General features: G+C 63.5%; 99 protein-coding genes, 1 tRNA gene and 1 pseudogene (1 of these 101 cut by a window edge). 49 read left to right on the top strand and 52 right to left on the bottom strand.

The window, feature by feature from the left end:
• The 3 genes from RFM98_RS04065 to RFM98_RS04055 form a co-directional block, all read right to left on the bottom strand.
• Positions 1-377, bottom strand: the 5' portion of a protein-coding gene (locus tag RFM98_RS04065) for an FMN-binding negative transcriptional regulator (protein WP_320307632.1). The gene continues 247 nt to the left of window position 1, outside the view; only the first 377 of its 624 coding nucleotides appear in the window; the start codon lies at positions 375-377; the stop codon falls past the left edge of the window.
• A 217-nt stretch (positions 378-594) separates the two neighbouring features.
• Positions 595-1416, bottom strand: coding sequence for a L,D-transpeptidase (locus RFM98_RS04060; RefSeq protein ID WP_320307631.1), 822 nt, complete (start codon positions 1414-1416; stop codon positions 595-597).
• A gap of 289 nt (positions 1417-1705) precedes the next feature.
• Entirely contained in the window at positions 1706-2368 is a 663-nt protein-coding gene (locus tag RFM98_RS04055; protein WP_320308126.1) for a haloacid dehalogenase type II, read from the bottom strand.
• Positions 2369-2520: 152 nt separating this feature from the next.
• Between RFM98_RS04055 and RFM98_RS04050 the strand changes: the two genes are divergently transcribed.
• From RFM98_RS04050 to RFM98_RS04035, 4 genes are all read left to right on the top strand, one after another.
• Positions 2521-3399 (top strand): branched-chain amino acid aminotransferase, encoded by an 879-nt coding sequence (locus tag RFM98_RS04050; protein WP_320307630.1) that lies wholly within the window; start codon positions 2521-2523, stop codon positions 3397-3399.
• 209 nt (positions 3400-3608) lie between these two features.
• Positions 3609-4211 (top strand): superoxide dismutase, encoded by a 603-nt coding sequence (locus tag RFM98_RS04045; RefSeq protein WP_140785282.1) that lies wholly within the window; start codon positions 3609-3611, stop codon positions 4209-4211.
• 265 nt (positions 4212-4476) lie between these two features.
• Entirely contained in the window at positions 4477-4914 is a 438-nt protein-coding gene (locus RFM98_RS04040) for a c-type cytochrome (RefSeq protein WP_320307629.1), read from the top strand.
• A gap of 9 nt (positions 4915-4923) precedes the next feature.
• Positions 4924-5871 (top strand): cytochrome c, encoded by a 948-nt coding sequence (locus tag RFM98_RS04035; protein ID WP_320307628.1) that lies wholly within the window; start codon positions 4924-4926, stop codon positions 5869-5871.
• A gap of 7 nt (positions 5872-5878) precedes the next feature.
• Here RFM98_RS04035 and RFM98_RS04030 read toward each other — a convergent pair whose 3' ends face one another.
• Entirely contained in the window at positions 5879-6268 is a 390-nt protein-coding gene (locus RFM98_RS04030) for an SET domain-containing protein (RefSeq protein ID WP_320217347.1), read from the bottom strand.
• A 97-nt stretch (positions 6269-6365) separates the two neighbouring features.
• Entirely contained in the window at positions 6366-8465 is a 2100-nt protein-coding gene (locus RFM98_RS04025; protein ID WP_320307627.1) for a S9 family peptidase, read from the bottom strand.
• A 299-nt stretch (positions 8466-8764) separates the two neighbouring features.
• On the opposite strand from RFM98_RS04025, the gene RFM98_RS04020 reads away from it, so the two are divergent.
• Positions 8765-8944: a hypothetical protein gene (locus RFM98_RS04020; RefSeq protein ID WP_320307626.1), complete on the top strand. Its 180-nt coding sequence runs from the start codon at positions 8765-8767 to the stop codon at positions 8942-8944.
• 418 nt (positions 8945-9362) lie between these two features.
• Positions 9363-9788 carry a Ros/MucR family transcriptional regulator gene (locus RFM98_RS04015; RefSeq protein ID WP_027164827.1) on the top strand — a complete coding sequence of 142 codons (426 nt, stop codon included), beginning with the start codon at positions 9363-9365 and terminating at the stop codon, positions 9786-9788.
• A gap of 259 nt (positions 9789-10047) precedes the next feature.
• Here the strand turns inward: RFM98_RS04015 and RFM98_RS04010 are convergent, their stop codons facing one another.
• Both RFM98_RS04010 and RFM98_RS04005 read right to left on the bottom strand, forming a co-directional pair.
• Complete coding sequence (locus RFM98_RS04010; RefSeq protein ID WP_320307625.1) at positions 10048-10476, bottom strand: SufE family protein; 429 nt, start codon at positions 10474-10476, stop codon at positions 10048-10050.
• A 194-nt stretch (positions 10477-10670) separates the two neighbouring features.
• The gene (locus RFM98_RS04005) at positions 10671-11063 is read right to left on the bottom strand and encodes a DUF5330 domain-containing protein (RefSeq protein ID WP_320307624.1); all 393 of its coding nucleotides are present in this window, start codon (positions 11061-11063) and stop codon (positions 10671-10673) included.
• 533 nt (positions 11064-11596) lie between these two features.
• Between RFM98_RS04005 and RFM98_RS04000 the strand changes: the two genes are divergently transcribed.
• Together RFM98_RS04000 and RFM98_RS03995 are read left to right on the top strand one after the other, a co-directional pair.
• Positions 11597-13333 (top strand): sensor histidine kinase, encoded by a 1737-nt coding sequence (locus RFM98_RS04000; RefSeq protein WP_320307623.1) that lies wholly within the window; start codon positions 11597-11599, stop codon positions 13331-13333.
• The gene (locus tag RFM98_RS03995) at positions 13308-14099 is read left to right on the top strand and encodes a peptidoglycan-binding domain-containing protein (protein WP_320307622.1); all 792 of its coding nucleotides are present in this window, start codon (positions 13308-13310) and stop codon (positions 14097-14099) included. Before RFM98_RS04000 ends, RFM98_RS03995 begins: the two co-directional genes overlap by 26 nt.
• Positions 14100-14117: 18 nt before the next feature.
• Here the strand turns inward: RFM98_RS03995 and RFM98_RS03990 are convergent, their stop codons facing one another.
• Positions 14118-14267 (bottom strand): hypothetical protein, encoded by a 150-nt coding sequence (locus RFM98_RS03990; protein WP_320307621.1) that lies wholly within the window; start codon positions 14265-14267, stop codon positions 14118-14120.
• 117 nt (positions 14268-14384) lie between these two features.
• On the opposite strand from RFM98_RS03990, the gene RFM98_RS03985 reads away from it, so the two are divergent.
• Complete coding sequence (locus RFM98_RS03985; protein WP_320307620.1) at positions 14385-14732, top strand: DUF1491 family protein; 348 nt, start codon at positions 14385-14387, stop codon at positions 14730-14732.
• A 110-nt stretch (positions 14733-14842) separates the two neighbouring features.
• On the opposite strand, the gene RFM98_RS03980 is transcribed toward RFM98_RS03985, so the two are convergent.
• The 5 genes from RFM98_RS03980 to RFM98_RS03960 all read right to left on the bottom strand — a co-directional run bounded on the left by RFM98_RS03980 (position 14843) and on the right by RFM98_RS03960 (position 20475).
• Positions 14843-15850 carry a DUF2336 domain-containing protein gene (locus tag RFM98_RS03980; RefSeq protein ID WP_320308125.1) on the bottom strand — a complete coding sequence of 336 codons (1008 nt, stop codon included), beginning with the start codon at positions 15848-15850 and terminating at the stop codon, positions 14843-14845.
• 463 nt (positions 15851-16313) lie between these two features.
• On the bottom strand, positions 16314-16862 hold the full coding sequence (locus tag RFM98_RS03975) for a DUF1254 domain-containing protein (RefSeq protein WP_320214330.1): 549 nt from the start codon (positions 16860-16862) through the stop codon (positions 16314-16316).
• Positions 16855-17439: a DUF1214 domain-containing protein gene (locus RFM98_RS03970; RefSeq protein ID WP_320307619.1), complete on the bottom strand. Its 585-nt coding sequence runs from the start codon at positions 17437-17439 to the stop codon at positions 16855-16857. Before RFM98_RS03970 ends, RFM98_RS03975 begins: the two co-directional genes overlap by 8 nt.
• A gap of 80 nt (positions 17440-17519) precedes the next feature.
• The gene (locus RFM98_RS03965) at positions 17520-19676 is read right to left on the bottom strand and encodes a transglycosylase domain-containing protein (protein ID WP_320307618.1); all 2157 of its coding nucleotides are present in this window, start codon (positions 19674-19676) and stop codon (positions 17520-17522) included.
• Between the two features lie 160 nt (positions 19677-19836).
• The gene (locus RFM98_RS03960) at positions 19837-20475 is read right to left on the bottom strand and encodes a TetR/AcrR family transcriptional regulator (protein ID WP_320307617.1); all 639 of its coding nucleotides are present in this window, start codon (positions 20473-20475) and stop codon (positions 19837-19839) included.
• Between the two features lie 110 nt (positions 20476-20585).
• Between RFM98_RS03960 and RFM98_RS03955 the strand changes: the two genes are divergently transcribed.
• The 3 genes from RFM98_RS03955 to RFM98_RS03945 all read left to right on the top strand — a co-directional run bounded on the left by RFM98_RS03955 (position 20586) and on the right by RFM98_RS03945 (position 25112).
• Positions 20586-22994 carry a GcvT family protein gene (locus tag RFM98_RS03955; protein WP_320307616.1) on the top strand — a complete coding sequence of 803 codons (2409 nt, stop codon included), beginning with the start codon at positions 20586-20588 and terminating at the stop codon, positions 22992-22994.
• 12 nt (positions 22995-23006) lie between these two features.
• Entirely contained in the window at positions 23007-24560 is a 1554-nt protein-coding gene (locus RFM98_RS03950) for a trimethylamine methyltransferase family protein (RefSeq protein ID WP_320307615.1), read from the top strand.
• Between the two features lie 144 nt (positions 24561-24704).
• Positions 24705-25112, top strand: coding sequence for a DUF3168 domain-containing protein (locus tag RFM98_RS03945; RefSeq protein ID WP_320307614.1), 408 nt, complete (start codon positions 24705-24707; stop codon positions 25110-25112).
• Between the two features lie 9 nt (positions 25113-25121).
• Here the strand turns inward: RFM98_RS03945 and RFM98_RS03940 are convergent, their stop codons facing one another.
• Positions 25122-25508, bottom strand: coding sequence for an ester cyclase (locus RFM98_RS03940; protein WP_320307613.1), 387 nt, complete (start codon positions 25506-25508; stop codon positions 25122-25124).
• A gap of 222 nt (positions 25509-25730) precedes the next feature.
• Between RFM98_RS03940 and RFM98_RS03935 the strand changes: the two genes are divergently transcribed.
• From RFM98_RS03935 to RFM98_RS03875, 13 genes are all read left to right on the top strand, one after another.
• Positions 25731-26030, top strand: a complete 300-nt coding sequence (locus RFM98_RS03935; RefSeq protein WP_320307612.1) for a hypothetical protein — start codon at positions 25731-25733, stop codon at positions 26028-26030.
• Between the two features lie 61 nt (positions 26031-26091).
• Entirely contained in the window at positions 26092-26757 is a 666-nt protein-coding gene (locus tag RFM98_RS03930) for a response regulator transcription factor (protein WP_320307611.1), read from the top strand.
• 22 nt (positions 26758-26779) lie between these two features.
• A complete protein-coding gene (locus RFM98_RS03925) occupies positions 26780-28168 on the top strand; it encodes an ATP-binding protein (RefSeq protein WP_320307610.1) in 1389 nt (462 codons plus the stop codon).
• A gap of 164 nt (positions 28169-28332) precedes the next feature.
• The gene (locus RFM98_RS03920) at positions 28333-28770 is read left to right on the top strand and encodes an RT0821/Lpp0805 family surface protein (RefSeq protein ID WP_320214341.1); all 438 of its coding nucleotides are present in this window, start codon (positions 28333-28335) and stop codon (positions 28768-28770) included.
• 252 nt (positions 28771-29022) lie between these two features.
• Positions 29023-30159 carry a c-type cytochrome biogenesis protein CcmI gene (gene ccmI, locus RFM98_RS03915; protein WP_320307609.1) on the top strand — a complete coding sequence of 379 codons (1137 nt, stop codon included), beginning with the start codon at positions 29023-29025 and terminating at the stop codon, positions 30157-30159.
• 3 nt (positions 30160-30162) lie between these two features.
• On the top strand, positions 30163-30603 hold the full coding sequence (gene ccmE / locus RFM98_RS03910) for a cytochrome c maturation protein CcmE (protein WP_320307608.1): 441 nt from the start codon (positions 30163-30165) through the stop codon (positions 30601-30603).
• A gap of 2 nt (positions 30604-30605) precedes the next feature.
• Complete coding sequence (locus tag RFM98_RS03905) at positions 30606-32588, top strand: heme lyase CcmF/NrfE family subunit (protein WP_320307607.1); 1983 nt, start codon at positions 30606-30608, stop codon at positions 32586-32588.
• Positions 32585-33049, top strand: coding sequence for a cytochrome c-type biogenesis protein (locus tag RFM98_RS03900; RefSeq protein WP_320307606.1), 465 nt, complete (start codon positions 32585-32587; stop codon positions 33047-33049). Before RFM98_RS03905 ends, RFM98_RS03900 begins: the two co-directional genes overlap by 4 nt.
• A 460-nt stretch (positions 33050-33509) precedes the next feature.
• Complete coding sequence (locus RFM98_RS03895) at positions 33510-35063, top strand: Do family serine endopeptidase (RefSeq protein ID WP_320307605.1); 1554 nt, start codon at positions 33510-33512, stop codon at positions 35061-35063.
• A 204-nt stretch (positions 35064-35267) separates the two neighbouring features.
• Positions 35268-35942 (top strand): response regulator transcription factor, encoded by a 675-nt coding sequence (locus RFM98_RS03890; RefSeq protein WP_095816191.1) that lies wholly within the window; start codon positions 35268-35270, stop codon positions 35940-35942.
• A gap of 131 nt (positions 35943-36073) precedes the next feature.
• The gene (locus RFM98_RS03885) at positions 36074-37555 is read left to right on the top strand and encodes a sensor histidine kinase (protein ID WP_320307604.1); all 1482 of its coding nucleotides are present in this window, start codon (positions 36074-36076) and stop codon (positions 37553-37555) included.
• Between the two features lie 11 nt (positions 37556-37566).
• Positions 37567-40542 carry a bifunctional [glutamine synthetase] adenylyltransferase/[glutamine synthetase]-adenylyl-L-tyrosine phosphorylase gene (locus RFM98_RS03880; protein WP_320307603.1) on the top strand — a complete coding sequence of 992 codons (2976 nt, stop codon included), beginning with the start codon at positions 37567-37569 and terminating at the stop codon, positions 40540-40542.
• Positions 40543-40785: 243 nt separating this feature from the next.
• Positions 40786-41028, top strand: a complete 243-nt coding sequence (locus tag RFM98_RS03875) for an exopolysaccharide production repressor protein (RefSeq protein ID WP_320307602.1) — start codon at positions 40786-40788, stop codon at positions 41026-41028.
• Between the two features lie 104 nt (positions 41029-41132).
• Here RFM98_RS03875 and RFM98_RS03870 read toward each other — a convergent pair whose 3' ends face one another.
• Positions 41133-43454: a PAS domain-containing sensor histidine kinase gene (locus RFM98_RS03870; RefSeq protein WP_320307601.1), complete on the bottom strand. Its 2322-nt coding sequence runs from the start codon at positions 43452-43454 to the stop codon at positions 41133-41135.
• A gap of 296 nt (positions 43455-43750) precedes the next feature.
• Positions 43751-46396, bottom strand: coding sequence for an aminopeptidase N (gene pepN / locus RFM98_RS03865; protein WP_320307600.1), 2646 nt, complete (start codon positions 46394-46396; stop codon positions 43751-43753).
• A 236-nt stretch (positions 46397-46632) separates the two neighbouring features.
• Between pepN and RFM98_RS03860 the strand changes: the two genes are divergently transcribed.
• Complete coding sequence (locus tag RFM98_RS03860) at positions 46633-47580, top strand: DMT family transporter (RefSeq protein WP_320307599.1); 948 nt, start codon at positions 46633-46635, stop codon at positions 47578-47580.
• A 93-nt stretch (positions 47581-47673) separates the two neighbouring features.
• On the opposite strand, the gene RFM98_RS03855 is transcribed toward RFM98_RS03860, so the two are convergent.
• The 3 genes from RFM98_RS03855 to RFM98_RS03845 form a co-directional block, all read right to left on the bottom strand.
• A complete protein-coding gene (locus RFM98_RS03855; protein WP_320307598.1) occupies positions 47674-48483 on the bottom strand; it encodes a helix-turn-helix domain-containing protein in 810 nt (269 codons plus the stop codon).
• Between the two features lie 253 nt (positions 48484-48736).
• Positions 48737-49651, bottom strand: coding sequence for a uracil-DNA glycosylase (locus RFM98_RS03850; RefSeq protein ID WP_320307597.1), 915 nt, complete (start codon positions 49649-49651; stop codon positions 48737-48739).
• 230 nt (positions 49652-49881) lie between these two features.
• Positions 49882-50520: a hypothetical protein gene (locus RFM98_RS03845; RefSeq protein ID WP_320307596.1), complete on the bottom strand. Its 639-nt coding sequence runs from the start codon at positions 50518-50520 to the stop codon at positions 49882-49884.
• Positions 50521-50771: 251 nt separating this feature from the next.
• On the opposite strand from RFM98_RS03845, the gene RFM98_RS03840 reads away from it, so the two are divergent.
• Entirely contained in the window at positions 50772-52451 is a 1680-nt protein-coding gene (locus RFM98_RS03840) for an electron transfer flavoprotein-ubiquinone oxidoreductase (RefSeq protein WP_320307595.1), read from the top strand.
• Between the two features lie 143 nt (positions 52452-52594).
• Positions 52595-53188, top strand: a complete 594-nt coding sequence (locus RFM98_RS03835) for a DUF922 domain-containing protein (RefSeq protein ID WP_320307594.1) — start codon at positions 52595-52597, stop codon at positions 53186-53188.
• 135 nt (positions 53189-53323) lie between these two features.
• Here the strand turns inward: RFM98_RS03835 and RFM98_RS03830 are convergent, their stop codons facing one another.
• The 5 genes from RFM98_RS03830 to RFM98_RS03810 form a co-directional block, all read right to left on the bottom strand.
• A complete protein-coding gene (locus tag RFM98_RS03830) occupies positions 53324-54331 on the bottom strand; it encodes an endonuclease/exonuclease/phosphatase family protein (RefSeq protein ID WP_320308124.1) in 1008 nt (335 codons plus the stop codon).
• A 232-nt stretch (positions 54332-54563) separates the two neighbouring features.
• Positions 54564-56021: an AMP nucleosidase gene (locus tag RFM98_RS03825; protein ID WP_320308123.1), complete on the bottom strand. Its 1458-nt coding sequence runs from the start codon at positions 56019-56021 to the stop codon at positions 54564-54566.
• Positions 56022-56201: 180 nt separating this feature from the next.
• Positions 56202-56396: a hypothetical protein gene (locus RFM98_RS03820; protein ID WP_320214362.1), complete on the bottom strand. Its 195-nt coding sequence runs from the start codon at positions 56394-56396 to the stop codon at positions 56202-56204.
• 66 nt (positions 56397-56462) lie between these two features.
• On the bottom strand, positions 56463-56597 hold the full coding sequence (locus RFM98_RS03815; RefSeq protein ID WP_320308154.1) for a hypothetical protein: 135 nt from the start codon (positions 56595-56597) through the stop codon (positions 56463-56465).
• A 197-nt stretch (positions 56598-56794) separates the two neighbouring features.
• Positions 56795-57136, bottom strand: coding sequence for a DUF2147 domain-containing protein (locus tag RFM98_RS03810; protein WP_320307593.1), 342 nt, complete (start codon positions 57134-57136; stop codon positions 56795-56797).
• 437 nt (positions 57137-57573) lie between these two features.
• Between RFM98_RS03810 and RFM98_RS03805 the strand changes: the two genes are divergently transcribed.
• Entirely contained in the window at positions 57574-57840 is a 267-nt protein-coding gene (locus RFM98_RS03805) for a sel1 repeat family protein (RefSeq protein ID WP_027164869.1), read from the top strand.
• Between the two features lie 400 nt (positions 57841-58240).
• Complete coding sequence (locus RFM98_RS03800; RefSeq protein ID WP_320307592.1) at positions 58241-59362, top strand: ABC transporter substrate-binding protein; 1122 nt, start codon at positions 58241-58243, stop codon at positions 59360-59362.
• Positions 59363-59579: 217 nt separating this feature from the next.
• Here RFM98_RS03800 and RFM98_RS03795 read toward each other — a convergent pair whose 3' ends face one another.
• From RFM98_RS03795 to RFM98_RS03785, 3 genes are all read right to left on the bottom strand, one after another.
• Positions 59580-61544, bottom strand: coding sequence for an acetyl/propionyl/methylcrotonyl-CoA carboxylase subunit alpha (locus RFM98_RS03795; RefSeq protein WP_320307591.1), 1965 nt, complete (start codon positions 61542-61544; stop codon positions 59580-59582).
• A 153-nt stretch (positions 61545-61697) separates the two neighbouring features.
• Positions 61698-62228 (bottom strand): O-acetyl-ADP-ribose deacetylase, encoded by a 531-nt coding sequence (locus tag RFM98_RS03790; protein ID WP_320307590.1) that lies wholly within the window; start codon positions 62226-62228, stop codon positions 61698-61700.
• Positions 62229-62230: 2 nt separating this feature from the next.
• Complete coding sequence (locus RFM98_RS03785; protein WP_320307589.1) at positions 62231-63838, bottom strand: carboxyl transferase domain-containing protein; 1608 nt, start codon at positions 63836-63838, stop codon at positions 62231-62233.
• Here RFM98_RS03785 and RFM98_RS03780 point away from each other — a divergent pair.
• Together RFM98_RS03780 and RFM98_RS03775 are read left to right on the top strand one after the other, a co-directional pair.
• Positions 63753-64196 (top strand): type II toxin-antitoxin system HicA family toxin, encoded by a 444-nt coding sequence (locus tag RFM98_RS03780; protein WP_320307588.1) that lies wholly within the window; start codon positions 63753-63755, stop codon positions 64194-64196. The two genes, RFM98_RS03785 and RFM98_RS03780, sit on opposite strands and share 86 nt — an antisense overlap.
• Positions 64193-64561 (top strand): type II toxin-antitoxin system HicB family antitoxin, encoded by a 369-nt coding sequence (locus RFM98_RS03775; protein ID WP_320214373.1) that lies wholly within the window; start codon positions 64193-64195, stop codon positions 64559-64561. The genes RFM98_RS03780 and RFM98_RS03775 overlap by 4 nt, the downstream gene beginning before the upstream one ends.
• Here the strand turns inward: RFM98_RS03775 and RFM98_RS03770 are convergent.
• The 3 genes from RFM98_RS03770 to RFM98_RS03760 all read right to left on the bottom strand — a co-directional run bounded on the left by RFM98_RS03770 (position 64558) and on the right by RFM98_RS03760 (position 66897).
• Positions 64558-65721: an isovaleryl-CoA dehydrogenase gene (locus RFM98_RS03770; protein WP_320307587.1), complete on the bottom strand. Its 1164-nt coding sequence runs from the start codon at positions 65719-65721 to the stop codon at positions 64558-64560. The genes RFM98_RS03775 and RFM98_RS03770 overlap by 4 nt on opposite strands.
• 49 nt (positions 65722-65770) lie before the next feature.
• Positions 65771-66418, bottom strand: a complete 648-nt coding sequence (locus RFM98_RS03765) for a TetR/AcrR family transcriptional regulator (protein WP_320307586.1) — start codon at positions 66416-66418, stop codon at positions 65771-65773.
• Between the two features lie 197 nt (positions 66419-66615).
• A complete protein-coding gene (locus tag RFM98_RS03760) occupies positions 66616-66897 on the bottom strand; it encodes an acylphosphatase (RefSeq protein ID WP_320307585.1) in 282 nt (93 codons plus the stop codon).
• 146 nt (positions 66898-67043) lie between these two features.
• Between RFM98_RS03760 and RFM98_RS03755 the strand changes: the two genes are divergently transcribed.
• Positions 67044-67532 carry a winged helix DNA-binding protein gene (locus RFM98_RS03755; protein ID WP_320307584.1) on the top strand — a complete coding sequence of 163 codons (489 nt, stop codon included), beginning with the start codon at positions 67044-67046 and terminating at the stop codon, positions 67530-67532.
• A 103-nt stretch (positions 67533-67635) separates the two neighbouring features.
• Here RFM98_RS03755 and RFM98_RS03750 read toward each other — a convergent pair whose 3' ends face one another.
• Positions 67636-68748, bottom strand: a complete 1113-nt coding sequence (locus RFM98_RS03750) for a pyridoxal phosphate-dependent aminotransferase (RefSeq protein WP_320307583.1) — start codon at positions 68746-68748, stop codon at positions 67636-67638.
• Between the two features lie 115 nt (positions 68749-68863).
• Here RFM98_RS03750 and RFM98_RS03745 point away from each other — a divergent pair, with 115 nt between their 5' ends.
• On the top strand, positions 68864-70540 hold the full coding sequence (locus RFM98_RS03745; RefSeq protein ID WP_320307582.1) for a tetratricopeptide repeat-containing sulfotransferase family protein: 1677 nt from the start codon (positions 68864-68866) through the stop codon (positions 70538-70540).
• Positions 70541-70859: 319 nt separating this feature from the next.
• Here the strand turns inward: RFM98_RS03745 and RFM98_RS03740 are convergent, their stop codons facing one another.
• Together RFM98_RS03740 and RFM98_RS03735 are read right to left on the bottom strand one after the other, a co-directional pair.
• Positions 70860-71138 (bottom strand): hypothetical protein, encoded by a 279-nt coding sequence (locus tag RFM98_RS03740; RefSeq protein WP_320307581.1) that lies wholly within the window; start codon positions 71136-71138, stop codon positions 70860-70862.
• 81 nt (positions 71139-71219) lie between these two features.
• Entirely contained in the window at positions 71220-72422 is a 1203-nt protein-coding gene (locus RFM98_RS03735; RefSeq protein ID WP_320307580.1) for a porin, read from the bottom strand.
• A gap of 449 nt (positions 72423-72871) precedes the next feature.
• Between RFM98_RS03735 and RFM98_RS03730 the strand changes: the two genes are divergently transcribed.
• The 3 genes from RFM98_RS03730 to RFM98_RS03720 all read left to right on the top strand — a co-directional run bounded on the left by RFM98_RS03730 (position 72872) and on the right by RFM98_RS03720 (position 73481).
• Positions 72872-72962: transfer RNA gene (locus tag RFM98_RS03730), tRNA-Ser, on the top strand.
• A 95-nt stretch (positions 72963-73057) separates the two neighbouring features.
• Positions 73058-73222, top strand: a complete 165-nt coding sequence (locus tag RFM98_RS03725) for a GIY-YIG nuclease family protein (RefSeq protein WP_320307579.1) — start codon at positions 73058-73060, stop codon at positions 73220-73222.
• Between the two features lie 7 nt (positions 73223-73229).
• A complete protein-coding gene (locus RFM98_RS03720; RefSeq protein WP_320307578.1) occupies positions 73230-73481 on the top strand; it encodes a GIY-YIG nuclease family protein in 252 nt (83 codons plus the stop codon).
• 48 nt (positions 73482-73529) lie between these two features.
• On the opposite strand, the pseudogene ccoN reads toward RFM98_RS03720, so the two are convergent.
• Both ccoN and RFM98_RS03710 read right to left on the bottom strand, forming a co-directional pair.
• Positions 73530-74909, bottom strand: a pseudogene (gene ccoN / locus RFM98_RS03715) (cytochrome-c oxidase, cbb3-type subunit I); the annotation flags it as partial.
• Between the two features lie 255 nt (positions 74910-75164).
• On the bottom strand, positions 75165-75878 hold the full coding sequence (locus RFM98_RS03710; protein WP_320307577.1) for a Crp/Fnr family transcriptional regulator: 714 nt from the start codon (positions 75876-75878) through the stop codon (positions 75165-75167).
• 107 nt (positions 75879-75985) lie between these two features.
• On the opposite strand from RFM98_RS03710, the gene hemN reads away from it, so the two are divergent.
• On the top strand, positions 75986-77365 hold the full coding sequence (hemN, locus tag RFM98_RS03705; RefSeq protein ID WP_320307576.1) for an oxygen-independent coproporphyrinogen III oxidase: 1380 nt from the start codon (positions 75986-75988) through the stop codon (positions 77363-77365).
• A 20-nt stretch (positions 77366-77385) separates the two neighbouring features.
• On the opposite strand, the gene RFM98_RS03700 is transcribed toward hemN, so the two are convergent.
• The 4 genes from RFM98_RS03700 to RFM98_RS03680 all read right to left on the bottom strand — a co-directional run bounded on the left by RFM98_RS03700 (position 77386) and on the right by RFM98_RS03680 (position 81250).
• Positions 77386-77817 (bottom strand): ion channel, encoded by a 432-nt coding sequence (locus RFM98_RS03700; RefSeq protein ID WP_320307575.1) that lies wholly within the window; start codon positions 77815-77817, stop codon positions 77386-77388.
• Positions 77818-78219: 402 nt separating this feature from the next.
• A complete protein-coding gene (locus tag RFM98_RS03690; protein ID WP_320217541.1) occupies positions 78220-78552 on the bottom strand; it encodes a DUF779 domain-containing protein in 333 nt (110 codons plus the stop codon).
• Between the two features lie 65 nt (positions 78553-78617).
• On the bottom strand, positions 78618-80135 hold the full coding sequence (gene adh, locus RFM98_RS03685) for an aldehyde dehydrogenase (RefSeq protein ID WP_320307574.1): 1518 nt from the start codon (positions 80133-80135) through the stop codon (positions 78618-78620).
• A gap of 146 nt (positions 80136-80281) precedes the next feature.
• Positions 80282-81250: a helix-turn-helix domain-containing protein gene (locus RFM98_RS03680; RefSeq protein WP_320308122.1), complete on the bottom strand. Its 969-nt coding sequence runs from the start codon at positions 81248-81250 to the stop codon at positions 80282-80284.
• Between the two features lie 472 nt (positions 81251-81722).
• Here RFM98_RS03680 and RFM98_RS03675 point away from each other — a divergent pair, with 472 nt between their 5' ends.
• Together RFM98_RS03675 and RFM98_RS03670 are read left to right on the top strand one after the other, a co-directional pair.
• On the top strand, positions 81723-84104 hold the full coding sequence (locus RFM98_RS03675) for a phosphoketolase family protein (RefSeq protein WP_320307573.1): 2382 nt from the start codon (positions 81723-81725) through the stop codon (positions 84102-84104).
• Positions 84105-84163: 59 nt separating this feature from the next.
• Complete coding sequence (locus RFM98_RS03670; RefSeq protein WP_320307572.1) at positions 84164-85351, top strand: acetate/propionate family kinase; 1188 nt, start codon at positions 84164-84166, stop codon at positions 85349-85351.
• On the opposite strand, the gene RFM98_RS03665 is transcribed toward RFM98_RS03670, so the two are convergent.
• Entirely contained in the window at positions 85348-85881 is a 534-nt protein-coding gene (locus RFM98_RS03665) for a GNAT family N-acetyltransferase (protein ID WP_320307571.1), read from the bottom strand. The two genes, RFM98_RS03670 and RFM98_RS03665, sit on opposite strands and share 4 nt — an antisense overlap.
• A 47-nt stretch (positions 85882-85928) precedes the next feature.
• Entirely contained in the window at positions 85929-86573 is a 645-nt protein-coding gene (locus RFM98_RS03660) for a helix-turn-helix domain-containing protein (protein ID WP_320217552.1), read from the bottom strand.
• A 422-nt stretch (positions 86574-86995) separates the two neighbouring features.
• On the opposite strand from RFM98_RS03660, the gene RFM98_RS03655 reads away from it, so the two are divergent.
• The 3 genes from RFM98_RS03655 (at position 86996) to RFM98_RS03645 (ending at position 89791) form a co-directional block, all read left to right on the top strand.
• Positions 86996-87979, top strand: a complete 984-nt coding sequence (locus RFM98_RS03655; protein ID WP_320307570.1) for an ABC transporter substrate-binding protein — start codon at positions 86996-86998, stop codon at positions 87977-87979.
• Positions 87980-88106: 127 nt separating this feature from the next.
• On the top strand, positions 88107-88910 hold the full coding sequence (locus tag RFM98_RS03650; protein ID WP_320307569.1) for an ABC transporter permease: 804 nt from the start codon (positions 88107-88109) through the stop codon (positions 88908-88910).
• 122 nt (positions 88911-89032) lie between these two features.
• Complete coding sequence (locus RFM98_RS03645) at positions 89033-89791, top strand: ABC transporter ATP-binding protein (protein ID WP_320308121.1); 759 nt, start codon at positions 89033-89035, stop codon at positions 89789-89791.
• A 169-nt stretch (positions 89792-89960) separates the two neighbouring features.
• Here the strand turns inward: RFM98_RS03645 and RFM98_RS03640 are convergent, their stop codons facing one another.
• Positions 89961-91568, bottom strand: coding sequence for a GMC family oxidoreductase (locus tag RFM98_RS03640; RefSeq protein ID WP_320307568.1), 1608 nt, complete (start codon positions 91566-91568; stop codon positions 89961-89963).
• 21 nt (positions 91569-91589) lie between these two features.
• Entirely contained in the window at positions 91590-93221 is a 1632-nt protein-coding gene (locus tag RFM98_RS03635; protein ID WP_320307567.1) for an amidohydrolase, read from the bottom strand.
• Between the two features lie 302 nt (positions 93222-93523).
• Here RFM98_RS03635 and RFM98_RS03630 point away from each other — a divergent pair, with 302 nt between their 5' ends.
• Genes RFM98_RS03630 through RFM98_RS03610 form a run of 5 tightly spaced genes read left to right on the top strand, consistent with a single transcriptional unit; the run spans position 93524 to position 98433 of the window.
• Positions 93524-94798, top strand: coding sequence for a flavin-containing monooxygenase (locus RFM98_RS03630; protein ID WP_320307566.1), 1275 nt, complete (start codon positions 93524-93526; stop codon positions 94796-94798).
• A 45-nt stretch (positions 94799-94843) separates the two neighbouring features.
• Entirely contained in the window at positions 94844-95260 is a 417-nt protein-coding gene (locus RFM98_RS03625; RefSeq protein ID WP_320307565.1) for a RidA family protein, read from the top strand.
• A gap of 6 nt (positions 95261-95266) precedes the next feature.
• Entirely contained in the window at positions 95267-95941 is a 675-nt protein-coding gene (locus RFM98_RS03620) for a DUF1028 domain-containing protein (RefSeq protein WP_320307564.1), read from the top strand.
• Positions 95942-95962: 21 nt separating this feature from the next.
• Positions 95963-97453 (top strand): aldehyde dehydrogenase, encoded by a 1491-nt coding sequence (locus RFM98_RS03615; protein WP_320307563.1) that lies wholly within the window; start codon positions 95963-95965, stop codon positions 97451-97453.
• Between the two features lie 44 nt (positions 97454-97497).
• Complete coding sequence (locus tag RFM98_RS03610; protein ID WP_320307562.1) at positions 97498-98433, top strand: LysR family transcriptional regulator; 936 nt, start codon at positions 97498-97500, stop codon at positions 98431-98433.
• Positions 98434-98547: 114 nt separating this feature from the next.
• Here RFM98_RS03610 and argE read toward each other — a convergent pair whose 3' ends face one another.
• Positions 98548-99699, bottom strand: a complete 1152-nt coding sequence (argE, locus tag RFM98_RS03605; RefSeq protein WP_320307561.1) for an acetylornithine deacetylase — start codon at positions 99697-99699, stop codon at positions 98548-98550.
• Positions 99700-99911: 212 nt separating this feature from the next.
• On the opposite strand from argE, the gene RFM98_RS03600 reads away from it, so the two are divergent.
• A complete protein-coding gene (locus RFM98_RS03600) occupies positions 99912-101981 on the top strand; it encodes an oxidoreductase (RefSeq protein WP_320307560.1) in 2070 nt (689 codons plus the stop codon).
• A 336-nt stretch (positions 101982-102317) separates the two neighbouring features.
• On the opposite strand, the gene RFM98_RS03595 is transcribed toward RFM98_RS03600, so the two are convergent.
• From RFM98_RS03595 to RFM98_RS03560, 8 genes are all read right to left on the bottom strand, one after another.
• Positions 102318-103133, bottom strand: coding sequence for an NAD-dependent epimerase/dehydratase family protein (locus RFM98_RS03595; RefSeq protein WP_320307559.1), 816 nt, complete (start codon positions 103131-103133; stop codon positions 102318-102320).
• A 3-nt stretch (positions 103134-103136) separates the two neighbouring features.
• Positions 103137-104339, bottom strand: a complete 1203-nt coding sequence (locus tag RFM98_RS03590) for a pyridoxal phosphate-dependent aminotransferase (protein ID WP_320307558.1) — start codon at positions 104337-104339, stop codon at positions 103137-103139.
• Positions 104339-105955, bottom strand: a complete 1617-nt coding sequence (locus tag RFM98_RS03585) for a hydantoinase B/oxoprolinase family protein (protein ID WP_430682263.1) — start codon at positions 105953-105955, stop codon at positions 104339-104341. Before RFM98_RS03585 ends, RFM98_RS03590 begins: the two co-directional genes overlap by 1 nt.
• Positions 105956-105966: 11 nt before the next feature.
• Positions 105967-108063: a hydantoinase/oxoprolinase family protein gene (locus RFM98_RS03580; protein WP_320307556.1), complete on the bottom strand. Its 2097-nt coding sequence runs from the start codon at positions 108061-108063 to the stop codon at positions 105967-105969.
• Complete coding sequence (locus RFM98_RS03575; protein WP_320307555.1) at positions 108060-109730, bottom strand: thiamine pyrophosphate-binding protein; 1671 nt, start codon at positions 109728-109730, stop codon at positions 108060-108062. The genes RFM98_RS03580 and RFM98_RS03575 overlap by 4 nt, the downstream gene beginning before the upstream one ends.
• Before the next feature lie 115 nt (positions 109731-109845).
• Positions 109846-111252 carry an FAD-binding oxidoreductase gene (locus tag RFM98_RS03570; RefSeq protein WP_320307554.1) on the bottom strand — a complete coding sequence of 469 codons (1407 nt, stop codon included), beginning with the start codon at positions 111250-111252 and terminating at the stop codon, positions 109846-109848.
• A 55-nt stretch (positions 111253-111307) separates the two neighbouring features.
• The gene (locus tag RFM98_RS03565; protein ID WP_320307553.1) at positions 111308-112063 is read right to left on the bottom strand and encodes an amino acid ABC transporter ATP-binding protein; all 756 of its coding nucleotides are present in this window, start codon (positions 112061-112063) and stop codon (positions 111308-111310) included.
• A 12-nt stretch (positions 112064-112075) separates the two neighbouring features.
• Complete coding sequence (locus tag RFM98_RS03560; RefSeq protein WP_320307552.1) at positions 112076-113176, bottom strand: amino acid ABC transporter permease; 1101 nt, start codon at positions 113174-113176, stop codon at positions 112076-112078.
• Between the last annotated feature and the right edge of the window lie 144 nt (positions 113177-113320).

Raw genomic sequence — 113320 nt, 5'->3', positions numbered from 1 at the left:
ACGACCTCGAGCAGCCTGTCGGCATCCTCGAAGAATTCGATCGGGCCATGGGCATGGACGGCGACATAGTTCCAGGTCGGCACGACCTTGCCGGTCTCCTGCTTGGTCTGATACCAGGCCGGCGTCACATAGGCATCCGGCCCCATGAACATCGCCAGGCCATCGCCCAGCGGCGGCACGCGCCATTGCGGGTTTGCCTTTGCGACATGGCCGTAGATCACGCCATGCTCACCTTCGCTCGCGTCGAGGAAAAGCGGCAACGGCGTCGCCAGCGGGCCTTCGGCCGTGGCGGTGACCAGGATAGCCAGTCGCGCCGCTCGGATCGTGGCCCTGAGGCTCTCCTTGTCGTCGTCGCGGAAGGCGGGTGGTGTGTACATAACAAAACTCCTTGCGGCATAAAATGCCTGAAGTTTGGCCTGCTTAGAACATCCAGCCTTGAAAGTTTTGTGTGGTCCAGCCGGATTGCATGGCGCATCGATGCAGGCTGTCGGCATCGCGGTTTTCGCCCCGGCAGCGGGTGCTGGCCACCATTTTGGCCGAGCCCCGCTGATATGCACAGGAACAAAGGCTCAAAGCGCATCGCGCTTTGGCGGGTCAGAAAATCTCGTTGGTGAGCCTCTTCACCGGACCAAGCAGGATCGAGCCCGTCGGTACGCCGTTGTCGATCGGGATGGCCTTGCGCTCCGGCATGTCCTCTTCCGGCGCGCCGACATTGGCCGTCACGATGACCGGGGTCTTGGTTGGCACGCGGTCGTAGAGGTCGATGATGTCCTGGTTGATCAGGCGCACGCAGCCCGAGGACACCGACTTGCCGATCGACCACCATTCCGGCGACCCGTGCAGGCGATAGAGCGTGTCCTGGTTGCCCTGGAAGAGATAGAGCGCGCGGGCGCCGAGCGGGTTCTTCAGGCCACCCGGCATGCCGCCATTCTTGGCGCTGTATGGCGTCAGTTCCGGCTGGCGGGCGACCATCTCGTCCGGCGGCGTCCATTTCGGCCACTTCTGCTTCCATTGCACGACCGCGTCACCCGACCATTCGAAGCCGGCGCGGCCGAGGCCGACGCCGTAGCGGATCGCCTGGCCGCCTTCGCGCACCAGATAGAGGAAGTGGCCGGTGGTATCGACGACGATGGTGCCCGGACGCTGCCCGGTCGGATCGGGAACGATCTGGCGCAGGAATCTGTGATCGATCTTCTTCACGGGAATGGCCGGCAGGTCGAAGCCATTGTCGGACATCGCGCCATACATCGTCTCATAGTCGCCGAGCGGCGGCTCGACATAGGCGGGCGGCGGCGGCTGGACGGGGGCGGGGGCTGGACCGGTGGTGGTGCAGGCGGACACGGCGGCCGAAGCAGCGCCAAGGGCTGTGAAATTGAGGAAGCCACGGCGGCTGATGCGGAAGGAAGCGTCTGACATGGTTGCCTTTTCTAGGTCTCAATTCGCAAGAAAGCATGAATCCGCGAGCACGGCGCCGACGGCATCCATAACAGTTGGCGGCGATAGGCGGTTCCAATTCTGGCCTGAGGGTGGACAGAAAAAGGCGAAGCTGTGACCGCGCCACATCTGTTGCGCTGCAGCAACACGGGCCGTTCGCCCGTTTCGGGGGAAACGTCGAACCTCCATATCTCTTTTTGATGCAATTCCGGACGGAAGGCTACGGCGAGGTCGCCGAACCTGACCGCTTCACACTTTTCCTGGAATTGCTCTAGACGCTGCCCAGCAGGCCTTCGAGCGAGGGCAGGATCAGCCCCGGCGGAAAGTCGCGGTACTCGTCCGGCTGGTTGGTCCGGTTGATCCAGACCGTGCGGAAACCGAACTTGGCCGCGCCGGCTATGTCCCAGCGGTTCGACGACTGGAACGACACCGCGCCCGGATAGAGCCGCCAGCCGGTGACCACCATGTCATAGACCGACGGGTCGGTCTTGAACCTGCGCACCGCGTCGACCGAAAACACATCATCGAGGATCTGGTCGAGTGCCGCGGATTTGACCGCGGCGTTGAGCATTTCAGGCGACCCGTTGGACAGGATCGCGAGTTTTGAGCCCGAGGCCTTGAGCGCTTTCAGCACGGCGGGCACTTCCGGGTAGCAGTCGAGCCGCCAATAGGCTTCGAGCAGCCTGGCCTTGAGCGACGGGTCGGCGGAGGGCACCTTGCGCAGCGCAAAGTCGAGCGACTGCTCGGTCAGTTGCCAGAAATCGGCATATGAGCCCATCAGCGTCCGGACCCAGGAATATTCGAGCTGCTTGGCGCGCCAGATTTCGGAGAGCAACTGTCCGTCCGGGCCGATCTCGCCGGCATGGCGGCGCACGGCGGCATGCACGTCGAACAACGTGCCATAGGCGTCGAAGACATAGGCCGCATGGTGCATGAGGAAGAGTTTTGCGGCGCGTAGGCTTGCCGTGCAAGCGCTGATTGCGGTCAAGTGCCTCTGGCCTCAACGATTTTTCCCGATGTCGGTTGACGCCGGCCGCCAAAGCATCGTCCTATGCCAGGCTGAAATCATCGATCTGGACGGCAAACATGACACTGGCGGCGGCGGCGCAAACCGCGACTTGGACCTATGTGGACGGCGACTGGTACGAGGGCAATGTCGCGATACTGGGGCCGCGCAGCCATGCCATGTGGCTCGGCACCAGCGTCTTCGACGGCGGCCGCTGGTTCGAGGGCGTGGCGCCCGACATCGAGCTTCATTCCGCCCGCGTCAACGCCTCGGCGGCAGCGCTTGGCCTGAAGCCTTCCATGACCGCACAGGAGATCGTCGGGCTGACCTGGGATGGCCTGAAGAAATTCGATGGCAAGACGGCGGTCTATATCAGGCCAATGTATTGGGCCGAGCATGGCGGCTATATGGGCGTGCCGGCCGATCCGGCCTCGACCCGCTTCTGCCTCTGTCTATACGAATCGCCGATGATCCCGCCTTCCGGCTTTTCGATCGGTGTCTCGCCGTTCAGGCGCCCGACCATCGAGACCATGCCCACCAACGCCAAGGCCGGCTGCCTCTATCCCAACAATGGCCGCGCCATCCTGGAGGCCAAGAACCGCGGCTTCGACAACGCGCTGGTGCTCGATATGCTGGGCAATGTCGCCGAGACCGGAACCTCCAACATTTTCCTGGTCAAGGACGGCCATGTGATGACGCCGGCCGCGAACGGCACGTTTCTCTCCGGCATCACCCGCTCGCGCACCATCAACCTGCTCGGTGACTATGGCTTCAAGACCACCGAGAAGACCCTGTCGATCCGCGATTTTCTCGAAGCCGATGAGATATTCTCGACCGGCAATCATTCGAAGGTCGTGCCGATCACGCGCATCGAGAACCGCGACCTGCAGCCCGGTCCCGTGGCCAAGAAGGCGCGCGAGCTTTATTGGGAATGGGCGCATTCGACTTCCGCCGCCTGAGCCGCTGGAGCGTTCTACCGTTTCACTGAAACGGCGAACCGCTCCGGCTCTTTATTTTTACGCAATTCCGGACTGAAAACCGTTTCACACTTTTCCTGGAATTGCTCTAAAAGTCGCTCGGCGCTCCATTCCGGAGTTGCCCCGACCCATTCCAGACCTATCTTAGCTCGGTAGTATCACCGGACTTTTTCCTCGAGGGAGTACCATCCATGGCTTTTGAGTTGCCCGCCTTGCCTTATGACTACGAGGCCCTGCAGCCTTACATGTCGAAGGAGACGCTGGAGTATCACCACGACAAGCACCACAAGGCCTATGTCGACAACGGCAACAAGCTGGCAGCCGAAGCCGGAATGGGCGACCTGTCGGTCGAAGAGGTCGTGAAGCAGTCCTTCGGCAAGAATGCCGGGCTCTTCAACAACGCAGCGCAGCACTACAACCACATCCATTTCTGGAAGTGGATGAAGAAGGGCGGTGGCGGCAACAAGCTGCCGGGCGCGCTGCAGAAGGCCGTCGACAGCGATCTCGGCGGCTATGACAAGTTCAAGGCGGATTTCATCGCCGCCGGCACCACCCAGTTCGGTTCCGGCTGGGCCTGGGTGTCGGTCAAGAACGGCAAGCTCGAAATCTCCAAGACCCCGAACGGCGAGAACCCGCTGGTTCATGGCGGCTCGCCGATCCTCGGCGTCGACGTGTGGGAGCATTCCTACTACATCGACTACCGCAACGCGCGGCCGAAATACCTCGAAGCCTTCGTCGACAGCCTGATCAACTGGGACCATGTCCTGGAGCTATACGAGAAGGCCAAAGGTTGATCGTTTTACTGAAAAGCCCCGGCACGCCGGGGCTTTTCTTTTTCGGCCGGCGCCACAGGTTTTTCATCCCGGCGGGAAAGTTCACTGTGGCGTCGAAGGGAATATTTCCAGGGAATATTTCCGTCGCGACGTCCGTTAACGTTCAGAGCAATTCCACGAAAAGTGTGGAACGGTTTTCGTGGAATTGCGCCAACCAGGAGAGCATTTCACCGTGAAACGGTGAAACGCCGTAGTCGCTTACTCTCTTCACCATGGAGCCAATTGAATGAGAAAGCTTGTCCTCGCCATCTCTATGCTCGCCTTTGCCGGCTCGGCCGCGTTTGCCGATCCGATTCAGGATCGCCAGGTCCTGATGAAGGAGCGCGGCAAGCTCGCCGGCCAGTTGTCCAAGGTGGTCAAGGGCGAGGAGGATTTCGATGCGGCCGCCGTGCTGACGACGCTGAAGGCCCTGCAGGCCAATGCCGAGAAGTTCGATGCCGAAAAGCTGTTTCCGGCCGGCAGCGACCAGGGCGACACCACAGCCGCGCCGAAGATCTGGGAAGATATGGCCGGCTTCAAGGCCGCCGAGGACAAGTTCCTGGCCAACACCAAGGAAGCAGTCGCGTCGCCGCCGGGTGATGTCGATGGTTTGAAGGCGCAGCTCAACACCCTTGGTGGCGATTGCGGCGCCTGCCACCAGAGCTACAGGGTCAAGAAGGGCTGATCGCCTGACATGGCCTGGCTGAAGAAGCTCGTCGGCGCCGTCATCGTGCTTGGCGGCGGCGCGGCTGTCGCAGCCTGGGTCCTGTCGGCGCCGGTCCGGCTGGACGCCGACACCGTCGCGCAGCTCGGCCCCGGCGACGCCGCCAAAGGCAAGCGCATCTTCTATGCCGGTGGCTGCACCTCCTGCCATGCTAAGCCGGGATCGCAGGGCGACGCCCGGCTGGAATTGGTCGGCGGCCTGGAACTCAAGACGCCGTTCGGCACCTTCGTGCCGCCCAACATCTCGCAGGATCAAAAGGACGGCATCGGCGCCTGGAGCGAAAAGGACTTCGCCAATGCCATGCTGAAAGGCGTTTCGCCTTCCGGCGAGCATTTCTATCCGGCCTTTCCCTATGCGTCCTACGCGCGCATGAAACCGGCCGACATCGCCGATCTCTACGCCTTCATGAAGACGCTGCCGGCGGTTGCCGGCAAGGCGCCGGATCACAAGCTTTCCTTCCCCTTCACCATCCGCCGCGGCATCGGCCTGTGGAAGCGGCTTTATCTCAACCCCGAGCCGGTGATTGCGCTGCCCGACCGCACTCCGGACAAGGTTCTGGCGGGTCGCTATCTGGTCGAGGGACCCGGCCATTGCGGCGAGTGCCACACGCCGCGCGACTTCGCCGGCGGGCTCAAGAGGGCCGAGTGGCTGGCGGGCGCCGTGGCGGCGGAAGGCAAGGGCATCGTGCCCAACATCACCCCCGACGGCAACAGCATCAAAAGCTGGTCGGAAGCCGACATCGTCAACTACCTCGAAACCGGCTTCACGCCCGATTTCGATTCTGTCGGCGGCGCCATGGTCGACGTCCAACGCAATATGGCGCAACTGACCGCCGACGACCGCGCAGCGATCGCCGCTTACCTCAAGGCCGTGCCGCCGCATCCGAACGGTTACCCGGCGCGCAAGCCGGCCAAATAGCCTCAGGCTACGGGTGGCGGTCGCCGAGGAAGTCGAAACCGTCTTCGAAGAAGTGGTTGTAGTTGCAGGTCAGTTCCTCGCCGGGCGCGATGTCGCGCAGCGCATATGTTTCTTCGGATGAGGAGACGTCGCAGTTCGGATCGTCGGCATGGTTCATGTAACGCGCGTCGTCGGCCTCGAAGACGATGAAGCTCGGATCGTGCCGATCCGGATAGGAATAGCGGTCGAGATAGGATTTCACGGGGCCGATCTGACTTTCATAGGTGTCGACCGGAATGCGCCGGTCGAACCTTGGGTCGAGCTTCCAGACCAGCGTGCCCTTGGCGATGTGGTGCTTGGCGAAGACGCCGATGCCCTGGATGGACGATTTGTCGAGATAAGTGTCGACGAGCAGCATGAGGATCCTTGCGAGTGAATGGTCGCGGCCGGGAAAAGCCACGTCGAAAAAGGGCGGCATTGGGTAACGCGCGCCCTTGGCAATTGCGAGCGGAAAATCAGGCCTTGCCGGTCACTTTCAAGGCATAGGCGTAAATGTAGGCGATCTCCTCCAGCCGCGAGAACCGGCCCGACGCGCCGGCATGGCCGGAATCCATGTTGATCTTGAACAGAACCGGGTTGCCGCCCGACTTGCGTTCGCGCAGCCGCGCCACCCATTTCGCCGGCTCCCAATAGGTGACGCGCGGATCGGTTAGGCCGGCCAGCGCCAGGATCGGCGGGTAGTCGAGCGCCGCGACATTGTCGTAGGGCGAATAGGCGGCGATCGTCTTGTAGTCGTCGGCCGACGCGATCGGGTTGCCCCATTCCGGCCATTCCGGCGGCGTCAGCGGCAGGCTGGCGTCGAGCATGGTGGTGAGCACGTCGACGAACGGCACCTCGGCAACGATGCTGCCGAAGCTTTCCGGCGCCATGTTGGCGATCGCCCCCATCAGCATGCCGCCGGCGGAGCCGCCCTGCGCGACGATGCGGTCATGCTGCGTGTAGCGCTCGGCGACGAGATGGCGGGCGCAGGCGATGAAATCGGTGAAGGTGTTCATCTTCTTCGCCCGCTTGCCTTCTTCGTACCAGCCATAGCCCTTGTCCTTGCCGCCGCGCACATGCGCGACGGCGTAGACGAAGCCGCGGTCGACCAGCGACAGGCAGTTGGTGTTGAAGGCCGAAGGTACCGTGATGCCGTAGGAGCCGTAGCCGTAAAGCAGGCAGGGCGCGGAACCATCCAGCGGCGTATCGCGATGGTATAGCAGCGAGATCGGCACCAGCTCGCCATCGGCGGCGGGCGCCATCAGGCGGCGCGTGACATAGTGCTCCGGATCGTGGCCTGAGGGCACTTCCTGCGTTTTCAAAAGCACGCGCTCGCGGCTGCGCATGTTGTAGTCGAAAACCTGCGCCGGCGTCGTCATCGACGAATAGGTGAAGCGCATCACTTCCGTGTCGTATTCGTAGGAGCCGGAGAGGCCGAGCGAAAAAGCCTCCTCGTCAAAGGAGATGAAATGCTCCTCGCCGCTGGCGCGCTCGCGCACGACGATGCGCGGCAGGCCGTCCTTGCGCTCCAGCCTGACCATGTGATGCTTGAAACCGAGCACGGAGAGGATCAGCCGTCCAGGCTCGTGCGGCACCAGTTCCTGCCAGTTGGCGCGCACCGGATTGGCGACCGGCGCGGTCATGATCTTGAAATCCTTGGCGCCATCGGCATTGGTGAGGATGAAGAAGACGTCGCCGCCTTCTTCCAGATCGTATTGCAATCCGGTTTCGCGCACCGCCACCAGCTTCGGTTCGGCGGTTGGGTCATTGGCAGGCAGCAGGCGGTATTCCGAAGTCTCATGGTCGTTGATGCCGATCATGATCCAGTCATTGGCGCGCGTGCCGCCGACATCCATGAAGAACCCCGGATCGGTCTCCTCATAGATCAGCCTGTCGTTTTCAGGCTTGTTGCCGAGCGCGTGGAAGAACACTTTTGACGGGCGATGGTTGTCGTCGAGACGGGTATAGAAGAAGCCGTCATCGCCGGCATTCCACACCCCGCCGCCGCCCGTATCCGGGATCTGGTCGGCAACCTCCTTGGCACTCGCAATGTCGCGCACGCGCAGCGTGAAGAACTCCGAACCCTTGTCGTCGAACGCCCACAGCAGCTTCTTGTGGTCGGCCGAATGGTCGACGCCGCCGAGCCGGAAATAGCGCTTGCCTTCGCCTTCCGCGTCGCCGTCGAGCAGGATCTCGTCAGTGCCGCCGTCGCGGGGCGTGCGGAAATAGCGCGGCTGCTCGCCGCCTTGCCGGAAGGACGAGCCATACGCATAGGGGCCGTCCTTCATCGGCACCGTCGAATCGTCTTCCTTGATGCGCCCTTTCATCTCGGCAAACAGCGTGCCGCGCAGGTCCGCTGTGCCGGCCATCAGCACGGCCTGATAGGTGTTTTCAGCCTCCAGATGGGCGCGGATGCGGCCGTCGAGCAGGGAAGGGTCCCGGAACACGGCCTGCCAGTTGTCAGCCCGCATCCAGGCATAGTCGTCGCTGCGGGTGACGCCGTGATGTGTGTCGGAAACCGGGTGTTTCTCAGGGGTAGGCGGGCTGGCGGTCGGGAAGGCGGAAGCTCTGGTCATGACATCTCGCTGCGGAATTTGCTTGAATGACGAATGAACACGCCGCTCAGCGGCGGTTCAAGGGGCGCGGCCCATGGTGGTCTATAGAAGCTAAGTCGAAGGGGGAAAGATGAAATCCTGTGTTTCTACCGCAATGTCTTTTGCCGTCCTCGCGGCAGGTCTGGCTTTTTCCAGCCAGTCTCATGCAACCGTCTTTGCCGCGTGGCAAGTGGCGGGCGAGCCGTTCGGCGACACGCTGAACGCACGAAAATATCCTTCCAACGCATCGCAAAAAGCAGGCCGCGTATCCGAACGGCACCGTGCTGCAGATGACCGGCCGCTGCACCGGTGGCGTCAACCTGCTCGATATCGCCCGGCAGCCGCAGCGGAAGCAGCGCCAGGCGATCCGCTATAGGTGGTGCGAGATCTGGCACGACCCGGCGCAGAATGGCCATTTCGTCGCCGGCTGGGTCTACGGCAAATATATCGCGCCTTATTGAGGGATACCGTCGCCCCGCCTTGTCGGTGTGGCTTGCAAGGCGGAGTCCTTGCGCTTCGTTGCGCCGCAGGATTCATCGTGGGCGGCGCAACAGGCATCCAAGCATTGGCAAGCATTGAGCGCCATGTCGGGCAGGGATCGGATGTCTAATATACGGATGACGTAACGTCATGGCATGCTGGTCTGGCCAGAAAAATCTCGCGAAGTTACACGGTGCGCGAATTTTTGAAGCTGAATCAGCAATATTTGATGAATATCGGCGAATATAAGTCAACATGCGAATTGACTTACTTGCAATGTAGCGCCATTAAGATAAGCGACGCGAATCGTGGGCCTTTCCTGCATGAAATTCGCGCGATGCCCGATCCCGGAAAAAAGGGCGCAATTTTAGAAACAACTCTCGTTGGGGCCTTAGCACTATGGAAATCGTCGAAACACCTTCGAAAAACGGTGATGCGCTGATCGAGCTGACCGCCGATGTCGTCGCCGCCTATGTCAGCAACAACCCGGTGCCAGTTGGGGAACTGCCGAACCTTATCGCCGACGTCCACGCCGCGTTGGGCCGGGTCGGTGGCTCGCCGGAGCAGCCGTCGGCCGAGAAGCAGAAGCCGGCCGTCAACCCGAAGCGCTCCGTCCATGACGACTACATCGTCTGTCTCGAGGACGGGAAGAAGTTCAAGTCGCTGAAGCGGCACCTCATGACCCACTACAATCTCACGCCGGAAGAATACCGTGAGAAGTGGGGCCTGGACGCCAACTATCCGATGGTGGCCCCCAATTATGCGGCCGCCCGTTCGCAGCTCGCCAAGAAGATGGGTCTCGGCCGCAAGCGCAAGGGCCGTTGATAGGTCTCGGTTCCTCAAGCAATCGACGGCGCCCTTGCGGCGCCGTTTTGCTTCCAGAGCAATACCAGCAAAATTGCATGGCGGTTAATGCATGTCGCCCAGAAGTGTGCAGCGGTTCTGGGACAACGACATGCATCAAAACAAAGACTTTAAAGCGCGTCGCCTGGATCCGGTTCGGCGCGACGCGCTTTAAGGTCGGCGACTTCGCCGTAGCCATTCCGTCCGGAATTGCGTCAGAACAAAGAGACGTCGGCCCGGATCAGGCCGTCTGCTTCAGCGCCGCTTCCGCGTCGCGCTTGATGCGCTTGACCATCGAGCGCAGGCCGTTGGCGCGCTGCGGCGACAGATGTTCGTCGAGGCCGAGTTCCTTCAGCGTCGCTTCGGCGTCGGTGCTCCGGATTTCGCTTGCCCGCCGGCCTGAAAACAGTGCCAGCATGATGGCGACGAGGCCGCGCACGATATGGGCGTCGGAATCGCCCTGGAAGCTGATCACCGGGTCGGCGCCCGCTCCCTGCTCGGTGGTGAGCCACACCTGGCTCACGCAGCCAGGCACCTTGTTCGTTGCCGTGCGCTCCTGCTCAGGGAAAGGCGGCAAGTCTTCGCCGAGCTCGATCACATAGCGATAACGGTCCTCCCACTCGTCGAGCAGGGAGAAGTCGTCGCGGATCGTTTGGATCGGGGTCGTCATTGCCCTGCATATAGTGGCCCGGCACTGTCGCGTCACGGAAAAAAGAAGGACGCCGCGGGCGTCGAGAGGTCGGACGGGCCCGCGGCGTTAGAGCAATTCCAGGAAAAGTGTGAAGCGGTTGGGCACGGCGGCTTCGCCGTAGGACTCGCCTGGAATTGCGGCAAAAGAGACAGAGCGAACGGCTGAAAGAGACCTCAGTTCTTCGCCGTGAACGCCACCGGGATGTTGACCTTGGCGGGCAGCACGATGTCCTCGGCGACGCTGCCGGTGGTCGTGACGGAGCCATCCGCGACCTTTGTCTCGAGCGCGCCTGCCTGCCCGGACTGCTCGTCGTCGATCATGGCCGCGGCGATCTTGGCCGTTTCCTTGGCGCGAACGGTAATGGTGTACATGGCCGATTTGCCGGTCTCGCAGACATCGGGCTTGCGCTCGCACAGCCCGGCAATGTCGCCGACCGCCTCGCGTGCCGCAAACAGCGCCTGGATCGGCCCGACGCTCTGCTGGCCGTCTTCACCCGGGCCAATGCCGAGCGGCAGCGCGAGCAGCACCAGCGAAAACCAGAAAGCCATCCTGATCAGAAAGCCCATCTTACTTGCCTCTCGTCCGTGACGGATCATGCATCCATAGGCATAACCTCTTTTATGGGCACGATGGTGGCACGGTCACGCAAAGGACGGCTTGCATCGAAGCCGCGAATTTTCCGCAAATTTTAGGCAAATTCGAAAGGATTGATTTTGACATCGACTTGCCTCGAATCTCATTAGTCACATTAACTTTATGATAACCATATATCATATTGTTATTAAACGACTTTATCTTCTATGGTGGTTAGCCGGATCAGGTTTCGGCCCGTTTTGGCACAGGCCTCGCGGCTAACCCGCCGTTTACCATGGCGCCAACTGGGCGTGCTTTGCGGCGCCGGCATCACAATATTTGCCTTGGGCGGGTCGCCGGCTCCGTCAGCCTTATCCATTCCTTAAACGCTGGATGCGAGTTTCAAGCCAATTGATGAGTCACCTGCCAGGCAGGGCGTTTTTTGCGACCGGGTACGCGTGCGTTGAGTTCTATTTCAGCCAGATACGTTCAATTGCCTGGCGCGGTTGCCGCTGGCTGCGAACGCATGGTTCACCCGACCGTGACGGGTGAGGCAGAGCGCCTGCGCCAGCGCCGCTTCATCGGCGTCATGCTTGCGGCTCCCTTCCTCGCTGCCGGTGCCGCGGTCACGCTGGTCACGTCGAGCCTCGGCGCGGCTGTCACCATAGCCGCCATCTTCGCTGCTTTCGGCCTGTGCTGGTTCGCTGCGCTTCTGGTGGCGGCCACCGGCCACATGGCGCTCGCCGGCCGCATGGCGGTCGTGCTGGGCGGCCTTGCCCTTGCCGGCGCTATTGCCGCCGCGGGCGGCTTGGCCTCGCCGGTCACGCTGCTTGCCGTCGCATTGCCGGTTGAAACCTGGTGGGTCTCCGGGGCGCGGCGCGCCGCGTTGTCGAGCGCCCTGGCAGCGCTTGCCGCTATCGTGCTCCAGCCCTTTGCCGGCCATGTCCTGCCGCTTGGCGAGATCGCCGCCTGGCATTGGCTGCTGCCGCTCGCCTGGGCGCTGACGCTGCTGCCGCGTGCCGCCGCCTTCGCCAATCCGGCCAGCTTGCAGTTGGCGGAGCCCACCGCCGATCGTCTCGAGGATGTCATCGACGCCGTCGTGCTGCGCGTCGGGCGGCAGGGCGAAGTGCTCGACGCGTCCGCCAAGGCGCGTTCGATCCTGAAATTGGCGCCCGAGCTCCTGCTCGGCACCGGCATGTTCGACCGCGTCCATCTTTCCGACCGCGTCGCCTATCTCACCGCTTTGGCCGATATGCGCGAGGGTGCGCCGAAGCGCCGGCTTGAGCTGCGCATCCGCTTGCCGCGCGAAGGTTCCGGCGCGGCCGACAATTTCCGTCCGTTCAGCCTCGAACTGATGCGCGGCGAAGCCGACCGCGACCTATTCACCGTGGTCCTGCGCGAGAACGACGGCGTCGCTGCGCTGCGCGAGGAGCTTGCGGGCGCCAGGGAGGTGGCTGCAGCCGCCGAAGTGGCCAAGGGCCGCTTCCTGGCGGTGGTCAGCCACGAGCTGCGCACGCCGCTCAACGCCATCATCGGCTTTTCCGACATGCTGCTGCATGAGATGTTCGGCGCTTTCAAGGATCCGCGCCAGAAGGAATATGTCGGCCTGGTCAGGGAGTCGGGCCAGCATCTTCTGTCCGTCGTCACATCGATCCTCGATGTCTCGCGCATCGAGGCGGGCGCCTACGCGACCGAGCTGGAGCCGTTCCGCTTCGTGGAGGCCGTCGACATGTGCCGCTCGATGATGCGGCCGCTGGCCGATGCCAAGGGCATAATTCTTGCCACGCAGATCGCGCCGGATACCGGCGAGATCAATGCCGACCGCCGCGCGGTGCAGCAGATCCTGATCAATCTCGCTTCGAACGCCGTGAAGTTCACGCCCGATGGCGGCAGCGTCGTGATCGGCGCCAAGCGCGTCGGCTCGCGCCTGCATTTCTGGGTGAGCGACACCGGCATCGGCATCGCCGAGGAGGACATGGCCAATCTCGGCAAGCCGTTCATGCAGATCCAGAATGATTACACGCGCCGTTTCGAGGGAACCGGGCTCGGCCTGTCCCTGGTCAAGGGCCTTGTGGCGCTGCACGAGGGCACGATGTCGATCGAGAGCGCGCCGGGTGAGGGCACCACGGTGACGATCGGCCTGCCGGTGAACGGGCCGAAGCGGCGTTCCGGTGCGCCTTCCGGTGTGCTGGCCATGCCGGCGGCGAAGCCGAAGGGGGATGCAGATGGGGAGAGGAATGGCTCGCTCCGCAAAACGGCCTAAGGTGGTCGAACCCGAGCGCGGCGTCTTTGCCGAGGGCGCGGCTGCCGTCGGTCAACTGATCGCAAGCAATCCGGTTCTGGTCGGCGGTTCGACCGCCTTCCTGGTGACGCTGTTCTACGTCTCGGCCAATGCGCTCTGGTATCAGCCTTTTCCGCATACCAGCGCCTTCTTCGCCACCCGAAGCATCGAGAATTTCCCGCATACCGTCTCTGACGAACCGGAAACGACCATCAACATCGTGCGCCAGGCACCGATGCAGCCGGCCGTCAAGCCGGATCCGGTCGTCCAGCAGGTGCAGGGCATTCTGAAGGACCTCAACTTCTACGACGGCACGGTCGATGGCCTCACGGGCCCGGCCACCCGCAAGGCCATCCAGGCCTATCAGCTGAAAGTCGGGCTGCCGGGGTCGGGCGAGATTGACAACACGCTGCTCGACCAGCTTGGCGCGCGCCAGACGACGGCGGCCATTCCCCATCCGATACCGCGGCCGGCCGATGTCGCCGCCAACGCTTCCGCCGCCAAACCGCCGGTGATCCCGGTTTCCGCCCCGGCCGACGGCACCACGCAGTCGCCCGACGCCCGTATCGTCAAGATTCAGGCTGGCCTCAAGGCCTTCGGCAATAATGACATGCAGCTCGACGGCAAGGTCGGCGCCCGCACCAAATCCGCGATCAAGGAATTCCAGGCATTGTTTGGCCTGCCCGAAACCGGCGAGCCGGACGAGGCCGTCTACGTCAAGATGCGCGAGATCGGCCTGACCAACTGAAGCATTCGTAAATACTGGTTATTGTTGTGCTATACGTTCGGCCTTCAGATTGCGCAAAAAGATAGCTCGATCCACGCTCTGGCCCTCACCGCTTGCCATGCCTTCATCATAGGCGCGCTTCAGCTGTCTCAGTTCAGAGTCGGTTAAAGGCTGGATCACCGTTTTCATGTTTGGACTGCATAGCATTATTCCGTGCTCGACGAACCTCCAGTCTTTTGACGTTATCCTCCCTCGCGAGCGTAGCTGAATCCCGCTAAACAGCCTTGTGCTACCCGGAAACATTCCATGCGCGTAACCACCGATCTCTGGGTTTCGGCCCTCGTGCGCCGCGTGTTCGGCGCCAGCGGTTTCGCGGCCGTGGTCAAGCGTGGCGCCACCGAGGCGGGCGCGGTTTTCGTGCTGTCGCGCGGCCGGATGGGGGGGGTGGCTCTCTACGGACCGGCGCCGCAGACGAGCTACGATTCGGCCAAGCCCGATGAGCGCTTCTTCACCTTGCTCGATACCGGTGAGGATGGCTCGGCGTTCGATGAGCGATTGGAACGGGAGAAAAAATTCGATCCCGACATCTGGGTCGTCGAGATCGAAGCAGGAGCCGTTCCGGTCGAGGAGCTTCTTTCGGTGAAGACGGAGTAGACCGGCCTAATGCATGTCGCCCAGAAGTGTGCAGCGGTTCTGGGACAACGACATGCATCAAAACAAAGACTTAAAGCGCGTCGCCTGAATCCGGTTCTGCGCGACGCGCTTTAGGACGCCTTGAGGCTGGAGGCCGCTTGATCGCCGTTCGAGGTTTCGAGGCGCTCGGCATGTGCCGTGTCGGAAGCAATGCCGCGGATCGCCCGCGAAAGTGTCTCGGTCTTCCAGCCGCGTACCTTGTCGAGCGCCGCCTCGCGGTGCAGCAGCCGGTAGCGGTCGAGGAACAGGCGGATCGCCTGCGGATGCGGAAACTCGTCGGGATAGACCGCGACCGCGATGAGGAAGGCCCTGTCTTCGCTGAGATCGAGGGCGCGCAGCGCCGCAAGCAACGCGGCATAGCTTGACTGCCCGGTCACCGAGCGGGCCGTCGCGAAGTCGATCTCCAACGCATCGGCAAGGGCGGTCTGGAAGAAGGCCGCGTTGCCGGTCAGCGCCGTCTCGCGCAGCTTCAGATAGGCCGGCTGGCCGAGAAAGGTGTTGACGCCGGCACTGTCACCGGCCGGGCGCATCATCGAACGCAGCCGGCGCCGCGCATTCTCCGCCGCTTCGTCGGGCGCGGGACGGCCGGTGTCCGCCTTGGCCACGGGCTCTGGTTTCGGCGCAAGCCTGGTGACCGTCTCCGGCGGCCGCGTCTTGACCAGCGTCGGTTTCTCGAGCGCGCGGATCAGGTCGGCGATCGTCGTGTTGAGCTCCTTGCGGCGCGCGATGGCGCGTGCGTGCGGCAGCCCGTGCCGGCCGATCAGCGCGATGAGGTCGATGTCGCGCAGCGCTTTGGAGCGGGTAAGCAGGGGTGCTGCGACCTCGACCGGCTCTTCGGCCAGCCGACGTACCAGCGCGGTCGGCGCATATTCGCACTCGGATAGGGCAGCGGCGACATAGCGGCGCGATTCGACCGAGACCTCGTCGAACAGCGGCAGTGTCAGATCCTCGAGCTGGGCGATCTCGCGGCGCGAGGGGCGCGTCAGCGAGCAGAAGGCCGACACGGCGGCGCGGAACAGCCTTTCGGCCTTTCCAGCTTCGGTCCTGATAGCGATTTGCCTGAAATCCGAAGATGACACGGAGGATACGCCCGACACTCGACACAATCCTGAACCGCGCAATCCGGCCGGGCCGGTTTCGCATCTCCAGGAAAAACAAACATCAAATTAGCCGCGATCCGTTAGCGCTCCGTTAACCCTCTACGCCTCTTAATCAACTTTGGAGGCGTTGCGTTGTGCTCCGGGGAAACCGAGAGGGAATGCGCGAACCATGGGCATGGTCCTGTCTTTTGTGCCGCGAGCGGCACCTGTAAATCGAGCAAGTCGCGACACCACGACGGCGGCGGCGGTCATCATTTTCCCCGGCGTCCGCTACGAATTGCGTCCGCAGGCCAGTGAAGCTCAGCCTGGCAGTCCGGACAAGCCCGGCTCGCCGCCACCTTCCACGCCACATCACTGATAGACGTTGGCGCAATTCCGGGCAGAAGGTTACGGCGAAGTCGCCGAGCCCAACTGTTTCACGCTTTTCCCGGAATCGCTTGCGTTAGTAGTCCTGCAATTCGCAGGCGCTCTGCTCCAGGAAGCGTGACACGATCGGCTTCCAGCTCTCGTCCGGCACGAAGGCGCGGACGACGAAAATGCCTTCCTCGATCGGCGCCTCGACGAAGATCGCGCCCTGCAGATCCTCCGGAAGGTCGCGCCGCACATCGATCATCTGCGCCGGCGTCAGCACCACCGCGTCGAGCTTTTCGCCATTAGCGTTGTGGTCGTTGAAGGAATAGATGTTGTGGCCGTTGCGGTCGTAGACCGAGGCCGACCAGAACGGCACGTCGCCGGGCGCCTTGATCCGAACCAGGCCGTCGGCGAGGTCGAAGCGGCAGGCGGCGGCATAAAACAGCGGGTCGACCGACTTCACCACCGGCGCGCCGCCGGCTTCGGCGTCCAGCCGCGTCATCCTGTAGAGGTCGGAGGCCATCGCCAGCCGCGACCAGGCATCGCGCTCGGAAAATTCCGGCACCAGGAACAGCACGACGATATGCACGATGCCGGCGCCGAGGATGCCGAGGATCAGGGCGTGCAGCAGGCTACGCATTGCAGCCCGCCTTCAGGATGCGCGGCAGCGTCACGTCGGAGAGGCCAGTGCTCGAGGCGATCGGCGTGTCGTAGAAGGTCAGCACGAAATACATCTTGCCGGAGCCGCCGGTGAGCAGCCAGTTGCCGGGGGCCGGGCTGTTGCCGACGGAGACGACGACGGAATTGTCCGGCTGGCGCAGCACTTCGTAGGACTGCAGCGCCGACCGCCTCGATTTGCCGGTGTCGATCACGCCAAGCGACTGGTCGGCGGCATAGAGCGTCCAGAAGCGGGCGGTCGGATAACCGCCCGCGATCGTGTAGGCGCATTCGCGTTTCAGCGGCTGGCCGGCATCGTCGCGCTCGGCGACGAAGGCAAGCCCCTCGGCCTGGCCGAGCGCCAGCACGCCCTCTCGCGCCACACGCGCCTTGGAGTAGGGGTCGGCGGCTAAGGTCCCGACTTCGGGGAAGGCGGTCCATTGGCCGATGCGGATCGCGCCGACGCCATCCTGCGCGTTGAGCGCGTACCAGACGCTGTAGCCGCCAAGCCCGATGGCTATGGCAAGCGAAAGCAGCGTCAGGATGGCGTTCTTGAGCATGAGAGCCGCAAACAGAGGAGGTTGCCCGGGATATCGCGGCGCGGGGTGCTGTGGCAAGCCGGCTTCGCGCCAGCGTGGTCCTAAAGCGCCGAAAGCGTCTCCGGCAAGGCGGGCGCATCGAGCACGGGCGCGGCCTGGAACGCCTTGGTCAATTCCCTCAGCGTCTGGGTGGTGCGGCTGGAAAGCACCGGCGGGCGTTCGGCCTCGACCTGCGCCGCCGTGGCGTCGGCTTCTTTCTTCGCCGCCTCCTCCGCCTTGGCCGCGACCTCCGGATCGACCCATGGATGATCGATACCGGGGATCGGCTTCAGGTCGATATTCTGGTGCGCATAGACCATCAGCCGCTGCCAGACCATTGCCGGCAGCGTGCCGCCGGTCATCTTGTTGGTCGCAGTAAAGTCGTCATTGCCGAGCCAGACGGCGGCCGTGTAATTGCCGGTGAAGCCGACGAACCAGGCATCGCGATAGGATTGCGTCGTGCCGGTCTTGCCGGCGACGACGATGTTGGGAAGCTGGGCGCGCCGGGCGGTGCCGATCACCGGCACCGCCGCCAGCATGGTGTTCATGTATTTCAGCGCCTTTTCCGACAGCACGCGGTGCGGCGGCGGCGCGTCCTTGGTCCAGTCATAGACGACCTCGCCGGTGCGGGTGACGAGCTGGGTGATACCATGGCGTGAGCCGACGAAACCGTTCTGGGCAAAGACGCTATAGCCGGTCGCCTGGTCCATCACCGTCATGCCCGATGTGCCGAGCACCATGGTCTTGTGCGATTCCAGCGGCGATTCGACACCCATCGATTCGGCCATGGCCTTGATTGGACCGATGCCGAGATAATCCTTGGCGAGGCGTACCGGCACCGTGTTGATCGACTTGGCGATTGCCGTGAGCAGCGTGACATTGCCGGCCGACCCGCCACTGTAGTTGTGAGGCGACCAACTGCCCCAGCTGACCGCGCCGCCGGAAACGACCGAATCAGGCGTGAAGCCGTGCTCCATCGCGGTGGCATAGACATAAGGCTTGAAGGATGAACCGGTCTGGCGCAGCGCCTTGGTGGCGCGGTTGAACTGGCTGGTGCCATAGTCGCGGCCGCCGACGATGGCACGCACCGCGCCGTTGGTCTCGATCACCACCACCGCGCCTTCGGTGACGTTGTACTCCTTGCCGAATTGCCGGAGATGGAACTCGACCGACTCCTCGGCCGCCTTCTGGATGTTGGCGTCGAAGGTGGTGTGGGCGACCAGCGAGTGCTGGCCGGGCTTGGCGATCTTCTTGACCTCGTCGAAGGCCCAGTCGAGGAAATAATCCGGGCTCTTCTGCTCGCCGCGGTCGACGACGTCGGCCGGATGCAGCCGCGCCTGCAGCACCTGGCCTTCGGTCATGAAGCCGGCGTCGACCAGGTTGGACAGCACCACATTGGCGCGCGCGCGCGCCGCCGGCAGGTTGATATGCGGGGCGTATTTGGTCGGCGCCTTGAACAGGCCGGCAAGCATCGCCGCTTCGGCCAGGCTCAGGTCCTTGACGCTCTTGCCGAAATAGAAATCCGCCGCCGCCTCGATGCCGAACGTGCCGCCGCCCATATAGGCGCGGTCGAGATAGAGCTGCAGGATCTCTTTCTTGGACAGGTTCGCCTCCAGCCACAGCGACAGGAAGGCTTCCTTGATCTTGCGCTCAAGGGTGCGCTCGTTGGAAAGGAACAGGTTCTTGGCGAGCTGCTGCGTGATGCTGGAGCCGCCCTGGACCACCGAATTGGCGCGCACATTCTCGAAGATCGCGCGCGACAGGCCGAGCACATCGATGCCGTAATGGTCGAAGAAACGCCGGTCCTCGGTCGCCAGCACCGCCTTGATGACGATGTCGGGCATCTCGTCGACCGGTACGGAATCGCGCTGGATGATGCCGCGCTGGCCGATCTCGTTGCCGTAGCGGTCGAGGAAGGTGACGGCGAAGTCGCCCTGGTTGCGCCAGTCGCCGGTGGTGATGTCGAAGGCCGGCATGGCGAGCGCGAGCAGCACCACGAAGCCGCCGGCGCCCATGGTGAAACCCTCGCTCAGCATCTCGATGATGGCGCGGCGCCAGCCATGCACCCGGAAACGGCGGGAAAAGATGGTCGCCGCTTCCCAGAATTCGCGCGCCTTGAAACCGATCTCGTAGAGCGAGGAATCGAGCCACGCATCGAAGCCGAGCAGCGCCGAAGCGATCCGGCCTCTTCTCTTGCGTGGTTTCGAAGGACTTGCCATTCCGACTTCCGCCCCAACGCGCTTTCGCCTGAAAACAGCATGCGGGCAGTTTCAGGTGGCACCCTGTCAAACTATTCGACCATTTTATCACCGCTCACAAGGGCAGCGAAGCCACAGCACAAGCTTTGTTGAACGCTAAGGTTGATTGCACGTTGCGATATCACCGCGCCGCGATGAAGCGCATGAAATGCGCCACATCCGCTTCGCTCGGTTCCAGCCCGGTGAAGGAGCGCAGATAGGCGGCGAGATGGCTGACGCGCGCCTCGACCGGTTCCTTGAGGTCGAGCACGTAATAGCCGATCTGCATGTAATAGAGGACGCGGGCGCGGATGAAGGCGTCCTCGCCGTCATAGCCGTGCCGCCGGTACATATCGCGGATGGCGAGAAGGCGCTCCTCGTCGGCCCGGTCGATGACGCGCCGCACGTCGGCCGAGCGCCGCGCCCATTCGCGGATGGCGAAATCGAGGCGTGGATCGAACAGGCGCTCGTCGGCCCAGCATTCGAACACGTTCATCACGCCCATGATGATGGTCTCGGCCGGCCGGCGCGCCCGCTCGACGATCGCCTTGGTGTTGGTGTCCTGCCAGTGCTTGAGCAACTGGTCGAGCAGATCCTGCCGGCTTTCGAAATACCAGTAGAAGCTCGAGCGCGACACGCCGAGCTTCTGTCCAAGCGTAAGCACCCGCACGCTCTCGATGCCGTCGGAAATCAGCGTCTGCAGCGCCAGGTTGATCCAGTCCGCGCGGGTCACCTTGATATTGCCGGGCGCCGGCTCGTCCTGGCGATTGGTCATGATCATGACCGAACAAGTGGCACGGCGCGGCGTCGTGCGCAAGCTCTGGACAGAAGTGTCTAGACACATGTGTACAGATCATGTATCTTATGGCTTCCAACGAGAGGGAGAAGCTCGTGAAGTCGCACTATCGCGCGGTCGTCATCGGGGGAGGCGTGGTCGGTGCCTCGGTGCTCTATCACCTGACGCGCTTCGGCTGGAGCGACGTGGCGCTGATCGAGCGCGCCGAGCTGACGGCCGGCTCGACCTGGCATGCGGCGGCCGGCTTTCATGCGCTCAACGCCGACCCCAATGTCGCGGCGCTGCAGGACTACACCATCCGGCTCTACCGCGAGATCGAGGCCGAGTCCGGCCAGAATGCCGGGCTGCACATGACCGGCGGCGTCAACATGGCGAGCGACCCGCAGCGCTGGGAATGGCTGAAATCGGCCTGGGCGGTGTTCCAGTCGGTCGGCATCGAGACGGCGCGGCTGGTCACGCCCGACGAGATCAGGGAAATCTGCCCGATCGCCGATGTCAGCGGTGTGCTCGGCGGGCTCTACGATTCCAACGAGGGCCATCTCGATCCCTACGGCACCACGCACGCCTATGCCGGCGCGGCCAGGAAACGCGGCGCCGATGTCATCCTGCGCAACCGTGTCGTCGAGTTGAGGCAGCGTGCCGACGGCGGCTGGGATGTCGTCACCGAGAAGGGCACCATCGTTGCCGAGCACGTCGTCAATGCCGGCGGCCTGTGGGCCAAGCAGGTCGGGCTGATGGCCGGCGTCGACCTGCCGGTGACGCCGATGGAGCATCATTATTTCGTCACCGAGGACATTCCCGAGATCGCCGCGCTCGACAAGGAGATCGGCGTCGTCGTCGATCTGGACGGCTTTTCGTATCTCAGGCAGGAGCGCAAAGGCATCCTGCTTGGCGTCTACGAGCAGAACCCGAAGCACTGGAACATGGACGGCGCGCCCTGGGATTACGGCATCGAGCTGATCCCGGAGGATATCGACCGCATCAGCCCCGAGCTTGCCAAGGCCTATGAACGCTTCCCATGCCTGGCCACCGCCGGCATCCGCAAATGGGTCAACGGCGCCTTCACCTTCACGCCGGACGGCAATCCGCTGGTCGGTCCGGTCAGGGGGCTGAAGAACTATTGGGTCGCCTGCGGCGTCATGGCCGGCTTCAGCCAGGGCGGCGGCGTCGGCAAGTCGCTGGCCGAATGGATGATCCATGGCGAGCCGGAAGCCGACATCTTCGGCATGGACGTCGCCCGCTACGGCGGCTTTGCCGCCAACCGCGAATATCTGCGGCAAACAACGCGCCAGTTCTACGCGCGCCGCTTCGTCATGACCTTCCCCAATGAACGGCTTCCGGCCGGCCGGCCCTTGAAGCGGCCCGGCGGCTATGACGGCATGACGGCCGCCGGCTGCGAATGGACGGCATCGTGGGGACTGGAAATCCCCGCCTATTTCGCGCCGATGGGCTTTCGCGAGGAAACGACGCTGAAGCGCTCCAATGCTTTCGACTTCGTCGGCGACGAGGTGCTGCAGGTCCGCCGCGCCGCCGGCCTTGTCGATACCACGGCCTTCTCGCGCTACGTCGTGTCAGGCCCGGGAGCGGAGGCCTGGCTCGACCGGCTGCTCGCCTGCCGGCTGCCGAAGCCGGGGCGCGCCCGGCTTGCGCCGATGCTTGGGTCTGACGGCCGGCTGAAGGGCGATCTCACCGTGCTCAACTGGGGCGGCGAGTACTGGATCATGGGTTCCTACTATTTGCGCGAATTCCATATGCGCTGGTTCGAGGCGCATCTGACGGATGGCGTCGCCGTCACCGACATTTCCGATGCCGTATCCGGTTTCCTCGTCACCGGCCCGAACGCAAGGAAGATCGTCGAACGCACCACGCATCAGGACCTCTCCGCCAAAGCCTTCCCCTTCATGGCCTGCGCCGCGTTCGACATCGGCATGGTTCGTGCCCGGGTCTCGCGGCTGTCGATCGCCGGCGAGCTTGGCTTCGAGATCAACTGCCCGGCCACCATGCATGCGAGCCTGCGTGAAACGCTGCTTGCCGCCGGCGAGGGTCTCGGTCTTGCCGAGATCGGTTACTACGCGCTGAATTCGCTGCGGCTGGAAAAGAGCTTCGGCATCTGGTCGCGCGAATTCACCCAGGGTTACACGGCCGGCGAGACCGGGCTCGACCGCTTCATCGCTTTCGACAAGGGCGATTTCATCGGCCGCGAGGCGGCGCTCGAAGAGCGCGAGGCCGGTGTCTCGCGGCGCATCGTGACTGTGGAAGTGGATGCCGTCGACGCCGATGCCAGCGGCTTCGAACCGGTCTGGCACGAAGGCCGGCGCGTCGGCTTCGTCACCTCCGGCGGCTATGGCTACACGCTCGGCAAGAGCGTCGCCCTGGCGTTGGTCGATGACGATTTCGCCGGGGAGGGGACCGAACTTTCCGTACACATTGTCGGGGTCGAACGGCCGGCGCGCGTCATCGCGGCCTCGCCCTACGACGCGCAAGGCAAGGCGATGCGGCAATGAGGAGGAACTGCCATGATTGACGAGGCCGCACGTGATCTCAGGCGCGAACGCCGGCGGGGTCGCACCGGCGAGGCAGGCAGCGAGTCTAGCCGGCACCCGAACTACCGGTCGCTGAAGAACCCCTTCCTGCCGCAGCCGATCTTTTCCGACGACCAGGTCGCGGCCATCCACGATACTGCGCTGCGCGTTTTGGAGGAGCTCGGCATCAAGGTGCTGCTGCCCGAGGCGCGTGCGATCTACGCCAAAGCGGGTGCGTTGGTCGACGAAGACAGCCAGATGGTGAAGATCGGCCGCGACATGGTCGAGGCCGCACTTGCCTCGGCGCCGCGCTCGATTCCCGCCCTTGGCGGTGACCGTTCCCGCGATCTCATGCTCGAACTCGGCTCGATGACGTTCCTTGCCGGCTCCGGCGCCCCCAACGTCACCGACCTCGAGCGCGGCCGCCGGCCGGGAACGTTCGCCGCCTTCGAGGAGTTCATCAAGCTGATCCAGCATTTCGACGTGCTGCATATGCTTGGCCCCTGCGTCGAGCCGCAGGACATCGACAACCGCCTCCGCCACTATGCCGTCAACCGGGCACAGCTGACACTGTCGGACAAGTTCCCCTTCGTCTTCGCGCGCGGCGCGCCGCAAGTCGAGGACGGGTTCGAGATGATCCGCCTGGCACGCGGCCTTTCGCAGGACCAGTTCCGCGCCGGCGCCTATTGCTACACCGTCATCAACACCAACTCGCCGCGCCAGCTCGATATTCCGATGGCGCAAGGCATCATCGACTTTGCCAAGGCCGGCCAGGTGCTGGTCATCACGCCCTTCTGCCTGGCGGGCGCGATGGCGCCGATCACGGTCGCCGGCGCGTTGACCCTGCAGCATGCCGAGGCGCTGGCCGGCCTGACGCTTGCCCAGATCGTGCGCCCCGGCGCGCCGGTGGTCTATGGCTCCTTCTCGTCCAATGTCGACATGAAGTCGGGCGCTCCGGCCTTCGGCACGCCGGAACATATCAAGGCGACGCTTGGAGCGGGCCAACTGGCTCGCTACACCGGTCTGCCCTGGCGCTCCGGCGGCGGCAGCGCCGCCAACATTTCCGACGCGCAGGCAGCCCACGAGACGCAGTTCGCGCTATGGGGCTCGGTGCTTGCGGGCGCCACTGTCTGCATCCACTCCGCCGGCTGGCTGGAAGGCGGCCTGAGCGTCTCGCTTGAAAAGCTGATCACCGACATCGAGGCGCTGCAGACGGTCGCCGAGCTTTGCGCCGCGACGCCGGGCGACACGGATGCTATCGGCTTCGAGGCCATCGCCGAAGTGCAGCCGGGCGGCCACTTCTTCTCGGCCGCCCACACCATGGCGCGCTACCGCACCGCCTTCTACGAGCCGCTGGTGGCCGATTGGTCGAATTTCGGCAACTGGACGCAGTCCGGCGGCAAGACGGCGACGGAGCGTGCAACCGGCATCTGGAAGCGGATTCTCGCCGATTTCCAGCCACCGGTCTCCGCTGCCGCCACCGCGGGCGTGCTCGACGAGTTCATCGCGCGGCGCACCGAGCAAGGCGGCGCGGCCCCAGTCTCATAATTTGACGAAAACGTAATAAATTCGAGACCTTCGCCATTCACGTTATAGTCAAGACGATTCGCGATCTGGCATCGGATCGCGAGCGCGGCTACGTTGCCGGAGATTGGCAGCGGTGCGGAGATATGTGTTGGCGATGGACGGTAGATGACGGCGCCTGGCGATTTGATGCAGGCCTTGTTCCTGAGGCTGAAGACCGATGCGTCGCTGTCGGCGCTGCTCGGCGGCGTCGGCCTGCTCGAGCAGGCGAACGACAAAGCCGCCTTTCCGAACGTCACATATGGCCGTACCAGCGCTTTCGACCTCGAGACCGGCGCCGACGACGACAGCGACCAGTTGGTCACCTTGCACGTCTGGTCGAAGGCTCAAGGCGAGGCCGAGACGCGCCTCATCATGGACAGCATCACGGCGCGCCTCGATGGCGCGGCGTTCTCCATCGGATCGCGCGGCCAGACTCGCTTGTCGCTGGAATTCGCCGAAGCACGCTATGATGAGGACCTCGCGGTCCATCACGGCCTGCTGCGCTTTCGCGCGCTAACACAGGAAGCCGCCTGAGACTGACGCCTAAAGCTGCGCCTGGATGGCGGCTTTGTCGATGACCGACCAGACCTCGCTTATGCGGCCGTCGCGGAACTCGTAGAAAACGTTCTCGGCGAAAGAAACCCGCTTGCCGTTGACCGGCAAGCCGAACAGCACACCTTTGGGCCGGCAGTCGAAATGCAGGCGCGCCGCCACGCGCGGCGGCTCCGAGATCAGAAGCTCGATGTTGAAGCGCAGGTCGGGAATGGCCTCGAAATCGCCTTCCAGCATGCGCCGATAGCCCGACAGCCCGATCGTCTCGCCATTATACTGCACCTCCTCGCCGACGAAGCGGCTGAGATTGTCCCAGTCCTGGTCGTTCAGGCAGGCGAGGTAGCCCCGGTAGAGGCCGGCAATATCTTCGCGCGTCATCGCTTGCTCCTATGGTCAGCGGGCCGATCTGCACTAGCTAGTGCAGGGCGCAGAAACCGCATCCAAAAAGCGTAGCGGATCGACCGATTTTCCGGCTATGAATTCGAAGCCGGGCTTGAGGGAGCCACGGCATCGACACTCGCGCAGGGGTATGCCGGACATGAATTTTCGGTTGTTCACCGTTCATTTCACGTTCAGCCCGTATGCGTTAGAACCGTGATCATGAAAAACCTTGGCACCCATCTCCGCAAAGCAGTGCTGGCGCTTGCCGCAGCCGGCCTCTTTGCGTCGCAGGCTATCGCCCTGCCGGTCATCGAGCCGTCGGTCGATCAGCCGGTCGTGCTCGCCGCCGGTGATTGCTATGCGATCGGCCAGCAGGTCGCCGCGCAGAATGGCGGCACGCTGGCCAAGGCGTCGCAGTCGACGCGGGGCGGCCAGCCGGTCTGCGTCATCGTCGTGCTCGTCCCGGGCAAGGACGGCCAGCGTCCGCGACGCTCCGAAATCATTGTCCCGATGGGCTGAGCCCCTCGTTTCCCAGGCCGGCGGAATCGGCCTATACCTCTTACTCAATAGGCTTCGAACCATGCGCGTGCTCGTCGTCGAGGATGACAAGGATCTCAACCGGCAGTTGGCCGATGCGCTGGTCGATGCCGGTTATGTCGTCGACCGCGCCTATGACGGCGAGGAGGGGCACTTCCTCGGCGACACCGAGCCCTACGACGCCGTCGTCCTCGATATCGGCCTGCCGCAGATGGACGGGATCAGCGTCGTCGAGCGCTGGCGCCGCGGCGCCCGTAAGATGCCGGTGCTGATCCTGACCGCGCGCGACCGCTGGAGCGACAAGGTGGCCGGCATCGACGCCGGCGCCGACGACTATGTGACCAAGCCCTTCCACATCGAGGAGGTGCTGGCGAGGGTGCGGGCGCTGATCCGCCGCGCGGCGGGCCATGCCTCTTCGGAACTCACCTGCGGGCCGCTGCGCCTCGACACCAAGGCGTCCAAGGCCGATGTCAACGGCGTGCCGCTCAAGCTTACCTCGCACGAGTTTCGTTTGCTCACCTATCTGATGCACCATATGGGCGAGGTGGTGTCGCGCACCGAGCTGGTCGAGCATCTCTACGACCAGGATTTCGACCGCGATTCCAACACCATCGAGGTGTTTGTCGGGCGGCTTCGCAAGAAGATGGGCATCGACATGATCGAAACCGTGCGTGGCATGGGCTATCGCATGCGTGAGCCGGAGGCGTAACGCGGAACCGCTGAAGCCAACCATGAGAACGCGGCTTTCAAGGCTGCGGCTCTGGCCGCGCTCGCTGACCTTTCGCGTCATCGGCTTTTCCACCATCTGGGCGATCCTGACGCTCATCGTCATCTTCACCCTAATCACCACGCTGTACCGCCAGGCCAGCGAACGTGGCTTCGACAGCCTGCTTTCGGCGCATCTGTTCAACCTGATCGGTTCCGTCGGCATTTCCGACAATGGCGCGCTCACCGGCTCGCCCGACCTCGGCGACCTGCGCTTTTCGGAGCCGAATTCCGGTTGGTATTGGTCCGTAGAAGCTGCCTCCGAGGGCGTCCACGGCGAAATCCATTCCTCCTCGATGACGACCTCGGTCCTCTCGCCAAGTGTCGCAGAGGTTCCTTTCAATGCGAACTTCCAGCGCAGCTATTCGACCAATGGCATCAAAGGCGAGCAGCTCGAGGTCTTCGAGAGCGAGTTCGTGCTCGATGCCAAGAACCGCGCCGCCCGTTTCCGCGTCATGGGCAACCACAGCGAGCTCGAGCAGGAGATCGCGAGCTTCCAGCGCCGCCTGCTCACCTATCTCTCGCTGTTCGGCGTCGGCATGATCGCCATCAACGCCATCGCCATCCTGTTGGGCTTGCAGCCCCTGCGGCGGGTTCGCAATGCGCTCGCCATGGTACGCGAAGGCACGGCGCAGCGCCTCGACGGCCGCTTCCCGGCCGAGATCGAGCCGCTGGCCAACGAGACCAATGCGCTGATCGAGAACAACCGGCGCATCGTCGAACGCTCGCGCACCCAGGTCGGCAACCTTGCTCATTCGCTCAAGACGCCGCTCGCCGTGCTGATCAATGAGGGCCGCGCGCTCGGCGGCGCCAAGGGCCAGTTGATCGCCGACCAGGCCGCCTCGATGCAGAAGCAGGTCGATCATTATCTGCAGCGCGCCCGCGTCGCCGCGCAGCGCAACAGCGTCGTCTTCCGCACCCCGGTTTCGCCGGTGGCCGAGCGCATGGTGCGCGTGCTGCAGAAACTCAACCCACAAACTGGGCTGACGCTGTCGCTGCCGCCAGCCGAGATCGTCTTTGCCGGCGAGCGCGAGGACCTGGAGGAATTGCTCGGCAATCTGCTCGACAATGCGATGAAATGGGCAAAGAGCGCCGTCGCCGTTTCGGTCGCGCTGTCGCCGGGAATGAGCAACCTGTTCGAAATCGTTATAGAGGACGATGGCCCCGGCATTCCCGAGGACAGCGCGCGGGAAGTGTTGAAGCGTGGCAAAAGACTCGACGAGACAAAGCCCGGAACAGGGCTCGGGCTGGCCATTGTCGCCGACCTCGTCAACGAGTATGGAGGCTCGCTGGCGCTGGAACGGTCCGGCATGGGCGGCCTGAGGGCGGTGGTGAGATTGCGGAGCCTTCACTGATGTTTTTTATCGATTTGCGTGCAGCGGCTGACGGCCAAATTTCCGACAAATATCAATACTATGGGCTCAATATCCTCCCCGATCGCGCGGCCCCCAATCCATCTCACTCAAGAAGTGCATTTCGCTCAAGAAGCTCGTCCCGCTCAAGAGAACCGGTTGTTGGCATGAAGATCCGCGTCGCGCTCGTTTCCGCCCTGCTCGCCGTTTCCGGCTGCACGACGCTGGGCAGGGGCGGGCCAGGCTCTCCGGTCACGCCCGTTTCCACGCCGCCGACCGGCGGCAAGGTGTCGACAGGCATCGTCTCGGCCATGAATGGCGGGCTTATCGGCGGATCGATCGGCTCGGGCCTCAGCGATGCCGAAAAGCGCAAGGGGCTGGAAGCGGAGTACAAGGCGCTGGAATACAACACCAGCGGCCAGAAGGTGACGTGGAAGAGCGACAACGCCTCCCATTATGGCGAGGTCGTCGCCGCCCAGCCTTACCGTGTCGGCTCGCAGGATTGCCGCCAGTATACCCACACCGTCTACACCAGCGGCGCGGGTGTCACCGCGCGCGGCACCGCCTGCCGCAATGCCGACGGCAGCTGGACGCCGCTGACCTAGCGCAATTTCAGGAAAAGTGCGCAGCGGTTAGGCTCGGCTTCGCCGTAGCCTTCCGTTCGGAATTGCGTCAAGACAAGGAGATAGCGCGGTTCGCCGTTTCCGTGAAACGGTGAAACGCTCCAGAAGGAAACCGGGCCAGCCTCATTATTCGGTCAGGTTGACGTCGATCAAGGTCAGGCGGTCGATATGCCGCCAAAGCGTCGCACTACGCTTGTGTTGGCAGGGCGGGACTCTGCCTTTATTGGAAGAACCATGCTGTTCTGGGTCATAGCCGCAATCCTCACGCTGGGCGCCAGCCTGGCGGTGCTGTTGCCGCTCACCGGCGGCATGAAGGGCGCGTCGCCGGCTGGCGATCACGACCTCGAAGTCTATCGCGACCAGCTTTCCGAGCTCGACCGCGACACGGCGCGCGGCCTGATCCAGCCGGGGGAGGCCGAAGAGGCGCGCGCCGAGATCGCCCGGCGCATCCTGCGTCTCGGTGCGACTGAGCGACCGGGCGCGGCAACGCTCAAGCCCTCGCGCAGCGCCAGACTGGTCGCCAGCGTGGCCGTGCTTGCCGTTCCCCTGCTGAGCTGGGGGCTTTACGGCATTCTCGGCTCTCCCGACCTGCCTTCGCAGCCGCTGGCCGAGCGTCTCGCCAAGAACCCGGCCGATTCCTCGGTCGACGAGCTGGTCGCGCGCGCCGAGGCGCATCTTGCCGCCAATCCGTCGGACGGCAAAGGCTGGGACGTGCTGGCGCCGATCTATCTTCGCCTGCAGCGCTTTCCCGACGCCGTGACCGCCTATCGCAACGCCATTCGCCTCGACGGCGACAGCGCGGTGCGCCAGTCGGGCCTCGGCGAGGCGATCGCAAGTGCTGCCGGCGGCATCGTTTCGGCCGACGCCCAAAACGCCTTCGAGGCGGCCCTGAAGCTCGATCCGGCCAACGCCAAGGCGAATTTCTACTTGGCGGTCGGCCTTGCGCAGGAAGGCAGGAAGGCCGAGGCTGTTGCCGCCTGGCAAAAGATGCTCGGCCAGCTCGCGCCGGATTCGCCATGGCGCAATGCCGTCCAGCAGGCGCTTGGCGAGGCGGGCGCGCCGGCGGTCGCTGCGGGCACGTCGGCAAACGGGCCGGATGCGCAACAGATGGAAGCCGCCCAGCAGATGTCGCCGCAGGACCGGCAGGCGATGATCGAGACCATGGTCGCCGGGCTCGACGACAAATTGAAACAGAACCCTCGCGACGAGGAAGGATGGATGCGTCTCATTCGTTCCTATGTCGTGCTCGGCAAGTCAGACCAGGCGCGCGACGCGCTCGGCCGTGCTGTCGCCTCCTTTGGGGCGGACAGCGAACAAGCCAAGAAATTCACCGCCTTCGCCGCCTCGCTCGGCGTGACGGCGACGGAGTAGGCGATGACGCGCAAGCAGAAGCGATTGTCGGTGATCCTGGCGGGGCTGGCGTTCCTCGGCGCCGCTGCCGGCCTCACCTTCTATGCGCTCGGCCAGAAGGCGTCCTATTTCTACATGCCCGCCGATCTCGCCGCCGCAAGCGTGCCGCCCGGTCAGCGCATACGGCTCGGCGGTCTCGTCGAGAAGGGAACCATCATGCGCGGGCAGGGCGCCACCGTCGCCTTCTGGGTCACTGACACGCAGAAGTCGGTCAAGGTCACCTATACCGGCATCCTGCCCGATCTGTTCCGCGAGGAGCAGGGCGTCATCACCGAGGGCGCCTTCGGTCCCGACGGCGTCTTCGTCGCCGACAGCGTTCTGGCCAAGCATGACGAGCGTTACATGCCCAAGGAAGTCGCCGATGGCCTGAAGGCCAAGGGTGTCTGGCAGGAAAGCACCAACTGACGATGGTAGAGACCGGACATTTCGCCCTCGTCCTCGCCTTCGCGCTGTCGCTAGTGCAGATGCTGGTGCCGCTCGTCGGCGCCCGCACGGGCAATCAGCGGCTGATGGCGGTCGGCGGTTCCGTCACGGTCGCCGGCTTTGCGCTTACCGCGCTGTCCTTTGCGGCGCTCGCGAGCGCCTATGCCGGCTCCGACTTCTCGGTGGCTAGCGTCTGGGAGAATTCCCATTCGCTGCAGCCGATGATCTACAAGATCACCGGCACTTGGGGAAACCACGAAGGCTCGATGCTGCTGTGGGTGCTGATCCTGACCTTCTTCGGCGCGCTGGTCGCGGTCTTCGGCAACAATCTGCCGGCGACGCTCAAGGCCAATGTGCTGGCCGTGCAAGGCATGATCGGCGCCGCCTTCTTCCTCTTCATCCTGGCGACGTCCAATCCCTTCATCCGCCTCAATCCGGCGCCGATCGAGGGACGCGACCTCAACCCGGTCCTGCAGGATCTCGGCCTCGCCATCCATCCGCCGATGCTCTATCTCGGCTATGTCGGCTTTTCGATCTGCTTTTCCTTCTCGGTCGCGGCGCTGATCGAAGGCCGCATCGACGCCTCCTGGGCGCGCTGGGTGCGGCCATGGACGCTCGTCGCCTGGATGTTCCTCACCGGCGGCATCGCCATGGGTTCCTACTGGGCCTATTACGAGCTCGGCTGGGGCGGCTTCTGGTTCTGGGATCCGGTCGAGAACGCCTCCTTCATGCCTTGGCTTGCCGGCACGGCGCTGCTCCATTCGGCCATCGTCATGGAGAAGCGCTCGGCGCTGAAGATCTGGACGCTGCTCTTGGCCATCCTCACCTTCTCGCTGTCGCTGCTCGGCACCTTCCTGGTGCGTTCCGGCGTGCTGACTTCCGTGCATGCCTTCGCCACCGATCCGGCGCGCGGCGTCTTCATCCTGTGCATCCTGACGCTGTTCATCGGCGGTTCGTTGACGCTGTTTGCGCTGCGTGCGTCGCGGCTGACGGCGGGCGGCCTGTTCCACCCGATCTCGCGCGAAGGCGCGCTGGTGCTGAACAACCTTTTTCTCACCACGGCCACTGCGACAGTGCTGGTCGGCACGCTCTACCCGCTGGCGCTGGAGGCGCTGACCGGCGGCAAGATCTCCGTCGGCGCACCCTTCTTCGACCTGACCTTCGGCCCGTTGATGCTGCCGCTCCTGGCGATCGTGCCCTTCGGCCCGCTGCTTGCCTGGAAGCGCGGCGACGTGATTGCCGCCTCGCAGCGCCTGATGGCGGCCTTTGCGCTGGCGATCGCCGCGATGCTCGTCACCGGCCTGTTCATCAACGGCGCCTCGGTCTTTGCCGCACTTGGCATCGGCCTCGCCGTTTGGCTGGTCGCCGGCGCGCTGACCGACCTTGCCGTCAAATCCGGTGTCGGCTCCGTGGCGCCGGCCCTCATGCTTCGCCGCTTCGCTGGCCTGCCGCGCTCGGTCTTCGGCACGGCGCTTGCCCATCTCGGCCTTGGGCTGACCTTGCTCGGCATCGTCGGCACGCTCTGCTTCGGCACCGAAAAAATCCTCTCGATGCGCCCTGGCGAGACGGTGGAGCTTTCCGGCCACACGCTGCGCTTCGAGGGGTTGTTTCCGCAGAAAGGCCCGAACTTCACCGAGGATCGAGGCCGCTTCCTGCTGATCTCAGATGGCAACGCGGCTGGCGAAATCACCTCGGCAAAACGCTTCTATCCGGTCCGGCAGACGGTGACGACCGAGTCCGGCATCAGGACGCTTGGCTTGAGCCAGCTTTATCTGTCGCTCGGCGACGAGAACAAGGACGGCTCCGTCGTCGTGCGCCTGTGGTGGAAGCCGCTGGTGACGCTGATCTGGGGCGGCGGCCTGGTGATGATGGCGGGCGCGGCCATGTCGTTGCTCGACCGCCGCCTGCGCGTCGGCGCGCCGGCAAAGCGGCGCAAGCCGGCGGCCGTGTTGGCGAGCCCGACATGAGGGCAGGATTTTCACTCGCCTCGCTGGTTCTGCTGCTGATTCTGGTCTTTGCCGGCGCGGCACAGGCGGTGAAGCCCGACGAAGTGTTGCAGGACCCGGCCTTGGAGGCGAGGGCGCGCACGCTCTCGGAAGGCCTGCGCTGCATGGTCTGCCAGAACCAGTCGATCGACGAATCCGACGCCGACCTTGCCCGCGACCTGCGCATCCTCGTGCGCCAGCGTCTCGTCGCCGGCGACACCGACCAGCAGGTGATGGATTACATCGTCTCGCGTTATGGCGAGTTCGTGCTGCTCAAACCGCGCTTCAGCCTGCGCAACGCGCTTCTGTGGGGCACGCCGGTGCTCCTGCTTCTGGCCGGCGGCCTGTTCATTATCATCAGCGCCCGCTCGCGCCGCCCGGCATCGGAGAGCACTCTGAGCGCCGAGGAGCAGGCCGCGCTGGATAAGATGCTGCGCGATTAGCGCCATGATGATTGGCTGCAACTCGCCCCGTGATCGTCATTCCTGGGCGGAGCAAGGCGCGAAGCGACGCGCGCAGACCCTGGAATGACGACGTCACGGAGGTATCCGCCAATCTCCAAGGGCGGCATGCTTTACTCCTTGCGTGTCCGCTCGGCTTCGATCACCGCGTCGATTTCCGTCATTGCCGCCTTGTGAGGCACCACGCGGCCCACCTTTGCGTCGACGATCCCGCGCTTGATCCCTTTGATCATCTTGGTCTCCCAATCGACTGAGACTCGAGTTTGGTTGTTATGGCCTGTGGTCATTTTGAAACCTCGTGATCTCACGCATCGATACCAATCCCCAACATTACAAAACTTTCATGTACCGGAAATGGCGCCGTAATGTGCGGCTCTCTAATCCTCTTGCCCGAGGATGCTTCGCCTGAGCGCATCCGCTTCGATAGAGGATAAGAAACCCCATGAACAACGCCCCCAATTCATTTTCCAGCACCCGAAAGCGCCTGATGGCGGCCGCAGCGTCCCTTGCCGTTATTGGTGCTGTGGGCGCGGGCGCGCTTGCCACCGGCACCGCGCCTGTGCTCGCCGATGCCGTGCGCGTCGAAGCCCCGCAGATGCCGAGTTTCGCCGACGTCGTCGAGCATGTCTCGCCGGCTGTGGTCAGCGTCAAGGTCAAGGCCAAGATCCAGCCGACGGCCGACGACGGCTCCGACGATCAGGATGGCTTCGACAACCTGCCCGACAATCCGCAACTGCGCCAATTCTTCAAGCAGTTCCGCGGCTTTGGCGATCAAGGTCAGGGCGGCCAGTTCGGCCAGCGTCACTTCAACCACCGCGACCATGGCAATGGCCAGCCGCGCCCGGTGGCGCAAGGCTCGGGCTTTTTCATCTCCGAGGACGGCTACTTGGTCACCAACAACCACGTGGTCTCGGAAGGCTCGGACTTCAGCGTCGTCACCAATGACGGCAAGGAGCTCGACGCCAAGCTGATCGGCACCGATCCGCGCACCGATCTCGCCGTGCTGAAGGTCGACGGCGGCAGCAAGTTCACCTATGTCGACTTCGCCGACGATTCAAAAGTCCGCATCGGCGACTGGGTGGTTGCCGTCGGCAATCCGTTCGGTCTCGGCGGCACCGTCACCGCCGGCATTGTCTCGGCGCGTGGCCGTGACATCGGCGCCGGCCCCTATGACGACTTCCTGCAGATCGACGCCTCGGTCAACCGCGGCAATTCGGGTGGCCCGACCTTCAATCTCAACGGCCAGGTGATCGGCATCAACACCGCCATCTTCTCGCCGTCGGGCGGCAGCGTCGGCATTGCCTTCGACATCCCGGCCTCGACCGCCAAGCAGGTCGTCCAGGACCTGATGAAGAGCGGTTCGGTCCAGCGCGGCTGGCTCGGGGTCGAGATCCAGCCGGTCACCTCCGACATCGCCGAGTCGCTCGGCCTGAAGTCGGACAAGGGCGCGCTGGTCTCGAGCGCCCAGGATGCCGGCCCGGGCAAGAAGGCGGGCATCGTCGCCGGTGACGTCATCACCCAGGTCGACGGCAAGGATGTCGCCTCGCCGAAGGAGCTCGCCCGCATGATCGGCGCATTCGCGCCGGGCAAATCGGTCGATCTCACCGTCTGGCGCAACGGCAAGGGCGAGACGGTCAAGGTCGATCTCGGCACGCTGCCGGCAAGCGACAAGCAGGCCTCGAACGACGACAACAACAAGCAGTCGGCGCCCGCCGCCAAGGCCGACACGCTGGCCGATCTCGGCCTCACCGTCACCAAGGCGGAAAACGGCAAGGGCCTCGTGGTCACCGATGTCGATCCCGACAGCGACGCGGCCGACCGCGGCATCCAGCCCGGCGACGTCATCACCTCGATCAACTCGAACGATGTGAACACCACCGACGACGTGTCGAAGGCGATGACGGATGCCGCCAAGGCCGGCCGCAAGGCGGTGCTGATGCAGATCACCCGCGACGACTCGAACCGCTTCGTGGCGCTCCCGGTCGGCAAGGGCTGACAGCTCAGCGTTCAGCTTTTCCCTGTGGCGGTATCAACACCCCCGAGCCGCCACCGGGAAAACATGGGGCCGAGCACGTAAGTCAGTCACCGTGTTTTCGCTCCTGGCGGCAGCGGGTTTCCCATCACCCGCTGCCGCTTTAACTTGAAGGCAACAAGAATGGCTGCCCCTCAAACTTCCAGTGAAATCGCGTATAACGGTCCCATGAAGATTCTCGTCATGGAAGACGATCGCGAGGCAGCGGACTACTTGCAGAAAGCCTTCGCCGAGGCGGGCCATACCGCTCATGTCGCCGGCGACGGCGAGACCGGCTTCGCGCTTGCCGACGCCGGCGATTATGACGTGATGGTGGTCGACCGCCTGATGCCGCGCCGCGATGGCCTGTCGGTGATCGCGGCACTTCGCTCGCGCGGCAACACCACGCCGGTGCTGATCCTGTCGGCGCTGGGCGAGGTCGACGACCGCGTCACCGGACTGCGCGCCGGCGGCGACGATTACCTTACCAAGCCCTACGCCTTTTCTGAACTGCTCGCCCGCGTCGAGGTGCTGAACCGCCGCGCCGGCGCGCGCGAATCCGAGACCGTCTACCGCGTCGGCGATCTCGAGCTCGACCGGCTGTCGCATTCGGTCAGGCGTGCCGGCCGCGAGATCACGCTGCAGCCGCGCGAGTTTCGCCTGCTCGAATATCTGATGCGTCATGCCGGCCAGGTGGTGACGCGCACCATGCTTCTGGAAAATGTCTGGGACTATCACTTCGACCCGCAGACCAACGTCATCGACGTCCACGTCTCGCGCCTGCGCGGCAAGATCGAAAAAGGCTTCGACAAGCCTATCCTGCATACGATCCGCGGCGCCGGCTACATGCTGAAAGGCGGGTAGAGCATGCCCCCGGAGCGAAGGTCAGCGAACGCAAAAAGTGGGGACCGGTTTTCGGAAAATATCATGTTACAACAAAGGGTTAGATCAGAATGACGATTCAAAAAATCGTCGTCCTGATCTAAGAGCCCGATATGGCATTATCCCTGCCGGCCATCATGAAGACGACGGCGGCGCGGCTCTCGGCGCTTTATCTTCTGCTTTTCGCGCTCTGCGCGGTGTTGCTTGTCTTCTACATGACGTCGCTGTCGGCGCGCATGCTGACCGCGCAGACGCAGGAGACCATCAACGACGAGGTGCTGGGGCTGGCTCAAGCCTATCAGCGCGGCGGCCTGCCGGTGCTTGTGCGCGTGGTTGAAAACCGCTCGCGACAGCCTGGCGCCAATCTCTATCTGATCGCCGACGCCAACGGCCAGATCCTGACCGGCAATGTGCAGAGCCTGGAGCCGGGGGTCATCGAGACCGAAGGCTGGACGACGGACCCGTTTTCCTACCAGCGCTTCGGCGAGGGCGAGCTCGATCGGCTGCGCAGCAGCGGCAATACGGACCAGCCCACGCCTCCGGCCAACGAGGGCAATAGTCCCCAGTCCACCGGGGAAAAGGGCCACAACGCGATCGCGCTGGTGCTGCGACTGCCCAATCAGATGATCATGCTGGTCGGCCGCGACCTCGGCGAACCCGAGCGCTTCCGCGCCGTCATCAGCCGCGCGCTGACGCTGGCGCTTGGCATGATGGGCTTGGGCGGCTTCCTGATCTGGTTCTTTGTCGGACGCGCGGCGTTGAAGCGCATCGACGGCGTCTCGGACGCAAGCCGCCGTATCATGGGCGGCGACTTGTCCGGACGGTTGCCGGTCACCGGCGCCGGCGACGAATTCGACCGCCTGTCGGAAAACCTCAATTCGATGCTGGCGAGGATCGCCATGTTGAATGAGGGGCTGAAGCAGGTTTCCGACAACATCGCTCATGATCTGAAGACGCCGCTGACCAGGCTGCGCAACCGCGCCGAGGCAACGCTTGCCGGCAGGCACAAGACGCAAGACTACCGCCAGGCGCTGGAAGGCACGATCACGGAATCAGACCAGCTCATCAAGACGTTCAACGCCATCCTGATGATTTCGCGCCTGGAGGCTGGCTATTCCTCGGAACAGACCAGTCCCGTCGACCTCGCCGCGACGGTGAGCGACGTCGTCGAGCTCTATGAGCCGGTGGCCGAGGAAGCGGGCGTCGCGCTGGAAGCGACCGTGCCCGAGGCCCTTACGATCAACGGCAACCGCGAGCTGATCGGCCAGGCGCTGTCCAATATCGTCGACAATGCAATCAAATACTCGACCGACGCTGCCGAGACGCCGAAGGTGCGGGTAGCGCTGGAGCGCGCCGGAAGCGAGATCAAGCTTACCGTCACCGACAACGGCCACGGTATTCCCGACGACGCCGATCGCGCCCGGGCCACCGAGCGCTTCGTGCGGCTGGAAAAGAGCCGCTCGCAACCGGGCTCTGGCCTGGGCCTCAGCCTCGCCAAGGCAATCATGACTTTCCACAACGGCAGGCTTGATCTTTTGCCCGCCAATCCCGGATTGTCCGTGGTCATGAGTTTCCCGTTACGGGAGGCGCATTGATGGCGAGGACCATGGCGAAGAAGAAAGTCGAATCCGAATGGCGGCTTAGCCCGACATTGACGCTCCGCCCCCTGGATGCGGATCATGCCCGGCGCGAATTGTCGGAAATTGCCGATGCCGCCGAGGAAGAGGGCCTTTCCCGGCTCGCTGCATTCCTGGCGGGCGAGGGGCCGCCGCAGGACCTGCTGGCGGCAGTCTTCGACCTCTCGCCCTTCCTGCGCGATGTAGCGCGCCGCCAGCCGGCAATTCTCGACACGCTGTTCGACCAGACGATCGAGGCGCGGCTCGGCGCCATAGGCGAAGCGATCGGCGGGGCGGCCAAGGCGGATGATGCCTCGGAATCGAGCCTTATGATGGCGCTGCGGCAATGGAAGACCGAAGCGCATTTCCTGATCGCGCTGGCCGATCTTTCAGGCGAGGCGGAGACCTCGGTGACGGTGCGACGCCTCAGCGATCTTGCCGGCGCCTGTACATGCGCCGCCGTCGATTTCCTGCTGCTTGACGCGCACCAGCAAGGCAAGCTCAAGCTGCCGCATCCGGCCGAGCCTGCCAGGGATTCAGGCTGGATCCTGCTCGGCATGGGCAAGCTTGGCGCGCACGAGCTGAACTTTTCCTCCGACATCGACCTTGTCGTCTTCTTCGAGCCGGAGGCGCTGGCCGTCATCGATCCGCTCGACGCGACCGAGCTGTTCTCCCGGCTCACCCGTCGTCTCGTGCGTATCCTGCAGGACCGCACCGAGCATGGCTATGTCTTCCGCACCGATCTGAGGCTCCGCCCCGATCCCGGCTCGACGCCGCTGGCGATCCCGGTCGAGGCGGCGCTTCGCTATTACGAGGCGCGCGGCCAGAACTGGGAGCGCGCCGCCATGATCAAGGCGCGGCCGGTCGCCGGCGACCTTGACGCGGGCGCGGCCTTTCTCAAGGAACTGCAGCCTTATGTCTGGCGCAAATACATGGACTATGCGGCGATCGCCGACGTCCATTCGATCAAGCGCCAGATCCATGCCCACAAAGGCCATGGCGAGATCGCGGTGAAGGGCCACAACGTCAAGCTCGGCCGCGGCGGCATCCGCGAGATCGAGTTCTTCGTTCAGACCCAGCAGCTCATCGCCGGCGGCCGCTTCGCGGAACTGCGCGGCCGCGAGACGGTGCCGATGCTGGCAGCGTTGGCCGCGCGCGGCTGGATCACCGCCGATGCCCGCGATGCGCTTACCCGCCAATACTGGTTCCTGCGCCGTGTCGAACACGCCATCCAGATGGTGGCGGACGAGCAGACGCACATCCTGCCGGACAGCGACGAGGAGCTGAAGCGTATCGCGCTGATGCTGGGCTTTGCCGGCGAGGCGGAATTCACCGAGGCCTTCCGCGGCGCGCTGCAGCAAGTCGAGCGCCACTATGCGGCGCTGTTCGAAACGGCGCCCGAGCTTTCGGCGGGCGTCGGCAATCTGGTCTTCACCGGCGATGTCGACGATCCCGACACGCTGCAGACGCTGGATCGCCTGGGCTTCCAGCGGCCGAGCGACATCTGCCGCGTCATCCGCGGCTGGCATTTCGGCCGCTACCGCGTCACCCGCTCGGCGGAGGCCCGCGAGCGGCTGACGGAATTGACGCCGGCGCTGCTCAAGGCCTTCGGCCAGACGCGGCGCGCCGACGAGGCGCTGATGCGCTTCGACGAGTTCCTCGCCGGCCTGCCGGCGGGCATCCAGCTTTTCTCGCTGCTGCAGTCGAACCAGGCGTTGCTCAAGCTGATGGCGACGATTATGGGCGCGGCGCCGAGGCTGGCGGCCATCATCACGCGTCGCCCGCATGTCTTTGACGGCCTGCTCGATCCGGCGCTGCTCACCGAACTGCCTGAACGCGCCTACCTCTCGGCGCGGCTTGCCGCCTTCATCGAGGGCGATCGCGGCTATGAGGGCGTGCTCGACCGTCTGCGCATCTTCGCCTCCGAGCAGAAATTTCTGATCGGCGTGCGCCTGCTCGCCGGCTCGATCGATCCGGCACGCGCCGGCCGCGCCTTCTCCGACCTTGCCGACCTCACCATCGAGGCGGCACTTCAAGCGGTGATCGCCGAATTCGCGCTGCGCCATGGCAGGATCGCCGGGGGCAGGGTGGCACTGCTCGGCATGGGCAAGCTCGGCAGCCGCGAGCTCACGGCCGGTTCGGATGTCGATCTCATCCTGCTCTACGACCATGATGCCGATGCCGAGGACTCCGACGGCGAGAAGCCGCTGGCGCCTTCGCATTACTATACCCGCATGACGCAGCGCCTGATCGCCGCCGTCTCGGCGCCGACGGCCGAAGGCGTGCTCTATGAACTGGACCTGCGCCTGCGCCCCTCAGGCAACAAGGGTCCGGTCGCCACCCATATCGACGCGTTCAAGAAATATCAGCGCCAGGATGCCTGGACCTGGGAACACATGGCGCTGGCAAGAGCCCGCGCCATCGGCGGCGATGCCGAACTCTGCGCCGAACTCGATGACGAGGTGGCGGCGGTGCTGGCGCAGCCGCGCGATGCCGCCAAGGTGAAGGCCGAAGCCTCGGACATGCGGGCGCTGATCGAGAAGGAGAAGCCGCCGCGCGACCTCTGGGACATCAAGCTGATCCCTGGCGGGCTCATCGACCTCGAATTCATCGCCCAGGTCGCGGTCATCACCGGCAATGTCGAAGCAGGTCGCCGCGTAACCGCGACGGCCGAGGTGCTGGCGCGGCTGGCGCCAGGCTTCGCCGCAGCCGATATCCGGCAGCAGCTCAGCGATGCCTACCGGCTCTATCTGGCGCTGACCCAGATGATCAGGCTTTGCCTCACCGGCGAGTTCCAGCGTGACGATGTCCCGCCGGGGCTTTCGGACCTGCTTCTGGCGGTCACCGACCTGCCGGATTTCGGGGTGCTGGAAGCGCATCTCAAGGAGACGTCGCGGAAGGTCAGGAAGGACTTCGACCATCTGCTTCGCGCGGGAGCGTCGCCATCAACCGCATTGTCGCCGTGAGATTCCCCCAGGTGGCACATTAGCCACAGTTAATATTAATCGTCGATCCGGTCTTGCACCATTGGCGGAGGTGTCCCGTAATGGGTCAATGGGTCTGGCACCGCAATTGCATTGTCAGCAATGCCGGGGTCAACCATCACCCCGACGATGGGGGGCCCCGCCGCTTCGCAAATGGAGCGGCGGGTTCTTAACGGCTGATTTGAAGGCCGCCTGAATCGCCATGCATTGGGGCGCTGGGCAATTATGGATCTTCCGAAATTTTTGGTAGGCATGTTCACGACGTCATTCACCGTGGCGATCTGGGCTTACAACGAAACTGGTTCTGTCTGGGCGGTGCTTGGATGGGCAATCCTGACCATGATCATTCTGCAGGTCGGATATATCGGTCTGGTCGTCAGCTTGATCCATAGACGGGCATCGAAAGGCGCCGATGCAAGTCCGGCATCTGCAGCAGCAAATGATTTAAACCCTACCGGTCCAGTTTAGCGGCCCGACAATCCGTTGGGGTGGGTTTGACTGACTGCCGCCCTGACCGGCCCGGGGGGCAAGCCGGAAGCGCGTCGCCTGAATCCGGTTCAGCGCGACGCGCTTTAAGCCGCCGCCTTCACTACGGGCGGCGACTTCTTCAGCGGAATGCGCACCGATACGATGGTGCCGACGCCTTCGGTCGAGCGGATCTTCAGCGCGCCGCCCTGCAACTCGGCCAGTGAGCGCGAGATGGCGAGGCCGAGGCCCGAGCCGGTGTGGTTCTTGGAGAACTGGTTCTGCACCTGCTCGAACGGCCGGCCGAGCTTGCTCAGCGCCTGCTTGGGAATGCCGCAGCCATTGTCCTCGATGGTGAGCAGCAGCGCCCCCGAGGTGTTGCGTGCCCTGACCGTGATCTTGCCGCCCTGACCGGTGAACTTCACGGCGTTGGAGAGCAGGTTGATGGCGATCTGCTTGATCGCGCGGCGGTCGGCGTAGAGCCGCATCGAGTCGGCGATGCGCGTCTCGACATTGATCGACTTCTCCGCCGCCTGCAGCGAGATCACCCGCACCGTCTCCTTGATCAGCGGGCAGAGATCGATCTCCTCGCGGTCGAGCGAGAACTGGCCGGCCTCGATCTTCGACATGTCGAGGATGTCGTTGATGACGCCGAGCAGGTATTTGCCGCTGCCGTTGATGTCGGCTGCGTATTCCTCGTAGCGCTCGGAGCCGAGTGGCCCGAACAGGCCCTGCTCCATCAACTCGGAGAAGCCGATGATGGCGTTGAGCGGCGTGCGCAATTCATGCGACATGTTGGCGAGGAACTCCGACTTCGCGCGGTTGGCCGCCTCGGCTCGCTCGGTTTCCTTCATGTATTTGCGGTTGAGCTCGACCAGTTCGCTGGCGCGTTCCTCCTCGGCGCGCCGTGCAAGGCTGAGATCGTGGATCGTCGCCATCAGCCGGCGCTCGCTGTCGACCAGCTTTTCCTGATGCAGCTTGATCTGGGTGATGTCGGAACCGACCGAGACGACGCCGCCGTCGCGGGTCCTGAGCTCGTTGACCTGCAGCCAGCGGCCGTCGGCAAGCTGGCGCTCGAGCGTAATGCCGCCATGCGGCCCGTTGGCGTTGGCAAGCCTGCGCTCCGAGGCGAAGGCCAGCATCCGCTCCTCCAGCGCGTCGCGAACGACGCCCGGCACGACATCGCGGTCAGACAGCCCGTTGTCCTTCTGGAACTTCGAGTTGCACATGATCAGCCGCTCGGCGGCATCCCACAGCACGAAGGATTCGTTGATGTTCTCGATCGCGGTCCTGAGCCGCATGTCGGCCGCTTCCGAACGCAGCGCCAAGTGCCGCTGCTCGGTGACGTCGACGGCGATGCCGATCAGCTGGATCTCCGGCGCCTCCGGGTCGATCACCTGGGCGCGGGCCCGCATCCACACCCACTGTCCGTCGGCGTGGCGCATGCGGAAGACCTGGTCGATATGGTCGATCTCGCGTTCGACGATGCGGTTGGCAAGCTCGAACAGGTCGCCATCTTCGGGGTGGATGATCTCGTCGACCTCACCGAAGGAGAGCATCGCATCGCAAGGCTCATAGCCCAGCATGTCGTACATCGAGCGCGACCAGTACATCTTGCCGCGCACCATGTCCCAGTCCCACAGGCCGCAGCGGCCGCGTACCAGCGCCATGTCGATGCGCTGATGCGCCTCGAGGTAGATGCGGTCCGCCGCCTGGGCGCGCGCCGCCTGGCCGAAATAGGCGTATAGGATGACGATCAGCACGCCCGCCGTCAGCACGAACAGCGTGACGTTGAGCGACATCGACTTCCGCCAGCTGTCGAACACCGCTTCCTGCGGCACCAGCACGGCCGCCGCGTGTCTGCGGTCGCCGGTGAGGCTGACGGCGGCAAACCAGTCCTGTCCGCCGATGCTGACATCCATCACGCCGGCATCGTCGCCGAACATGAACAGCGGCTGGCCGCCCAGCACGAGACCGTCGAGCGTGCGGCCCTGCCAGCCCGTCGACGATGGCGAGACGGCGATGACCTTGAAGGAGGCGTCGGTGATGGCGAGCACATGGGCTCGGCTCATGGCGCCCTGGCGGCTGGTGCTTTCCAGGAGGCCTATGGCATTGGCGCCGGCCGCGTTGGGGTCCGCGGTGATCGCCTGCGCCATCTGGCCGGCCGCCAGCGCCAGCACCGCCTTGGCGTCGCGCTCGATCTCGTCATGCTCGTTCATCAGCGACAGGAAGCGCAATGCCGCGATGACGATGAGGAAAACGACGATCAGCGCCGGGATCGACCTGCGCAGCAGCGGCTCGGCGGCCAAGAGCCGCTGATAGGTGGGTTCGGCGATCAGGCGCGTATTGCCGGCAAGTCCATCGCTCCTTGCCTTGCGACGCGCAAAAGCCTTCCCTCCGGGCGCGCCCCACGCGTCCGCCTTCGCCATAAATGGCACTCCCCGATCTGCCGTATACTTGGATGATCCGGCTAACGCCGCACGCCCGAATCGCCATTAAAGAATCAAAGGTGATTCGCCTTGTCCAGAGGCGCGGCCAAAAAAGATTAAAAGTTGATTGAAATTTGTCTTTTTCCCTTCTCCCCTTGTGGGAGAAGGTGGCCGCGAAGCGGCCGGATGAGGGGTGCTCCAGGGAATGCCGGCGTCTCATTTCTTCCAACACCCCTCAACCGTCTCGGCGCTGCGCGCCGATCCACCTTCTCCCACAAGGGGAGAAGGGAAGGGCGCTAAGCCAGCGTCCGCTCCACTATATCGCGCAGGTCGGCCGACAGGTTCTCGGCCTTGGCGATATCGATCAGCGCCTGCTTGGCCTTGACCTGCCGTCCAGGCTCCAGCGAGCGCCAGGACCGCAGTGCCGTCGCCAGCCGCGCCGCCACTTGCGGGTTGCGCTTCTCGACTTCCAGCACCGTCTCGGCGAAGAAGCGGTAGCCTTCGCCGTCGGGGCGGTGGAAGCCGGTCTGGTTGGCGCTGGAGAAGGTGCCGATCAACGAACGCACCCGGTTCGGGTTGGCGATCGAGAAAGCCGGATGCTGCATGAGCCCGCGTACTTTCTCGACGGTCATGGCACCGGGCACACCGGCCTGGATCTGGAACCATTTGTCGAGTACCAGCGCGTCGCCGCGATAGCGGGCCTCGAAGGCGGCCAGCGCCTCTTCAGCCTCGGCCGTGCCCGGATGGCGATACGCCAGAACGGCGAGCGCCGCGGCTCGGTCGGTCATGTTGGTGGCGGCATTGAAATGGCGCGCGGCGAGGCCCGCACCGTCCGCCAGCAGCGACAGATAATCGAGCAGGATGTTGCGGAGCGCCCTGCGTCCGGCGCTCGCCGCGTCCGGGCTGAACGGACTGTTGTCGGCAAGGCCGTCATAGAGGGCCAGGAAAACCTCGCGGTTTGCCTCGGCGATCGTCCGCGCCAGCGCCTCGCGCGCGGCAAAGATGGCGTCGGGATCGATGCCCGTGCCGATGTCGCGCGCAATGTCCGCTTCGCCGGGCAGCGCCAGCGCCAGCGCCCGGTAGGCCGGCTCCAGCGCCTCGTCGCCGGCGATCCTGCCGGCAAGCTCGGCGAGCCGCGCCGCGAAGGCGGGTTCCCTGCCGCCGAGGATCTGGCGGAAGGCGGCGATCAGCGCGTCGGTCAAAAGCGTGTTGAAGGCCTGCCAGCGCGAGAAGGCGTCGCTGTCATGTGCCGCGAGGAAGAACTGGTCGTCGGCCTTCTGCTGCACCGACAGCGTGACCGGCGCCGAGAAGCCGCGGTTGAGCGATACCGAAGGCCGTTCCGAAACGCCCGAAAAGCGCACCGTGTGCCGGCGCTTGCGGATATGGATGACGCCGTCATCCACCGTTGCGCCCTCGACGGTGTCCCAGGCGACAGGCTTGCCGTTGGCGCCGACCAGGCCGAAGGCCAGCGGAATATGCATCAGCCGCTTGCGGCTTTCCGACGGCGTCGGCGGCACCGACTGTTCGATCTCCAGCGTGAACTCCTTTGCCGCGGCATTGTGCGCCGAGCTCACCGTCAGGTTCGGCGTGCCGGCCTGGTGATACCAGAGCGCGAATTGCGCCAGGTCCCGCCCGGAGACGTCTTCGAACACTTTGAGGAATTCCTCGATCGTCGCGGCCTCGCCGTCATGCCGCTCGAAATAGAGATCCATGCCCGCACGGAAGGTTTCAGGGCCGAGGATGGTGCGGATCATGCGCACCACTTCCGAGCCCTTTTCGTAGACGGTCGCCGTGTAGAAATTGTTGATCTCGCGGTAGCGCCGCGGCCTGACCGGATGCGCCAGCGGCCCCTGGTCTTCCGGGAACTGGTGCGCGCGCAATGTGCGCACCTCGGCGATGCGCTTCACCGCCCGCGAGCGCTGGTCGGCGGAGAATTCATGGTCGCGGTAAACCGTCAGCCCTTCCTTCAGGCAGAGCTGGAACCAGTCGCGGCAAGTGATTCTGTTGCCAGTCCAATTGTGGAAGTATTCATGCGCGATGATCGCCTCGATATTGGCGAAATCGGCATCCGTCGCGGTCTCCTCGTCGGCCAGCACATATTTGTCGTTGAAGACGTTGAGGCCCTTGTTCTCCATCGCGCCCATGTTGAAGTCCGACACGGCGACGATGTTGAAGACGTCGAGATCGTATTCGCGGCCGAAGGCTTCCTCGTCCCATTTCATCGAGCGTTTCAGCGCGTCCATCGCATAGCCGGCAAGCCGCTCCTTGCCAGGCTCGACATAGATGCCGAGCTCGACCTCGCGGCCGGACATGGTGGTGAAGCTGCCCGCCACCTTGCCGAGCGCGCCCGCCACCAGCGCGAAGAGGTAGGAGGGTTTGGGGAAGGGGTCGTGCCAGACCGCGTAATGCCGGCCGTTGGCAAGCGCGCCGCGTTCGACGGGATTGCCGTTTGAAAGCAGTAGCGGCGCCTCGTTATGCGGAGCCTCGATGCGCACGGTGTAGACCGACAGGATGTCGGGACGGTCGAGGAAATAGGTGATGCGGCGAAAGCCTTCGGCCTCGCATTGCGTGCAATAGACGTTGTTGGAGCGATAGAGGCCCATCAGCGCCTCGTTGCGCGACGGCGCGATCTCGGTCTCCAGGCGAAGCTCGAAGCGCCGCGCCGCCGGCGGCTTCAGGATCGTCAGCCGGTCCGGTGTCGCCTCATAGTCGCCGGCCGCGAGCGCTTGTCCGTCGACAACAACGCCAAGCAGCGTCAGCCCGTCGCCGTCGAGCACCAGCGGCGCCGAGGCGGCGACGCCCTCGCGCCGTTCGACGATGAGCAGCGCCGTGACATGGGTCGCGTCCGGCGACAGGCGGAAGTCGAGGCTGGTCCTCGGGATGAGATAGTCGCAGGGGCGATAGTCCTCGAGCCTGAAGACATGACCGGTATCTGTGCGCATTCCTTGTGCTTTTCCTGTCGATTTCGGTCGGCCAGCGGGCTTGGCTGGTCCAAGAATTTTGAGGTGCGCGCTCTTTACACGAAACGGCCACTCGACAAAACTGCGGGATAAGTGTGTTTCGCAATTCCGGACGGAGGCTACGGCGAAGTCGCCGAACCTAACCGTTTCACACTTTTCCTGGAATTGCTCTTGGGCTATTTCGCGGCTTCGTTTTCCGACCATCCTTGCGAGGCAAGATGACCGTCGATCATGCCGTCGGCCACAGCACGCTGCGCGGCATCACGCTGAAGATCGTCTCGGTAACGGTCTTCGTTGGCATGCAGACCTGCATCAAGGCGGCCGGCGACGTGCCAGCCGGGCAGATCGTCTTCTTCCGCTCCTTCTTCGCCATCTTCCCGATCATCGCCTTCCTGGCCTTCAAAGGTGAGCTCTCCACGGCATTCACGACCAGGCGGCCGTTCAACCATATTGCGCGCGGCCTCGTCGGCGTTGGTGCCATGGGACTCGGCTTCTTCGCGCTGACCAGGTTGCCCCTGCCGGAGGCCATCACGCTGAACTACGCCCAGCCGCTGCTGGTCGTCGTGTTCTCCTCGATCTTCCTCGGCGAGACGATCCGCGTCTACCGCTGGAGCGCGGTTGCCTTTGGTCTTGCCGGCGTTTTGGTCATTTCCTGGCCGGAATTGACATTGCTCAATTCCAATGAAGGCCTCGACGACCAGGAGGTGCTGGGCGTCATGGCCGCGCTGATCGCCGCGGCAATTTCGGCCGTCGCCATGCTTCTGGTGCGCAATCTCGTGCAGACGGAGAAGACGGCGACCATCGTGCTGTGGTTCTCCTCGACGGCTTCAGTGCTGTCGCTCTTCACGCTGCCCTTCGGCTGGCAGGCGCTGACGCCGATGCAGGCCGCGCTGCTTGTTTTTGCCGGCTTCTGCGGTGGGCTCGGCCAGATCCTGATGACGGCGGCCTATCGCCATGCCGAAGCCTCGGTCGTGGCGCCCTTCGAATATACCTCGATGATCCTCGGCGTCGTCGTCGGCTATTTTGTCTTCGGAGATGTGACCTCGCTCAACACGCTTGTCGGCGGTGCGATCGTGGTCGCCGCCGGCATCTTCATCATCTGGCGTGAGCGGCAATTGGGCCTCGAGCGCACGCGCACCAGAACGGCGACGCCACCGCAGGGGTAATTCATGCAGGACGTTTCGTGCGTCGAGTTCCTTCACACCCCCTCTGTCCTGCAGGCCAGAGGCGGGGTGCTGTCCCGCGGCCTTTCTATTGAGCTACTGAGAGCCACGCTCTTTCGCCAGCCGCACCAGCACTGCTCGCGTCTGCTCGTCGGCCGGGAAAAAGGATTCGATCGCCAGTTCCGATAGGGTGACATCGAGCGGCGTGCCGAACACGGTGATCGTGCTGATGAAGGAGAGCACCATATCGCCATGCGCAAGCCGAAGCGGATGGACGATGCCGCTCGGCTCGACCGGCGCCGGGCGCGCGCTTTTCATGCCGGACGGATAGGCGCGCAGATCGCGCTCCAGTTCTATCAGCACCGGATCGCCGGTCTCGTCGTTCTGGCGCTTCAGCCTTTCGATGAGATGTGCCCGCCACTCCGCCAGGTTGACGATGCGCGGCGCCACGCCGCCCGGATGCAGGCTGAGTCTCAGCACATTGACCGGCGGCGCGAGCAGCGACGGTTCGGAAATATCGGCCAGGAACGGGGCGATCGCCGGATTGGCGGAAACGAGGTTCCAGTGTCGGTCCACCGCCAGCGCCGGGAAAGGCTCGTGACCCTTGAGCACGGTCTCGATCGCGGCAAGCGCCGGCGCCAGCGTCGCGTCGGTGAGCGGCTTTTCGCTGAAGCTCGGCGCGAAACCCGCCGCAAGCAGGAGCTGGTTGCGCTCGCGCAGCGGGATCGAAAGCTGCTCGGCCAGATGCAGGACCATCTCGCGTGAAGGTAGGGCACGCCCGCTCTCGACGAAGGAAAGATGCCTCTGCGAGATATCGGCCTCCATGGCGAGGTCGAGCTGGCTCATGCGCCGCCGCGTGCGCCATTCGCGAATGAGGCTGCCGGCGGAGACGTCGGGTGTGGTCATGGGGGAGGAGTAGGCCGGCGCTCGGCGCAATTCAATTACCTCGGAGGTAATAGCTCCCCCTTCTCCCCTTGTGGGAGAAGGGGGATCGGCGCGCAGCGCCGAGACGGATGAGGGGTGCGCGAAGGAACGCAGCGTAGAAGAACCCAATACTATCAGGTGCTTGTGCCTTCGAAGCCGAGATCCTTCCAGCACCCCTCATCCGTCCGAGCTTCGCTCGGCCACCTTCTCCCACAAGGGCAGAAGGGAAAGGCGCTCACGCCAACCCCTTCAACTTCGCCTTCACCTCAAGGAAATCTCGCCAGGCCAGCTTCTTGTGCGCCGGCGTCCGGAGCAGATAGGCCGGATGCAGCGTCGGCATCGCCGGGATCGCAATCCCGGAAGCCGTCATATGCGTACGCCAATTTCCCCGCAGCCTAAGGATGCCTTCCGTCGTGTTGAGCAGCGTCTTGGCCGACGGCCCGCCGAGGTTGACCAGCACCTTAGGGTTGACCAGCTCGATCTGCCTTTCGATGAAGGGCCGGCAGATTTCGGTCTCGTGCGGTGTCGGCGTGCGGTTGCCCGGCGGCCGCCACGGAATGACATTGGCGATATAGGCCGAGTTGCGGTCGAGGCCGATCGCGGCGAGCATACGGTCGAGCAGCCGGCCCGAGCGGCCGACAAAGGGAAGGCCTTCGAGGTCCTCGTCGCGGCCCGGCGCCTCGCCGACCAGCATCAGGTCGGCGTTGGGGTTGCCATCGGCGAAGACCAGGTTCTTGGCGGTGAATTTGAGGTTGCAGCCGTCGAAGGCGGCCATGTGCTGGCGCAGTTCTTCGAGCGTCGTCGCGCGGGCGGCAAGCTGGCGCGCGGCGGCGGCCTGTGCTTCGTCGGGAACGGCCGCGGCCGCCGGCACCCGCGCGGGCGCGTCCGGAACATGGCTCGCGTCGAGACCGGATGATGACGTTGGCCGCTCAGATGCCTTGACCTGCCCCGCAGCCTGCACGGGCGCCGGTCGGCTCTCGGGCTTGGGTTCGCGGCGTGGCACGGCGGGTGCCCGTTCGGCCGGCCTCGCCGCCGGTTCGGCAAACCGGTTGATCGGCGCGTCTTCAAGCGCATCGTCGACGCCGGCGCTGGCATAGAAGGCGAGCAGTTCGGCGATCTCGGCAGGCGTGCTGGGGGAGGCGGCAGTCATGGCGCCACCATCGTCCGCGCTGCGCCGATTTGCAAGTTGTGAGGTCCGCCTTGAACTACGTCGAGATTCAGGGGAGGCCGTGCCGAAAACAGTGGCTTCCGAGCACCAGCCTACGCCGGCCATAGCCTAAATTCAACTGCCACGCCACTCATCAGTGCTTCGGCCGGCGAAGGCCGGAAGCGCAGGAAGCCGCCCTTTGCAGGCCGGCATCGCCTGAATATCGGCGTACTTCACCCCGTCGGAATTCGCGGATCCTGCACGATGTAGAACGTCCAGCGCGGCGTATAGTCGGTGATCAGGAAATCGAAGGTCGCCGTCTTCAGCGGATCGACCTTGCCGTTCCTGAACAGCAACTGGTCGTAAGGTTCGAACTTACGCTCGAAATCGGCGAAGTTGCTCGACCAGATGTTGTCGGGCGTCTTGTTGCGCTGGTCGAAGGAAAGGCCATCGCCGAACACGCTCGGCTGGTCGAGGATCTCCTGCAGCTCGAACTGGAACTCCACCCAGGGCAGGGCGCTGTTGTTCAGCACGTCGATGCGCATATACATCACGCCATTGGCGACTTCGCCGGCCCTGCCGAAGGGTTCGATCGGCTTGGTCGCGCGAATGGTCAGCGTCACCGGCGTCGCCGTGTTCAGCTCCTCCTTGATGATCAGCGGGTCTTCCTTGGTGCCGATGCCGGAAGCGCCGGTGATGCGGAAGCCGCCCATCTCGTCGGAGAAGGAATAGGCGCCGGTCGCCCAGACCTTCACCGGATCTGCCTCCGCCGGCACGGCCAAAAAGAGGAGCGGAAGAACCGCGCGCCAGGCCGCGCCTGGCGTGAAGAGCAAGCGCTTGGATGGAAAGCCGGATGGCTCTGGACTGCGCATGCCGGCAAGTATTGCCGATAACCAAGCCGTCGAACAATTAAAAACATGCGGACGCGGCCTGGCCTTCCAACCGATTGCCCCTGGCCTATGCTTGGCCATGGCCTGGGTGCCGACCATTTCGTAGGGAAAACCGCGACTTTTTGTCGAAATCGGCGTTGTCACGTCAGCGCCGGTTTCGCGGCGCGAATTGATGCGCTATGCAGCGCATGAGCCAGCACAATGCGAGAATGCGGCAAGCCAAAGAGGGGTCGATGAGCGATATCGAACGCGAAAGCATGGAATTCGACGTGGTGATCGTCGGCGCGGGTCCCGCCGGCCTTGCCGCCGCGATCCGTCTGAAACAGCTCAGCCCCGACCTGTCGGTCGTCGTCCTGGAGAAGGGCGGCGAGGTTGGCGCGCATATCCTGTCCGGCGCCGTCGTCGACCCGATCGGCATCGACCGCCTGCTGCCCGGCTGGCGTGAGGAGGAGGGCCATCCGTTCAAGACACCGGTGACGGCGGACCATTTCCTGGTGCTTGGGCCCGCGGGTTCGTTCCGCCTGCCGAACTTCCTGATGCCGCCGCTGATGAACAATCACGGCAATTACATCGTCTCGCTGGGCAATGTCTGCCGCTGGCTGGCAACCAAGGCCGAGGCGCTGGGCGTCGAAATCTATCCGGGTTTTGCCGCCGCGAGCCTCGTCTACAACGAAGCCGGCGCCGTCACCGGCGTCATCACCGGCGACATGGGCGTCGAGAAGGACGGCACGCATGGCCCGGCCTACGCGCCCGGCATGGCGCTGATGGGCAAGTATGTGCTGATCGGCGAGGGCGCGCGCGGCTCGCTCGCCAAGCAGCTGATCGCCAAATACAAACTTTCCGAAGGCCGTGAACCCGGCAAATACGGCATCGGTCTCAAGGAACTGTGGCAGGTCAAGCCCGAGAACCACAAGCCTGGTCTGGTGCAGCATTCCTTCGGCTGGCCGCTCGACATGAAGACCGGCGGCGGCTCCTTCCTCTACCATCTCGAAGACAATCAGGTGGCGGTCGGCTTCGTCGTCCACCTGAACTACAAGAACCCCTACCTCTCGCCCTTCGAGGAGTTCCAGCGTTTCAAGACGCATCCGGCGATCGCCGGCACATTCGCGGGCGCCAAGCGCATCGGCTACGGCGCGCGCGCCATCACCGAAGGCGGCTGGCAGTCCGTGCCGAAACTTTCCTTCCCTGGCGGCGTGCTGATGGGTTGTGCTGCCGGCTTCGTCAACGTGCCGCGCATCAAGGGGTCGCACAACGCGGTGCTCTCCGGCATGCTGGCGGCCGAGCATGTGGCCGAAGCGGTTGCCGGCGGTCGCGCCAATGACGAGCTCGCTTCCTATGAACAAGCCTGGCGCGGCACCGATATCGGCAAGGACCTTAAGAAGGTGCGCAACGTCAAGCCGCTCTGGTCGCGCTTCGGCACCATTGTCGGCGTCGGCATCGGCGGCCTCGACATGTGGCTGAACACGCTGTTCGGCTTCTCGCCCTTCGGCACGCTGAAGCACGGCAAGGCCGACTATGCGACGCTCGAACCGGCGGCGAAGCATGAGAAGATCGCCTATCCGAAGCCGGACGGCGTGCTGACCTTCGACCGGCTCTCCTCGGTGTTCCTCTCCAACACCAACCACGAGGAAAACGAGCCGGTGCATCTGATCGTCGGCGACATGGCGCTGCAGCAGCGTTCCGAGCACGATGTCTTCGCTGGTCCCTCGACGCGCTACTGCCCGGCCGGCGTTTATGAGTGGGTGGACAAGGACGGCAACGCCGCCGCCGATCCGTCGGCCAAGGATGTGCGCTTCGTCATCAACGCGCAGAACTGTGTCCACTGCAAGACCTGCGACATCAAGGATCCGAACCAGAATATCAACTGGGTGCCGCCACAAGGCGGCGAAGGCCCGGTCTACCAGGGCCTGTAAGCCGCGCGGCGGACCGGGCCGTCTCGACCGCCGCCCCGGCTAAAGCCGGCGAAGGCCCGGTCTATCAAGGCATGTAAGCCGCCAAGGCCGTTGAAGCGCCGCGCCGATTATGGTCTGCTCCGCCTCCGGACAAGGAGGCGGAGATGCGGCGGACCAGCCTGGCGATATTAGCTGCAGCGGTGCTCTTTTGCGGGGCCGCTTCCGCCGGCACCCGGTTGACCGTGCATGTGCGCACCTACGATGTCGCCGGCAAGACCGGCGCCGAACTGATCGAGGCGATGGACGGCCTGGGGCCGAGGCACGGCCATGCTACGCGCGCCATCGCCGAGACCGGCTACGTCGTGCATTGGAAGCTCGATGTGAAGCGCGACAACGGCATCTGCCGGCTGCGCCAGGCCGACGGCACGATCGACATCACCTACACCTTTCCGCGCCGCACTTCCCCGTCCAGCTCGGCCCTCAGCAGGCGGTGGGAGCGTTTCATGGCCGGCGTGCGCCAGCACGAGCACACCCACGGCCGCATCGCCAAGCAGATGATGCAGGCAACGGACACGGCGCTTGCCGGGCTGGAGCGGCCGGACAATTGGTTCTGCACCGGCCTCCGCTGGGACGCCAGGCGCCGCATCGACACGATTTATGCCGAGTATGAAGCCAAGCAGAACGCCTTCGACGCGCGCGAGCACCGCGACGGCGGCCATGTCGAGCAATTGGTCAATGCGTTGATGGGGAAGAACTGAGAACTAAAGCGCGTCGCGCTGAAACGGATTCAGGCGACGCGCTTTAGGTCCTTGTTTTTATGCATGTCGTTGTCCCAGAACCGCGTACATTTCTGGGCGACATGCATTAGCCCGTTCGCGTTACCAAGCGGGGCGTCAGCCTCGCGGCTTGTCCGGCATGTCACTCGCCGCCAGCGCCGACTTATGCACGTCCTCGGGCGCGCTGTCGGGCCGCAGCGTGAATTCGACCAGCACCGGCAGATGGTCGGAGCCGGTATCCTCCAGCCGGGCCGACGACAGGATCGTCACCCCGCCCTTGCTGAACACCTGGTCGATCGGCAGGCCCGCATAGCGACGCAGGAAGTCGGGCAGCGTGCGGTGGATCCAGGTCGGGCCGGCCGACGGCATCAGCGTCATGCCGCCGAGCCGCGCCACACGCCGCACCGCCGCGCTCCACGGCACGGCATTGCAATCGCCGGCCATGATCGCGGTCTCGCCGAGCGCGGCCAGCGGTTCCGCCAGCTCGCCGATCTGCCAGTATTGCTCCTTCGGCCACGGCCAGCTCAGATGGATCGCGGCGACGTCGACCGGAATGCCGCCGAAATCGATCGTGGCGGTCGCCATCGCGCCGCGCGGCTCGCAACGCGGCGCGGTGCCGGCCGCGAAGGGGCGGCGCGAGAGCAGCGCGACGCCGAATATGCCGTTGGGGTAGTCGCAAAGGATGCGATAGGGGTAGGCGCTGGCGAGATAGCCGAGCTCGGTCGCCCACATCCCGGACACTTCGTCGAGCGTGATCACGTCCGGATTGGTCCGGCCGATCAGCGACAGCACCTTCTTCGGCGTCGGGTTGTTGAAGCGCAGGTTCACCTGCAGCAGGCTGTAGACGATCCGGTCGGCCGGCTTTGCGACCGCCTGCTGCGGCGACAATCTGGGCAGCGCGCTCATCGTCGTGGCGAAGCAGGCAATGGCGAAGACCAGTGCTGCGACCGCTTGCAGCCGGTAGGAGCTGGCAAGCAACAACAGGGCGAGCAAGGCCGTCAGCACGCTTAGATGCATGCGGAAATGCGAGAAGGAATCGAAAGCCGGATGCAGCGCGCCGAAGAACCCGGCCAAGAGCGCAGCCGAACATGCCGTCATCGCCAGGAATGTCAGCTGAGCCATCATGCTCAAGCGCGCACCGCCCGTTGTCATTTGCTCCGACCGCCTAGAGCATTTCACCGTCTCACGGAAACGCCGAAATGCCTTATCTCTTTGTTCTGACGCAATTCCAGACGGAAAACCGCATCGCACTTTTCCTGAAATTGCTCCTGGCTATCCGTTCGGATCGCTTATCGGCCAAATTGCGGCCCAGGCAAGACGACGGATTGCCTCGCCGGGCGCCGGCCGGGTTGAGCGGCTATTGGAACGCCGTTTCGGAAAAACTTCTGAGCTTGCGCGAATGCAGCCGCTCCATCGGCATTTCGGCAAGCTTCTCCATCGCCTTGATGCCGATAGTGAGATGCTGCGCCACCTGCCGCTTGTAGAACTCGGTCGCCATGCCGGGCAGCTTCAGCTCGCCATGCAGCGGCTTGTCGGAGACGCATAGCAGCGTTCCGTAAGGCACGCGGAAGCGGAAACCGTTGGCGGCGATGGTGGCTGATTCCATGTCGAGGGCGATGGCGCGCGACTGCGACAGGCGCTGCACCGGTCCGCGCTGGTCGCGCAGTTCCCAGTTGCGGTTGTCGATGGTGGCGACGGTGCCGGTGCGCATGATGCGCTTGAGGTCATAGCCGGAAAGGCCGGTGACTTCGGCGACCGCCTCCTGCAGCGCCACCTGGATCTCGGCCAGCGGCGGGATCGGCACCCAGACCGGCAGGTCGTCGTCCAGCACATGGTCCTCGCGCACATAGGCATGCGCCAGCACATAATCGCCCAGCGCCTGCGTGTTGCGCAGGCCCGCGCAATGGCCGAGCATCACCCAGGCATGCGGGCGAAGCACCGCGATATGGTCGGTGATCGTCTTGGCGTTGGAGGGACCGACGCCGATATTGACCATGGTGATGCCGCCATGGCCGGGCTTCTTCAGGTGATAGGCCGGCATCTGTGGCAGGCGCGCCGGCGGCGTGCCTTCAGAGACCCTTGCCCCATTGGCGGTCACGACATTGCCGGGCTCGACAAACTCGATATAGCCGCTGTCGCCATCGGCCATCAATTCGCGGGCGCGTGCGACGAACTCGTCGATGTAGAACTGGTAGTTGGTGAACAGCACGAAGTTCTGGAAATGCTGCGGGCTGGTCGCCGTGTAGTGCGTCATGCGGTGCAGCGAATAATCGATGCGCTGCGCCGTGAACGGCGCCAGCGGCCGCGGCTCGCCGAATGCCACCTCGAAAGTGCCGTTAGCGATCTGGTCGTCGGTGCCGTCGAGATCCGGCACGTCGAACAGATCGCGGATCGGCCGCTTGATGCGCTCGGCAGCGGCACCGTCGACATAGGTGCCTTCCAGGAAGGCGAAATGCAGAGGGATCGGCGTTGTCGATTCCGAAACCGTCACCGTCACGCCGTGATTGCGCATGATGAGCTTCAGCTGCTCGATGAGATAGTTCTCGAACAGCTGCGGCTGCGTGATCGTGGTAGAGAAGTTCCCCGGCGTCGGCATGTGGCCGTATGCCTGGCGCGAGTCGACCTGGCTGAACGAGGTCGTGGTGACGCCGATCTGCGGATAGAAGGCCCGGTAGCGCTTGCTCTCGTCGCCGCCGGCGGCAAGTGCGGCGAAGGAATCGCGCAGGAATTTGGTGTTGCGGTCATAGAGCGTCTGCAGCGCCGCTACGGCCTTTTTGGCGTCGTGGAAGCTCTGCTTGCCGAAAGGCTCCGGCATGACGACCGATTCGATGGCTTGGGGGTAGATTCGCTTTTCCATGACTCAATATAGAGTCTCAGGATGACGCTTGGGAGGGGGCGGCAGGCTCGAAGGGGGTGCCAGCGTCGTTTTTCTGCCGCCATGTTTAAGGTGCAATGAGATTGAGGATCGGGCCAGCGATCCTGACCCTCGATACACCTATCCGCGCTGCAGGCTGATCAGCAGCACGAAGCCGACGCTGGTGTTCTTGTGCGGCGGCGCTTCGATCCTGTGGCCGGTGTCGGCGCGCATCATCGGCACAGCCAGCACCGGGACGGCGAGCAGCATCAGGATGAGCATCGCCCGCGGCAGCAGCCGGAGGATCTTCGTTGCGTTATCGGCGATGCGGTTCATTTTGGTGGTGCCCCGGTTTTCAGCTTGGTCGATTTTCAGTTGGGTCGTTTCAGCGCTTGAATTGGTTCACGAAGCCGAGAACGCAGGCACCGGCCGTTCCCACGAGCGGGCCGGATGACCGGCCTCCGCCACAAGAATGGCGAACAGCATGCCGAACAGGCTCATCAGCAGGCAGACGATGGTGAAGCGACGGGCAAGCATTTCTCTCTCCTTCAATGCGGGAGAGAATGCCTGATGGCCGCTGAACCGGTTCTGAGACCGGTATTCATCTGCGGTTCAAATTGATTGACGAGGTCTTGTACAGGGCCGGCGGCGCAGGCCCGGCCGGCGGAGCGCGGTCGCTCCAAAAGAAAACGAGGCCGCTCGGGCCTCGTTTCGGACGACCAGGAATTTGGCGATCAGAGCTTATGCCAGGTTTGGCTCTTGCAGATCAGGCCGCCGAACACGCAGCCGCTCATCTTGAGCGAAGTGCCCGACAGCGTCGCCTTGCCGGCATAGGTCTTGTCGTTCGCCGGGTCGGTGATGCTGCCGGCATATTTGTTGTCGCCGGTCGCTTTCAGCGAGCCGATGGTCTTGCCGGCGTATTTGCCGCTCTTGAGCGTGATGGAGAAAGAGCCGCTGCCGCCGATCGCCGCGGTGTCGCCGGCCTGCGTCTTCCAATTGCCCTCGATCGGGTCGGCCCATGCCGCGCCCGCCATGATCAAGGTGGCCGCCAAGGCCAGGCTTGCTTTTCGAAACATATCTGTCCTCCCTGTAGGTTCCGGTGGGGCTCCGGTCCGCCTTCCCGCCCCTTACGCAAAGGTAAAGCTAATCCAGCTCCCGCCAAAACAAAAGCGGTGCCGCCACGGAAGGTTGCAAGGTTTTTCGCCGCGCGGACGACTGAAAATAAACGGGGCCGGACAAACGCTTCGGTTTCCGTGGTTAGCGAAGTCTTGATTCCGCGCTCGGCAATTTTCATCGAATTTGACGCAAAATGGCGGAAATGCTGGATTCCCATGCTTAACAGTTTTTCGCGTTTACCTCTTGTTTTAGCTTTGTTTTCTTCAAATTAAGCAAGCCATTTAACGACGGATTCAAGGCCAGCCGTCATCCTCGAAAGCATCGAAAGAGCGGCCCGCCCCAAGGGACACCAAGGGAAAAAAGGAGGCGGCTCTCGGGAGCAAGACAGGGGATTGAAATGGCACGTTTTGAAATGCTTGAAGACGGCTTCGGCGCCATGGGGGCAACTGCCCAGGCCGACATTCTTTTCGAACTGGGCATGATGTATGCGACCGGCCGCGATTGCGAGACCGACGTCGTTGCCGCCCACAAATGGTTCAATATCGCCGCGATCAAGGGCTCGGCCCGCGCCGCCGAGCTGCGCTCGGAACTGTCGGCCACCATGTCGAAGGTGGAGATCGCCACGGCGCTGCGCGAAGCCCGTGAATGGATGACGATGCACTGATCCTGCGCACCTAGCGCTCGGAGGTTCATTGGGACAAGGCCGCGAAAAGACGGCCGGCTCACAAGATCAAGAACGCGGCAGGCCCACGGGCAAAGCCGCGCGGACCATGATCCCGAAAAGTGGGAGATCGTGTCCAGCAGGAAACAGGGAAGCGAGCGGTCAGGCGCGGGGGCGCCGGGGAAGCTCGATTGCATAAGCCGCGACCGGCCGGAACAAGGCCGGCGCGGCTTTTTGCATTACGTCTGGTAATCAGGCGCGTGGCCCAAGAAATCCTCGCTGGAATGAACCAAAACCTTCCGAGTTGTCCTCTCGACAGTTTCAGCGAAGGATGAAATTGTCCCGGCTCTGTGGAACAAGCGTGGCCAGGTTGCCGCGCACAAGTGGAGGAGTTCTTATAGTCATGAAAAAATTGGGCATTTTGAGCGCGGCCGTATTTGGCCTGATGATGAGCGCCCCGGTTGCCTTCGCCGACGATATCACCATTTCGGTGGTCGGCCCGATGACCGGCCAGCTCGCCACCATCGGTGACCAGTTCAAGCAGGGCGCGCAGGCTGCCGCCGACGCGATCAACGCGGCTGGCGGTGTCAACGGCTCCCAGATCAAGCTCGACATCGAGGACGACCAGTGCGACCCGAAGCAGGCCGTCTCGGTCGCCAACCGCATCGTGGCCAACGGCGTCAAGTTCGTCGACGGCCATGCCTGCTCGGGCTCAAGCATTCCGGCTTCGGCCGTCTATGCCGAAGCCGGCACGCTGATGATGAGCCCGGCCTCATCCAACCCGGTGCTGACCGACGCCGCGGCCAAGTCCGGCTGGCCGACCATCATGCGCCTCTACACGCGTGACGACGCCCAGGGCGCCTTCATCGGCCCGTGGATCGCCAAGAAATACGCCGGCAAGAACGTCGTCGTGCTGCACGACAAGAGCGCCTACGGCCAGGGCGTGGCCGATGCCGTGAAGGCGACCATGAATGCCGGCGGCCTCAAGGAAGTCGATTACGAAGGCATCAATGCCGGCGAGAAGGACTATTCGGCTCTCGTCACCAAGCTGAAGCAACTGAAGGCCGACGTCGTCTATTTCGGCGGCTACCATCCCGAGGCAGGTCTGATCCTGCGTCAGGCGGCCGAGCAGAACGTCAAGTTCCAGCTGATCATGCCGGACTCGATCGCTTCGCCGGAATTCTGGCAGGTTGCCGGCCCGGCCGGCGAAGGCACCATGTTCGTCTTCCCGTCCGACCCGCAGTCGAAGCCGGAAGCGAAGGATGCGGTCGCCAAGATCAAGGCCGGCGGCTTCACCCCGGAAGGCTTCACGCTGTTCTCCTATGCCGTGATCCAGGCCGTCGCCGAAGGCGTCAAGCGCGCCGGCACCGACGATCCGGCCAAGGTCGCCGAGGCGCTCAAGGACGGCAAGCCGATCAGCACCGTCGTCGGCGACGTCATCTTCGACGAGAAGGGCGACCTGAAGAACGCCAGCTACGACATCAACCAGTGGCATGACGGCAAATACGCGCCGATAAAGCCGTAATCGGTTCTGCAATCGAGGAAATGGCCGGGCTCGTCCCGGCCATTTCTTTTGGCGGCGGTCGGCCTGTCCCGCCACACCTAATGCATGTCGCCCAGAAGTGTACGCGGTTCTGGGACAACGACTTAAAAACAAGGACTTAAAGCGCGTCGCCTGAATCCGTTTCAGCGCGACGCGTTTTAGCCATTGTCACCCGGCGAGGATCCGAAGCGGAAACCCCTCAGCCCTGGCCGTCCTCCGCGAAACGCACCAGCACCGTACCGTCGCTGACCTGCGCGCCTTCGGCCGCGATCTCGGCGATCACCCCGTCATGCGGTGCGGCGATCATGTGTTCCATCTTCATCGCTTCGAGGATCAAAAGCGGCTGGCCCTTGATCACGGCATCGCCCGCCGCGGCGCGTACCAGCTTCACCAGCCCCGGCATCGGCGCGCGCAGGTTGCCCGAGGCGGCTCCTGCCTCGTCGGCCTTGGCAAGCGGATCGGGAACCGTGAAGGTGTAGCCCACCGCGCCTTCGAAGACGGTGACGTGACCGGGCCAGCGGGCGGTTTGCGGCATGGTCCTCAGGTCGTGCGTATTCACCGCGTCATGCGGTGCCTCCAGCGCCACCTGGAAGCGGCCGTCCGGCCGTGCCGAAACCCGCGCCAGGATGCTCTCCTCGCCATAGCGCAGCAGGATACGGCGCGAGAGCGTGTGGAAATGCGCATAGCCTGAAAGCGCGGACCAGGGATCGGCGGCCGGACCCGGCGCGCCGGCGTCCGTCGCGGCCAGCGCCGCGGCTGCGATCGTCTCGTCGCTCGGGCCGGGAGTGGCGGTGAGAGCCTCCTGATGTCGGCCGATCAGCCCGGTATCGACATCGCCCGCCGCGAAATCGGCGTCGGCCGAGAGCGCCGCCAGGAAGGCTGTGTTGACGGTCGAGCCGGCCACTTCCGTCCGCGCCAGCGTCTCGCGCAGCGCGCCGAGCGCCGAGGCCCGGTCCTTGCCGTGCACCACCAGCTTGGCGATCATCGGGTCGTAGAAGGGTGAGATCGCATCACCGGCACGCACGCCCGTCTCGATGCGCACCGCGGCGCCTTCCGGTGCCGCGTCGGGGAATTTGAGATGATGCAGCGTGCCCGTCGCCGGCAAGAACCCTTTCGCGGCGTCCTCGGCATAGAGGCGCGCCTCGAAGGCATGGCCGGCAAGCGCGATCTCAGCCTGCGTTTTCGGCAGTTTTTCACCGGATGCGACGCGAAGCTGCCATTCGACGAGATCGACGCCGGTGACCATCTCGGTGACGGGATGCTCGACCTGCAGCCGCGTGTTCATTTCCATGAACCAGAAGCGGTCGGCCTTGAGTCCCTGGGAGGCGTCGACGATGAACTCGATCGTGCCGGCGCCCGAATAGTTGATTGCCTTGGCGGCCTTCACGGCCGCCTCCGTCATCGCCCTGCGCAGCGCAGGCGTCATGCCGGGGGCAGGGGCCTCCTCGATCACCTTCTGGTGGCGGCGCTGCGCCGAGCAGTCGCGTTCGAACAGATGCACCGCATTGCCGAAATTGTCGCCGAACACCTGGACTTCGATATGGCGCGGCTTGTCGACATATTTTTCGACCAGCACGCGATCGTCACCGAACGCCGCTTTCGCTTCGCGCCGCGCTCCGGAAAGCGCTTCCGAGAAATCGTCGGGGTGGTCGACGCGCCGCATGCCCTTGCCGCCGCCGCCGGCCCGCGCCTTGATCAGCACCGGATAGCCGATCTCGCGCGCCTTGGAAGCGAGCAGCACGATCTCCTGCGCCTCGCCGTGATAGCCGGGCACCACCGGCACGCCGGCCTTTTCCATCAGCCGCTTGGCGGCGTCCTTCAGGCCCATGGCGCGGATCGAGGCGGCGGACGGACCGATGAAGACGAGCCCGGCCGTCGTCACCTGGTCGACGAAGTCGGGGTTTTCCGACAGGAAGCCGTAGCCGGGATGGATAGCCTCGGCACCGGTGGCAAGTGCCGCGGCAATGATCCTGTCGCCGCGCAGATAACTCTCGCCGGCGGGCGAGGCGCCGATATGCACCGCCTCGTCGGCCATCTCGACATGCAAGGAGCGGGCGTCGGCGTCGGAATAGACGGCGACGGTGCGCACGCCGAGCTTGCGGGCAGTGCGAATGACGCGGCAGGCAATCTCGCCGCGATTGGCGATCAGGATCTTGCCGAACATGGAGCCTCCGCGCGTAGGGTTCGGAAACGGCGAGAAGCAGGGCGCTTGAATACCCCCCTCTGTCCTGCCGGACAGAGGGGGGTACTGTCCCGCCGGCTTTTCCGGGCGATAACCCGCCCTTGCCTGCACTGAGGAATCTGTTGATCCATAAGTTCAGCCTTCCCTAAGAGCAGCAACGGCCCGTCGGTATAGTTCGACCATCTGCTCGTCGAAACAGCAGAAAGTAACAACGTCCGGTATCGTATTTTGACGAAGGAAGTCGCTCACGGTGCCGACAGCGATCCCGGTCGCCTCGTCCTTCGGAAAGCGGTAGATGCCGGTCGAGATCGCAGGGAATGCGACCGTGCGGCAATCATGGTCGCGGGCGATCTCGAGCGAGCGCCTGTAGCAGGAGGCGAGCAGCTCGGCCTCACCCTTGCCACCGCCTTGCCAGACCGGCCCGACCGTGTGGATGACGTAGCGCGCCGGCAGGCGATAGCCCTTGGTCAGCTTGGCGTCGCCGGTCTTGCAGCCATTGAGCATGCGGCATTCGGCAACGAGTTCCGGGCCGGCGGCGCGATGGATGGCGCCATCGACGCCGCCGCCGCCGAGCAGCGACGAATTGGCGGCATTGACGACGGCATCGACCGCGAGCTTGGTGATGTCGCCGGTGTGGATGCGGATCCTGTCGCCGAGAGCGCCCATCGTCACATCCTGAACACGCCGAACTTGGTCACTTCGATGCCGGCATTGAGCGCCGCCGAAAGGCTGAGCGCCAGCACCTCGCGCGTCTTTGCCGGATCGATGATGCCGTCGTCCCAGAGCCGTGCCGAGGAATAGAGCGGATGGCCCTCATGCTCGTATTTCATCAGGATCGGCTTCCTGAATTTCGCCTCTTCGTCGGCGCTCCACTCACCACCCCTGCGCTCGATGCCCTCGCGCTTGACCATGGCGAGCACCGTCGCCGCCTGCTCGCCGCCCATCACCGAGATGCGCGCGTTCGGCCACATCCACAGGAAGCGGGGCGAATAGGCGCGCCCGCACATGCCGTAATTGCCGGCGCCGAACGAGCCGCCGATGATGACGGTGAGCTTCGGCACCTTGGCGGTGGCGACAGCCATCACCAGCTTGGCGCCGTCCTTGGCGATGCCGCCGGCCTCGTATTTTCGCCCGACCATGAAGCCGGTGATGTTTTGCAGGAAGATCAGCGGAATGCCGCGCTGGCAGCAGAGCTCGATGAAATGCGCGCCCTTCAGCGCGCTTTCGGAAAACAAGACACCATTGTTGCCGATGATGCCGACCGGCATGCCGTGCAGATGGGCAAAGCCGGTGACGAGAGTCGTGCCGTAATTCTGCTTGAACTCGTCGAACTCCGAACCGTCGACGAGGCGGGCGATCACCTCGCGCACGTCATAGGGCTGGCGCAAATCCGTCGGCACGATGCCGTAGAGTTCATGCGGATCGTGAAGCGGCGCTACAGGTTTCTGCAGATTGAGGCTTATGGCCTTGTTCCGATTCAAGTTCCTGATGATACGCCGGCAAATAGCCAAAGCGTGTTCGTCGTCCATGGCATAGTGGTCGGCAACGCCGGAAAGCCTTGTGTGGACATCGGCGCCGCCGAGTTCCTCGGCGCTGACATCCTCGCCGGTGGCGGCCTTCACCAGCGGCGGGCCACCGAGGAAGATCGTCGCCTGGTTGCGCACCATGATCGTCTCGTCCGACATCGCCGGCACATAGGCGCCGCCCGCCGTGCAGGAGCCCATGACGCAGGCGATCTGGGGGATGCCGGCCGCCGACATGTTGGCCTGGTTGTAGAAGATGCGGCCGAAATGCTCGCGGTCGGGAAACACCTCGTCCTGATTGGGCAGATTGGCGCCGCCGCTGTCGACCAGATAGACGCAGGGCAGATTGTTCTGCAGCGCGATCTCCTGCGCCCTGAGATGCTTCTTCACAGTCAGCGGATAGTAGGTGCCGCCCTTTACGGTCGCGTCGTTGACGACGACCATCACCTCCGTGCCCTCGACGCGGCCGATGCCGGTGATGATGCCGGCCGCGGGAATATCCTCGCCATACATCGACCATGCCGCGAACTGCCCGACCTCGAGGAAGGGCGAGCCGGTGTCGAGCAATTGCGCCAGGCGCTCGCGCGGCAGGAGCTTGCCGCGGCCCTGATGTCGCTCGCGCGCCTCGTCCGAGCCGCCGCGCTCGACGCCTGCCGCCTTTTCGGCGATGTCGTCGACCAATGCCCGCATGCGCTCGGCATTGGCGCGGAAGGTGTCGGAGGAGAGGGAGATCTGCGAGGTCAGGGCAGGCATTGACGAACCTCAAATGATATCATATTTTAGTATCACTTCGGGCGCTCGCCCTATCCCCAGAGGAACTGACCATAAGGTATTCGATTGGGGAGGGCGAAAAACGATGAAGACGGCGCACCGGCAGACATTGGACAAGATATTCGCGAACCCGGTTAACGCTTCGATCAAATGGCGCGACGTCGAGGCTTTGCTGATCGCGCTCGGCGCGCGAGTGTCGGAAGGGCGTGGATCGCGAGTGCGATTTACTTTGAATGGGATAACGCTTCGAGTGCATCGACCGCATCCGTCGCCAGATACGAAAGCGTACGTGATTCGGGAGATCAGGACTTTCCTAATAGATTCAGGTGTTGAGCTATGAAGCCATACAAGGGATATCTGGGAACGATCGAGTTCGATGAAAACGACGTTGTGTTTCACGGTCGTATCATAGGTATTCGCGACATCTTCACATACGAAGCCGATTCGGCGGAAGAATTGCTGAAGGCTTTTCATGAATGCGTTGACGACTACCTCGAATTTTGCGCCGAACAGAACAAGGAACCGGAAAAGCCCTTTTCTGGCAAACTCGCTCTGCGGACCACGCCAGAGGTCCATCGTCTTGTCAGCCGAGCCGCTTCCAGTGACGGCAAATCGATCAACCAGTGGGTCTCGGACACGCTCGCCGAAGCTGCCCGCAAGCGGGTCGACGAAGGCTCGACGAAAGTGACGAGCCGGGCGCATTAAACCCCCTCCGCCATGATCTCGCGGCCGATCAGCCAGCGGCGGATCTCGCTGGTTCCGGCGCCGATCTCGTAGAGCTTGGCGTCGCGCAAGAGCCGCCCGGTCGGATAGTCGTTGATGTAGCCATTGCCGCCGAGCAGCTGGATGGCGTCGAGCGCCATTAGCGTCGCCTTCTCGGCGGCGAACAGCACGCAGCCGGCGGCGTCCTTGCGGGTGGTCTCGCCGCGGTCGCAGGCGGCCGCCACCGCATAGACGTAAGCCCGCGCTGCGCTCAACGTCGTGTACATGTCGGCCAGCTTGCCCTGCACGAGCTGGAACTCGCCGATCGGCTGCCCGAACTGCTTGCGTTCGTGGACATAGGGGATCGCCACGTCGAGACAGGCAGCCATGAGCCCGATCGGTCCGCCGGAAAGCACGGTGCGTTCATAGTCGAGCCCCGACATCAGCACCTCGACGCCGCGTCCTTCCTCATGCAGCACATTCTCGAACGGCACCTCGACATTCTCGAACACCAGCTCACCGGTATTGGAGCCGCGCATGCCGAGCTTGTCGAGTTTCTGCGCCACCGAAAATCCGGCCATCGTCTTTTCGACGATGAAGGCGGTGATGCCGCGCGAGTGCCGCTCCGGATCGGTTTTGGCATAGACCACCAGTGTCCCTGCATCGGGACCATTGGTGATCCACATCTTCGAGCCATTGAGCACATAGCGGTCGTTGCGCTTTTCGGCGCGCAGCCTGAGCGACACCACGTCCGAGCCGGCGCCGGATTCCGACATCGCCAGCGCGCCGACCGTTTCGCCCGAGCAGAGGGCGGGCAGGTACTTCTCCTTCTGCGCCGGCGTTGCCCAGCGGTTGATCTGGTTGACGCAGAGATTCGAGTGCGCGCCGTAGGAGAGGCCGACCGAGGCCGATGCGCGCGAAATCTCCTCCATGGCCACGACATGCGCGAGATAGTTCATGCCGGTTCCGCCGAAATCAGGGTCGGCGGTGATTCCAAGCAGGCCGAGCGCGCCGAGCTCGCCCCACAAATGCGCGGGGAATTCGTTGCAGCGGTCGATCTCGGCTGCGATCGGCGCGATCCTGTCCTGGGCAAAGCGCCGCACCGTATCGCGCAACGCCTCGATATCGAGATCAAGTCCGAAGTTCAGCGTATTCGTGTACATGCCGTTCCTCCCTGCACACGCCCCGGTCTTCGCGGGGATCATGCCTGTATCAGAGTGCCACGGCGTCCCTGGCGCGCCCGTAGGGACGCGCGGTGCCATGGCTGATTGTCGCGCCGACCAGGCGCATTGTCATCGAAAGATATGATGCCGTGACTTCGGCAACCGACAGCCGCTCGCCGGGCCGGAACCAGACGATGACGCCGGTCATCATCTGGATCAGCGCCATGGCGGTGAGCCCCGTGTCGTCGATGCTAAACATGCCGGCCTCGGCGCCGTCGCGCAGAATCGTGCGCAATTCCTTCTCATAGGCCGTGCGCATCTTGAGGACCTGCGTCAGCCGTTCATGCGAAAGGCTGCGCAATTCCATGTTGGAGACATGGGTGGCGTGACGCCGCTCGATGTGGAAAGCGATGTGATTTTCAACATAGGCGGCGAGCCGGCTCACCGGATCGGCCGCGGCCGGTCGCGCCGCGCTCCAGGCCGCGAGCAGGCCTTCCATATGCTCGCGCATCAGCGTGAACAGAAGGTCTTCCTTGGTCGGGAAGTAGCGGTAGAGCGCGGCTGCCTGCACGCCGACCTCCGCCGCCAGCTGTCGCATCGACATCGCCTCGTAGCCGAGGCGCGCGATCAGGCTGACCGCCGCCTCGCGGACGGCCGCCTCGGTTTTTTCTCCGTCTGAACCTGTGGTGCGTGCCATGTTCGCCTCGACGAAGGCTATTAATAAAACGAACGTTCAATTAATTCAAGTGCGCATGACACGTCGTTCCTCTCCCTCGCCGTTGGGGCGAGGAATGGGGCTAATGCATGTCGCCCAGAAGTGTACGCGGTTCTGGGACATGCATAAAAACAAGGACTTAAAGCGCGTCGCCTGAATCCGTTTCAGCGCGACGCGCTTTAAGCGAGGATCCTGAAGTCCGTGGGCGCGTCGCCAGCCGCTTCCTCGACCTCGACCTTCGAGACGAGCGCGCCGCGCGGCCCCTGCCACAGGCGTTCGATCATCGCCGCGACCGCGGCGTCGGCACCGGCGACGAGCACGGTGACCGAGCCGTCGCGCTCGTTACGCACCCAACCCTTCACCCCAAGACGCGCGGCTTCGTCGCGCGTCCAGACGCGATAGCTCACACCTTGCACCATACCGGAAACACGGGCCCGAACGGCTCTTTGCCCACCCTGCATTGTCGGCTCCAATCTTTCTATCAAATCTGGAGCAGAACAGGTCAAATGCAACGGCTTTGAGGGCGGGCGGCCTCGTGTTTAAATAATTGACTCAGTCAACCAATGAGGGAATTATCGGAGCGCATTGTCTCTGAGAGGAGGTCTGCATGCTGCACGAAGCCCTGGTTCATGACATTCGTCGCTTCAACCGGTTCTACACTGGCCTGGTCGGACTGCTCGATGAGACCTTGATGCAGAGCCCTTACACGCTGGCCGAAGCCCGCGTTCTGTTCGAGCTCGCACGCAAGGCCCGACCTGCCGGCGGACGGGCTGGCTTGCTGGCGCGCATGTTTCATCTCGATCTCGCGCCGGTGGCGTCCGAACTGGCCGTCGAACTGCACCTCGCCCCCGCCCATCTCATGAGGGTCCTTCGCAAATTCACCGCCATGGGGCTGGCTGAGCTGCGCGATGCTCCGCAGAACGGGTTGCCCGTTCTTTCGCTGACCACCCGAGGCAAGGCCGCGCTGGTTGATCTTGAGGCGGCGACGAACCGCGACCTTGCCCGCCTGATCGTCGAACTCGAGGACAAGGAAGCCGCGGAGCTTTCCGATGCGCTGAGCCGCGTGACGCGCCTGCTGGCAACCGCAAGAATATGAAATTGACCACGCGCTTCCCGGCAAGCCGATGTCGGCTGGCATAGTCAGGAGAGGCTGCGCCTCGCCCTCAGGCGACACCTCGACGGCATGGACCGGTTTTTGGTCAGTTGCCTCGCGCCGCCGCCAGCGCGCCCGGCAGTTCCTCGGCGAAGATGTCGAGTTCGTGGTCGAGCCCGACGCTGACCCTGATGCAGCGGTCGAGCCCAGGTGCCATCGGCTTGCGGATGAACACGTCGCGCGACAACAGGCCCTGCATCACTTTCAGCGCAAAGGGGCCGTCGCGGCCGCAGTCGATGGTGACGAAATTGGTCGCCGACGGCAATGGCTTCAGGCCGTTCTGCCTGGCAATGGCTGAAATGCGCTCGCGGCCCGCGGCCACGCGTGCCACCACCGACCGCAGGTAATCCTGATCGGCAAGCGCCTCGAGACCGGCGACCTGCGCCATGCGGCTGACGCCATAATGGTTGCGGATCTTCTCGAAGTCACGGATCACCTCTGCCTCCGCCACGGCGTAGCCGCAGCGTATGCCGGCAAGCCCGTAAGCCTTGGAGAAGGTGCGCATGCGGATGACGTTCGGCCGCGATACATCGATCGGCGGCAATGCCGAGGCCGGGCCCAACTCGCCATAGGCCTCGTCGAGCACCAGCATGGTGGTTTCCGGCAGCGCCTCGATGAAGCGGATGACGTCCGGCGCCTCCCACCAGCTTCCCATCGGATTGTCGGGATTTGAGAGATAGACCAGCGGCGCCTTTTCGCTCGTGACCTTGCTCAGAAGCCCGTCCAGGTCTTCCTTGTCGTTGGCATAGGGCACCGTCACCAGGCGGCCGCCGACGCCGGCGATATGGAAATTGAAGGTGGGGTAGGCGCCGAGCGAGGTGACCACGGCATCGCCGGCTCCCACATACATGCGCGCCACCAGGCCGAGCAGGCCGTCAATGCCTTCGCCGACCACCACGTTTTCGATGGCCACGCCGTGGTGAGCGGCCGCCGCCACCTTCAGCTCGTAATTGTCGGGATCGCAATACATCCACTGGTCGCGCGCGACGCTCTCCATGCGGGCGATGACGCGCGGCGAAGGCCCGAAACTGCTTTCATTGGCGCCGATACGAGCGCGGAAAGGCCGGCCGCGCTCGCGCTCCTGCGCCTCCGGGCCGACGAACGGCACCGTGGTGGGGAGCGCGCCGATGATCGGCGTGAGGGAAGGGCGCTGGCGCATGGCAAAGGCTCGCTTGAGAAGAGGTTTTCTTGCTAGCGTGGCTGGTCGGGCGGTGCAAGTTACGGAAGAGCGGTCTAGGCTGGATTCTGCCTGTCACTTTTGCTAGCGAGGCACGATGAGCAACCGATTGCCGCCCGCCTGGGCAAAGCACCTCAAAACTCAACCCGCCGCGAAGGCCGTACAGCCGAAAGCTGCGCCACCGAAAGCCAAGCCGCAGGCCGGTCCATCGCGAGCGCAGGCCGACGACATACTGTTGAGGCAGGCGCTCGAGCTACAAGAAGCCGAGCAACTGCCAGAGGCCGAGGAACTTTGCCTCAAGGTTCTGGCAAGAACGCCAAACCATCCGCTGGCTTTTTACATCCTGGGAACCCTCGGCATCGGATACGACAACGAGAAGGCCTTGCGGTACTTCGCCCGGGCGGTCGGGGAGGAGCCGCGAAATCCTTACTACCACCTTAGCCTCGGTGAGGCCTACCTGAGGCTCAGCGAGTTTACGCCGGCAATCAGGCACTTTCAGCAGGCCTTGGCTTTGAAGCCGGATCTGGTGGAAGCGCTTTGCGCCCTGGGCGATGCCTACAAGGCGTTTGACAAGGGAGAAATGGCGCTGCCGCTCTTTGAGAAGGCGCTCAAGATCGACCGAGATCATCCTGGGGCCCGGTTGGGGTTGCCTCGCGCACTCGCAAGCCTCGGTCGGATGGACGAAGCCGCAGTTCACCTGAAAGAGGCAATAGGACGGCGCATCGCGGTGCCGGCTGCTTACAGTGCACTTGTGCAGACGCGCAAATTCACGGAAGAGCCGCCAGAACTTGCGGCAATCCTGACCGAGCTTCGAGACCTAGGCCATGGGTCGGAGGGAGCGGCATCGCTCCATCACGCCGCCGGGAAGCTGCTCAACGACCTCCGTCGCTACGCGGAGGCGATGGATCACTTCAAGAAAGGGAATCAAGCCGGGGGCCATAAATTCGATCTGGAAAACTACCGTCGCTCCGTCGATGCCATGATCGAAACCTTCACACCGGAACTGGTGGCGTCAATGGCCGCTTACGGCGATCCGTCCGAGGTGCCTGTGTTCGTCGTCGGCATGCCTCGCTCGGGCACGACACTGACCGAGCAGATCTGTGCCAGCCATCCCAATGTTCATGGCGCCGGCGAGCTCAGCAAGCTTAGACGAATGGCCAATGGGATAGGCCTCAAGCGCAACTTCGAGACAGACCTCGGCAAATCGATCACGACGATTACTCCCGAACTGGTCAAGACGCTGGCCGCAGAGCATCTTGCGTATCTGCGCGAGCGAGCGCCTGACGCGCTTCGCATCGTCGACAAGATGCCTCACAATTTCGAGTTGATCGGATTGATCGGTATTCTTTTTCCCAACGCGCGCATAATTCATTGCCGCCGCGATGCCATCGACAATTGCATCTCCTGCTTCGTCCTGCAATTCGGTGAAGGACACAGTTATAGCGCTGACCTTCGAACGCTGGGACTTTACTACCGGGAGTATGACCGCCTGATGCAGCACTGGAACAAGGTTCTTCCGGGGCGCATCTTTGAAAACCGGTATGAGACACTGATTGAAGATCAGGAGGCGCAGTCGCGCCGCCTCATAGATTATCTCGGGCTGCCTTGGGACGATGCCTGTTTGCGCTTTTTTGACAGGAACAGCTCGGTAAATACTTTCAGCCGTTGGCAGGTTCGCCAGCCGATCTACAAGTCGTCCGTCAAGCGTTGGAAGAATTACGAAAGCGAGATCCAACCGCTGATCGAAGCTTTGGGCGATCTTGCTGAGGTTTGAAACTTGCTTTCGTCATCCTCGGGCTTGACCCGAGGATCCATGTCGTAACTTAATGCATGTCGCCCAGAAGTGTACGCGGTTCTGGAACAACGACATGCATAAAAACAAGGACTTAAAGCGCGTCGCCTGAATCCGTTTCCACGCGACGCGCTTTAAGAGCGCCACCGCGGTGCGGAATTCTGTGCCGCTGCACTCCTCGGCAAAAGTCACGGCATGGATCCTTGGGTCTTCGCTCCGCTTCGCGTCGCTGCGCCCAAGGATGACGACGTTGGGAAGGCTCCGGCCAGTTGCGAACGTTTGCGATGGCCGAAGCGCCCCGTCAGTTTTCCACGCCGTGGCTTCGAAGCGCCGCAAGCGGTGCAGAACCTGCTCCGCTGCACTTCTCGGCAAAAGTCACACAGGATCCTTTGGGCTTCGCTCCGCTTCGCGTCGCTATGCCCAAGGATTGTTTGACGACGGTGGGGGAGGGACCGGCCAGTTGCGAACGCTTGCGATGCTTCACCGAAACAAACTCTGAAATACTGGCTGTCAGTATGTCTGCGACCTGTCGGATTGGCGCACGGATCCCTGCGATCGTGCCGAACGCAGCGCTGCGCATTGGCGTCTCGAGTACCGCCAGCAAAAAAGAAAAAACCCGGCGGTTGCCCGCCGGGTTTCGATTTCGCCGAAGCGAAGTCTATTAGAACGAGCGCTGGAAGCGGAGGAGACCGCCGACGCTGTTCTTCTTGTCGGCATTCGTCCAGTTGCCGTAGAGGGTCGGGGTGTCGAAGTTGCCGTAGTGATCCCAGTCAACTTCGGCCGTGACCGTGAAGCCGGGGACGATATCATAGGCGATATTCGCCGCGAGGCCGTAGTTCTTGTCGTCGTCACCCGACGCCTGGAGGTTGAACGAGGTCTTCTCGTTGAACTTGTAGGTACCGCCGGCCCACCAGGCCCAGTTGCCGCCCCACTGCTTGTAGAAGCCGCGACCATGGGCGTCGATAGAGTTGGCGGCGTCGTCGTTCAGGTCGCCGTCGTTGCCGTAGCCGAACATGCCGAACAGCGAGATCGCGTCGTTGACGGTGACGTCCAAACGGACCTTGCCGGTCACTTGCTCGTAGTTGCTGTCATAGGCGACAACACCGGAGATCGCGCCCCAGCCCTGGGTCCACTTCACGCCGCCGACGACATGCGGAACGTAGCTGTCGATCGTGCCGACAACACCCGAACCTTCTTCGAGCGAGACCACCGCCGAGAAGCCGTTGCCGGCGTCGAAGTAGTACTGAACGACGTTGGTGTCGAAGTCACCGTAGGGAACGATCGTATCCTGGATGACGTTGCCGGCGTAGCCGATGAACGTGTCGAAGGCCGATTCGTCCTTACCGACGCGGAGGCCACCGAGCTGGATCCAGGCGAAGTTCAGCGAAACGTTCTTGTTGCCGGCGGGGTTGCCGAACGTGTTCACGTTCGTAACGGGGGCAGTAGGACCACCGGTGGTGGTGGTGGTACGGGCGCCGTAGCCGTTGCGGTTGCCGAAGTTGAAGCGGGTCTCGGTGTAGGTCTTCAACGTGCCGAGCTCGGTTTCCTGGCCGGTCCAGGTCTTCAACGTGAAGCGGGCGTTCTTGTAGAACGTGCTCTGCTCATCACCGTCCTGGTGATCGAACGACTTCGCGCCGTCGAACGAGCCGACGTCGCCCACGCCGATGTCGTAGCGGACATAGCCGCCGATGCGCAGGCAGGTTTCGGTGCCGGGGATGTAGAAGTAGCCCGAGCCGTACACGTCGCAGATCTTGACGTATTCAGCCGGTTCCGGCTCGGCGACGGTCACCGCGTCGGCGGCGCGTGCACCGGAAACTGCGATCAGGGCCGCAGCTGAGCCGAGAAGAAGGCTCTTGATGTTCATTTTCTGACCTCCAGTCAAAAGTTAAAAAACGGGTCTGGGTATTTTTTGCTGAAGGACAGCGTTCCCTGCCCCATCCCCACTACCGAAAAAGATGCGCACCGCGCCGCTCCTTCGAAGCTGACATTACCCATGAGCCGGCGCCGTTCAACCACGATCGTACCGGCGCAAGGGCTGTCCGGGCGCTATCCCCGGGGGTTGTTGCACAAATGACACGATTTGGCCTCACTCAGAAAGCTCTCGTTAACCATCCAGGCCGTTGAGGCACCTGAATCCGGGCGAATCCGGCAAAGGGTCGACCGAATTGCGGCGCGCCGGCGAGTCGGCCGCCAGGCGATCGCCGCAGAATCGCCACTTGGGATGGCAGGCGCGCGCCCACTTGCTGATTTTTCGCTGATTATGGCGCCGGCTTGTTGATTGTGCCGGCGCTTTTCTTTATCCAGCGGCGCGACGGAGAGGTGGCCGAGTGGTCGAAGGCGCTCCCCTGCTAAGGGAGTAGAGGTCAAAAGCTTCTCGTGGGTTCGAATCCCATCCTCTCCGCCACCCTACGCCCTGCGGGCTTCGGGTGGCAGGCCACCCGGAACCGCATTTTGGGCGTAGGAGTGTCGCCCGAAGCTACGAAGTAGCGTAGGGGGACCATGTGGTACGTCTATTTCCTGCAGCTCCATAGCGGCGATGTCTATGTCGGATCGACAAGCGATCTTCGGCGACGTTTCGAATCGCCCTGCGGGCTTCGGGTGGCAGGCCACCCGGAACCGCATTTTGGGCGTAGGAGTGTCGCCCGAAGCTACGAAGTAGCGTAGGGGGACCATGTGGTACGTCTATTTCCTGCAGCTCCATAGCGGCGATGTCTATGTCGGATCGACAAGCGATCTTCGGCGACGTTTCGAATCGCATCAATCAGGACAGGTGACCTCGACCAAGGCTTATTTGCCTGTCACCTTGAAGGCCTACGTCGGGGTCGAAACCGAGGCCAACGCGCGGCAACTCGAGCAATATTTCAAGACCGGGTCCGGCAAGGCCTTCGCCAACAAACGGTTTTGGCGGACAGAGCCCTGCTGACTGATCCAGGGCTTATCCATCTGAAATGAAAAGGAAAACGGCCTAGCTTATGCCCGAGACCCACATCACTGCCGCGTAGACAACGATACCGAGCGTCGCCAGCCAGAAGTGCCAGGTGACGAGCCGCAGCGAATAGAGCCGCTCGCGGTTCCAGAGCTTGGGCACCATGTAGTAGATCGCGCCAAACGTGATCAGGCCGACCCAGCCGAGCGCGCCCGAATGGACGTGGCCGATTGTCCAATCCGTGTAGTGCGAGAGCGAGTTGACGGTCTTGATCGACATCATCGGACCTTCGAAGGTCGACATGCCGTAGAAGGCGATGGCCGCAACCATCATGCGGACAATCGGGTCCGTACGAATCTTGTCCCAGGCCCCGGAGAGCGTCATGAGGCCGTTGATCATGCCGCCCCAGGAAGGCATCCACAGCATGATCGAGAACACCATGCCCAGCGTCTGCGCCCAATCGGGCAGGGCGGTATAATGAAGATGATGAGGACCTGCCCAGATGTACAGGAAGATCAGTGCCCAGAAGTGGATGATCGAAAGGCGGTAGGAATAGACCGGCCGATTAACCTGCTTGGGCACGAAATAATACATCATGCCCAGGAAACCGGCGGTAAGGAAGAAGCCGACCGCGTTGTGGCCATACCACCACTGCGTGAGTGCGTCCTGGACGCCGGAGAAGGCCGAATAGCTCTTCGATCCCAGGAATGATGCCGGCATCGACAGATTGTTGACGACGTGAAGCATCGCGATGGTGACGATGAAGGAGAGGTAGAACCAGTTGGCGACGTAGATATGCGGTTCCTTGCGCTTCAGGATCGTGCCGAGGAAGAGCAGGAGATAGGCGACCCAGACGATGGTCAGCCAGATATCGACATACCATTCCGGCTCGGCATATTCGCGGCTCTCGGTGATGCCCAGCAGATAGCCGGTCGCGGCCATGACGATGAAAAGCTGATACCCCCAGAAGACGAACCAGGCGAGATTGCCGCCGAAGAGGCGTGCCCGGCAGGTGCGTTGGACGACGTAAAGCGAGGTGCAAATCAGCGCGTTGCCGCCGAAGGCAAACACGACGCCGGAAGTGTGGAGCGGCCGCAGCCGGCCGAAATTGAACCAAGGCTCGATGTTGAGGTTAGGGTATGCAAGCTGCAGCGCGATGATCACGCCGACCAGCATGCCAACGACGCCCCAGAACACCGTTGCGATGGCCCCGTAGCGGATAGGACCATCCATGTAGGCGGAGGGATCGATCGCCGCCGCGGGCTTGAAATCCGCATTGCGCAGCAGGATCGCAGTGAAGCCAGCCACGGCGAAGAACAAGACCCACATGTGCTGGCGAAAAGGTTCATCCACGCCGAAGCCGGCGGCGACAAGAGCGCCAAAAGCAAACAGGCTTAAAAGGACGATCTCCGTGCCAAATTTCATCGCAAGTCCCCGATCTCGTCTCGAAAGTTTCGGCGGAAATGCCCGCTCGCGGCACCTTTTCGGGATTTTGCCGTCCCCGGCCTTGATCCAGGTCAAACGCAGACCGCTTTTGTTTGGGGGGCGTGCATGAGCCGGCTGCCGGAACGACTGCCGACTGTACCAAGGGCAAACCAAACGATTTGCTGACCGAACACCGGGGCTTGGTTCGGTGGCCGAAACTCGACCACTGTCCGGCAAAGGCGCGGCGGTCGCTGTTCAATCGCCGCAGCGTGCCTCGAGCTGAGCTATGCTTGCGAGGCTGATCTGCCGCTTGTTTGCGATCCGGATCGCGCCGTCCAATCGCAGCCTGGACAATTCTCGGCTTACCGTCTCGATCGTCAGCCCAAGAAAATCGGCGATATCCGCGCGCGTCAGCGGCAGGTCGAAGCTTATCGAGCTGGCCGGCCGGTGAGCGGGATCGATGTTTCTGGCGACCATGAGAAGGAAGCTTGCGACCTTCTCGGACGCCGTCTTGCGCCCCGGCGCCGCCATCCAGTCGCGTGCGTCGTCGAGCTCGTCCAGCGCATGCTTCAGCAGTCGACGTCCAAGCTCCGGCGTCTCGTTGGCCATTCGATCGACAAGCGTCCTTGGAAACGAGCACAGCGCCACATTCGTCAAGGCTTCGGCCTTGATCGGCCTTTTTGCCTCGAACGGCCTGCCCAGAAGGTCGGGCGCGAAATGGAACCCGACAATCTGCTGACGACCATCCGAAAGGTCTCTCGTGAGCTTGACCACGCCGGACAACAGGTTCGAATAGGTTCCCTCGTCGGGCAGTTCCGTCCCTGCCGAAACCTCATGCATGGACGAGGCTTCGGCCAACTCGGCAAGTTGGCGGGCGTTGAGCGCACCGCATAATCCGCCCTGCCGCGCTTCGCAGGATTTGCAAATTGCGGGAACGTCGGCTTGCTGAGCATCCTGTCTGGCGGCCATTGCGACGCCCGTGATCAAATAGGGACTGCAATTTGCGCCAGATGGGCCCTGAGTCGCCTTGATCGAAATCAAGGTTTTGCCGGCGTTGTTCAGGCAGTTTGACCGTCATGACCCCTTCCGCCGCTACCATCGATTCCACGCGCCCAACCCCGACCGTGGGCCTTGGCGACAACGTGCCGCGCTACACGAGCTATCCGACAGCGCCGCATTTTCATCCGGGCATTGACGCGGTCACGGTTCGCGGGTGGATGAATGCGCTTGATGCCGATGACGAGATATCGCTCTATCTGCATATCCCCTATTGCGACCGCTTGTGCTGGTTCTGTGCCTGCCATACCAAGCAAACACGTCACTATGCGCCCGTGGCCACCTTCCTGCGCTCACTCCACAAGGAGATCGAAACGGTCGGCGGCCTTGTGGGTGGCCGGGGCAGGGTCCGCGCCGTCCATTTCGGTGGCGGCTCCCCGACAATGCTGAAGCCCGACGACATCCTCATGCTCGGAAGGGCGTTGCGAGACCGGTTCGTCTTTCTCGACGATGCCAGCCTCAGCGTCGAGATCGATCCGAACGACATGGACGAGGGGCGGCTCGATGCCTTCGCTGCGATCGGGATGACCAGAGCAAGCCTTGGCGTCCAGGACTTCGATCCCAACGTACAGAAGGCAATCAATCGCGAGCAGAGCTTTGCGCTGACCAAGAGCGTAGTCGAAGCGGTGCGTGCGCGGGGTGTTCTCTCTGTCAACCTGGACCTGCTCTATGGGCTCCCGCATCAGACCTGCGAGAGCGTTGCGGCGACGGTCGCGCAAGCGCTGACGCTGGCGCCAGACAGGCTGGCCTTGTTCGGCTACGCGCACGTGCCGTGGTTCAAGAAGCACCAGACGATGATCGATGAAGCCTGGCTGCCCGATTCCGCGGCACGTCTGGCGCAGTCGCAGCTTGCCGCGCGGCTGATCGTCGATGCCGGCTACGAGGCATTGGGATTGGACCATTTCGCAAAGCCGGAGGACACGCTGGCGGTTGCCGCCCGTTCGGGCAAGATCCGCCGCAATTTCCAGGGCTACACCGAGGACCAGTGCGAAACCCTGATCGGTCTAGGTCCCTCCTCGATCAGCCGGTATCGCCAGGGCCATGCACAAAACATCGTTGCGACGGGTGAGTACCAGAAAGCCGTGAATTCAGGAGAGCTGGCGATAGCGCGAGGTGTCGAGTTCAGTCTGGATGACCTGGCGCGGGGCTGGGTCATCGAGCGCCTGATGTGCAACTTCACTTTCTCGGCGGTTGACCTTGTCGAACGCTTTGGAGCGGTCGGCCAGACACTGCTTTGCGAAGCGAGCCGCATGGCCATCAGCGGCGCAGGCCAGCTTCTTCGGCTCGACGGTGAAAACTTCGTCGTGCCGGAAAAAAGCCGGCCTCTCGTTAGGACAGTGGCGGCGAGATTTGACAAATATCTTAGCAATGGAACCGGCAGGCACTCGCCAGCGGTTTGAGCGATGGCTCCGGCAGCGGATCAAAAATGCTCGCCGATCCTGAAGGGGCCGACACGGGTGCCGGCCCCGATCAGATAGGCGGTCGACCATCCAATCAGTAGAAAGCCATTGATACCCTCCAAGGCGGCCAGCACGCGCCAGCCATGGGCGGGCACCACATCTCCATAGCCGACCGTCGAAAAGGTGATGGTCGAGAAGTAAAGCGCCGTCTCGAAGTCGCTCAAGACCCCGAGCAGCCGGTAGATTCCGACCCATAGCCAGACTTCAGCCGTCATGACCGCGAAAAGCCCCATAACCACGCTGATCATGGCCAGGACCCGGCTGCGCCGCCCATGCATGCGAAAGAGCGCCACAAGGCGTGCCATCACGTGAGTGACCGCGATAAGGCCGAAAGTGTGGATCAGAACCGTCAGGCTTATGACGATCGTACCGATGCCAAGATTGAAAATCATCGGTGGAAACTACGCACCCCGACGGCAGCGGTCGTTGCGTAGGATCAAGCCGGATATCTCATAACTGGCGGACTTGCCCTTTTCATACCTCAGGCTGTCACGCGGCAGGACCGCTCCGCTCATCCCCGACACGACATGCCAGGGTAATCGCCCCGCCGGGCGCGCAGCGGTAAACGAATGTCCCTAATGCATGTCGCCCAGAAGTGCGCAGCGGTTCTGGGACAACGACATGCATCAAAACAAAGACCTAAAGCGCGTCGCCTGAATCCGATTCAGCGCGACGCGCTTTAGGTAGTGTTTCACACAGCTTGTCCGCTTTGGAGGCAGGTATGTTGCATCCGATTTACAGGGTGTTCGTTGCGCTGAGACAACGAGGACGCAGCCCGATGCTGTCCCTCACATTCAAACGGAACAGATGGTCGACCGTGTCAGGAACCGCTTCTCCCGGCCATTGTCGAGCGAGAACATGCCGCCTCGGCCGGGCACCACGTCGATGATGAGATCGGTATGCTTCCAGGCCTCGAATTGCGATGCGCCGATGTAGAAGGGCGCCTCGGCGATATGGCCGAGCAGCACATCCTGATCACTGACGATGAAGTCGGCACGCGGATAGCACATGGGCGACGAGCCGTCGCAGCAGCCGCCGGATTGATGGAAAAGCACCGGACCATGCTCGGCGACGATCTCGGCGACGAGTTCAAGGGCCGCCGGCGTTGCGGTGACTTTCGCTTGCATGGGCTTTCCCTGGATTCACTCATAGGCGCAGCCCTTGAGGGCCACGCCTATGAGCCAAGAGGCGATCAGAAGAAGCCGAGCTTCTTCGGGCTGTAGCTGACCAGCATGTTCTTGGTCTGCTGGTAGTGGTCGAGCATCATCTTGTGCGTCTCACGGCCGATGCCGGACTGCTTGTAGCCACCGAAAGCGGCATGTGCCGGATAGGCGTGGTAGCAGTTGGTCCAGACGCGGCCGGCCTGGATCGCGCGGCCGAAGCGGTAGGCGCGGTTGCCATCGCGTGTCCAGATGCCGGCGCCGAGGCCGTAGAGCGTGTCATTGGCGATGCTGAGCGCTTCGTCATCGTCCTTGAAGGTCGTCACCGAAACCACCGGCCCGAAGATTTCCTCCTGGAAGATGCGCATCTTGTTGTGGCCCTTGAACACTGTCGGCTTGACGTAGTAGCCACCTGCAAGATCACCAGGCAGAAGATTGCGGGCACCGCCGGTCAGCACCTCGGCGCCTTCCTGGCGGCCTATGTCGATATACGACAGGATCTTTTCCAATTGCTCGGACGAGGCCTGCGCACCGATCATCGTTGCCGGATCAAGCGGATCCCCCTGGACGATCGCTTCGACGCGCTTGAGGGCACGTTCCATGAAGGTGTCGTAGATCGATTCATGGATGAGCGCGCGGCTCGGGCAGGTGCAGACCTCGCCCTGGTTCAGCGCGAACATGACGAAGCCTTCGATCGCCTTGTCGAAGAAGTCGTCGTCCTCGGCGACAACGTCCTTGAAGAAGATGTTGGGCGACTTGCCGCCGAGTTCCAGCGTGACGGGGATCAGATTCTGGCTGGCATACTGCATGATGAGCCGGCCCGTCGTGGTCTCGCCGGTAAAGGCGATCTTGGCAATGCGCGGTGACGACGCGAGCGGCTTGCCGGCTTCGAGGCCAAAGCCGTTGACGATGTTGAGCACGCCTGGCGGCAGGAGATCGCCGATAAGATCGGCCCACAGCAGGATTGCGGCCGGCGTCTGCTCGGCGGGCTTCAGCACGACGCAGTTTCCGGCCGCAAGCGCGGGAGCAAGCTTCCAGCACGCCATCAGCAGCGGGAAGTTCCACGGGATGATCTGGCCGACAACCCCGAGCGGCTCATGGAAATGATAGGCGACTGTATCGTCGTCGATCTGGGAAAGGCTGCCTTCCTGGCCACGCAACGCGCCGGCGAAATAGCGAAAATGGTCGATCGCCAAAGGCAGATCCGCAGCGGTCGTTTCGCGGATCGGCTTGCCGTTGTCCCAGGTTTCGGCGCAGGCAAGGAGATCGAGATTTTCCTCCATACGGTCGGCGATGCGGTTGAGGATGAGCGACCGCTCGGCCACGCTGGTGCGCGCCCAGGCATCCTTCGCCGCGTGCGCCGCGTCCAGAGCGGCCTCGATGTCCTGGGCATCCGAACGCGCCACTTCGCATAGAAGCTGGCCGTTCACCGGCGAGCGGTTCTCGAAGTAGCGGCCGGAGCGGGGTTCAGTCCATTTGCCGCCGATGAAGTTGCCGTAACGCTTGTCGAAGGGCGCCTTGACCGAGCGTGAGAATTCAACCTTGTTCATGTGTCTTCCTCCCAAAGCTGACGTCGCGGGATGCGACGCTTCGGAGGATAGGTTTGCGATTTCCGCCGCTGTTGTCACCGCGTCGAATGCAGCAAGCGGCCGCGAGGTGTCGCAGAATTGCGACAGTCGTGAATGGATACGAAGGATCAGTGAGGCCTGTGAACATCCAGGCGGTTGAGCTTGCGGTGCAGCGTGGCGCGGCTGATGCCGAGCGCCTGGGCCGCGGCCGAGACATTTCCGTCTGCCCGCGCCAGCGCCCGCTGCAGGACGCCGCGCTCCGCCTCGGCGAGGACTTCAGGACGGTTCTCCGCCCAACCGAGCAGATCGCGCGCAGGCATCGGCTTGTCGAGACATTGTTGCGTAAGTCCAAGCGCCAGGCGAGCCGAACGGGTGGCGCCGACCACGAGGTCGTCGGCATCGATGGCGATGAGCGCGCCGGAACCTTTGTCGGCGACCGGCGCCAGCAGGATTCGCGCCTTGGGGAACGCAATCTTGAAATTTTCCGCTTCGATCCGGCGCGCCGCGTCGATCACCGCTACCGAAATGAGATTGGCGAAGGCCTCCGTGAGATCGGCTCGACAGGAAGACACGTCAAGCGCGGCCACAAGATCGCCCTGGTGGTCGTAAATCGGTGCGGTGGTACAGCTCAAACCTGTATTGCGCGTGTGGAAATGCTGATCCCGATGGATCGTCAGCGCGCGCTGTTCGACAAGACAAGTGCCGATCCCGTTGGTGCCCTGGCTTCCCTCGTTCCAGACGGAGCCAGTCCACAAACCCCAGGAGTGAAACGTCTCGTCATCCACGGGCGCGCCACGCCGTTCGACCGGTACGCCGTCGCGATCGGCGAGCAAGACGCAGCATCCGACCCCGCCTACTGCGAGATAGAGCCGGTCGAGGCTCGATTGGGCAACTCGGATGAGCGGCTCGATGCGTTGGCGCGCCTGCCCCAGCTCAGGCTCCGTCAAATAGCGGGCCGGGCTGCAATCGGCTGGATCGAGCCGATGGAGATTGGAAGATCGTCGCCAGGAGGCGACCAAAGCGGACTTTGCCGCCGCATCCGAAGCGATCGCGGCCTGAATGCGGTCGGCATGATGGCCGGGCAAAACCTCGCCCATGCTTGTCCTCCCAAACCCTGTCGGTCCTTCGGTTTCTGAACCGGTCCGCCCCAGGGCTGTGTCGTTCCCGCGCCACTTTCTGCGTTCAATCGGCGCACCCGTCAATTCGACAGAAGGCTTAGGAATGTTTTCCATTCTCGTCACCCGCGATGTTTGGGCCCGCGATGTTTGGCCCGCGATATTTGGATTGACCGATAAGCCTCCTTGCCGGGTGCGTTGTCGCAAGCATTCCCACCGCTTAACCGGCTCGACTCTATGGGTACGAAACTGGGCATTCCTTGATCGAGCGCAAAGACGACCGGCAAAAGGGGTAGGCAGCGTCCGCCAATTGCGATGGATCAAAGCTCGGTCCCTCCTCGCCGGATAGATCGATTGGCGGCCAGTCTTGACACCGACCGGTCATGAACCGGTGGCAGCCTCGGTGCGTTGAACGTCAGCCGGGGTTGGTTTGGAACCAGCGAAGGAGTCGGAAATGATCGAGCGTCCCAGCAACAATCGCCTGTCCGCACCGGAGTTGCGCGACATCGATGCCTACTGGCGTGCCGCCAACTACCTGACCATCGGGCAGATCTACCTGCTCGACAATCCGCTTCTGCGCGAGCCGCTTCGGCTGGAGCATGTCAAGCCCAGGCTGCTCGGCCATTGGGGAACCTCGCCAGGCCTCAGCTTCATCTATGCGCATCTCAACCGCGCAATCAGACAGCGCGATGCCAATGTCATCTATGTCTGCGGTCCCGGCCATGGCGGACCCGCCATGGTGGCGAACACCTACCTCGAAGGCACCTACAGCGAGGTCAATCCAAATGTCTCGCTGGACGAGGCCGGAATGAAGAAGCTGTTCCGGCAATTCTCGTTTCCGGGCGGCATCCCAAGCCATGCAGCGCCCGATGTGCCCGGATCGATCCATGAAGGCGGCGAGCTTGGCTACGCGCTCTCGCATGCCTATGGCGCGGCCTTCGATAATCCGGACCTTATCGTCGCCTGCGTCGTTGGCGACGGCGAGGCCGAAACCGGGCCGCTCGCCACGTCCTGGCATTCGAACAAGTTCCTCAACCCGGTGCTTGACGGCGCGGTGCTGCCGATCCTGCACCTCAACGGTTACAAGATCGCCAATCCCACCATTCTGGCCCGTATCCCGGACGAAGAGTTGCGTGCGCTGTTCATCGGCTACGGCTACGAACCGCTCTTCGTCGAGGGTGACGATCCGGCCTTAATGCATGAGCGGATGGCGGTCGTGCTCGACGATGCGCTCGACCGCATCAAGGCGATTCAGGGCGCTGCCCGCAGCGGCGCAAAGACCGCCCAGTCGCGGCCGAAATGGCCGATGATCGTGCTGCGGAGCCCGAAGGGCTGGACCGGCCCCAAGGAGGTCGACGGGCTGAAGACCGAGGGCTTCTGGCGTGCCCACCAGGTCCCGCTCTCCGGCCTCGCCGAAAACCCCGAGCATCTGAAGATGCTCGAAGAGTGGCTGAGGAGCTATCTGCCCGACGAGCTTTTCGACGCGGCTGGCGCTCCGGTCTCCACCATCCGCGCCACCGCGCCGCAAGGCGCCATGCGCATGGGCGCCAATCCGCATGCCAATGGCGGTCTGCTTCGCCGGTCTCTCGAACTGCCGGGCCTGCACCAGCGCGCTGTCCCGGTCGAACGGCCGGGGGGCGTCAAGGCGGAGGCGACTCGTGTGATGGGCAGCTTCCTGCGTGACGTCATGGCGTTGAACCAAGCCAGCAGGAACTTCCGCATCGTGGGGCCGGACGAGACAGCGTCGAACCGCTTGCAGGATGTTTTCGAGGTGACGGAACGCGCCTGGATGGAGAAAATCCTGCCCGAGGATGTCCATCTGGCGCGGGAAGGCAGGGTTCTGGAAATTCTATCCGAGCATACCTGTCAGGGTTGGCTGGAAGGTTACCTGCTTACCGGGCGCCACGGCTTCTTCTCCTGCTACGAGGCCTTCACGCACATCGTCGATTCCATGTTCAACCAGCATGCGAAATGGCTGGATGCCTGCCGCAAGCTCGCCTGGCGGCGACCGATCGCTTCTCTCAACTATCTGTTGTCCAGCCATGTCTGGCAGCAGGAGCACAATGGCTTCAGCCATCAGGATCCAGGTTTCATCGACGTGGCGCTGAACAAGAAGGCGGACGTCGTGCGCGTCTACTTGCCGGCGGATGCCAACAGCCTGCTTTGCGTGACCGATCATGTGCTGCGGACATGGAACCGCATCAACGTCATCGTCGCCGGCAAAGCCAATTCCTGGCAGTGGCTATCCATCGACGAAGCGAAAGTCCACTGCAACGCCGGCATCGGCATATGGGAATGGGCATCGACCGACGGTCGGGCCGAGCCGGATGTCGTCATGGCCTGCGCCGGCGACGTGCCGACGCTCGAGACGCTGGCCGCCGTCCAGATTCTGAAACGCCACATTCCCGACCTCAAGATACGGCTGGTCAACGTCGTCGATCTGATGACCCTGCAGCCGAAGGAACACCACCCGCACGGTCTGTCGGATCGCGAGTTCGATGCGTTGTTCACCAGGGACAAGCCCGTCATCTTCGCCTATCACGGCTATCCATGGACCATCCATCGCCTGACCTACCGGCGGACCAATCACGACAACATCCACGTGTGCGGCTACAATGAGGAAGGCACGACCACGACGCCGTTCGACATGACTGTGCTGAATGGGCTCGATCGCTACCATCTCGTGCTCGGCGTGCTAGACCGCATCCCCGAGCCGGCCGGCGCGCACGTCCAGCTGAGACAGGCCATGGAAGGCAAGCTGATCGAGCACGCAGCCTATATCCGGGAGCACGGGCAGGATATGCCGGAGATCCTCGGTTGGAAGTGGGAGCAGTAGCCGATGCTGAAGCGGGCCGAGGCGACGAACATCCCAAGTGCGGCGGGGCTTGGCCGACTATGACCGACGCCATTCTCGTCCTCAATGGCGGCTCCTCGAGCCTGAAGTTCGCCGTCTTTCAAAGGGGCGACGAACTTCATCTGCTGGTGCGTGGCAGTGTCTCGTCGATCGGGCAGCGGCCCCGGCTTCACGTCGCGCCCGCGGCAACGACGCCGGCGTTAGACAGAAGCCTTGGCGAACAACCGATCTCCATCGGCAAGGCATTCGAAGCCGTTGCGTCCTATCTGGCGGACCGCGACCTGTTGCGCCGGGTGCGCCGGGTCGGACACCGCATCGTACATGGCGGCCGGGAGTTTGCCGGTGCAACGTTGCTCGACGAGCGCACACTCGGTGCGTTGCGCAAGCTCGAGCCGCTCGCACCTATTCATCAAGCGATCAACCTCGAACTCGTCGACCTGGCCAACCGCCTTCTGCCCGGCGCCGTGCAGGTCGGTTGCTTCGATACTGCCTTTCACGCCACGCAGCCCGAGCTGGCAAGACTTTATGGCTTGCCGCATGAGCTGTCACAGCAAGGCATCGTGTCTTATGGCTTCCACGGGCTCTCCTACAGCCATATCGCCAGCGAGCTCCACAACCGTTACGGTGCCGCCGCCGGTGGCCGAACGATCGTTGCCCACCTCGGCAGCGGGGCGAGCCTGTGCGCGATGAAGGCGGGCGTAAGCCACGCCACCACTATGGGTTTCTCGACGCTTGACGGCCTCGTCATGAGCACGCGCTGCGGTGCGATCGATCCCGGCGTCCTCCTGTACCTTCTGCAAGACCGGAAGCTGTCGTCCGATGAACTGACCGACTTGCTGTATGAGCGATCCGGTCTGCTGGGGGTTTCAGGCATATCCGGAGATATGCAGATACTGCTTGCATCGAAAGACCCGGCGGCCAAGCGCGCCGTCGATCTCTTCGTCTATCGTGTTGGGCGCGAGATCGGGTCGCTTGCCGCGGCGATAGGCGGGCTTGATACGCTCGTGTTCACCGCGGGCATCGGCGAGCATGCGCCTGTGATCCGACAGAAGATCTGCGAAGCTACGGGATGGCTGGGCGTCGCGCTCGACCACGAGTTGAACGCGAAGAGCGAAGAACTGGTCAGCACCCCGGATTCGCCCGTCAACGTGCTTGTCATTCCAGCCGATGAGGAACGCGCGGTGGCCGCCGAGGTGCTCGACTTCGACACAATCCCAGGGCCGCGCTAGCCGGACGGCAAGGACTGGCCTGCCAACTTGGCGCCGAGCTTCCGCTGAACCAGGACGAGCGTCGGGTCATCTGAATCCGTTGTGACGGTGAAACCCATGTCGCGCTCAACCTCGATCGCTGCGCGGTTTTCGCGGCTCTCGATCGATTCGATCGTCTCGATGCCGTGGTCGTCGGCATAGCGCGCGATATAGCCAAGAAATTCCCAGCCGACGCCGAGATGCTTGCGGTCCTCGCGAATGCAGATGGCGACCTCGCCACGCCGGTCGGCCGGATCGGCGGCGAGGGTCGCCGCCGCGATCGGCATTCCGTCGGTCGAGAGGGCGAGAAAATTATGGATGTGCGGATCGTCGGAACGGGTCATTGCCACTAGGCGCTCATGCGAAACTTCCCTCACTGCTCCGAGGAAGCGGAAGCGCAGATCCTCTGGCGTCACATGGGTGAAGAACTCGGCGACGAGCGGTTCGTCCTCAGGGTTGGCGCGTCGCACTTCGAAGCGAAATCCCGTATGCGTGGTGAGTGTGCTTTTCATGGTCGTCCCTTTCAGGAGATTGATGCGTCTACGGGTCGAAATCGGCCTCATTCCGCCATTGCCAGCAGCGTATCGCGCTTGAGAATTTCGATGCTGCGCAGGCTGAGCAGGCGGATCACGCACTTTTCTTTCAGGCGGGTGAAGACTCGCGAGACGGTTTCGATGGTGAGGCCGAGATAGTCGCCGATGTCGTTTCGAGACATAGGCAGTTCCACCTGCTGCAACCCGCCCTGACGCTCCGACATTTCGACCAGGAATGCCGCGACGCGCTCAATGGCGTTCTGGCGGCCGAGCACGAGAAGATGTTCCTGCGCACGAGTCAGGCCTCTGAGCGCAAGAGGCAGCAGCTGGCGGGACATGTCCATGCCGCAAGGAGTGCGAAAAACCCGCACGCCGGTTGCGCTGATCGCTTCGGCGAAGAAGTGGTGCGTGGCGTCGGCCTCGAAACCGAAGGTCTCTCCCGCCAGGTGAAACGCGCTGATCTGCCTGCGGCCGTCGGCAAGCAGCCGGTAGATGCGGACCGCGCCGAATTCGACCTGGTAGAGGGCGCCGGCCTTTTCGCCTTGGGCGTAGATTTCGGCGCCTGCCGGGAAGAAGCTGACCGGGGTTGTCGGCCCTTCAAAGACGGGCGCAGGGCTCTGGTGAGGGAGATAGGACGGCAGTTCGATCTTGGCGGAGGCTTGAACGTGCATGGCTGTGGTCCCGGTGAATCTGTGACAACAGCAATCGCGCAAATCCCGCCATGCCGAAATTCGGTTATGTCCCTACGGGAAACCACTTAGAGCGGAACCCGGATCGACGGCGACATCGTGCCTTACCTCGTCAACATGACCAAGCGCGGCGCCGACCAGATCGGCGGCGAGATCGACCGTGCCTCCGATCAAAGCAGATTTGGATGGAAGTCAGCCACGGGCTGCTGCTTCGGTTTCGGCGAAGCAAAGGACAGAAAAAGACTTCTTTTGGCGACCCGGCCCGGGTGCTCTCTTGCGAGGCCTAAGAACACGCAAGGCTCGCCCGGGAGGCGACGCATAACAAGAGAGCGGCTGCCAAACACCGCCTGGCATAGGCCATTCGAATGGGCTGATGCCGGCAACAGCCATGGGGAACCACGATAATGAAGACATTCCGAAATTGCCTGATGACCGCGGTCGGCGCAGGCCTGCTGGGCCTGGGGCTTGCCGCTCCCGCCGACGCAGGCGCCATTCGCCTCGGCATGACCACCTGGGTTGGCTACGGACCGCTGTTTCTTGCCCGCGACCTCGGTTACTTCAAGGAGGCCGGCGTTGACGTCGACCTGAAGGTCATCGAAGAATCAGCGCTTTACATGGCGGCGGTCGCCGGTGGCGACCTCGATGGCGCCGCGTCCACCGTCGATGAGCTGATGAAGTACCGCTCGGACGAGCTCTGCTTCAAATATGTGCTGGCGCTCGACGACAGCCACGGCGGCGACGGCGTCGTCACGCAGGCCGACGTCAAGTCGCTGAAGGATTTGAAGGGCCAGCAGGTGGCCCTGAACGAGGGTTCCATATCCGAATTCTGGTTCACCGTGCTCCTGAAAAAGGAAGGCATGACCGAGGACGACGTCACCATCACCAACATGACCGCCGATGATGCGGCGACCGCGTTCATCGCCGGCCAGGTTCCCGCCGCGGTGACCTGGGAGCCGCACCTCACCGAAGTCCGCAAGGGCGGCAAGGGCAAGGTGCTGATCGATTCCACGACCACGCCTGGCCTGATCGTCGATGTGATCGCGCTTAAATGCGACCTGATCGAGAAGCATCCCGAGGACGTGAAGGCCCTGGTCAAGGGCTATTACAAGGCGGTCGAATACATCAAGACCAACCCGGACAAGGCCTATGAGATCATGGCCAAGGGCATTGGCGGCTATCTCGAAAAGCCCGAGGACTTCGCCGCCGGCGCCAAGGGCGTGCGCTACTACGATCGTGCCCGCAACCTCGATTTCTTCGGCACCCCCGAGAAGAGCGAGGCGTCCGAGCTGGTGAATTTCGCGCAGGACATCTGGGGCAAGGCCGGCAAGCTCAAGATGACGATCGACGCCAAAACCATCCTCGATACCGATTTCATCAAGGAACAGTGAGCCTTCGAGATCGCCGGGGTCGGCCCGTCCGGGCCGGCAGCGTTTTTCCGAAAGCCAGAGTTGGTCGGCCTCCTGGGGCCGGCCGCGTTTTCCAGCGCTACGCGCTTAAATCAACGGAGGCCATCTAATGGCACAGAGGCGGACGGCGTGGACACGCCTGACGACCCCATTCGCCAACATTCCCGCCACCACCGCAACCACGCTCGCGCTGGCGATGTGGGTTATCGTGATCGGCGGCTGGGCTCTCCTGTCCTATGGCCGCATCGTGCCGAACATGTTCCTGCCGACACCCGGAACGGTGTTGCAGACGACCTATCGCATGTCTGCGGACGGCAGCCTTTTCTACCACACTTTGACCAGCGCCAAGGTGGTGCTTCTCGGCTTCATCGTGTCCTCGCTGATCGCGGTGCCGCTGGGGCTGTGGATGGGCACCTACCGGGCGGTGCAGGCACCGCTGGAGCCGCTGGTCAACTTCATCCGCTATCTGCCTGTCACCTCCTTCGTGCCCCTGTTCATCCTTTGGATCGGCATCGGCATCGAACAGCGCATAGCGGTCATCTTCTTCGGCACCTTCTTCCAGCAGCTCGTGATGATTTCCGATTGCGCGCGCAGCGTGTCCAGGGACCTGGTCAACGCCTCCTACACGTTGGGCACCAAGCGCAGCGAGGCGGTGTGGCACGTCATTTTCCCTGCAGCACTTCCCGCGATCCTCGACACGCTTCGCGTCACCATGGGCTGGGCCTGGACATATCTGGTCGTGGCGGAACTCGTCGCGGCGTCGAGCGGCCTCGGCTACATCACCCTCAAGGCGATGCGCGGCTTCCAGGTCGATGTGATCTTCATGGCGATCGCCGCGATCGGGCTTCTCGGCCTCATCACCGACACGGCATTCCGCATCATCCGAGCGAGGGTCGCGCCATGGGCACCTTGATTTTGAACGCGTCCTCGCAAACCGCAGCCGGATCAAGGGTAGCAATGACCGAATCCATCAAGGCGAACAATCCGGTCGGAGCGGCCTCGGCGGCCGGTGATCCGCGGTCGGCCGGCACCACGATGGCCATCGAAGATGTGACATTGCGCTACGGCGACGCCAATGGCGTGCTGGCGCTGGACGATGTGTCGCTGAAGGTGGCCAGGAACGAATTCTGCGTCATCGTCGGCCCGTCGGGATGCGGCAAGTCCAGCCTGCTCTATCTTGCGGCCGGCCTCAATGACGCGACTTCGGGCAGCATCAAGGTCGATGGCAGGGAAGTGATCGAACCCGGTCCCGACAGGGGCATGGTGTTCCAGAGCTACACCCTGTTTCCCTGGCTCACGGTGCGCGCCAACATCGAGTACGGGCCCAAGCGCAAGGGTTTGCCCGCAGAGCAGCGCAGGCGGATCGTGGACCAGTATCTCAACGAGGTCGGCCTTGCGCCCTTCGCGGATCATTATCCCGCGCAACTCTCAGGAGGCATGAAGCAGCGCGTGGCGATCGCGCGCGCGCTTGCCAACGACCCGGCCGTGCTGTTGATGGACGAGCCTTTCGGCGCTCTCGACAGCCAGACGCGCGGCACCATGCAGAAGCTGCTCTTGCGCGTCTGGGAGCGGCAACAGAAGACGGTGCTCTTCGTCACCCACGATATCGACGAGGCGTTGGTGCTGGGTGATCGCGTTCTGGTGATGACGGCCCGGCCCGGCAAGATCAAGGCCGAGATCAAGGTCGATATCCCCCGGCCGCGCTCGATGGACGTGATCCTCGAACCCGACTTCATCGCGCTCAAGCGCCGCATCCTCGGCCTTTTGCATGACGAGATCGACGAGGATCATTAAACTAGTCTCTCGACACAGGGTTTCTGAAACGGCTGCAGGCTTGTCGGCGGCAAGATTTTTACCGTTCATTTCCGTGAAATCAGCGCAGACGCTGGGGATTGGGGGGCTCAAGCCAATTCCAGACGTTTGCGACGGTTCACCGAAACAGCGGTGGCCTATTTTGCCGCCGTTATGCGCCCCCACCAAGGATCATCTCCGAAGCCCTCTGCCCGATCATCATGCTTGGCGCATTCGTGTTGCCGCCGATCAGCTTCGGCATGACCGAGGCATCGGCGACCCGAAGCCCGTCCACGCCGCGTACCTTGAGCGTTGCCGGATCGACGACCGCCATGCCGTCCGTTCCCATCTTGCAGGTCCCCACCGGGTGGTAAACGGTCAGCGCTTCGGCGCGCAGATAGGCGAGGATTTCGTCGTCGCTGCGGACATCCTTGCCCGGAAGCATCTCCTTGCCCCGCACCTCGTCGAACTCGGACGCGGCAAGGATATTGCGCGCGATCTTGATGCCTTCGACCAGCACCATGGCGTCCTCATCGTCCGCGAAGAAGCGGTGGTCGATCAAGACGTCCCGGCGAGCACTGTCTCGTGACAGCCTGATCTCGCCTACGCTTTTCGGCCGGAGCACGCAGGTGTGAATGGCGTAGCCATGGCCGTATTCGATCAGCCTGCCGCGATGGCTGCGATAGCCCGGCACGAAGTGGAACTGAATGTCGGGAAGGCCGTTCGCGTATCTGGTTTTGGCAAAGCCGCCGGCTTCGACATAGTTGGTGGTGAGCATGCCCTTGCGGCGCGCGAAATACTGGAAGGGCGCCGCCGCGATGCGCGGCAGGTTGGCGATCGACAGGCCGAGCGTCCTGGTGCTCCTGGAGCGCACGGTGATCATGCCGTCGACATGGTCCTGCAGGTTCTTGCCGACGCCCGGCAAATCGAGAACCGGCGTGATGCCGATCTGCTGCAGCTCGGCTGCCGGCCCGATGCCCGACGCCATCAGGATCTTGGGCGAGTTGATGGCGCCGGCCGAGAGCACGATCTCCCGGCTGGCCGAGAGCGTCTTCCGCTGGCCCTCATGCCGCACGTGCATTCCTGTGGCGAGCCCCTCGGCAATAACCAGGTCGATCACCTCGCATTCGCTGAGCAGTGTCAGGTTCTTGCGATCGAGCACCGGGCGCATGAAGGCGCTGAAGCTGCTGAAGCGCTGGCCGCGGTCCTGCGTGACGTTGTATATGCCGACGCCGAACTGGCTTTCGGCATTGAAGTCGGTGTTGGCGGGCAGGCCCGCATTCTTCCCAGCCTCGACGAACATGCCGGAAAGCACGTTCGGATCGCGCGGATTGTCGACCAAAAGCTCGCCGTCGATGCCGTGATAGCGCGGGTCCTGGGCGATCAGATTGCGCTCCAGTTTCTTGAACACGGGCAGCACGTCGCGGTAAGCCCAGCCGGCGCAGCCGAGCCCGGCCCACTCGTCATAGTCTTCGGCGGCGCCGCGAATATAGACCATCGAGTTGATCGAGCTCGATCCGCCCAGCGCCTTGCCTCGGTTGACCGGAATCCTGCGGTTGTTGAGCCGAGGCTGCGGCACGCCGACGAAACAATAGTCGTAGGTGGGGTTGCCGTAGAGCGAGAGAATGCCTGCCGGCACTTTGACCCGCAGGCTGTTGTCGCTGCCGCCGGCCTCGATCAGGCACACTCTGACGGACGGATCGGCGCTCAGCCGGTTGGCGACCACGCAGCCGGCTGAACCGGCGCCGACGACGATGTAGTCAAACTCAGCCGCTTCCATCCAACCCCCAAAGATGCGGTTTCAAGCCGCGGGTTCTTCCCAGACCGATTTGCCGCCGACGATCGTTTTCAGCACTTTGATATCCGCGAGTTTGTCCGGCTCGACCTGCAGCGGATCATCGGAAAGGACGATGAAATCGGCGAGTTTGCCCGCCGCCAGACTGCCCTCATCCCTTTCCCGGTGGCCGGCAAAGGCCGCGCCCAGCGTATAGGCGTGGAGCGCCTGCGCGACGCTGATCCTCTGCTGCGGGACCCAGCCTGCTTCCGGCTGATGATCCCGGCTTTGGCGCAGCACCGCATTCCTGATGCCAACGAGGGGATTGAGATCGACGATAGGCCAATCCGTACCGAACGCGACGGCGCCGCCGGCCTCCAGGATGGAGCGAACCGGAAAGGCCCGCGGCAAGGACTTGGAGCCGACACGCACTTCCCAAAGGCCCTCCATCCCGAGCCACTGGTCGCGCGGATAGATCATCGCGGGCTGGAAGCTGGCTATCGCGCCTATCTGGCCAAAACGCTCGATGTCGCGCGCGGTGGGTATTTCGCAATGCTCGACCCGTGGCCGGCACTGCCGCGAGCGTTCACCGTCCGATGCATATGCGTCGAGGGCCATTTCGATGGCGCCGGTGCCGATCGCGTGCGTCCAGACCTGAAAGCCTTCCTGCTGCGCACGGCTGACGGCCGCGTTATAAGCCGTCGCATTCCACAGGCAGGTTCCGGTTTGATCGGGTTTGTCGGCATAGCCCTGAGGCATGAAGCCTGTGTGGGATTCCAGGACGCCGTCCAGGAAGAATTTGATGACACGTCCGTCGAGAAAGGCGGGATCAAGGTCGTTCCGCCATCCCGATACGCGCGCAATCACCTCGTCGAGGTTCGAATCCGGATTGGCAATGCTCGAAAGCGTGAAGCGCAGGCTCAGCTCGCCGTTCGCGAATATTTCAGCCAGCAAGGGGACTGCTTCGTCATCCATCCCCGCGCTTTGGACCCGCGACAATCCCAAACGGTTTGCTTCCTTGATGGCGGAGAGCAGCGCCGATCGCATATCCGATTGCGAGGATTGGGGGACCAATGCTTCAAACTTGGACCACGCTTTCTCCTTCAACCATCCGGTCGGCTCACCGCTCCCGTCTTTCACGATCTCGCCACCTTCGGGATCGGGTGTGTCCCGTGTGATGCCGGCAAGTTCCAGCGCCTTGCTGTTCACCCAGGCGGCGTGAGCCATGCCGGAGCGGAAGAAAACCGGGTGATCGGCAACAACTTGATCGAGAAGCGATTTGTGGAAGCCGCCTTCGGGGAGATCGGGGTAGCCGTAGCTGAATTCGCTGCCCACGATCCATGCGCGGTCGGGATGGGCTTGCGAATAGGCCTTCAACCGGTCGAGGACGTCGCCAAAGGTCTTGGCCTCGCGCAACCGCACTTCATCGAGATATTTGCTTCCCCAGGCGAAATGGACGTGAGAGTCGATGAAGGCCGGCATTGCGAACCGGCCCTGGAGATCGACGATTTCGGCGTCCTTGGACGCTTGCGCTCTGACGGTGGACCAAGAGCCGACAGCTACGATGCGGTCGCCGCGAACCAGCATCGCCTCGGCCTGGGGATTCGCCGCATCGACCGTGTATAGCGCGCCGTTTGCGTAAAGGGTCTCTCGCGCCATTTCACTCTCAGCGATCGTCGCTCTGATGCGGGGTGACGCAGGGAACCACCAAATCCAGGGCACAAGAATTACTTTTTCCAGCACCCGTGCTTAGGGTCTGCCTAAGCTTTTCTCGATGTCCGGAGGTGGTTTTGCCGATCGTGATCGCTCGAATTGAGTGCCCCTCGGCGCTCTCATTCCAGCGTTTAGGGATAAGCTAAGCACTGACACATGAAATCATAATTTTCGCTCCTGCGGCCCGCCAGTAAAGCAGGACGGACCTCCATCACAGCGGCGAAAGCCCCATCGAAAGAGACGTGGATATGTCGGTTGAGAAGGTAGACACGCTTGTCGTCGGCGGCGGCCAGGCGGGGGTGGCTATGAGCGAGCACCTGAGCAAATGCGGCGTGCCGCATCTTGTTCTCGAGCGTGGCCGGATTGCCGAGCGCTGGCGCTCGCAGCGGTGGGATTCCCTGGTTGCCAACGGTCCGGCCTGGCATGACCGGTTCCCGGGCATGGAGTTTCCTATGACCGGTCCCGATGGCTTTCCCCCCAAGGAGGAGGTTGCCGACTATTTCGTCGCCTATGCAAAGCAGATCGATGCGCCGATCCGCTGCGGCGTCGAGGTCAAGCTCGTCCAAAGAAATGTCGGCCGGCCCGGATTCCGCGTCGAGACGTCGGATGGCGCGATCGAGGCCAACAGCGTCGTCGCCGCGACCGGACCTTTCCAGGTCCCCGTCATCCCGCCCGTCGTTCCTGCCGATACTGGCATCCTGCAAATCCACTCGAGCGCCTACCGCAACCCGGCGCAGCTGCCAAAAGGCGCGGTGCTGGTGGTCGGCGCGGGATCCTCGGGCGTGCAGATCGCCGATGAGCTCCAGCGCGCCGGCAGGCGCGTCTATCTCTCGGTCGGCCCGCATGATCGTCCGCCGCGAGCCTATCGCGGGCGTGATTTCTGCTGGTGGCTGGGCGTTCTCGGCAAATGGGACCTCGAAACCCCGGGACCTGGCACGGAACATGTGACGATCGCGGTCAGTGGGGCGCGTGGCGGCGAAACGATCGATTTCCGTCGCCTGGCCGCGCAGGGACTTATGCTCGTCGGCATGACCAAGACATACCACGACGGTGTCATGACCTTCGCGCCCGACCTTGCGAAAAACATTGCCCGCGGTGACGCCAATCTGATGTCGCTGCTGGACGAAGCCGACGCCTATGTCGCTCGCAACGGTCTCGACCTTCCGGAAGAGCCCGCGGCGCGCCGGATCGACCCCGATCCGGAATGCGTGACCAATCCGCTTGGTGAGCTCAACCTGGCCGAGGCTGGGGTAGCGGCGATCATCTGGGCGACGGGCTTCGCCGTCGATTACAGCTGGCTGAAGGTCGATGCTTTCGACGACAAGGGGCGGCCAAGGCACCATCGCGGCGTCTCGACCGAGCCAGGGGTCTATTTCCTCGGGCTGCCCTGGCAGTCGCGAAGAGGGTCGAGCTTCATCTGGGGCGTCTGGCATGATGCCAAGCACGTGGCCGACCGTATTTCGACGCAGCGAAAATATCTGGCCTATCACGCCGCCGCTAAGCGCGAGCCCGTGGATGCCTGACCAGAGCCGACGAACGCTGCGAGCCCGACCCTGATGGAGACCAAGATGGCGCATACGCGAATTCGAACCTTCAACACCAAGGATACCTATCCCGAGCAGAAGCTCGACAATGATCTCTGCCAGGCGGTCGTCACGCGCGGCGGCCGGACCGTCTATCTGCGCGGGCAATGCCCGCAGGATCTCGATACGGCCAAGACCATCGACAGCCACGACCCCGTCGAGCAGACCCATAAGGTCATGCAGAACGTCAGGCAGCTCATCGAGGAATGCGGCGGCACGATGGAGCATCTGGTGAAGGTGGTCGTCTACCTCACCGATGTCCGCCATCGCGAAGCCGTCTACCGGACGATGGGTGAATATATCAAAGGCGTCCACCCGGTTTCGACCGGTCTGGTCGTGTCGGCCCTGGCTCGGCCGGAATGGCTGGTCGAGATCGACGGCACCGCCGTCATCCCGGACTAAAGCGCCATGACCTTTTCCATCGTCGCGCGATGCCGGCGCACGGGCATGTTCGGAGTGGCGGTGTCCTCGTCGTCCCCCGCGGTCGCGGCGCGCTGCGCCTATGCGCAGGCCGGTGTCGGCGCAGTCGCCAGCCAGAACGTCACCGACCCGACGCTCGGGCCACGGGCATTGGAGTTGATGGCGCGCGGCGCCTCCGCCGCCGAGGCCGTCGCGATCCTGAAGCGCACGACCGCTTTCAGCGAATACCGGCAGGTCCTGGCGGTCGACGCGGCCGGCGGCAGCGCAATCCATTCGGGACCGAAGGCGCTCGGCATCTGGGCCGAGGCGCGCGGCGAGGACGTCGCCTGCGGCGGCAACCTGCTTGCCAACGACAAGGTTCCGCAAGCGATGGTCGACGCCTATCTCGCCTCCGAAGGCGACCTCGGTGACCGGTTGATCGCCACGATGCGCGCCGCGCTTCATGCCGGCGGCGAGGCCGGGCCTGTCCGCTCCGCCGGCATGAAGCTGGTGCGCGATGTGTCCTGGCCCGTCGCCGACCTGCGTTGCGACTGGACGGAAGCGTGTCCGATCGAGCAGCTGGCAACGCTGTGGGAGATCTACAAGCCTCAGTTGGACGCCTACGTCACCCGCGCCCTCAACCCGTCTGATGCGCCGAGCTATGGCGTTCCCGGTGACGAGTAGCCCCGACAGTCTGGAGCCAGCATGAGCGAACTCAGCCATAAGGACTGGATCGGCAAGGCGTCCGCGATCCGCTTCCGCGACAAGGCGTTCATTGACGGCAAGCCGGTGCCCGCGCGCTCCGGCCGGACTTTCGCCAGCATCAATCCCGCCACGGGAGCGACGCTTGCTGAAGTCGCCTCCTGCGGGGGAGAGGATATCGATCTTGCCGTTGCCGCGGCGCGGCGCAGTTTTGAGGCCGGCGTCTGGTCGCGGACGAGCCCCGCGCATCGCAAAGCGGTGCTGCTGCGGCTGGCGGAGTTGCTGCGCGAGAACCTGCAGGAGCTCGCGCTGCTGGAATCGCTGGATATGGGCAAGCTGGTCAGGGACGCCGCCACCATCGACGTGCCGGGCTCGGCGGCGCTCTTCCAGTGGTACGCCGAGGCGATAGACAAGGTCTATGACGAGGTGGCGCCGACGGGCCAGGGCGACCTCGCTCTGGTGCGGCGGGAGCCGCTCGGGGTCGTGGGCGCCGTCGTGCCGTGGAATTTCCCGCTCGACATGGCGACCTGGAAATGCGCGCCGGCGCTGGCGGCGGGCAATTCGGTGGTGCTGAAGCCGGCCGAGCAGTCGCCTTTTTCGGCGCTCAGGCTGGCCGAGCTCGCGATGGAGGCCGGCTTGCCCGCAGGCGTGCTCAACGTAGTGCCGGGCCTCGGCGAGACGGCCGGCCAGGCGCTTGGCCGCCATATGGATGTGGACTGCCTCGCCTTCACGGGATCGACCGCCGTCGGCAAGCTGTTCCTGCAATATTCCGGCCAGTCGAATATGAAGCAGGTCTGGCTGGAGACCGGCGGCAAGAGCCCCAATCTGGTGTTCGCGGATTGCGGCGATCTGGATGCGGCGGCCGACATGGCTGCCTTCGGCATCTTCTTCAACCAGGGACAGGTGTGCTCGGCCAATTCCCGGCTTCTGGTGGAGCGCAGCATCAAGGATGCGCTGGTGGAGAGACTAGCCGAGCGCGCGTCGGCGACGCAACCCGGCGACCCGCTCGACCCGGCATCCAGAATGGGCGCGATGGTCGACGCGCGGCATGCCGCGACGGTGATGCGTTTCATCGATGGCGGCAAGAAGTCGGCCCGGCTGGTGACCGGCGGTGGCCGGGTCGCGGTCGATGGGCGCGGCAGCTTCGTGCAGCCCACCATCTTCGACAATGTCTCGCCGGACGATCCGCTTGCCCGCGATGAGATATTCGGCCCGGTCCTGTCGGTCATCGCATTCGACAGCGAAGAGGAGGCGCTGCGGATTGCCAATGACAGCGTCTACGGCCTGGCCGCATCGCTTTGGACCGACAGCCTGTCGCGGGCTCACCGTATCGCGGAAAGACTGCGGGTGGGCACGGTTTCCGTGAACACCGTCGATGCGCTGAGCCCTATGACGCCCTTCGGCGGCTTCAAGCAGTCCGGCTTCGGGCGCGACCTGTCGCTGCACGCGCTCGACAAATACACCGCGCTGAAGACCACCTGGATCAAGTACTGAGGGCCGTGACTTGATCACCGGGTGCAAACCGGCAACATAGGACCATGCCGCTCCGCTTCACGCTCAGACAACTCGAATATTTCGTCGCCGTCGGCGAAGCGGGTTCGATTGCCAAGGCGGCCGAGCAGGTCAATGTCTCGCCGCCGTCGATCTCGGCGTCGATCGCCCAGCTCGAAGCTGAGTTCGGCGTGCAGCTGTTCGTGCGCAAGCATTCGCATGCCCTTGCACTTACCGCGGGCGGGCGTTTGTTCCTCAAGGAAGCCGCGCGCCTGCTCAACGACGCGGACGCGCTGCACGACATTGCCGGCGACATCGCGGAAAAGGTGCGCGGACCGCTGGCGATCGGCTGCCTGCTCACTTTCGCGCAGATCGTCCTGCCGGCGCTGCGCAGGAAATTCGAGGACGCCTATCCGGATGTGCGCGTCAGGCAGTTCGAGCGCAACCAAGGGCAATTGTTCGAGATGCTGCAGCGTGGCGAAATAGACGCAGCACTTACCTACGATCTCGAATTGTCGCAGGATATGACGTTCGAGCCGCTGATGCAGTTGCCGGCCTATGTGATGCTGCCGGCCGCGCATCATCTGGCGGCAAAGGCAGGCATCACGCCCGAGGAACTGGTCGACGAGCCGATGGTGCTGCTCGATCTGCCCTATAGCCGCGAATATTTCCTCTCGGCATTTCAGCCCAAGGGACTGCGGCCCAAGATCGCCGAGCGCACCGGCGACATCGCCGTCATGCGTTCGATGGTGGCCAATGGTTTCGGCTACGGCATCGCCAATATGCGGCCGCTCAACACCATGTCGCCGGACGGCAAATTGCTGGTCTTTGTGCCGCTGCTGGGCGACATCAGGCCGCTGACCATGGGAATTGCGCTGCCGAATGCCGAGCACCGCACGCTGACGGTGCAGGCCTTCATCGACCATTGTCGCCGCTTCGTCGTCGAGCAAGGCGTCTTCGGCACCGAACGCATCGTCAAATGAGCGACATCATGGCCAGAGCAGTTCAGCGTTACATGTAATCGCTGACCTGCTCCAATTTTTTGTTTTTCCGCAATTCCGGACGGAAAACCGCTGCGCACTTTTCCTGGAATTGCTCTATCCATCGGCGAGTCGCGACAGCAGCCGCTCCAGCATCTCGTCGCAACGCCGCAATTGTTCGACGCTGACAAATTCGTCCGGCTTGTGCCCCTGTGCCATGGAGCCCGGTCCGCAGACGACGGCAGGCGTGCCGAGATCGCGGCTGAACAGTCCGCCTTCCGTGCCGAATGCGACTTTCATGGTGCTGTTGGCACCGGTGAGCGATTTGACGAAGGCGACCGCTTCCGACGCGGCCGGCGTGTCGAGGCCCGGATAGGTGTTGGTGATCTCGATGTCGATTGCGGCCTCTGCCGCGATCGACGCAGCGTCGGCGGCAATGCGCGCCGCGGCAACGCGCAGCCTGTCGAGAATGCCGGCGGCATCGTCGGCGGCAACGTTGCGGATCTCGAAATCGATCTCGCAAAGGTTGGGCACGATGTTGAGCGCCACGCCGGCATTGATCTTGCCGACATGCACGGTCGTGTAGGGAATGTCGTAGTCGCCGTCGCGAGCGCCTTCGCGGGCCAGCCGGTCCTGTTCGTCGCGCAAGGCGCGCACGAAATCGCAGCCGAGATGGATGGCGTTGAGCGCCAGCGGGGCGAGAGCGGAATGGCCTTCCCGTCCCCTGCAGACGGCGCGAGCCGCAAGCTTGCCCTTGTGCCCCGTCGCCACCTGCATGTTCGTCGGCTCGCCGACGATGCATAGCAGCGGACGCTGCGGTGCTGCGCTCAGCATCTCGATCAGGTCGCGCACGCCCAGGCAGCCGACCTCCTCGTCGTAGGAGAGCGCCAGATGCAGGGGCGTGCGAAGCGGCATCTTCGAGGCCTTGATGCAGGCCGCGAGCGCTGAGGCCACGAAGCCCTTCATGTCCGCGGCGCCGCGACCGTAAAGCTTGCTCTCGCGCGCGGTCATCGCGAATGGCGGCAGCGTCCAGTCCTGGCCGTCGACGGGCACCACGTCGGTGTGGCCGGACAGCATGATACCGGGCTTGTCGGCCGGGCCGATGGTGGCAAAGAGATTGGCCTTATGCCCGTCGGCGCTGTGGATGATCTGGCAGGCGACGCCGCTCGCTCCGAGCAGGTCCGCCGCATGGCCGATGAGGTCGAGGTTCGAGTCGCGGCTCACTGTCGGAAAGGCGATCAGCCGTTCGAGAATCCTGATGCTGTCCATTTATCTTGTCCCGTTGCCGCAACCGGCTGTCTACATCGCGCGCCCGCTGTCCTGAAGTCGCATTTGGCTCAGCCCCGGTTCATCGCAGGCTAATCCGCCCGACGCGCGATTAGGCGTGTCCTAATCCGCGCAGAAGAATTCCGTAGTTTTCCCGCGCCGGCGCCAACTTATGAGTAGTCTCGGCAGCGCCAAGCCGACGGAAGGGAAGTGACATGCGCGACCCACGCTACGACATTCTGTTCGAGCCGATGAAGATCGGTCCAGTGACCGCCAAGAACCGCTTCTATCAGGTTCCCCATTGTAATGGCGGCGGCTATCGCGATCCGTCGGCCGCGGCCGAGATGCGCCGCATGAAATCCGAAGGCGGATGGGGCGTCATCTTCACCGAGCAGACGGAGATGCATCACACTTCCGAGATCACGCCGTTCATCGAGCTCAGGCTGTGGGACGACGCCGACATTCCGGCCTTGGCCAAGATGGCCAAAGCCATGCACGAATACCGGGCGCTCGCCGGTGTCCAGCTCGCCTATTCGGGCATCAACGGTCCCAATCTCTACACCAAAGAGGTCCCGCGCGGGCCGTCGGCCCTGCCAATCCGCACCTTCACCAACGATCCGGTGCAGGCGCGCGCCATGGACAAGCAGGATCTCCGCGATCTGCGCCGCTGGCATCGCAATGCCTTCAAACGCGCCAAGCAAGCGGGTTTCGACCTGGTATGCCTCTACGGCGCGCATGGCTTCGGCATCATCCAGCATTTCCTGTCGACCGCCACCAACCAGCGCAACGACGAATATGGCGGCTCGCTGGAAAACCGCTCGCGGCTGATGCGCGAGCTGATCGAGGAAGGGCGCGACGCGATCGGCGACACTTGCGGCCTGACGCTCAGGCTGTCGCTGGACGAGATGATCGGCGAGCTTGGCTTCGCCAACTCGGAAGTTCGCGACATGATCGAGATGCATGCCGACCTGCCCGATCTATGGGACCTCGCCCATGGCGCCTGGGAGGATTGCTCCGGGCCGTCGCGCTTCAAGGAAGAGGCGGCGCAGGAAAGCCTGGTCTCCGGCATCAAGAAGCTGACCTCGAAGCCGGTCGTCGGCGTCGGCCGCTTCACCTCGCCGGACGTGATGGTCAAGATGATCAAGTCCGGCACGCTCGACTTCATCGGTTGCGCGCGCCCGTCGATCGCCGATCCCTTCCTGCCCAAGAAGGTCGAGGAGGGACGCATCGAGGATATCCGCGAATGCATCGGCTGCAACATCTGCATCACCGGCGACATGACGATGTCGATCTCGCGCTGCACGCAGAACCCGACCTTCATGGAGGAATGGCGCAAGGGCTGGCATCCGGAGCGGATGCAGGCCAAGGGCGACAGCGACAGCGTGCTGATCGTCGGCGCCGGACCCGCGGGGCTGGAGGCAGCCCGCGCGCTCGGCATGCGCGGCTACCAGGTGGCGATTGCGGAAGCCGGCACCGAGCTCGGCGGACGCGTGGCGCGCGAGAGCTTGCTTCCAGGCCTCTCGGCATGGGGGAGGGTGCGCGACTATCGCCAGTATCAGCTCAGCCAGATGCCGAATGTCGATATCTATTTCGAAAGCCGGCTGACGGCCGATGACATCCTGTCCTTCGGTTTCCAGAACGTCGCCATCGCCACCGGGTCGAGCTGGCGGCGAGACGGCGTCGCCCGCGCCCATGTCGTGCCGATGCCGATCGACGCCGCCATGCCGGTCTACACGCCCGACGATCTGATGGACGGCAAGGTCCCTTCCGGCAACGTCGTGCTGTTCGACGACGATCACTACTACATGGGCGGCGTCCTTGCGGAACTGATGGCGCGTCGGGGCGCCAAGGTGACCCTGGTGACCCCATCGGCCTATGTCTCGGACTGGACGCGCAACACGCTGGAGCAGGGTGCCATCCACCGCCGCCTCGCGGAGCTGGGAGTCGATATCGTCCTCAACAGGGCCGTCACGACTATCGCTTCGGGCGGCGTCGTCACGGCCTGCGTCTATACCAGCGCGCGCCAGGAACTGACGGCCGACGCCGTCGTTCTGGTCACGTCGCGCAATCAGGACGATGCCGTCTGGCGCGAGCTCAAGGCGCGGAAACACGAGTGGACCGACAATGGCATCCGCTCGATCAAGGTCATCGGCGATGCCGAAGCGCCGGGGCCGATCGCCTGGGCCACCTATGCCGGCCACCGCTTCGCCCGCGAACTGGACGAGCCCGGTATCGGCGACGCCCTGCCTTTCCGTCGGGAAGTGACGGCGCTGGCGGCGGACTAAATTAGACCATCGTGTTCGTTCAACCGGCGTAGCCGGACGGCAACGAAGAAGCCGGGCGCATGCCGGACTCGATATCCGTTACGACTCAAGGCCTTCTCTCGGCAGGCTTCGGTAAAGCCAAAACCTCCCTTGTGCTCGGCGGCGCCTGGCATCGCTTCCTCAAGGCCAGCCTGCCTTCGACGTCGGCCTGAGCCGGCATTGCAGCTGCCGGTGGAGCGGTTCAGCGTTTCACAGAACCAGCAAAGCGCTCTAAGGCTTTGTTTTTGCACAATTCCGGACGGAAAGCTACGGCGAAGTCGCCGAGCCTGACCGCTTCGCACTTCTCCTGGAATTGCTCTACCCTGCCGGCTTGTTGTCCGGGTGGCCCAGCTCGCAAAACCAGCCGCCGAGATACTTCACCGACGGCTTCTTCGGATCGGGAACAGGGGTCTTCGCCTCGACGGCGGCGCGGAACGGCTCGGCACTGTCCTGCGGGATAAATCCAAGGTGGTCCGCGCCGCTGTTGTCGACCATCTTCAGCTTGTTGTCGGAAATGCCGAACGAGATCGTGTGCCCGACGCGCGGTGCGGTCAGCGATGCCTCGACCAGGCGCACGCAGTCGGCGAAGGAAAGGTACGACCACAGCATGCGGCGGTCGGCCGGTTCGGGGAAGGACGAGAAGATGCGCAGGCATGCGGTTTCGATGCCGAACTTGTCCCAGTAGAGCCGGCTGAGGCTCTCGACGAAATTCTTCGACACGCCATAGAGGCTGTCGGGACGCACCGGCGCATCGACGCCGATATGCGCCTCGATCTCGTGATAGCCGATAGCATGCACCGACGAGGCGTAGATGACACGCTTCACGCCATGTTTCCGCGCGCCTTCATAGATATGGTAAGAGCCGCGGATGCTGGAATCGAGGATGGTCTGCCATTCGCATTCGAGCGGCGCGCCGCCGAAATGCACGATCGCGTCGCAATCCTTGGTGGCCGCGATCGTCGCCTCCATGTCGGCGAGGTCGAAGACCGCTTCTTCTTCGTGAGGCGCGAGATCGTGGAACGGTTCGCGCCCCGCCAGGCGGATGGTCTTGGCCAGCGGCACCAGCCCCTTGCGCAGCTCCGAGCCGAGCCGGCCGGCGGCGCCGGTGATCAGGATACGTTCGTAGTGCGGCATTCTTTACTCCACTTGCGCGACGGCGGCGTTGATCCGCGAGATCGCCTCGGTCAGCACCTCTTCGCTGGTCGCGGTCGAGATGCGGAAATAGGGTGACAGTCCATAGGCGACGCCCGGCACCGACGCCACCCGGCCTTCGTTAAGAAGATAATTCGACACGGCCGCATCGTCCTCCAGCACGACGCCCTTGGGTGTCTTGCGGCCGATCAGGCTGGCGCAGCCGATATAGGCGTAGAAGGCGCCATCCGGCGGCGACAACGTCAGGCCGTTGATCTTCCTGATGCCGTCGACGACCAGGTCGCGGCGCCGCTCGAAAGCCTGACGGAAACGTGCGACTTCATGCTGCGGCCCGTTGAGCGCGGCGGCGGTCGCTGCCTGGGCGATCGAGCACACCGACGTGCAGGACTGGCTCTGGATCGTCGACATCGCCTTGAGAAGCGGCGTCGGCCCGGCCGCATAGCCGACCCGCCAGCCAGTCATCGCATAGGATTTCGAGACGCCGTTGACGATCAGCGTGCGGTCCTTGAGATTTGGGCACGCCTTCCCGAAGGAAACGAACTCGCGGCCGTCGAAGAGAATGTGTTCGTAGATCTCGTCGGAGAGGATCAGCACCTGCGGGTGTTTTGTCAGTACAGCACCCAACGCCTTGAGATCGGATTGCGAATAGACCGCGCCGGATGGGTTGCCTGGCATGTTGAGGAAAAGCCACTTTGTCCTTGGCGTGATGGCCTTTTCCAGCAGCGCCGGCGTCAGCCGGAAGCCGGTGGTCTCCGGGCATTCGATGACGACAGGCGTACCGCCGAGCAGCTTCACCATTTCCGGATAGGAGACGAAGTAGGGGGCCGGCAGGATCGCCTCGTCGCCGGTCTCCAGCGTCGCCATCAGCGCGTTGAAGATGATCTGCTTGGCGCCGTTGGCCACCACGATGTCGTCGGCCGTGTAGTCCAGCCCGTTCTCGCGCCGGAATTTTCCCGCGATGGCTTCGCGCACTTCAGACGTGCCGGCAGCGGCCGTATAGAGCGTTTGCCCGGCCTTCGCCGCGAAATGGGCGGCATCGATGATATGATCGGGGGTTGGAAAATCGGGCTCGCCCAGGCCGAGGTCGATCACGTCGACGCCCTTGGCGCGCAGCGCCTTTGCTGCCTGGGAAGCCGCCATCGAAGCCGATGGCTTCACCACCGCCAGGCGCGAGGCAACATAGCTCATCAGTCGTTCTCCGAGATGTATCCCTTGGATCGGTCATTGGCCCGTGCGCTGGCGCTGCGCCTGGCCGGATCGCCATAGCCGCCGCCGCCCGGCAGTTCGAGGATCAGCCGGCGCCCGGCCGGCACATGCTGCCAGCCTTTCGGGCGCATCTTGGTGCCGTCGTCGAGCTTGACCACGCCGGCAACGCCCGGCCTGCCGCCATTGCGCCCGTGGGCCGGATGATTGACGCGGTCGAACATCGCCGAGAAGTCGAACTCGTGGCCGTCGGTCGCGGCGATCTCGATGACCTGTCCAAGGCCACCGCGGAATTCGCCGTCGCCACCGGAATTCGGGCGCAGCTCCTTGCGCCAGATCACGATCGGACCGGTATGCTCCGTGGCCTCGATCGGCATCGTATGAACGCCGGACGGAAAAGCCGTCGCCGACAGGCCGTCGAGTTCGGGGCGCGCGCCCATGCCGCCGGAGTTGAACATCAGCACCTCGGCACGGCGGCCGGACGCACCGGCGACTGGCCGCGCCGAAATATGGATGTTCCACAGTGCGCCGGCGCCTTCGGCGAGGATTTTTCCGGGCAGCGCCTTGGAAAACGCGCCCAGCACCAGATCGGGAACCATGTGGCCGAAGATATGGCGAAGCGCCACGGGCGCCGGCCGCACCGCGTTCAGGATGTTGATGGGCGACGACACGGTGAAGAAGGCGAGCGAGGCGGCATTGTTGGGAATGTCGGGCGCCACCATGCATTTCAGCGCATAGCAGGCATAGGCTTTGCTGTAGATGATCGGGCAGTTGATACCCCAGCGGCTCATCGGGTCGGTGCCGGTGAAATCGACTTCGACATGGTCGTCGCGAACCGAGACCGTCGCGGCGAGCTTCACCGGCTCGTCATAGCCGTCGGTCACGAGCTCGTTCGACCAGCTTCCCTTGGGCAGCGCCTCGATGCGTTCGAGCATGGCGTCGCGGGTGCGCGAGAAGATGAATTCGCCGAGCCCGTCAAGCGAGGTGAGGCCGATCTCCTTCATCATGTTGACGAGGCGTCGGTGGCCGACCTCGTTGCAGGCGGCCAGAGAATAGAAATCGCCGACGACCTGGTTCGGCTCGCGGACATTGGCGCGCAGGATGCGGACGAGGTCGAGATTGACCTTGCCCTTTTCAGCGAACTTCATGATCGGGATCTGGATGCCTTCCTCATAGACCGACTTGCCGTCGGCGCCGAAGCCGCGCCCGCCGACGTCGACGACATGCGCCGTGCAGGCGAAAAAGGCCACGAGTTCGCCGTTCAGGAAGGACGGCGACACCATGGTGATGTCGTGCAGATGGCCGGTGCCGAGCCAGGGATCATTGGTGACATAGGTGTCGCCCTCGAACATGTTCTCGCGCGGGATTTCGTTCATGAAATGCAACACGGCTTCGGCCATGGTGTTGACGTGGCCGGGCGTGCCGGTGACCGCCTGCGCCAGCATCTGGCCGCGCGGGTCGAACACGCCGGCCGACAGGTCGCCGGATTCACGCACCGAGGTCGAGAAGGCGGTGCGCAGCAAAGTGAGCGCCTGTTCCTCGACCACCGAGATCAACCGGTTCCACATGACCTGCATGCGGATTTCGCCAATGCTGTTCATGCCTGGGTCGCTCATGCCTGGCTGCCTTTTCGGATCAGGAGGATCGCGCCGTCGCTCTGGATGACGGCGTCGAAGCTGGTGGTGACGACGGTGGAGGTCTCACGCTCGACGATGACGACCGGACCTGAGACGCGATCGCCGGCGCAAAGCGTGTCGCGCTCGACAATGCCGTAGGTCTGCGGAGCGCCGGTCGCCGGATCGAAAACCGAACGCGTCGTTGTCGGTTCGTTCGTCTTCTTGCCCGTGGTCAGTTCGTGTCTCGTGACGGCAGGACGAACATCGGTTGCTTTCACCGACCAGGTGACGATCTCGATCTCCAGCCCGTCCAGACCTTCGATGGCGCGGCCGAAGAAGCGCTGGTAGTTGGTCTCGAACAACTCCTTGAGCTTGGCGACAGCATCGTCGCCGAACCGCTCGTCCGCCAGCGGCACGGGGATTTCCCAGCCCTGGCCGGCATAGCGCATGAAGGCGGTGATCTCGCAGACGATGCTGCCGCTGGCGCCGGTGCGCACAAAACCCTCGGCGGATGCCTTGAGGTCGGCCAACAGGGCGTTGACTTCGGCCGGCTTGAACCGCGACAGGCGCGTCAGCTTCGATGCCAGCGCCTCGTAGCCGAACGGCGCCTTGAGGAAGCCGATCGCCGATCCGACGCCGGCGCCGCGCGGCACGATGCACTGGTCGATGCCGAGCTTTTCGCAGAGCCTTGCCGCATGAAGCGGCGCCGCGCCGCCAAAGGCGATCATCAGATTGTCGGAGATGTTCTTGCCGTTCTCGACCGCATGGACGCGGGCGGCGTTCGCCATGTTCTCGTCCACCACCTCGCAGATGCCGAAGGCGGTCGACATTGCGTTGAGCGACAGGCGCTCGCCCACATCGCGCATGATGGCCTGTTCCGACGCGGCAGTATCGAGCTTGATCGCGCCGCCGGCGAAATTGTCGGGGTCGAGCTTGCCGAGCACGAGGTCGGCGTCTGTGATTGCCGGACGCTTGCCGCTGCGGCCGTAGCAGGCCGGACCCGGCTCCGATCCGGCGCTCTCGGGTCCAGTCTGGATCCGGCCCATGGCGTCGACCCAGGCGATGGAGCCGCCACCGGCGCCGATCTCGATCATCTCGATCACCGGAATGGAGATCGGCATGCCCGAGCCCTTGGAAAAGCGGTAGGTGCGCGCCACTTCGAAGGTCCGCGCCGTGCGCGGCGCATAGTCCTCGATCAGGCAGATTTTCGCGGTGGTCCCGCCCATGTCATAGGAAACGACCTTTTCCAGGCCGAAACGACGGGCGATGTCGGCGGCGAAGATGGCGCCGCCGGCCGGTCCGGATTCGACCAGCCGCACCGGGAATTCCGAAGCGGTTTCCACCGAGATCAGGCCGCCGCCCGAATGGATCATGAAAACCGGGCACTCGGCGCCCATGTCCTTCAGGCGCGTCTGCAGGCGGGCGAGATAGTCGGCCATTTGCGGCCGCACATAGGCGTTGGCGCAGACGGTGTTGAAGCGCTCGAACTCGCGCATCTGCGGCGAGACTTCGGCGCTGATCGAAATCGGGATGCTGAGCTTGCGGGCAAGGATCTCGCGGGCACGACGCTCGTGGTCCGGATTGGCATAGGCATGTATGAAGCCAATCGCGACCGAGCCGAAATTGCCGGCCGCAATGCGCTCGGCGATTTGCTCCAGCGCGACTTCGTCAAGCGGCTGCAGCTCCTGGCCCTCGGCGCCGATGCGGCCCTTGACCGTGAAGCGGTCCTCGCGCGGGATCAGCGGCGTCGGCAGTTGCAGGTTGAGATCATATTGCTCGAAACGGTTTTCCGTTCGCATCTCGATCACGTCGCGGAACCCTTCCGTCGTGACCAGCGCGGTCTTGGCTCCCCGGCGCTCGATGAGCGCGTTGGTGGCGAGCGTCGTGCCATGGATGATGATGCCGATCTCGGCCGCCGAAATTCCGGCGTCGCCGACGACCACATCAATGCCGTCGAGGATCGCCTGCTCCGGCGCCGCGTAATTGGTCAGCACCTTGGTGGAGAACATCGTTCCCCTGACATCGAGGGCGATGTCGGTGAAGGTGCCGCCGATGTCGGCGCCGAGGCGGATGTCTTCGGTTCTGGATGTCATGCCTTGGCCTTCTGCGAAGCGAGCGCGGCGTCGCGCATCTGGGATAGGGTCTGCCGGGGTGTGAGCGCTTCGGGCGAGACGACGATGTCGAGGACGGCGCCAGTTGCGGAGTTGAGCGCCCGCCGGAACGCCGCCGCGAAATCCTGCGTCGTCTCGACGCGCTCGGCGTGAAAGCCATAGGCGATTGCCAGCGTCACGAAGTCAGGATTCTCGAGCGAGGTGCCGGATACCCGGGCCGGATAGTTGCGCTCCTGGTGCGCGCGGATCGTGCCGTAGATGCCGTTATTGATGATCAGCACGATCGGCTGCGCGCCGGCCTGCATGGCGGTGCCGAGTTCCTGGCAATTCATCTGGAAGTCGCCGTCGCCGGCAAAGCAGACGACCATGCGCTGGGGATAGGCGACCTTGGCGGCGACCGCCGCCGGCAGGCCATAGCCCATGGCGCCGGATTGCGGGGCAAGCAGCCGGGCCTCCGGGCCGAACTTGAAGAACTTGTTCGGCCATACCGTGAAATTGCCGGCGCCATTGGTGAGGATGACGTCGGCCGGCAGGTTCTCGCGCAGCCAGGCGCTGACCGCGACCATGTCGACAGGACCAGGCTGCACAGGCGCCGCGAACGTCCCCTCATAGGCCTTGCGCGCCGCTGTGCGCCAGCCGGCCCAGGGGCCCTTGACCGCGGTCAGCGCCCTGGCGAACGCGTTCGGGCCGGCATGGATGCCAATCGCCGGCACATAGATCTTGCCGATCTCGCGGTCGGAACCGTGGACATGGATGAGCTTCTGGGTCGGCTCGGGCACGGAAAGCAGCGTATAGCCGTCCGTGGTCATCTCGCCGAAGCGGACATTGACCGCCAGGATCACGTCGGCATCGCGGATCAGGCTCTTGACATGCGGCACCATGCCGACGCCGGCCTCGCCGACGAAGACCGGCGAATGATTGTCGAACTGGTCCTGATAACGGAAGGCGGCGACGACCGGGATGTCGGAAGCCTCGGCAAAAGCCTGGAGCGCGTCGCGACCATCCGCCGTCCAGTTGGCGCCGCCCATGAGCAGCACCGGCCTCTCGGCCGCCGCCAGCATATCGAGGGCCGATGCGATGGCGTCCGGCGACGGAGCTGCCTCGAAAATCGCCGCGGGGCCGCCGAGTGGTGCGGCCCCGGTCACCGTTGTCAGCATGTCTTCCGGCAGCGCGACCACGACGGGGCCGGGCCTTCCGGTCAAGGCGGTGGTCCAGGCGCGCGCCACGATCTCGGGGAGCCGCGCGACGTCATCGATCTCGACCGCCCACTTGGCGACGGTTCCGTACACTGCGCGGTAGTCGATTTCCTGGAAGGCTTCGCGCCCCTTCATGTCGGTGCCGACCTGGCCGACGAAAAGGATCATCGGCGAGGAGTCCTGCATCGCGGTATGCACGCCGATGCTGGCGTTGGTCACGCCCGGGCCGCGGGTGACGAAGCAGATGCCCGGCGTGCCGGTTAGCTTGCCGTAGGCGCAGGCCATGAACGACGCGCCGCCTTCGTTGCGGCAGAGCACATAGTCCAGCTTGCCATGCGTGTCGTGCAGCGCGTCGAGAACGGCGAGATAGCTCTCACCGGGAACGCCGAAGCTCTTGGTCGCGCCCAAGGCGATCAGGCACTCGACAAGAAGGCGACCGCCATTGCGGACCATGCTTCGATATCCTTACAACTGGCGGCAAGCGGACGATGCTGCCTTTCGGATTTATACCTGCACTCGAACGGGCCGGTGCGAAATCAAGAAATACGGTTCATTCGAAAGTTTTTCTTTACTGTCGTACGCGCACCAGAACGCCGGGATTCATCGTGCCCTGCGGATCGAATGCGCGCTTCAACTGCGCCATGAGGTCTCGTTCGATGGGCGCGCGATTCAGGTCGGCCATGGCGATCTTTGCACGCCCCAGCCCATGCTCGGCCGCGAAGCTGCCGCCCATTTCGGTTGCTAAAGCAGCCAGCGCTTCGGCAAACTCCCCGGCCTTGCCGTTGAAATCGGAGCGGCCTTCCGGCGGCGACAGATTGTAGTGGATGTTGCCGTCGCCGAGATGGCCGAACGGATTGATCCGCACGCCAGGCAGGATGTTGTCGCAAATCTTGGCGCCGGCCTCGATGAAGCGGGCAATAGCGCCCGGCGGCACGGAGATGTCGTGCTTGAGCTGTTCGCCTTCCAGACGCTGCCCTTCGGGCAGCTCCTCGCGCAGGCGCCAGAACCGTGCGCGCTGCGTGCTCGAATTGGCCAACGCACCATCCATGACCAGACCCCGCTCCATGCCCCATTCCAGCGCCGAATTCAGAATCTCGTCCAACGGGACGCGCGTCGAGCCCGAAGCCAGTTCGACGAGCAGATAGACGTCACCCCGTGACTCAAGCTGGTAGGCGAGATCCGGCAAGTGTTTGAGCGCGAGTGCCAGGCCGACCTCCGAGAAGAATTCGAGCCCGGTCAGGAATTCTCCTGCTTCGCCGCGCAGGAAGGCGCCGAACGATACGGCGGCGGCGAAATCCGACATCACCAAGAGCGCGCTCGCCTGCTGCTTTGGCGTGGGGTAGAGCCTGAGGATTGCGCGCGTCACGATGCCGAGCGTGCCTTCCGAGCCGCAGAACAGCTTGCGCAATTGATACCCGGCATTGTCCTTCTGCACTGCGCGAAGACCGTCCCACACCGCGCCGTCCGGCATCACGACTTCGAGGCCGAGCACCAAATCCTGCATCATCCCGAAGCGGAATGCCTGGCTGCCGCCGGCATTGGTGCCGATCAGGCCGCCAATCCTGGCGCTGCCTTCGGCGCCCAGACGCATCGGGAACATCAGCCCATGCGGCTCGAGCGCATCGTGCAGCGCCGTGAGAACGACGCCCGCATCAACCGCGATCGAACCGCTCTCCTGATCCGGTTCGCCAATTGCGGTCATGCGCGAAGGCGAGACGATGACCGCATTCGGTTGCGCGGCGACGGCGCCACCGCATAGGCTGGTGTTTCCGCCTTGCGGCACAACTGCCAATCCCGCCTGCCGGCAAGCCTTGACGACCGCTGCCACCTCCGCGGTGCTCGTCGGCCGGGCGACGCCCAGAGGCTGGAGGCCATACCGGTCGAGCCAATCGCGCTGGAAGGGTTGGGCGTCATCGCCCGAAAGCCAGCCTTTCGGTCCGAGTATCTCGCGCAAGGCGACTGCGGGATCGGTCATTGAAATTCCTGGTGATGTTGCTGCAAGCGGAACGTTGCATCTCTCGGGATGCCCTTCAATGACCCAGCACCTGCGACAGAAACTGACGGGTGCGCTCGTTTCGGGAGGACGTGAAGAACTCCTCCGGCGGCGCCTCCTCGACGATCTCGCCCCCATCCATGAAGATCACCCGGTCGGCAGCGCGGCGGGCGAAGCCCATCTCGTGGGTCACGCAGATCATCGTCATGCCTTCGGAGGCAAGCGTGGCCATGACGTCCAGCACTTCCGCGATCATCTCGGGGTCGAGCGCCGAGGTTGGCTCGTCGAACAGCATGATCTGCGGCTGCATGCAAAGCGCGCGCGCGATCGCGACCCGCTGCTGCTGGCCGCCGGAGAGTTGGCCCGGAAACTTCATCGCCTGCTCGGGAATGCGGACCTTCTCCAGAAAACGCCGGGCGGTCGTCTCGGCTTCGGCGCGCGGCCGCTTGCGCACGATTATCGGCGCGATCATGCAGTTTTCCAGCACCGTCATGTGCGGAAACAGGTTGAAGTGCTGGAACACCATGCCGACTTCGCGCCTGATCCCATCGATGTTGCCGACATCGTCGTTGAGCTCGGTGCCGAGCACGGCGATGCGGCCGCCATCGTGCTGCTCGAGCCGGTTGACGCAGCGGATCAGCGTGGATTTCCCGGAGCCGGAGGGACCGCAGATGACGATCCTTTCGCCGCGCCCCACAGAGAGGTTTATCTTCCGCAGCGCCTGGAACGACCCGTAGTATTTGTCGAGGCCCTCGATACGGACGGCGGGGCCCGATGACTGTGTCGAATTCATCTGCGTACCTCCCTACCGTTCGCCGAGCGACATGCGCCGCTCGAGGAAGGCGCCGTAGCGGGACAGGCTGAAGACGAAGATAAAATAGATGGAGGCGATGAAGGCGTAGACCTCGACATAGGCGAAGCGCCATTCGCCGGTGCCATAGGCGGCGTTGCCGGAGGCGAGGATCTCGAAGAAGCCGACGATCACCACAAGCGAGGTTTCCTTGAACGAGATGACGAACTGGTTGATCGTGGCCGGCAGCGCGTTGCGCATCGCCTGCGGCAGAACAATGCGGCTGATGCGCTGCCAGTAGCTCATGCCGAGCGCCATGGCGGCCTCTTCCTGTCCCGCTGGAACGCCCTGCATGCCGCCCCTGACGATCTCCGCCTGATAGGCGGAGAAGAACAGGGCGGAGCCGATGATCACCCGATAGAGCTTGTCGCCCTGCAGCCATTGCGGCAGCGCAAAGGGCAGCACCACGGCGAAGGTGAAGAGGATCGAGATCAGTGGCAGCGAGCGGACACCGTCGATGATGAGACCGGTGGTGCGCGATATCCAGGGCAGTTCCGAGCGGCGCAGCAGCGCCAGGCAGATCGCCAGCGGGAAGCCGATCAGGCAGGTGGTCACGAAGATGAAGAGGGTGAGCGCCAGTCCGCCCCATGCCTCCTCGCCGACATAGGCAAGACCAGGCACGCCGCCTTTCATCAGCACGTAGTAGAGGCCTGTTCCGGCGCCCCAGACGAGCGCGATGCGGCGGCCGGTCCAGAAGGCCGGAATGCAGCTCAGCACGGTCATGACCACCACGGCCACGCAGGCCAAGGCCGAGCGCCATTGCTCCTCGAAGGGATAAAGACCGAAGAGAATGATGCGCCACCTGGCCGCGATGACCGACCAGCAGGCTCCGCCTGCCGCCTGGCAGGCCTCGGGCCCGCCGCTCGTCGTGAACACGGCCGAGAAGATGGCCCAGTTGAGCAGCTTCCAGACGACGAAAACCATGATCGCCAGCGATATCAACGACAACAGCGCCTGAAGCGGTGTCGCGAAGAAGCGGCGCTTCAGGTCTTCGAGCCTGCCGGGGGCAGGGCAGGGGAATCGCAGATAAGTCGATTGTGTATTGCCATGCAGCAAAAGAAGGATTCTTGAGTGGCTTTCTCGAAGCAGAGGAGGCCGCAATGCCATTGGTTTTGTCGATCTTGCGAGAAGTACGCGATCCACGCGACATCAATGCGCGGCATAATCTTGCGGAACTTCTGTTTGTGGCGTTGGCAGCGA

This window comes from Mesorhizobium australafricanum, from assembly GCF_033977265.1.
Taxonomy (GTDB): domain Bacteria; phylum Pseudomonadota; class Alphaproteobacteria; order Rhizobiales; family Rhizobiaceae; genus Mesorhizobium; species Mesorhizobium australafricanum.
The sequence above is the reverse complement of the archived record's forward strand: the minus strand, read 5'-3'. Positions and strand labels throughout refer to the sequence as shown.

Excerpts from the sequence above, each read along its gene's own strand:
- RFM98_RS03790 (WP_320307590.1), bottom strand. The coding sequence starts at position 62,228 with ATGGGCGCTCTCGGCGACAGGATCCGCATCCACACCGGCGACATCACC.
- ccmI (WP_320307609.1), top strand. The coding sequence starts at position 29,023 with ATGCTGTTCTGGGTCATAGCCGCAATCCTCACGCTGGGCGCCAGCCTG.
- RFM98_RS03660 (WP_320217552.1), bottom strand. The coding sequence starts at position 86,573 with ATGCACGTTCAAGCCTCCGCCAAGATCGAACTGCCGTCCTATCTCCCT.
- RFM98_RS03840 (WP_320307595.1), top strand. The coding sequence starts at position 50,772 with ATGAGCGATATCGAACGCGAAAGCATGGAATTCGACGTGGTGATCGTC.
- ccmE (WP_320307608.1), top strand. The coding sequence starts at position 30,163 with ATGACGCGCAAGCAGAAGCGATTGTCGGTGATCCTGGCGGGGCTGGCG.
- RFM98_RS03925 (WP_320307610.1), top strand. The coding sequence starts at position 26,780 with ATGAGAACGCGGCTTTCAAGGCTGCGGCTCTGGCCGCGCTCGCTGACC.
- RFM98_RS03770 (WP_320307587.1), bottom strand. The coding sequence starts at position 65,721 with ATGTACACGAATACGCTGAACTTCGGACTTGATCTCGATATCGAGGCG.
- RFM98_RS03780 (WP_320307588.1), top strand. The coding sequence starts at position 63,753 with ATGTCGTCGACCAATGCCCGCATGCGCTCGGCATTGGCGCGGAAGGTG.
- RFM98_RS03740 (WP_320307581.1), bottom strand. The coding sequence starts at position 71,138 with ATGCGCAGCGCTGCGTTCGGCACGATCGCAGGGATCCGTGCGCCAATC.
- RFM98_RS03650 (WP_320307569.1), top strand. The coding sequence starts at position 88,107 with ATGGCACAGAGGCGGACGGCGTGGACACGCCTGACGACCCCATTCGCC.
- RFM98_RS03750 (WP_320307583.1), bottom strand. The coding sequence starts at position 68,748 with ATGCGCCAGCGCCCTTCCCTCACGCCGATCATCGGCGCGCTCCCCACC.
- RFM98_RS03655 (WP_320307570.1), top strand. The coding sequence starts at position 86,996 with ATGAAGACATTCCGAAATTGCCTGATGACCGCGGTCGGCGCAGGCCTG.
- RFM98_RS03975 (WP_320214330.1), bottom strand. The coding sequence starts at position 16,862 with ATGCGTAGCCTGCTGCACGCCCTGATCCTCGGCATCCTCGGCGCCGGC.
- RFM98_RS03615 (WP_320307563.1), top strand. The coding sequence starts at position 95,963 with ATGAGCGAACTCAGCCATAAGGACTGGATCGGCAAGGCGTCCGCGATC.
- RFM98_RS03725 (WP_320307579.1), top strand. The coding sequence starts at position 73,058 with ATGTGGTACGTCTATTTCCTGCAGCTCCATAGCGGCGATGTCTATGTC.
- RFM98_RS03890 (WP_095816191.1), top strand. The coding sequence starts at position 35,268 with ATGAAGATTCTCGTCATGGAAGACGATCGCGAGGCAGCGGACTACTTG.
- RFM98_RS03945 (WP_320307614.1), top strand. The coding sequence starts at position 24,705 with ATGACGGCGCCTGGCGATTTGATGCAGGCCTTGTTCCTGAGGCTGAAG.
- RFM98_RS04015 (WP_027164827.1), top strand. The coding sequence starts at position 9,363 with ATGGAAATCGTCGAAACACCTTCGAAAAACGGTGATGCGCTGATCGAG.
- RFM98_RS03905 (WP_320307607.1), top strand. The coding sequence starts at position 30,606 with ATGGTAGAGACCGGACATTTCGCCCTCGTCCTCGCCTTCGCGCTGTCG.
- RFM98_RS03690 (WP_320217541.1), bottom strand. The coding sequence starts at position 78,552 with ATGCAAGCGAAAGTCACCGCAACGCCGGCGGCCCTTGAACTCGTCGCC.
- RFM98_RS04000 (WP_320307623.1), top strand. The coding sequence starts at position 11,597 with ATGGTTCACCCGACCGTGACGGGTGAGGCAGAGCGCCTGCGCCAGCGC.
- RFM98_RS03940 (WP_320307613.1), bottom strand. The coding sequence starts at position 25,508 with ATGACGCGCGAAGATATTGCCGGCCTCTACCGGGGCTACCTCGCCTGC.
- RFM98_RS03775 (WP_320214373.1), top strand. The coding sequence starts at position 64,193 with ATGAAGCCATACAAGGGATATCTGGGAACGATCGAGTTCGATGAAAAC.
- RFM98_RS03795 (WP_320307591.1), bottom strand. The coding sequence starts at position 61,544 with ATGTTCGGCAAGATCCTGATCGCCAATCGCGGCGAGATTGCCTGCCGC.
- adh (WP_320307574.1), bottom strand. The coding sequence starts at position 80,135 with ATGAACAAGGTTGAATTCTCACGCTCGGTCAAGGCGCCCTTCGACAAG.
- RFM98_RS03850 (WP_320307597.1), bottom strand. The coding sequence starts at position 49,651 with ATGACTGCCGCCTCCCCCAGCACGCCTGCCGAGATCGCCGAACTGCTC.
- RFM98_RS03970 (WP_320307619.1), bottom strand. The coding sequence starts at position 17,439 with ATGCTCAAGAACGCCATCCTGACGCTGCTTTCGCTTGCCATAGCCATC.
- RFM98_RS03995 (WP_320307622.1), top strand. The coding sequence starts at position 13,308 with ATGGCTCGCTCCGCAAAACGGCCTAAGGTGGTCGAACCCGAGCGCGGC.
- RFM98_RS03675 (WP_320307573.1), top strand. The coding sequence starts at position 81,723 with ATGATCGAGCGTCCCAGCAACAATCGCCTGTCCGCACCGGAGTTGCGC.
- RFM98_RS03710 (WP_320307577.1), bottom strand. The coding sequence starts at position 75,878 with ATGGCCGCCAGACAGGATGCTCAGCAAGCCGACGTTCCCGCAATTTGC.
- RFM98_RS04030 (WP_320217347.1), bottom strand. The coding sequence starts at position 6,268 with ATGCTGCTCGTCGACACTTATCTCGACAAATCGTCCATCCAGGGCATC.
- RFM98_RS03720 (WP_320307578.1), top strand. The coding sequence starts at position 73,230 with ATGTGGTACGTCTATTTCCTGCAGCTCCATAGCGGCGATGTCTATGTC.
- RFM98_RS04025 (WP_320307627.1), bottom strand. The coding sequence starts at position 8,465 with ATGACCAGAGCTTCCGCCTTCCCGACCGCCAGCCCGCCTACCCCTGAG.
- RFM98_RS04010 (WP_320307625.1), bottom strand. The coding sequence starts at position 10,476 with ATGACGACCCCGATCCAAACGATCCGCGACGACTTCTCCCTGCTCGAC.
- RFM98_RS03625 (WP_320307565.1), top strand. The coding sequence starts at position 94,844 with ATGGCGCATACGCGAATTCGAACCTTCAACACCAAGGATACCTATCCC.
- RFM98_RS03600 (WP_320307560.1), top strand. The coding sequence starts at position 99,912 with ATGCGCGACCCACGCTACGACATTCTGTTCGAGCCGATGAAGATCGGT.
- pepN (WP_320307600.1), bottom strand. The coding sequence starts at position 46,396 with ATGCGCACAGATACCGGTCATGTCTTCAGGCTCGAGGACTATCGCCCC.
- RFM98_RS03670 (WP_320307572.1), top strand. The coding sequence starts at position 84,164 with ATGACCGACGCCATTCTCGTCCTCAATGGCGGCTCCTCGAGCCTGAAG.
- RFM98_RS03590 (WP_320307558.1), bottom strand. The coding sequence starts at position 104,339 with ATGAGCTATGTTGCCTCGCGCCTGGCGGTGGTGAAGCCATCGGCTTCG.
- RFM98_RS03820 (WP_320214362.1), bottom strand. The coding sequence starts at position 56,396 with ATGAACCGCATCGCCGATAACGCAACGAAGATCCTCCGGCTGCTGCCG.
- RFM98_RS03640 (WP_320307568.1), bottom strand. The coding sequence starts at position 91,568 with ATGGAAGCGGCTGAGTTTGACTACATCGTCGTCGGCGCCGGTTCAGCC.
- RFM98_RS03765 (WP_320307586.1), bottom strand. The coding sequence starts at position 66,418 with ATGGCACGCACCACAGGTTCAGACGGAGAAAAAACCGAGGCGGCCGTC.
- RFM98_RS03610 (WP_320307562.1), top strand. The coding sequence starts at position 97,498 with ATGCCGCTCCGCTTCACGCTCAGACAACTCGAATATTTCGTCGCCGTC.
- RFM98_RS03935 (WP_320307612.1), top strand. The coding sequence starts at position 25,731 with ATGAAAAACCTTGGCACCCATCTCCGCAAAGCAGTGCTGGCGCTTGCC.
- RFM98_RS04050 (WP_320307630.1), top strand. The coding sequence starts at position 2,521 with ATGACACTGGCGGCGGCGGCGCAAACCGCGACTTGGACCTATGTGGAC.
- RFM98_RS03570 (WP_320307554.1), bottom strand. The coding sequence starts at position 111,252 with ATGACCGATCCCGCAGTCGCCTTGCGCGAGATACTCGGACCGAAAGGC.
- RFM98_RS03830 (WP_320308124.1), bottom strand. The coding sequence starts at position 54,331 with ATGATGGCTCAGCTGACATTCCTGGCGATGACGGCATGTTCGGCTGCG.
- RFM98_RS03575 (WP_320307555.1), bottom strand. The coding sequence starts at position 109,730 with ATGGTCCGCAATGGCGGTCGCCTTCTTGTCGAGTGCCTGATCGCCTTG.
- RFM98_RS03665 (WP_320307571.1), bottom strand. The coding sequence starts at position 85,881 with ATGAAAAGCACACTCACCACGCATACGGGATTTCGCTTCGAAGTGCGA.
- RFM98_RS03855 (WP_320307598.1), bottom strand. The coding sequence starts at position 48,483 with ATGACCACACCCGACGTCTCCGCCGGCAGCCTCATTCGCGAATGGCGC.
- RFM98_RS04060 (WP_320307631.1), bottom strand. The coding sequence starts at position 1,416 with ATGTCAGACGCTTCCTTCCGCATCAGCCGCCGTGGCTTCCTCAATTTC.
- RFM98_RS03875 (WP_320307602.1), top strand. The coding sequence starts at position 40,786 with ATGGATCTTCCGAAATTTTTGGTAGGCATGTTCACGACGTCATTCACC.
- RFM98_RS03735 (WP_320307580.1), bottom strand. The coding sequence starts at position 72,422 with ATGAACATCAAGAGCCTTCTTCTCGGCTCAGCTGCGGCCCTGATCGCA.
- RFM98_RS03645 (WP_320308121.1), top strand. The coding sequence starts at position 89,033 with ATGGCCATCGAAGATGTGACATTGCGCTACGGCGACGCCAATGGCGTG.
- RFM98_RS03960 (WP_320307617.1), bottom strand. The coding sequence starts at position 20,475 with ATGATCATGACCAATCGCCAGGACGAGCCGGCGCCCGGCAATATCAAG.
- RFM98_RS03565 (WP_320307553.1), bottom strand. The coding sequence starts at position 112,063 with ATGAATTCGACACAGTCATCGGGCCCCGCCGTCCGTATCGAGGGCCTC.
- RFM98_RS04055 (WP_320308126.1), bottom strand. The coding sequence starts at position 2,368 with ATGCACCATGCGGCCTATGTCTTCGACGCCTATGGCACGTTGTTCGAC.
- RFM98_RS03860 (WP_320307599.1), top strand. The coding sequence starts at position 46,633 with ATGACCGTCGATCATGCCGTCGGCCACAGCACGCTGCGCGGCATCACG.
- RFM98_RS03815 (WP_320308154.1), bottom strand. The coding sequence starts at position 56,597 with ATGCTTGCCCGTCGCTTCACCATCGTCTGCCTGCTGATGAGCCTGTTC.
- RFM98_RS03635 (WP_320307567.1), bottom strand. The coding sequence starts at position 93,221 with ATGGCGCGAGAGACCCTTTACGCAAACGGCGCGCTATACACGGTCGAT.
- RFM98_RS03895 (WP_320307605.1), top strand. The coding sequence starts at position 33,510 with ATGAACAACGCCCCCAATTCATTTTCCAGCACCCGAAAGCGCCTGATG.
- RFM98_RS03680 (WP_320308122.1), bottom strand. The coding sequence starts at position 81,250 with ATGGGCGAGGTTTTGCCCGGCCATCATGCCGACCGCATTCAGGCCGCG.
- RFM98_RS03985 (WP_320307620.1), top strand. The coding sequence starts at position 14,385 with ATGCGCGTAACCACCGATCTCTGGGTTTCGGCCCTCGTGCGCCGCGTG.
- RFM98_RS03700 (WP_320307575.1), bottom strand. The coding sequence starts at position 77,817 with ATGATTTTCAATCTTGGCATCGGTACGATCGTCATAAGCCTGACGGTT.
- RFM98_RS03965 (WP_320307618.1), bottom strand. The coding sequence starts at position 19,676 with ATGGCAAGTCCTTCGAAACCACGCAAGAGAAGAGGCCGGATCGCTTCG.
- RFM98_RS04005 (WP_320307624.1), bottom strand. The coding sequence starts at position 11,063 with ATGGGCTTTCTGATCAGGATGGCTTTCTGGTTTTCGCTGGTGCTGCTC.
- RFM98_RS03900 (WP_320307606.1), top strand. The coding sequence starts at position 32,585 with ATGAGGGCAGGATTTTCACTCGCCTCGCTGGTTCTGCTGCTGATTCTG.
- RFM98_RS03630 (WP_320307566.1), top strand. The coding sequence starts at position 93,524 with ATGTCGGTTGAGAAGGTAGACACGCTTGTCGTCGGCGGCGGCCAGGCG.
- RFM98_RS03930 (WP_320307611.1), top strand. The coding sequence starts at position 26,092 with ATGCGCGTGCTCGTCGTCGAGGATGACAAGGATCTCAACCGGCAGTTG.
- RFM98_RS03785 (WP_320307589.1), bottom strand. The coding sequence starts at position 63,838 with ATGCCTGCCCTGACCTCGCAGATCTCCCTCTCCTCCGACACCTTCCGC.
- RFM98_RS04040 (WP_320307629.1), top strand. The coding sequence starts at position 4,477 with ATGAGAAAGCTTGTCCTCGCCATCTCTATGCTCGCCTTTGCCGGCTCG.
- RFM98_RS03810 (WP_320307593.1), bottom strand. The coding sequence starts at position 57,136 with ATGTTTCGAAAAGCAAGCCTGGCCTTGGCGGCCACCTTGATCATGGCG.
- RFM98_RS03760 (WP_320307585.1), bottom strand. The coding sequence starts at position 66,897 with ATGCAGGGTGGGCAAAGAGCCGTTCGGGCCCGTGTTTCCGGTATGGTG.
- RFM98_RS03825 (WP_320308123.1), bottom strand. The coding sequence starts at position 56,021 with ATGCCGGAGCCTTTCGGCAAGCAGAGCTTCCACGACGCCAAAAAGGCC.
- RFM98_RS03880 (WP_320307603.1), top strand. The coding sequence starts at position 37,567 with ATGGCGAAGAAGAAAGTCGAATCCGAATGGCGGCTTAGCCCGACATTG.
- RFM98_RS03990 (WP_320307621.1), bottom strand. The coding sequence starts at position 14,267 with ATGAAAACGGTGATCCAGCCTTTAACCGACTCTGAACTGAGACAGCTG.
- RFM98_RS03885 (WP_320307604.1), top strand. The coding sequence starts at position 36,074 with ATGGCATTATCCCTGCCGGCCATCATGAAGACGACGGCGGCGCGGCTC.
- RFM98_RS03745 (WP_320307582.1), top strand. The coding sequence starts at position 68,864 with ATGAGCAACCGATTGCCGCCCGCCTGGGCAAAGCACCTCAAAACTCAA.
- RFM98_RS03835 (WP_320307594.1), top strand. The coding sequence starts at position 52,595 with ATGCGGCGGACCAGCCTGGCGATATTAGCTGCAGCGGTGCTCTTTTGC.
- RFM98_RS03845 (WP_320307596.1), bottom strand. The coding sequence starts at position 50,520 with ATGCGCAGTCCAGAGCCATCCGGCTTTCCATCCAAGCGCTTGCTCTTC.
- RFM98_RS03920 (WP_320214341.1), top strand. The coding sequence starts at position 28,333 with ATGAAGATCCGCGTCGCGCTCGTTTCCGCCCTGCTCGCCGTTTCCGGC.
- RFM98_RS03950 (WP_320307615.1), top strand. The coding sequence starts at position 23,007 with ATGATTGACGAGGCCGCACGTGATCTCAGGCGCGAACGCCGGCGGGGT.
- RFM98_RS03870 (WP_320307601.1), bottom strand. The coding sequence starts at position 43,454 with ATGGCGAAGGCGGACGCGTGGGGCGCGCCCGGAGGGAAGGCTTTTGCG.
- RFM98_RS04045 (WP_140785282.1), top strand. The coding sequence starts at position 3,609 with ATGGCTTTTGAGTTGCCCGCCTTGCCTTATGACTACGAGGCCCTGCAG.
- RFM98_RS03595 (WP_320307559.1), bottom strand. The coding sequence starts at position 103,133 with ATGCCGCACTACGAACGTATCCTGATCACCGGCGCCGCCGGCCGGCTC.
- RFM98_RS03805 (WP_027164869.1), top strand. The coding sequence starts at position 57,574 with ATGGCACGTTTTGAAATGCTTGAAGACGGCTTCGGCGCCATGGGGGCA.
- RFM98_RS04035 (WP_320307628.1), top strand. The coding sequence starts at position 4,924 with ATGGCCTGGCTGAAGAAGCTCGTCGGCGCCGTCATCGTGCTTGGCGGC.
- RFM98_RS03585 (WP_430682263.1), bottom strand. The coding sequence starts at position 105,955 with ATGAACAGCATTGGCGAAATCCGCATGCAGGTCATGTGGAACCGGTTG.
- RFM98_RS03620 (WP_320307564.1), top strand. The coding sequence starts at position 95,267 with ATGACCTTTTCCATCGTCGCGCGATGCCGGCGCACGGGCATGTTCGGA.
- hemN (WP_320307576.1), top strand. The coding sequence starts at position 75,986 with ATGACCCCTTCCGCCGCTACCATCGATTCCACGCGCCCAACCCCGACC.
- RFM98_RS03800 (WP_320307592.1), top strand. The coding sequence starts at position 58,241 with ATGAAAAAATTGGGCATTTTGAGCGCGGCCGTATTTGGCCTGATGATG.
- argE (WP_320307561.1), bottom strand. The coding sequence starts at position 99,699 with ATGGACAGCATCAGGATTCTCGAACGGCTGATCGCCTTTCCGACAGTG.
- RFM98_RS03755 (WP_320307584.1), top strand. The coding sequence starts at position 67,044 with ATGCTGCACGAAGCCCTGGTTCATGACATTCGTCGCTTCAACCGGTTC.
- RFM98_RS03580 (WP_320307556.1), bottom strand. The coding sequence starts at position 108,063 with ATGACATCCAGAACCGAAGACATCCGCCTCGGCGCCGACATCGGCGGC.